96 protein-coding genes, 1 tRNA gene and 3 pseudogenes (1 of these 100 only partly in view) are annotated in these 114,086 nt (G+C 71.9%); 51 read left to right on the forward strand and 49 right to left on the reverse strand.

Going from position 1 to position 114,086, the window contains the following annotated elements; genetic code table 11:
• Positions 1–35 precede the first annotated feature (35 nt).
• The 6 genes from ACZ43N_RS16955 to ACZ43N_RS16980 all read right to left on the reverse strand — a co-directional run bounded on the left by ACZ43N_RS16955 (position 36) and on the right by ACZ43N_RS16980 (position 5,446).
• Positions 36–347, reverse strand: coding sequence for a carboxypeptidase-like regulatory domain-containing protein (locus ACZ43N_RS16955; RefSeq protein WP_468098244.1), 312 nt, complete (start codon positions 345–347; stop codon positions 36–38).
• Positions 344–1,279 (reverse strand): trypsin-like serine peptidase, encoded by a 936-nt coding sequence (locus tag ACZ43N_RS16960; RefSeq protein WP_468098246.1) that lies wholly within the window; start codon positions 1,277–1,279, stop codon positions 344–346. Before ACZ43N_RS16960 ends, ACZ43N_RS16955 begins: the two co-directional genes overlap by 4 nt.
• Before the next feature lie 323 nt (positions 1,280–1,602).
• Positions 1,603–2,028 (reverse strand): DinB family protein, encoded by a 426-nt coding sequence (locus ACZ43N_RS16965; RefSeq protein ID WP_468098247.1) that lies wholly within the window; start codon positions 2,026–2,028, stop codon positions 1,603–1,605.
• Positions 2,029–2,283: 255 nt separating this feature from the next.
• Complete coding sequence (locus tag ACZ43N_RS16970; protein ID WP_468098613.1) at positions 2,284–3,081, reverse strand: sugar phosphate isomerase/epimerase family protein; 798 nt, start codon at positions 3,079–3,081, stop codon at positions 2,284–2,286.
• A 62-nt stretch (positions 3,082–3,143) separates the two neighbouring features.
• The gene (locus tag ACZ43N_RS16975; protein WP_468098248.1) at positions 3,144–4,298 is read right to left on the reverse strand and encodes a dihydrodipicolinate synthase family protein; all 1,155 of its coding nucleotides are present in this window, start codon (positions 4,296–4,298) and stop codon (positions 3,144–3,146) included.
• Positions 4,295–5,446, reverse strand: coding sequence for a Gfo/Idh/MocA family protein (locus ACZ43N_RS16980; protein ID WP_468098249.1), 1,152 nt, complete (start codon positions 5,444–5,446; stop codon positions 4,295–4,297). The genes ACZ43N_RS16975 and ACZ43N_RS16980 overlap by 4 nt, the downstream gene beginning before the upstream one ends.
• A gap of 336 nt (positions 5,447–5,782) precedes the next feature.
• On the opposite strand from ACZ43N_RS16980, the gene ACZ43N_RS16985 reads away from it, so the two are divergent.
• Complete coding sequence (locus ACZ43N_RS16985) at positions 5,783–6,826, forward strand: LacI family DNA-binding transcriptional regulator (RefSeq protein WP_468098250.1); 1,044 nt, start codon at positions 5,783–5,785, stop codon at positions 6,824–6,826.
• 938 nt (positions 6,827–7,764) lie between these two features.
• Here the strand turns inward: ACZ43N_RS16985 and ACZ43N_RS16990 are convergent.
• From ACZ43N_RS16990 to ACZ43N_RS17000, 3 genes are read right to left on the reverse strand one after another with little or no spacing between them, the layout of a single operon-like run.
• Entirely contained in the window at positions 7,765–10,044 is a 2,280-nt protein-coding gene (locus ACZ43N_RS16990; protein ID WP_468098252.1) for an ABC transporter permease, read from the reverse strand.
• The gene (locus ACZ43N_RS16995; protein ID WP_468098254.1) at positions 10,041–10,733 is read right to left on the reverse strand and encodes an ABC transporter ATP-binding protein; all 693 of its coding nucleotides are present in this window, start codon (positions 10,731–10,733) and stop codon (positions 10,041–10,043) included. Before ACZ43N_RS16995 ends, ACZ43N_RS16990 begins: the two co-directional genes overlap by 4 nt.
• A 56-nt stretch (positions 10,734–10,789) precedes the next feature.
• Positions 10,790–11,200, reverse strand: coding sequence for a hypothetical protein (locus tag ACZ43N_RS17000; RefSeq protein WP_468098256.1), 411 nt, complete (start codon positions 11,198–11,200; stop codon positions 10,790–10,792).
• A gap of 297 nt (positions 11,201–11,497) precedes the next feature.
• Between ACZ43N_RS17000 and ACZ43N_RS17005 the strand changes: the two genes are divergently transcribed.
• The 7 genes from ACZ43N_RS17005 to ACZ43N_RS17035 all read left to right on the forward strand — a co-directional run bounded on the left by ACZ43N_RS17005 (position 11,498) and on the right by ACZ43N_RS17035 (position 17,796).
• Complete coding sequence (locus ACZ43N_RS17005) at positions 11,498–11,698, forward strand: CsbD family protein (protein ID WP_468098257.1); 201 nt, start codon at positions 11,498–11,500, stop codon at positions 11,696–11,698.
• 195 nt (positions 11,699–11,893) lie between these two features.
• Entirely contained in the window at positions 11,894–12,883 is a 990-nt protein-coding gene (locus ACZ43N_RS17010) for an iron-containing redox enzyme family protein (protein WP_468098259.1), read from the forward strand.
• A gap of 109 nt (positions 12,884–12,992) precedes the next feature.
• Entirely contained in the window at positions 12,993–13,748 is a 756-nt protein-coding gene (locus ACZ43N_RS17015) for a HemK2/MTQ2 family protein methyltransferase (RefSeq protein WP_468098260.1), read from the forward strand.
• Positions 13,729–13,983: a CDGSH iron-sulfur domain-containing protein gene (locus ACZ43N_RS17020; RefSeq protein ID WP_468098261.1), complete on the forward strand. Its 255-nt coding sequence runs from the start codon at positions 13,729–13,731 to the stop codon at positions 13,981–13,983. The genes ACZ43N_RS17015 and ACZ43N_RS17020 overlap by 20 nt, the downstream gene beginning before the upstream one ends.
• Before the next feature lie 99 nt (positions 13,984–14,082).
• A complete protein-coding gene (locus ACZ43N_RS17025; protein ID WP_468098263.1) occupies positions 14,083–15,609 on the forward strand; it encodes an FAD-dependent oxidoreductase in 1,527 nt (508 codons plus the stop codon).
• Between the two features lie 121 nt (positions 15,610–15,730).
• Positions 15,731–16,537, forward strand: a complete 807-nt coding sequence (locus ACZ43N_RS17030) for a sugar phosphate isomerase/epimerase family protein (RefSeq protein ID WP_468098265.1) — start codon at positions 15,731–15,733, stop codon at positions 16,535–16,537.
• A gap of 311 nt (positions 16,538–16,848) precedes the next feature.
• A complete protein-coding gene (locus tag ACZ43N_RS17035; RefSeq protein ID WP_468098266.1) occupies positions 16,849–17,796 on the forward strand; it encodes an MHYT domain-containing protein in 948 nt (315 codons plus the stop codon).
• A 114-nt stretch (positions 17,797–17,910) separates the two neighbouring features.
• Here ACZ43N_RS17035 and ACZ43N_RS17040 read toward each other — a convergent pair whose 3' ends face one another.
• Both ACZ43N_RS17040 and aroA read right to left on the reverse strand, forming a co-directional pair.
• Positions 17,911–18,651 (reverse strand): Type 1 glutamine amidotransferase-like domain-containing protein, encoded by a 741-nt coding sequence (locus tag ACZ43N_RS17040; protein ID WP_468098268.1) that lies wholly within the window; start codon positions 18,649–18,651, stop codon positions 17,911–17,913.
• A 57-nt stretch (positions 18,652–18,708) separates the two neighbouring features.
• Positions 18,709–19,986 carry a 3-phosphoshikimate 1-carboxyvinyltransferase gene (gene aroA / locus ACZ43N_RS17045; RefSeq protein WP_468098270.1) on the reverse strand — a complete coding sequence of 426 codons (1,278 nt, stop codon included), beginning with the start codon at positions 19,984–19,986 and terminating at the stop codon, positions 18,709–18,711.
• Positions 19,987–20,641: 655 nt separating this feature from the next.
• On the opposite strand from aroA, the gene ACZ43N_RS17050 reads away from it, so the two are divergent.
• From ACZ43N_RS17050 to ACZ43N_RS17060, 3 genes are all read left to right on the forward strand, one after another.
• Positions 20,642–22,441 carry a glycoside hydrolase family 3 protein gene (locus tag ACZ43N_RS17050; RefSeq protein WP_468098272.1) on the forward strand — a complete coding sequence of 600 codons (1,800 nt, stop codon included), beginning with the start codon at positions 20,642–20,644 and terminating at the stop codon, positions 22,439–22,441.
• 162 nt (positions 22,442–22,603) lie between these two features.
• Complete coding sequence (locus ACZ43N_RS17055; protein ID WP_468098614.1) at positions 22,604–23,281, forward strand: hypothetical protein; 678 nt, start codon at positions 22,604–22,606, stop codon at positions 23,279–23,281.
• Between the two features lie 121 nt (positions 23,282–23,402).
• Positions 23,403–25,787 carry a protein kinase domain-containing protein gene (locus ACZ43N_RS17060; protein ID WP_468098273.1) on the forward strand — a complete coding sequence of 795 codons (2,385 nt, stop codon included), beginning with the start codon at positions 23,403–23,405 and terminating at the stop codon, positions 25,785–25,787.
• 84 nt (positions 25,788–25,871) lie between these two features.
• Here the strand turns inward: ACZ43N_RS17060 and ACZ43N_RS17065 are convergent, their stop codons facing one another.
• The 5 genes from ACZ43N_RS17065 to ACZ43N_RS17085 all read right to left on the reverse strand — a co-directional run bounded on the left by ACZ43N_RS17065 (position 25,872) and on the right by ACZ43N_RS17085 (position 33,178).
• Entirely contained in the window at positions 25,872–27,302 is a 1,431-nt protein-coding gene (locus ACZ43N_RS17065; RefSeq protein ID WP_468098275.1) for a S28 family serine protease, read from the reverse strand.
• A 140-nt stretch (positions 27,303–27,442) separates the two neighbouring features.
• Complete coding sequence (locus ACZ43N_RS17070; protein ID WP_468098615.1) at positions 27,443–27,817, reverse strand: hypothetical protein; 375 nt, start codon at positions 27,815–27,817, stop codon at positions 27,443–27,445.
• 131 nt (positions 27,818–27,948) lie between these two features.
• Positions 27,949–31,686, reverse strand: a complete 3,738-nt coding sequence (locus ACZ43N_RS17075; RefSeq protein ID WP_468098616.1) for an ABC transporter ATP-binding protein — start codon at positions 31,684–31,686, stop codon at positions 27,949–27,951.
• Positions 31,687–32,216: 530 nt separating this feature from the next.
• Positions 32,217–32,603, reverse strand: coding sequence for a VOC family protein (locus ACZ43N_RS17080; protein ID WP_468098276.1), 387 nt, complete (start codon positions 32,601–32,603; stop codon positions 32,217–32,219).
• A gap of 245 nt (positions 32,604–32,848) precedes the next feature.
• Positions 32,849–33,178 (reverse strand): hypothetical protein, encoded by a 330-nt coding sequence (locus tag ACZ43N_RS17085; protein WP_468098278.1) that lies wholly within the window; start codon positions 33,176–33,178, stop codon positions 32,849–32,851.
• Here ACZ43N_RS17085 and ACZ43N_RS17090 point away from each other — a divergent pair.
• Complete coding sequence (locus ACZ43N_RS17090) at positions 33,162–33,473, forward strand: response regulator transcription factor (RefSeq protein ID WP_468098279.1); 312 nt, start codon at positions 33,162–33,164, stop codon at positions 33,471–33,473. The genes ACZ43N_RS17085 and ACZ43N_RS17090 overlap by 17 nt on opposite strands.
• Positions 33,474–33,508: 35 nt before the next feature.
• Here ACZ43N_RS17090 and ACZ43N_RS17095 read toward each other — a convergent pair whose 3' ends face one another.
• From ACZ43N_RS17095 to ACZ43N_RS17120, 6 genes are all read right to left on the reverse strand, one after another.
• Positions 33,509–34,210 carry an ABC transporter gene (locus ACZ43N_RS17095; RefSeq protein WP_468098281.1) on the reverse strand — a complete coding sequence of 234 codons (702 nt, stop codon included), beginning with the start codon at positions 34,208–34,210 and terminating at the stop codon, positions 33,509–33,511.
• Positions 34,207–35,733 carry an ABC transporter permease gene (locus tag ACZ43N_RS17100; RefSeq protein ID WP_468098283.1) on the reverse strand — a complete coding sequence of 509 codons (1,527 nt, stop codon included), beginning with the start codon at positions 35,731–35,733 and terminating at the stop codon, positions 34,207–34,209. Before ACZ43N_RS17100 ends, ACZ43N_RS17095 begins: the two co-directional genes overlap by 4 nt.
• Positions 35,730–36,596: an ABC transporter ATP-binding protein gene (locus tag ACZ43N_RS17105; protein WP_468098285.1), complete on the reverse strand. Its 867-nt coding sequence runs from the start codon at positions 36,594–36,596 to the stop codon at positions 35,730–35,732. The genes ACZ43N_RS17100 and ACZ43N_RS17105 overlap by 4 nt, the downstream gene beginning before the upstream one ends.
• Positions 36,593–37,456, reverse strand: a complete 864-nt coding sequence (locus ACZ43N_RS17110; protein WP_468098286.1) for a cupin domain-containing protein — start codon at positions 37,454–37,456, stop codon at positions 36,593–36,595. Before ACZ43N_RS17110 ends, ACZ43N_RS17105 begins: the two co-directional genes overlap by 4 nt.
• Positions 37,453–37,995: an RNA polymerase sigma factor gene (locus ACZ43N_RS17115; RefSeq protein WP_468071661.1), complete on the reverse strand. Its 543-nt coding sequence runs from the start codon at positions 37,993–37,995 to the stop codon at positions 37,453–37,455. The genes ACZ43N_RS17110 and ACZ43N_RS17115 overlap by 4 nt, the downstream gene beginning before the upstream one ends.
• Positions 37,996–38,117: 122 nt before the next feature.
• Positions 38,118–39,170, reverse strand: coding sequence for an esterase-like activity of phytase family protein (locus ACZ43N_RS17120; protein WP_468098288.1), 1,053 nt, complete (start codon positions 39,168–39,170; stop codon positions 38,118–38,120).
• Positions 39,171–39,387: 217 nt separating this feature from the next.
• Between ACZ43N_RS17120 and ACZ43N_RS17125 the strand changes: the two genes are divergently transcribed.
• Positions 39,388–40,620, forward strand: a complete 1,233-nt coding sequence (locus ACZ43N_RS17125; protein ID WP_468098290.1) for a glycosyltransferase — start codon at positions 39,388–39,390, stop codon at positions 40,618–40,620.
• Positions 40,621–40,701: 81 nt separating this feature from the next.
• Positions 40,702–42,903 carry an RNA polymerase recycling motor ATPase HelR gene (gene helR / locus ACZ43N_RS17130; RefSeq protein WP_468098292.1) on the forward strand — a complete coding sequence of 734 codons (2,202 nt, stop codon included), beginning with the start codon at positions 40,702–40,704 and terminating at the stop codon, positions 42,901–42,903.
• Between the two features lie 131 nt (positions 42,904–43,034).
• Here helR and ACZ43N_RS17135 read toward each other — a convergent pair whose 3' ends face one another.
• Positions 43,035–43,973 (reverse strand): serine hydrolase, encoded by a 939-nt coding sequence (locus tag ACZ43N_RS17135; RefSeq protein ID WP_468098294.1) that lies wholly within the window; start codon positions 43,971–43,973, stop codon positions 43,035–43,037.
• 345 nt (positions 43,974–44,318) lie between these two features.
• Between ACZ43N_RS17135 and ACZ43N_RS17140 the strand changes: the two genes are divergently transcribed.
• The 4 genes from ACZ43N_RS17140 to ACZ43N_RS17155 all read left to right on the forward strand — a co-directional run bounded on the left by ACZ43N_RS17140 (position 44,319) and on the right by ACZ43N_RS17155 (position 46,080).
• Positions 44,319–44,837 carry a GNAT family N-acetyltransferase gene (locus tag ACZ43N_RS17140; protein ID WP_468098295.1) on the forward strand — a complete coding sequence of 173 codons (519 nt, stop codon included), beginning with the start codon at positions 44,319–44,321 and terminating at the stop codon, positions 44,835–44,837.
• Between the two features lie 51 nt (positions 44,838–44,888).
• Positions 44,889–45,182 carry an ArsR/SmtB family transcription factor gene (locus tag ACZ43N_RS17145; protein WP_468098296.1) on the forward strand — a complete coding sequence of 98 codons (294 nt, stop codon included), beginning with the start codon at positions 44,889–44,891 and terminating at the stop codon, positions 45,180–45,182.
• Complete coding sequence (locus ACZ43N_RS17150) at positions 45,179–45,568, forward strand: VOC family protein (RefSeq protein ID WP_468098297.1); 390 nt, start codon at positions 45,179–45,181, stop codon at positions 45,566–45,568. Before ACZ43N_RS17145 ends, ACZ43N_RS17150 begins: the two co-directional genes overlap by 4 nt.
• Before the next feature lie 146 nt (positions 45,569–45,714).
• The gene (locus tag ACZ43N_RS17155) at positions 45,715–46,080 is read left to right on the forward strand and encodes a DUF4180 domain-containing protein (protein ID WP_468098298.1); all 366 of its coding nucleotides are present in this window, start codon (positions 45,715–45,717) and stop codon (positions 46,078–46,080) included.
• A 20-nt stretch (positions 46,081–46,100) separates the two neighbouring features.
• Here ACZ43N_RS17155 and ACZ43N_RS17160 read toward each other — a convergent pair whose 3' ends face one another.
• Positions 46,101–47,420 (reverse strand): phosphatase PAP2 family protein, encoded by a 1,320-nt coding sequence (locus ACZ43N_RS17160; RefSeq protein WP_468098299.1) that lies wholly within the window; start codon positions 47,418–47,420, stop codon positions 46,101–46,103.
• A gap of 235 nt (positions 47,421–47,655) precedes the next feature.
• The gene (locus tag ACZ43N_RS17165) at positions 47,656–48,804 is read right to left on the reverse strand and encodes an erythromycin esterase family protein (RefSeq protein WP_468098300.1); all 1,149 of its coding nucleotides are present in this window, start codon (positions 48,802–48,804) and stop codon (positions 47,656–47,658) included.
• Between the two features lie 91 nt (positions 48,805–48,895).
• Between ACZ43N_RS17165 and ACZ43N_RS17170 the strand changes: the two genes are divergently transcribed.
• Both ACZ43N_RS17170 and ACZ43N_RS17175 read left to right on the forward strand, forming a co-directional pair.
• On the forward strand, positions 48,896–49,765 hold the full coding sequence (locus tag ACZ43N_RS17170) for a TioE family transcriptional regulator (protein ID WP_468098302.1): 870 nt from the start codon (positions 48,896–48,898) through the stop codon (positions 49,763–49,765).
• Positions 49,766–49,994: 229 nt separating this feature from the next.
• On the forward strand, positions 49,995–50,798 hold the full coding sequence (locus tag ACZ43N_RS17175; RefSeq protein ID WP_468098303.1) for an endonuclease I family protein: 804 nt from the start codon (positions 49,995–49,997) through the stop codon (positions 50,796–50,798).
• 71 nt (positions 50,799–50,869) lie between these two features.
• On the opposite strand, the gene ACZ43N_RS17180 is transcribed toward ACZ43N_RS17175, so the two are convergent.
• Positions 50,870–51,922, reverse strand: coding sequence for a saccharopine dehydrogenase family protein (locus tag ACZ43N_RS17180; protein WP_468098305.1), 1,053 nt, complete (start codon positions 51,920–51,922; stop codon positions 50,870–50,872).
• 160 nt (positions 51,923–52,082) lie between these two features.
• Between ACZ43N_RS17180 and ACZ43N_RS17185 the strand changes: the two genes are divergently transcribed.
• The gene (locus ACZ43N_RS17185) at positions 52,083–53,039 is read left to right on the forward strand and encodes a helix-turn-helix domain-containing protein (protein ID WP_468098307.1); all 957 of its coding nucleotides are present in this window, start codon (positions 52,083–52,085) and stop codon (positions 53,037–53,039) included.
• Between the two features lie 159 nt (positions 53,040–53,198).
• Here ACZ43N_RS17185 and ACZ43N_RS17190 read toward each other — a convergent pair whose 3' ends face one another.
• On the reverse strand, positions 53,199–54,227 hold the full coding sequence (locus tag ACZ43N_RS17190; RefSeq protein ID WP_468098309.1) for an alpha/beta fold hydrolase: 1,029 nt from the start codon (positions 54,225–54,227) through the stop codon (positions 53,199–53,201).
• An 86-nt stretch (positions 54,228–54,313) separates the two neighbouring features.
• Here ACZ43N_RS17190 and ACZ43N_RS17195 point away from each other — a divergent pair, with 86 nt between their 5' ends.
• The 3 genes from ACZ43N_RS17195 (at position 54,314) to ACZ43N_RS17205 (ending at position 57,003) form a co-directional block, all read left to right on the forward strand.
• On the forward strand, positions 54,314–54,928 hold the full coding sequence (locus ACZ43N_RS17195; protein WP_468098310.1) for a TetR/AcrR family transcriptional regulator: 615 nt from the start codon (positions 54,314–54,316) through the stop codon (positions 54,926–54,928).
• Positions 54,929–55,041: 113 nt separating this feature from the next.
• The gene (locus ACZ43N_RS17200) at positions 55,042–56,517 is read left to right on the forward strand and encodes an FG-GAP-like repeat-containing protein (protein WP_468098311.1); all 1,476 of its coding nucleotides are present in this window, start codon (positions 55,042–55,044) and stop codon (positions 56,515–56,517) included.
• Positions 56,518–56,631: 114 nt separating this feature from the next.
• A complete protein-coding gene (locus tag ACZ43N_RS17205) occupies positions 56,632–57,003 on the forward strand; it encodes a hypothetical protein (RefSeq protein WP_468098313.1) in 372 nt (123 codons plus the stop codon).
• Positions 57,004–57,083: 80 nt separating this feature from the next.
• On the opposite strand, the gene ACZ43N_RS17210 is transcribed toward ACZ43N_RS17205, so the two are convergent.
• Both ACZ43N_RS17210 and speB read right to left on the reverse strand, forming a co-directional pair.
• Complete coding sequence (locus ACZ43N_RS17210) at positions 57,084–58,778, reverse strand: thiamine pyrophosphate-binding protein (protein ID WP_468098314.1); 1,695 nt, start codon at positions 58,776–58,778, stop codon at positions 57,084–57,086.
• A gap of 34 nt (positions 58,779–58,812) precedes the next feature.
• Positions 58,813–59,814 (reverse strand): agmatinase, encoded by a 1,002-nt coding sequence (speB, locus tag ACZ43N_RS17215; protein ID WP_468098316.1) that lies wholly within the window; start codon positions 59,812–59,814, stop codon positions 58,813–58,815.
• Between the two features lie 129 nt (positions 59,815–59,943).
• Here speB and ACZ43N_RS17220 point away from each other — a divergent pair, with 129 nt between their 5' ends.
• Together ACZ43N_RS17220 and ACZ43N_RS17225 are read left to right on the forward strand one after the other, a co-directional pair.
• A complete protein-coding gene (locus ACZ43N_RS17220) occupies positions 59,944–61,575 on the forward strand; it encodes a helix-turn-helix domain-containing protein (protein ID WP_468098318.1) in 1,632 nt (543 codons plus the stop codon).
• 96 nt (positions 61,576–61,671) lie between these two features.
• A complete protein-coding gene (locus ACZ43N_RS17225) occupies positions 61,672–62,466 on the forward strand; it encodes a phosphatase (protein ID WP_468098319.1) in 795 nt (264 codons plus the stop codon).
• A gap of 52 nt (positions 62,467–62,518) precedes the next feature.
• Here ACZ43N_RS17225 and tesB read toward each other — a convergent pair whose 3' ends face one another.
• The 4 genes and pseudogenes from tesB to ACZ43N_RS17245 form a co-directional block, all read right to left on the reverse strand.
• Positions 62,519–63,397: an acyl-CoA thioesterase II gene (tesB, locus tag ACZ43N_RS17230; protein WP_468098320.1), complete on the reverse strand. Its 879-nt coding sequence runs from the start codon at positions 63,395–63,397 to the stop codon at positions 62,519–62,521.
• A gap of 35 nt (positions 63,398–63,432) precedes the next feature.
• Positions 63,433–64,590: an acyl-CoA dehydrogenase family protein gene (locus tag ACZ43N_RS17235; protein WP_099964685.1), complete on the reverse strand. Its 1,158-nt coding sequence runs from the start codon at positions 64,588–64,590 to the stop codon at positions 63,433–63,435.
• 440 nt (positions 64,591–65,030) lie between these two features.
• Positions 65,031–65,411, reverse strand: a pseudogene (locus ACZ43N_RS17240) (TetR/AcrR family transcriptional regulator); the annotation flags it as partial.
• A 249-nt stretch (positions 65,412–65,660) separates the two neighbouring features.
• A pseudogene (locus tag ACZ43N_RS17245) lies at positions 65,661–65,912 on the reverse strand (TetR/AcrR family transcriptional regulator); the annotation flags it as partial.
• Positions 65,913–65,998: 86 nt separating this feature from the next.
• Between ACZ43N_RS17245 and ACZ43N_RS17250 the strand changes: the two are divergent.
• From ACZ43N_RS17250 to ACZ43N_RS17295, 10 genes are all read left to right on the forward strand, one after another.
• Positions 65,999–67,615 (forward strand): carboxyl transferase domain-containing protein, encoded by a 1,617-nt coding sequence (locus ACZ43N_RS17250; RefSeq protein ID WP_468098322.1) that lies wholly within the window; start codon positions 65,999–66,001, stop codon positions 67,613–67,615.
• A gap of 19 nt (positions 67,616–67,634) precedes the next feature.
• On the forward strand, positions 67,635–69,581 hold the full coding sequence (locus tag ACZ43N_RS17255) for an acetyl/propionyl/methylcrotonyl-CoA carboxylase subunit alpha (RefSeq protein ID WP_468098617.1): 1,947 nt from the start codon (positions 67,635–67,637) through the stop codon (positions 69,579–69,581).
• Positions 69,582–69,634: 53 nt separating this feature from the next.
• Complete coding sequence (locus ACZ43N_RS17260; protein ID WP_468098619.1) at positions 69,635–70,564, forward strand: hydroxymethylglutaryl-CoA lyase; 930 nt, start codon at positions 69,635–69,637, stop codon at positions 70,562–70,564.
• A 6-nt stretch (positions 70,565–70,570) separates the two neighbouring features.
• Positions 70,571–71,731 (forward strand): acyl-CoA dehydrogenase family protein, encoded by a 1,161-nt coding sequence (locus ACZ43N_RS17265; protein WP_468098323.1) that lies wholly within the window; start codon positions 70,571–70,573, stop codon positions 71,729–71,731.
• 365 nt (positions 71,732–72,096) lie between these two features.
• Positions 72,097–73,146 carry an ABC transporter substrate-binding protein gene (locus ACZ43N_RS17270; RefSeq protein ID WP_468098324.1) on the forward strand — a complete coding sequence of 350 codons (1,050 nt, stop codon included), beginning with the start codon at positions 72,097–72,099 and terminating at the stop codon, positions 73,144–73,146.
• A 190-nt stretch (positions 73,147–73,336) separates the two neighbouring features.
• Positions 73,337–74,194: a siderophore-interacting protein gene (locus ACZ43N_RS17275; protein WP_468098326.1), complete on the forward strand. Its 858-nt coding sequence runs from the start codon at positions 73,337–73,339 to the stop codon at positions 74,192–74,194.
• 173 nt (positions 74,195–74,367) lie between these two features.
• On the forward strand, positions 74,368–75,813 hold the full coding sequence (desA, locus tag ACZ43N_RS17280) for a lysine decarboxylase DesA (RefSeq protein WP_468098327.1): 1,446 nt from the start codon (positions 74,368–74,370) through the stop codon (positions 75,811–75,813).
• Positions 75,794–77,083, forward strand: coding sequence for a lysine N(6)-hydroxylase/L-ornithine N(5)-oxygenase family protein (locus ACZ43N_RS17285; RefSeq protein WP_468098329.1), 1,290 nt, complete (start codon positions 75,794–75,796; stop codon positions 77,081–77,083). The genes desA and ACZ43N_RS17285 overlap by 20 nt, the downstream gene beginning before the upstream one ends.
• The gene (locus tag ACZ43N_RS17290) at positions 77,080–77,625 is read left to right on the forward strand and encodes a GNAT family N-acetyltransferase (protein ID WP_468098330.1); all 546 of its coding nucleotides are present in this window, start codon (positions 77,080–77,082) and stop codon (positions 77,623–77,625) included. The genes ACZ43N_RS17285 and ACZ43N_RS17290 overlap by 4 nt, the downstream gene beginning before the upstream one ends.
• A complete protein-coding gene (locus tag ACZ43N_RS17295; RefSeq protein WP_468098332.1) occupies positions 77,622–79,394 on the forward strand; it encodes an IucA/IucC family protein in 1,773 nt (590 codons plus the stop codon). Before ACZ43N_RS17290 ends, ACZ43N_RS17295 begins: the two co-directional genes overlap by 4 nt.
• 393 nt (positions 79,395–79,787) lie before the next feature.
• On the opposite strand, the gene ACZ43N_RS17300 is transcribed toward ACZ43N_RS17295, so the two are convergent.
• On the reverse strand, positions 79,788–81,395 hold the full coding sequence (locus ACZ43N_RS17300) for a beta-N-acetylhexosaminidase (RefSeq protein WP_468098333.1): 1,608 nt from the start codon (positions 81,393–81,395) through the stop codon (positions 79,788–79,790).
• A gap of 102 nt (positions 81,396–81,497) precedes the next feature.
• Between ACZ43N_RS17300 and ACZ43N_RS17305 the strand changes: the two genes are divergently transcribed.
• The 3 genes from ACZ43N_RS17305 (at position 81,498) to glmS (ending at position 84,853) form a co-directional block, all read left to right on the forward strand.
• Complete coding sequence (locus ACZ43N_RS17305) at positions 81,498–82,361, forward strand: DUF4429 domain-containing protein (protein WP_468098334.1); 864 nt, start codon at positions 81,498–81,500, stop codon at positions 82,359–82,361.
• 365 nt (positions 82,362–82,726) lie between these two features.
• A complete protein-coding gene (locus ACZ43N_RS17310; protein WP_468098620.1) occupies positions 82,727–82,984 on the forward strand; it encodes a hypothetical protein in 258 nt (85 codons plus the stop codon).
• Positions 82,985–83,035: 51 nt separating this feature from the next.
• Positions 83,036–84,853: a glutamine--fructose-6-phosphate transaminase (isomerizing) gene (gene glmS / locus ACZ43N_RS17315; protein WP_468098335.1), complete on the forward strand. Its 1,818-nt coding sequence runs from the start codon at positions 83,036–83,038 to the stop codon at positions 84,851–84,853.
• Positions 84,854–85,241: 388 nt separating this feature from the next.
• Here the strand turns inward: glmS and ACZ43N_RS17320 are convergent, their stop codons facing one another.
• Positions 85,242–85,772: a universal stress protein gene (locus tag ACZ43N_RS17320; RefSeq protein ID WP_099964700.1), complete on the reverse strand. Its 531-nt coding sequence runs from the start codon at positions 85,770–85,772 to the stop codon at positions 85,242–85,244.
• A 490-nt stretch (positions 85,773–86,262) separates the two neighbouring features.
• On the opposite strand from ACZ43N_RS17320, the gene ACZ43N_RS17325 reads away from it, so the two are divergent.
• From ACZ43N_RS17325 to ACZ43N_RS17350, 6 genes are all read left to right on the forward strand, one after another.
• Positions 86,263–86,580 carry a hypothetical protein gene (locus ACZ43N_RS17325; RefSeq protein ID WP_468098622.1) on the forward strand — a complete coding sequence of 106 codons (318 nt, stop codon included), beginning with the start codon at positions 86,263–86,265 and terminating at the stop codon, positions 86,578–86,580.
• A gap of 378 nt (positions 86,581–86,958) precedes the next feature.
• Positions 86,959–88,188 (forward strand): helix-turn-helix domain-containing protein, encoded by a 1,230-nt coding sequence (locus ACZ43N_RS17330; RefSeq protein ID WP_468098337.1) that lies wholly within the window; start codon positions 86,959–86,961, stop codon positions 88,186–88,188.
• 92 nt (positions 88,189–88,280) lie between these two features.
• Complete coding sequence (gene orn / locus ACZ43N_RS17335; RefSeq protein WP_468098338.1) at positions 88,281–88,883, forward strand: oligoribonuclease; 603 nt, start codon at positions 88,281–88,283, stop codon at positions 88,881–88,883.
• A 127-nt stretch (positions 88,884–89,010) separates the two neighbouring features.
• Positions 89,011–89,083, forward strand: a tRNA-His gene (locus tag ACZ43N_RS17340).
• Between the two features lie 178 nt (positions 89,084–89,261).
• On the forward strand, positions 89,262–89,888 hold the full coding sequence (locus tag ACZ43N_RS17345) for a TetR/AcrR family transcriptional regulator (RefSeq protein WP_468098340.1): 627 nt from the start codon (positions 89,262–89,264) through the stop codon (positions 89,886–89,888).
• Complete coding sequence (locus ACZ43N_RS17350; protein WP_468098341.1) at positions 89,885–90,592, forward strand: GAP family protein; 708 nt, start codon at positions 89,885–89,887, stop codon at positions 90,590–90,592. The genes ACZ43N_RS17345 and ACZ43N_RS17350 overlap by 4 nt, the downstream gene beginning before the upstream one ends.
• A 144-nt stretch (positions 90,593–90,736) precedes the next feature.
• On the opposite strand, the gene ACZ43N_RS17355 is transcribed toward ACZ43N_RS17350, so the two are convergent.
• Positions 90,737–91,792 carry a LacI family DNA-binding transcriptional regulator gene (locus ACZ43N_RS17355; protein WP_468098623.1) on the reverse strand — a complete coding sequence of 352 codons (1,056 nt, stop codon included), beginning with the start codon at positions 91,790–91,792 and terminating at the stop codon, positions 90,737–90,739.
• Positions 91,793–92,231: 439 nt separating this feature from the next.
• Between ACZ43N_RS17355 and ACZ43N_RS17360 the strand changes: the two genes are divergently transcribed.
• The 4 genes from ACZ43N_RS17360 to ACZ43N_RS17375 all read left to right on the forward strand — a co-directional run bounded on the left by ACZ43N_RS17360 (position 92,232) and on the right by ACZ43N_RS17375 (position 97,090).
• Positions 92,232–93,593, forward strand: a complete 1,362-nt coding sequence (locus tag ACZ43N_RS17360) for an ABC transporter substrate-binding protein (protein WP_468098342.1) — start codon at positions 92,232–92,234, stop codon at positions 93,591–93,593.
• Between the two features lie 5 nt (positions 93,594–93,598).
• On the forward strand, positions 93,599–94,603 hold the full coding sequence (locus tag ACZ43N_RS17365) for a carbohydrate ABC transporter permease (protein ID WP_468098343.1): 1,005 nt from the start codon (positions 93,599–93,601) through the stop codon (positions 94,601–94,603).
• A gap of 10 nt (positions 94,604–94,613) precedes the next feature.
• The gene (locus tag ACZ43N_RS17370; protein WP_468098344.1) at positions 94,614–95,531 is read left to right on the forward strand and encodes a carbohydrate ABC transporter permease; all 918 of its coding nucleotides are present in this window, start codon (positions 94,614–94,616) and stop codon (positions 95,529–95,531) included.
• Between the two features lie 125 nt (positions 95,532–95,656).
• A complete protein-coding gene (locus tag ACZ43N_RS17375; RefSeq protein ID WP_468098345.1) occupies positions 95,657–97,090 on the forward strand; it encodes a GH1 family beta-glucosidase in 1,434 nt (477 codons plus the stop codon).
• A gap of 255 nt (positions 97,091–97,345) precedes the next feature.
• Here the strand turns inward: ACZ43N_RS17375 and ACZ43N_RS17380 are convergent, their stop codons facing one another.
• The 9 genes from ACZ43N_RS17380 to ACZ43N_RS17420 form a co-directional block, all read right to left on the reverse strand.
• On the reverse strand, positions 97,346–97,759 hold the full coding sequence (locus ACZ43N_RS17380; protein WP_468098347.1) for a DNA-binding protein: 414 nt from the start codon (positions 97,757–97,759) through the stop codon (positions 97,346–97,348).
• Positions 97,741–98,025, reverse strand: a complete 285-nt coding sequence (locus ACZ43N_RS17385; RefSeq protein ID WP_468098348.1) for a hypothetical protein — start codon at positions 98,023–98,025, stop codon at positions 97,741–97,743. The genes ACZ43N_RS17380 and ACZ43N_RS17385 overlap by 19 nt, the downstream gene beginning before the upstream one ends.
• Positions 98,026–98,124: 99 nt before the next feature.
• Complete coding sequence (locus ACZ43N_RS17390) at positions 98,125–100,134, reverse strand: beta-galactosidase (protein WP_468098349.1); 2,010 nt, start codon at positions 100,132–100,134, stop codon at positions 98,125–98,127.
• 35 nt (positions 100,135–100,169) lie between these two features.
• Positions 100,170–101,063: a carbohydrate ABC transporter permease gene (locus ACZ43N_RS17395; RefSeq protein WP_468098350.1), complete on the reverse strand. Its 894-nt coding sequence runs from the start codon at positions 101,061–101,063 to the stop codon at positions 100,170–100,172.
• Complete coding sequence (locus ACZ43N_RS17400) at positions 101,060–102,046, reverse strand: carbohydrate ABC transporter permease (RefSeq protein WP_468098351.1); 987 nt, start codon at positions 102,044–102,046, stop codon at positions 101,060–101,062. The genes ACZ43N_RS17395 and ACZ43N_RS17400 overlap by 4 nt, the downstream gene beginning before the upstream one ends.
• Before the next feature lie 123 nt (positions 102,047–102,169).
• A complete protein-coding gene (locus ACZ43N_RS17405) occupies positions 102,170–103,480 on the reverse strand; it encodes an ABC transporter substrate-binding protein (RefSeq protein WP_468098352.1) in 1,311 nt (436 codons plus the stop codon).
• A gap of 273 nt (positions 103,481–103,753) precedes the next feature.
• Positions 103,754–104,980 carry an ABC transporter ATP-binding protein gene (locus ACZ43N_RS17410; protein ID WP_468098354.1) on the reverse strand — a complete coding sequence of 409 codons (1,227 nt, stop codon included), beginning with the start codon at positions 104,978–104,980 and terminating at the stop codon, positions 103,754–103,756.
• Entirely contained in the window at positions 104,977–106,563 is a 1,587-nt protein-coding gene (locus tag ACZ43N_RS17415; protein ID WP_468098355.1) for an ABC transporter permease, read from the reverse strand. The genes ACZ43N_RS17410 and ACZ43N_RS17415 overlap by 4 nt, the downstream gene beginning before the upstream one ends.
• 6 nt (positions 106,564–106,569) lie before the next feature.
• The gene (locus ACZ43N_RS17420; protein ID WP_468098357.1) at positions 106,570–107,628 is read right to left on the reverse strand and encodes an iron ABC transporter substrate-binding protein; all 1,059 of its coding nucleotides are present in this window, start codon (positions 107,626–107,628) and stop codon (positions 106,570–106,572) included.
• Between the two features lie 247 nt (positions 107,629–107,875).
• On the opposite strand from ACZ43N_RS17420, the gene ACZ43N_RS17425 reads away from it, so the two are divergent.
• Positions 107,876–110,671 (forward strand): non-ribosomal peptide synthetase, encoded by a 2,796-nt coding sequence (locus ACZ43N_RS17425; RefSeq protein WP_468098624.1) that lies wholly within the window; start codon positions 107,876–107,878, stop codon positions 110,669–110,671.
• On the opposite strand, the gene ACZ43N_RS17430 is transcribed toward ACZ43N_RS17425, so the two are convergent.
• Positions 110,664–112,061, reverse strand: a complete 1,398-nt coding sequence (locus ACZ43N_RS17430; RefSeq protein ID WP_468098358.1) for a sensor histidine kinase — start codon at positions 112,059–112,061, stop codon at positions 110,664–110,666. The two genes, ACZ43N_RS17425 and ACZ43N_RS17430, sit on opposite strands and share 8 nt — an antisense overlap.
• Positions 112,058–112,762, reverse strand: coding sequence for a response regulator transcription factor (locus ACZ43N_RS17435; protein ID WP_468098359.1), 705 nt, complete (start codon positions 112,760–112,762; stop codon positions 112,058–112,060). The genes ACZ43N_RS17430 and ACZ43N_RS17435 overlap by 4 nt, the downstream gene beginning before the upstream one ends.
• A 145-nt stretch (positions 112,763–112,907) precedes the next feature.
• On the opposite strand from ACZ43N_RS17435, the gene ACZ43N_RS17440 reads away from it, so the two are divergent.
• Positions 112,908–113,468 carry a hypothetical protein gene (locus ACZ43N_RS17440; RefSeq protein ID WP_468098361.1) on the forward strand — a complete coding sequence of 187 codons (561 nt, stop codon included), beginning with the start codon at positions 112,908–112,910 and terminating at the stop codon, positions 113,466–113,468.
• 7 nt (positions 113,469–113,475) lie between these two features.
• On the opposite strand, the pseudogene ACZ43N_RS17445 reads toward ACZ43N_RS17440, so the two are convergent.
• Positions 113,476–113,715 (reverse strand): annotated as a pseudogene (locus ACZ43N_RS17445) (IS200/IS605 family accessory protein TnpB-related protein); the annotation flags it as partial.
• Between the two features lie 31 nt (positions 113,716–113,746).
• Positions 113,747–114,086: the 3' portion of a spermidine synthase gene (locus ACZ43N_RS17450; RefSeq protein ID WP_468098363.1), read on the reverse strand. 524 nt of this gene lie beyond the right edge of the window; the window shows 340 of its 864 coding nt (coding positions 525–864); the start codon falls outside the window, past its right edge; the stop codon is at positions 113,747–113,749.

The raw sequence follows: 114,086 nt of genomic DNA on the forward strand, positions 1-114,086 counted from the left end.
CCGGCCCCCCGGGGACCCTGCCCGCGTACCCCTCGTCAGGTGGTCAGGCGGAGGGTGACGGCGACCGTCGCGGGAGCATCGGCGGTCCGGGCGGGGACCGTGACGCGGGCGGTCGCCGTGCCAGAGGGGACGTCGTCGTCGGCGGCGTCCGTACGGCACACGACGGTGTACGTCCCCTCCAGGGGAGCCGCCATGGCGAAGCGGCCCTGGGCGTCGGTCAGGGCCGCGATGTCGGGCAGCGGGCCGGGGCCGTCCGCGAGGACGACACGCGCGCCGCCCGCGGGGGCCCCCGAGGCGTCGGTGACGACGCCTCGGATCACCCCTGCGGGCGCTTGGTGTGCGTTCATGCCTTCCAGGCCGTGAAGTTGTTGGCGACGGCGGTGGTGATACGGGTACCCGAGTTCACCCGGGTGCCGCCGTACGCGTGGACGGCGACCCCGTAGCGACCTCCATTGTAGAAGCGGTAGACCGCGCTGCCGCTCTGGCCGCCGTAGGTGTCGATGTCGTAGTACACCTTGCGCGGACCCACCGAGTCGATGCGCCGGGCGTCGTACCAGAGGGTGCCGTACGGCTTGTCCGCCGGGTAGCCGGCGATGTTGCCCGTGGTCTGCAGCAGTTCGCCGTCGGACCACGCGCCGTAGCCGAACCAGCCGGTGACGTTGCCGGCGTCGCTGGGCAGGATGATCGCCCCGTAGTCGTACTCGTGGCTACCGTTCAGCGTCCAGCCGGTCACCGAGCGGAAGCTCGTGCTGGTGTACGGGCCGTACGGGGCGGAGGCGCCGTTGCGGCCGGGCCACACCCTGATGCTGCGCACCCAGCCGTCGCGGCCGGGAACACCGCTGTTCTTGATGAAGACCACGTGCCCGGCGGTGGCGATGGTGTGCGGGCCGATGAACCAGCCGGTGCCCAGCCACGCCGAGCCGTCGGCGGCGGTGATCTCCAGGAAGCAGTGCACCCGCCACGGGTACACGCTCGTGTTGGTGATCTGGACCCGGTCGTCCGGCGGGTGGACCGTCTCCTGTTCGAGGAGCGGCCCGAACGACGCCTCCCCGATGTCCCGCACGACGCCGATGTCGTACGTGGCGACCTCCGGGGCCGCTTCCGGAGCCTCGGGCAGCCGGTAGCCCTCGACCGCCTCGATCCCCTCGCTGGTCGGACCCGCCGGGCTGCCCGCCTCCCCGGTGTCCGGTGCGGCGACCACCGGCTGTCCCGACGCCGGGACGAGCAGACCTTCCGGCTGGTTGGACACGGAGACGTGGTACTGAAGTTCCTGCGACATCTACGACTCACCATCCCTGTCTGGCGCATGTCTTGCTTTAAGCCCTTTAAAGGACTTGATGACCCTTCACGGGAAATATGCCAGCGAGCACCAGAGTGACGGGAGGGCGCGACTGACAGTGACGGAAGCGCGGGAGTACCCCCGGGAGACACGTTCCGCGCTTCGTATAACTTCACTAAGAGTGACGGGAGTTCAGGCGCTGCACCGGTGGGGCCGGCGGGCAGGCGTCCGCGACTCCGAGAACACCACCGGCCCGCGGCGCACCCTCTCCCCCATCGTCCGGGCGGAGTTCGTCTCGCACTCCGGGGATCGCCGCGCCCGAGTCAGGAACCCGAACCCGGCGCGACTGCGGCGCGCCGCAGGCAGAGTTGACCGATCTCCGCGGCGTTCTTCGTCAACTCCGCGTTCGCCCAGGCGACCAGGTGCGCCACCGTGTGCCGGGGGTGGCCAGGGGAACGACGCGGTCGTCCCCAGGTCAGGTCCGCATCAGTGAGGCGGTCCAGCGCCTCCAGCCAGTCCTCGCCGCGGGGATCGCAGCCACGCGACGGTCGGCCGTCCGCGCCCGGCCAGACGATGCCGCCCCTCTCGCGGGGGGCCCTGCCGTGGGCGTGGTCGGCGGCCACGCTCCACCACCAGCCGATGTACCACCTCAGCCGGGCGGCGGTCGGTACGGGTACGGGTACGGGGTCGGGTTCGGGCTCGGCGTCCGCCCGGTCCGGCGGCCAGCTCCTGTCGTCGGCCCGGCACATCGGCTGGTGGTGGAGCGTGGCGGGCTCCCACAGGAAGTCGTCGGGTTCGAGCCTCGGCAGGTGGTACTCGAACCGCGACCGGGTCAGGTCGAACGCCGGCGCAGCAGGTCGAGCGCGTTCCGCGGGCGGGATCAGGGCGGGAGACGGTCACCGGCCCCCGCACACAGCGGCGACGCCGTTGAGAATCGGGTTTCGGCGGCGCCGCCGGTCCCCGGGGTCTTCTCCGTCTTCCCGGGAACCGAACGGCGGCCCGCTTCAGCCGGCGTGCTTCACGAACCGTCGCGCCGTCTCCGACAGGAGCGCGTGGCCGTCCCCGGCCCACAGTTCGTCGTTGAACAGCTCGACCTCGATGGGGCCCGTGTAGCCCGCGGCCTCCACGTAGCCCTTCCACTCCCGCATGTCGATCGCGCCGTCGCCGATCTGGCCCCGGCCGGTGAGGACGCCCGCGGGGAGGGGGGTGATCCAGTCGGCGAGCTGGAACGTGTGGATGCGGCCGCCGGCGCCCGCGCGGGCGATCGCCGCGGGGGCCGTGTCGTCCCACCAGATGTGGTACGTGTCCACGGTCACGCCCACCTGGTCCGCCGGGAAGCGTTCCGCGATGTCCAGGGCCTGGGAGAGCGTCGACACCACACAGCGGTCCGAGGCGAACATGGGGTGGAGCGGCTCGATGGCGAGCCTCACCCCGTGCTCCGCCGCGTACGGGCCCAGTTCGGCGAGGGCGTCCGCGATGCGCTCCCGTGCCCCGTGGAGGTCCTTCGAACCCGCCGGGAGGCCGCCCGAGACCAGGACCAGGGTGTCCGTGCCGAGTGTCGCCGCCTCGTCGATCGCCCTGCGGTTGTCGGCCAGGGCCGCCGCCCGCTCGGCCGGGTCGATCGCTGTGAAGAAGCCGCCCCGGCAGAGGGTGGTGACCGTCAGGCCCGCGTCCCGGACCAGCTCGGCCGTCGCCTCCAGGCCGTGGGCTGCCACCGGCTCGCGCCACAGGCCCACGCCGGGGATGCCCAACTCCACGCAGTCGGCCACGAGTTCCGGCAGCGACAGCTGCTTCACCGTCATCTGGTTGATGCTGAAACGGGAGAGGTCCCCGCTCGCCGTCGCCCCGGTCGTCGTCCCCGCGCTCACTGGGTCACCCCGTACACCGACAGCAGGTTCCTCATCCGGGTCTCCGCCAGCGCCGGGTCCGGGAACAGGCCCAGCCCGTCGGCGAGTTCGTACGCCCGCGCGAAGTGCGGGAGGGAGCGGGCCGACTGGAGGCCGCCGACCATCGTGAAGTGCTCCTGGTGACCCGACAACCACGCCAGGAAGACCACGCCCGTCTTGTAGAAGCGGGTCGGGGTCTGGAAGAGGTGGCGGGAGAGTTCGACGGTCGGGTCCAGGAGCTCCCGGAAGCCCTTCACGTCGCCCGTGTCCAGGACGCGGACCGCCTCCGCCGCCAGGGGGCCCAGCGGGTCGAAGATGCCGAGGAGGGCGTGGCTGAAGCCCTTCTCGTCTCCCGCGATCAGCTCCGGGTAGTTGAAGTCGTCACCGGTGTAGCAGCGGACGCCCTGCGGGAGCCTGCGGCGGATGTCGATCTCGCGCTGGGCGTCCAGCAGGGACACCTTGATGCCGTCCACCTTGTCGGGATGGGCCGCGATGACGTCGAGGAAGGTGTCCGTGGCCGTGTCCAGGTCGGACGAGCCCCAGTAGCCCTCCAGCGCCGGGTCGAACATCGGGCCCAGCCAGTGCAGGACGACCGGCTCGGCGGCCTGGCGCAGCAGGTGGCCGTAGACCTCCAGGTAGTCCTCCGGGCCCTTCGCCGCGGCGGCCAGCGCCCGCGAGGCCATCAGGATCGCCTGGGCGCCCGACTCCTCGACGACCGCCAGCTGCTCCTCGTACGCCTTGCGGATCTCGTCCAGGGACGCCGGCGCGCTCAGCTGGTCGGTGCCGACGCCGCACGCGATACGGCCGCCGACCGCCCTGGCCTCCTTGGCGCTGCGGCGGATCAGCTCCGCCGCGCCCGCCCAGTCGAGGCCCATGCCGCGCTGGGCGGTGTCCATCGCCTCGGCGACGCCGAGCCCGTGCGACCACAGGTGGCGGCGGAAGGCGAGGGTCGCGTCCCAGTCGACGGCCGCGGGGGAATCCGGGGACACGTCGGCGAAGGGGTCGGCGACGACGTGCGCCGCCGAGAAGACCGTGCGGGAGGTGAAGGGGGCGCCGGTGCTCAGGGAGAGGGGCTCCTGGCGGGGGGTGTAGGTCTTCAACCCGCCCTTGCCGTCGGGGAGTCGGACGCTCACAGCTGGATCTCCGGTACGTCGAGACGGCGGCCCTCGGCCGAGGACTTCAGGCCAAGTTCGGCGAGCTGGACGCCGCGGGCGCCGGCCAGCAGGTCCCAGTGGTAGGGCGCGTCGGCGTACACGTGCTTGAGGAACAGCTCCCACTGCGCCTTGAAGCCGTTGTCGAACTCGGCGTTGTCGGGGACCTCCTGCCACTGGTCGCGGAAGGAGTAGGTGGCGGGGATGTCGGGATTCCACACGGGCTTCGGCGTGGCACTGCGGTGCTGGACGCGGCAGTTGCGCAGGCCCGCGACCGCCGAGCCCTCCGTGCCGTCGACCTGGAACTCCACCAGCTCGTCGCGGTTGACGCGCACGGCCCACGAGGAGTTGATCTGGGCGATCGCGCCGCCGTCCAGCTCGAAGATCCCGTACGCGGCGTCGTCGGCCGTGGCGTCGTACGGCTTGTCCTGCTCGTCCCAGCGCTGCGGGATGTGCGTGGCGGTGAGGGCCTGGACGGACCTCACCCGGCCGAACAGCTCGTGCAGGACGTACTCCCAGTGCGGGAACATGTCGACGACGATGCCGCCGCCGTCCTCCGCGCGGTAGTTCCAGGAGGGGCGCTGGGCCTCCTGCCAGTCGCCCTCGAAGACCCAGTAGCCGAACTCGCCGCGGATGGAGAGGATGCGGCCGAAGAAGCCGCCGTCGATGAGGCGCTTCAGCTTCAGCAGGCCCGGGAGGAACAGCTTGTCCTGGACGACGCCGTGCTTGATGCCGGCGGCGTGGGCGAGGCGGGCCAGCTCCAGGGCGCCCTCCAGGCCCGTGGCCGTGGGCTTCTCCGTGTAGATGTGCTTTCCGGCCGCGATCGCCTTCTTCAGCGCCTCCTCGCGGGCGGAGGTGACCTGGGCGTCGAAGTAGATGTCCACGGTGCCGTCGGCGAGGACGGCGTCCACGTCGGTGGACCAGTGCTCCAGGCCGTGCTGGTCGGCCATCGCCTTGAGCGCGTGCTCACGGCGGCCGACGAGGATCGGCTCGGGCCACAGGACGGTGCCGTCGCCGAGGTCGAGTCCGCCCTGCTCGCGGATGGCGAGGATGGAGCGCACGAGGTGCTGGCGGTACCCCATGCGCCCCGTCACGCCGTTCATGGCGATCCGTACGGTCTTGCGTGTCACAGCCGATCCCTTTCGTTGGTCTGCCTTGCTGACTCGTCGCTGACTCGTCGCTGACTTGTTCGTTCTGGTTCGTACGCGTCCGGCGCCGCGTACGCCCGGGGACCCGTGGAGAGGTGAGCGTGACAGCAAGCGCTTTCTATCTAGTGAGAAGCTAGCCTCTGAGCAGCGGTTCGGACAAGACCGCAGGGGGTTCGAGTTGTTCGAGGGGGCGAACAGCGATCGCGGTCGTATGGTTCCCCGGACGAGCCGCACGGCCCCGTGGGTCGTACGGCTGACTGGACGAGCCACACGGCTCACGACGACTCGAACGAGACGCTCACCGGAGGCGAGTAAACGATGACAGTGACCCTGGCGGACGTGGCGGCCCGTGCGCAGGTGTCGCCCGCGACCGTCTCCCGGGTGCTCAACGGGAACTATCCGGTGGCCGCGTCCACGAGGGAGCGGGTGCTCAAGGCCGTCGACGAGCTGGACTACGTCCTGAACGGGCCCGCCAGCGCCCTCGCCGCCGCCACCTCCGATCTCGTCGGCATCCTGGTGAACGACATCGCCGACCCCTTCTTCGGGATCATGGCCAGCGCGATCCAGAACGAGATCGGCGGGCCGGGCGGACGCGCGGGCGGGGAGCGGCTGGCCGTGGTGTGCAACACGGGCGGCTCCCCGGAGCGTGAGCTGACGTATCTCACGCTGTTGCAGCGGCAGCGCGCCGCGGCCGTCGTGCTGACCGGTGGGGCCATCGAGGACCCCGCGCATCTCACCGCGGTCGGCAACAAGCTGCGGAAGCTGGCGGAGGCGGGGACGCGGGTCGTGCTGTGCGGCCGGCCGCCCACGCCCGAGGCCATCGCGATCACCTTCGACAACCGGGGCGGCGGACAGCGGCTCACCGAGCATCTGATCGGGCTGGGGCATCGGCGACTCGGGTACATCGCCGGACCCGAGGAGCGGACCACCACGCGGCACCGGCTGGAGGGCCACCGGGCGGCACTGGCCGCGGCCGGGGTCGAGGACGACCCGAGACTGATCGTCTACGGCCGCTACGACCGGCTCTCCGGGTACGAGGCGACGCTGGAGCTGCTGCGGCGGGACCCGACGCTGACGGCGGTCGTCGCCGCGAACGACACGGTTGCGCTGGGCGCGTGCGCGGCGCTTCGGGATTCGGGGCTGCGGATTCCGGACGACGTCTCCGTGGCGGGTTTCGACGATCTGCCGTTCAGCATCGACGCGGTGCCGGCGCTGACGACGGTGCGACTGCCGCTCTCGGAGGCGGGGGCCCGGGCCGGGCGGATCGCGATGGGGCGCGAGGAGGCACCCCACGGGGGGATCGCGACGGTCCGGGGTGAGCTGATGGTGCGGGGATCGACCGGAAGCCCTCGGAAGTCCTGAGGTGGATGCGGTCGGGGACTCCTGAAGGGAGAAGGGGACGGGAGTCCGCGGCGAAGGAGGTCGAAAAGCCCCAGACGGGCGCGGTCGAGGAGTGCCGAGGAGGCGGGGTCCACGAAAGGCCTGACACGGCCCGAGCGGCACGTCGTCTCGCGTCACTGGGCCCTGGCCCCGGCGGCGGACAGGACCCCGGGATCGGAGGTCCCCCACCTGCCCTGCCGCCCTGGTCGGACGAGCCGGCCCCGCTTGGGCCACCGCCGAGCGGGGCCGGCCGCTCATGGGACGGAGGCGGCCGGCCCTGGGGTGAGCGCGCGCGGCGAACGGCACCGGCCCTGAGCGCCGGGTCGCCGAGCACGACAGGACCGCCCGGCGGCCGACCACGCATCGATTCCCCCGCCCTCCTCCCGAACGCCCCGCACGCCGACCGGCCGCGCCGCCGGGCACCGCGCCCTCACCGCACGGACCGGGTCCGTCGGAACGCGGCACGCGGAACCCGGCGGAACCCGGCACGCGGAACCCGGCGGAACCCGGCACGCGGAACCCGGCGGAACCGGGACCCAGAACACGGCACGCGGAACACGGAACACGGCACGCGCGGAACCCGGAACACGGCACGCGGAACACGGCGGAACGCGGCACGCGGAACCCGGCGGAACCCGGCCCGCGGAACACGGCGGAACGCGGCACGCGGAACCCGGAACACGGCGGAACGCGGCACGCGGAACACGCACGGCACGCGGAACACGGCACGCAGCACGCAGCACGCAGCACGCAGCACGCAGCACGCAGCACGCAGCACGCGATCATGCTGCAGGGACCAGGGGTACAGCCGCCTGTGTGACGTCGTCGCCCGGTCGTGCCCTGTCGGCGAGCAGTCGGCTCGGTGTGCGCGGGGCCGAGCCGACTGAGCCCGTGAGCCACGGGCGGTCCCGCCTCCCTGATCAGTCGCGGCGGATCAGTTCCGGGTCGATGCGCCGTCCCACGAGCGGAAGTGTGCCGATGGCGGACAGCGCCGCCACGGCCGCCGCCGCGAGGGCGAGCACCGGGAGTCCGGCGAAGTCCCAGTAGATCTCGCTGCCTCCGGTGATCAGATAGGAGGCCTCGGCGAGCTTGCCGGTCACGAGCGCCAGGGCGAGCCCGATGCTCAGGGGGAGCACCACCTGGACGCACTGCACGGCCCGCATCGTGCGCGCGCGTGCGCCGATCAGCGTGATGGCGGTGACCTGTGCGCGCCGCTCCACCGCCCGGTCGGTCGCGGAGACGACGAAGGCCGCCGTTCCGATGACCAGGCCCATGATCATGCCGACGGCCAGCAGCGTTTCGAGGACGGCGATCTGCTGGAGGCCCTCGATGTTCACGCCGACCGGGTTGATCTCGGCGGTCGGGGTGACGGCGGCGATGCCGTCGAGGACCCTGCGGACCTGGTCGTGGTCGGAGCTGCTGGTGAGGACGTACTCCGCCGCCTCCGGACGGGCGGTGGCAGGCAGCGCCGACGGCGGGATGAGCACCTCCGCTCCGCCCACCCCGGACGGGTCGTATCCCTCGTAGTCGATCTGTTCCTTCGGAAGGGTGATGCTCAGGCGCTTGCCCTGACCGCCTTCCGGGATGCGGAAGACAAGGGTGTCGCCCGGGCGCGCGCCCTGGCCGGTGCCCGAGTTCGGGTCGCTGAGCCGCATCACCTTGCCGTCCACGCATCCCTCGGAGTGCCGTACCAGCTTGGTCAGCTGGGCGCAGGTGGCGACGACGGCGCTGGCGTAGGGCTGGTCGTCGGGACCGTCGGGGTCGCTCCAGGAGATCATCGTCACCGCGTGCGCGCGCACTCCCGGAACCTCGGCGAGCCTGCGCTGTTGGTCCGTGGTGAGGGTGGAGAGAGGAATGGCGTAGTCCTGCACGGGGGCCGACGGCCGGGAGACCTGCTCCAGCTGGATGAGGACACCTTGGGCCAGGGACGCGGAGAACACGAGCAGGACGAGGCCGGTGACGACCCGCATGGTGCTGCCCGGCTCGACCTCGTTGCGGCGCATCGCCAGGTTCAGGGTGAGGGACTGGGTGGTTCGCGCCAGCCGACGGGCGAGGGTGAAGGACAGCAGGGGCAGCGTCAGCACCAGTCCCAGGCCCGTCAGCAGAATGCCTGCCGGGATCAGGATCGTGTTCGGCCCGACGCTGTTGGCGGGTTGACCGGTGAAGCCCGTGGCGCAGTAGCCGGCGACGATGCCGAGGCCCGTCACCAGCAGCAGGGCGCCCCACTTGGTGGGGCGCTTGGGCGCGGCGGTGCGGCGTACGGCCAGCGGATTGGCGGCGGCATCGCGTGCGCTGGCCCGGCCGACGAACCAGGCGAGGAGCGGTGCGCCGATCAGACAGACGGCGACGGTCGTCATGGACAGCGCGCCGTCGGCCGGGTACCACCGCAGACTCGGCAGGCCGGTCCGGGTCATCACCTGGTTGAGGATCCAGTACTCACCGAGGCCGAGAAGCGCGCCGAGCAGGGCCGCGACGACGGTTTCGGCGGCGTTGACCCGCTGGGTGCCCTTGGTGCTCAGGCCCAGCAGCCGCAGCGAGGCGAGGCGGCGGTTCCGGCTGGCGGCGGAGAGCCGGGCGCAGACGGAGAGGAAGATGCCGAGGGGGAGCAGGACGAGTGATCCCAGGGCGAAGCGGATGTAGGTGAGGGTCGAGGGTTCCACGGCGGGGAAGGGCGCGTAGCTGTATCCCCAGCCCTTCAGGGCACGGCCCTCGTCGGCGATCTTGTCGCGGGGCGCGCCGATGTAGGCGAACAGCTCGTCGGGATGGGCGAGCCCGGTCGCGCCGATCAGGCCCTTCTCGTCGCCGGGCAGGAGTGCTGCGATCGCGGGCCGGTCACGGAGCAGGTCGTGCGCGCGGGGAGAGAGGAACACCTCTCCCGGGTCCGGGAGTTGCTTCAGCCCCGGCGGGGCCGTGTCGGCGCCCTTCGTTCCCTTGGCGATGAACACCCGGGTGAACGGCTTGGATCCGTAGGGGTCGGTGCGCTGGAGAACCAGCGTGGAGTCCGCGGACTGCGCCGAAGCGGACCGCGGCTCTCGCGCGGCGGACCTGCCGTCGTGTGCGTCGAGGATCTGCGGGATGGTGAGGACGAGGGCAAGGCAGCAGACACCGAGGGAGCCTCCGCCCGCCATGAGGAAGAAACGTACGCGGTTGCCGCGGCCGGCGCCGAACAGCAGACGCAGACCGAGCAGGAACTCCCTCACGCCGCCCTCCGGGGGGTGAGGACTCCGTCGGCCATCGTGTAATGGCTGTCGGCCTGCGCGGCGACGGCGGGGTCGTGGGTGACCAGGATGACGGCGGTGCCCTGGGAGCGCGCCAGGTCGAGGAACTCCTTCAGCACGGCGGACGCGTTGGCGCTGTCCAGGGATCCGGTCGGTTCGTCGGCGAACACGACGGCCGGGCGGTGGACCAGGGCGCGTGCGACGGCGACGCGCTGGCTCTGGCCGCCCGACACCTGTGAGGGGCGGCGCTCGCGGAGCTCGCCGAGTCCCAACCGGGCGAGGACCTCGCCGGCGGCGGCGAGTGCGGGCTTCTTGCGCTGCCCGGCCAGGCGCAGCGGCAGGGCGGTGTTCTCCTCGATGGTCAGCTCGGGGAGCAGTTCGCCGTACTGGAAGACGAAGCCGAAGCGTTCGCGGCGCAGCGTGCTGATCTCGTCGTCGGTGAGATCGCCCAGCGACTGGCCCTCGAACCGCACGTGCCCACGCGCCGGAGGCAGCACTCCCGCGAGGCAGTACAGCAGCGAGGACTTCCCCGAACCGCTCTGGCCGGTGATGGCCGCGACCTCCCCTCGGGAGATCGAGAGGTGGGCGTCGCTGACAGCCAGTTGCGTGCCGTAGGAAAGGTCAACGCCCTTAGCGGTGAGGACTTCTGACGTACTGATGGCTTCCCCCAAAGAAGCGACCAGGCCCAGGGTTACCCTGGGCCCGGTACTTGGTGGTGCGTTCCTGCCTACCGCTGGTAGTGCTTGGTCGTCGAGCAGTTGTCGGGGTTCAGGGAACCCTTGTCACGGCAGACGCGGATGTACGCGTCGTCGGTGTAGCGCTGCGGGGCCGCCCAGTTGAGGTAGTTCAGGGGCACGGTCTGCTTCTGCTTGCCGTTGTAGCGGTTCCAGTCGTAGCCCTCGACCTTCACCTGCATGTACACGTTGTGGTCGTCGTCGTGGTCGGTGTCCTGGAGCTGACCCTTCCACTCGAAGGCGCCGTGGTTCGTGCCCGCCGGGTGCCACTTGTACTCACCGTGGTGGAACTTCGCACCACCGGTCGAAAGCGTCGGTATGTCATGCCACGAAGCGGCGAACGCCGTCCCTGCCCCCATGGCGAAGAGACCCGCTGCAAGGGCACCAACTGCCAACTTGCGCATTTTTCCTCCCGTTTATGTTCTGTTGTACGGCCCTGGCGGTCAGTCCAGAGCGGCCACGAAAACTAACACGGCCACAGAGAGGGAAAGGGGCGGTCAGTTCGATCTTGCCCTATCTGTCCGACTCCCCGACAGGCGCTCTTTGTGGCGACTTTGCCGTGGGATTGCATGAACATGACCTTCCGCTCGCCGCGACCACGACAGGCAGCCCCGTCACACAACGTGACGCTTCGACGCGCGACAGTGACGAGTCCGTCTTACGTTGAGGTGGAAAGCTTCACCCCACCCAGGAGGAACACCATGGTCGCCAAGGACAAGGGCAACATGGACAAGATCAAGGGCAAGGCCAAGGAGATGACCGGCAAGGTCACCGGCGACCGCGAACAGCAGGTCGAGGGCAAGGCGCAGCAGGCGCGCGGCGAGGCGAAGAAGCTCAAGGGCAAGGCCCAGGAGCGCACCCAGGGCACGCGGCGCACCGCCTCCAAGCGCGAGCGCGTCTGACCGGAGCGCCGGCCGCGCGCTCGGCGCACGCCGGGCTGAGCCGGTGAAAGGGGACCCGCGGCCGCGGGTCCCCTTTCCCGTGCGCCATGGTGGATCAGGCCCAGGTCGTCCCGCCGCAGGTCCCGCGCGGGCTCGCCGCGCGGGCTCGTCCGAGCTATGGGTGACTAACAACGCATCGCGGGGTACCCGGCGCGCATGGATGTCCGGTCGGAGGAGCCGTCGCTGCCCGCGGGACGGGGCAGGATCTCGGGTGCCCTCGTGGAGAGCCTGCGGGGGAGCGGACCGCTGCCCGACGAGCGGGAGGTCGCGGGGGCCGACCCGTTCGGGGAGGATCTCCAGCTCGCGCTGTACGTCTGTTACGAACTGCACTACCGGGGCTTCGCCGCTGTCGCCGACGACCGCGAGTGGGACCCGGAGCTGCTGCGCTTCCGGGCCTCGCTGGAGTGGCCCTTCCTGGAGGCCCTGCGGGCCGTCGCGCCCCGGCACAAGCGGGCCGACGAGGCGCTGGACGAACTGCTGGTGGAGCCGGTCGAAGGCACCGGCGTCAGCCGGTTCCTCGCGGACGAGGGCGAGCTGTGGCAGCTGCGGGAGTACGCGGCCCAGCGTTCCCTCTACCACCTGAAGGAGGCCGACCCGCACGCCTGGGTGCTGCCCCGGCTGTGGGGGCGGGCGAAGGCCGGGATGGCCGCCGTGGAGTTCGACGAGTTCGGCGGCGGCCGGGCCGACCGGATCCACGCCCGCCTGTTCGCCGACCTCATGACGGACCTGGGCCTCGATGCGGCCTACGGCCGCTATGTCGACTCCGCCTGCGCCGAGGCCCTCGCCCTCGTGAACCTGATGTCCCTCTTCGGGCTGCACCGGTCGCTGCGCGGCGCCCTCGTCGGCCACTTCGCGACCGTCGAGATCACCTCCTCCCCCGCTTCCCGGCGGCTCGCCAAGGCGATGCGGCGGGCGGGGGCCGGGGCGGCCGCCGAGCACTTCTACACCGAGCACGTCGAGGCCGACGCCGTGCACGAGCAGGTCGTACGACACGAGGTCGTCGCCGGGCTACTGGCCGACGAGCCGCATCTGGACGCCGACGTGGCGTTCGGCGTGGACGCCACGAACCATCTGGAGGACGCCCTCGCCGACCGCTTCCTCGGCGCCTGGCGGGCCGGCCGGTCCTCACTGCGGGCGCCCGTCTGACATCCCCTTTCGGCACCCCGTTCGATCGACCGCCCCCTTCGCTCCGCCGCCACAGACCGACCCACTCGCCCGTCCCGACAGACCGACCACTCACCCGTTTGCCCGATATATGCCATTCAGCCCAGCTGAACCGGACGCGCCCCACCGACCCGGAGGCCGAGCCACCGTGAACCCTCTCTCACCACCCCTCGCTCTGCCCGGCGTCTACGCCCCGCAGGACGACACCGAGCTCCTGGTGCACGCCCTGGGGCGGGAATCGCTCGCGCCGCGGGCCCGGGTCCTGGACGTCGGCACGGGGACGGGCGCCGTGGCCCTGGCCGCGGCCCGGCGGGGGGCACGGGTGACCGCCGTGGACATCTCGTGGCGGGCGGTGATCAACGCCAAGGTCAACGCCGTACTGGCGGGGCTGTCGCTGAGTGTCGTCCGGGGGAATCTGCTGGCCCCGGTGGCGGGCCGGTCCTTCGACCTGATCCTGTCCAACCCGCCGTACGTTCCGGGGCCGGAACCGGAGCCCGGCGCCGTTGGCCCCGGCCGGGCGGCGGTCGTACGGGGCGCCGCCCGGGCCTGGGAGGCGGGGTGGGACGGGCGGCGCGTCCTGGACCGCGTCTGCCAGGACGCGCCCACGCTGCTCGGGCCCGGCGGGGTCCTGCTGCTCGTGCAGTCGACGCTGAGCGACGCGGAGCGGACGCTCGCGCAGTTGGCGGCGGCGGGGCTGTGGGCCGAGGTCGTGGACCGCCGGTACGTCGCCTTCGGGCCCGTGCTGCGGTCACGGAGCGCCTGGTTGCGCGACCGGGGGCTGCTGGGGGACGAGAGGGACGACGAGAAGGAAGAGCTGGTGGTCATCCGTGCCGAACGAACCCTGTGAGCGCCGCCGCATCACCGTCCAGCGCCCCGGCCCGCTACTGGTCGAGGGCCCCGTCGAGGTCACCACGGAGGACGGTACGACCGTGTCGTCGGACCGCTTCCGCGTGGCCCTGTGCACCTGCCGCCGCAGCCGTATCCACCCCTGGTGCGACACCAGCCACCGGCAGCGTTCCGCGTCAGGTGCGGACGCCGACCGCCGCAGCCGCACGCCCGACGGCCCAACCGAGCCCCGCTGAGCCGCCCGCCGGGCCTCGTCGAGCCGCCCGAACCAGGGCCGCGCCGCACCGCTCACCCAAGTAGCGCCCAGCCGACCGTCCGAAGGGAACCCGGCCGCCATGCACACCTACGCGGACAAGCAGAAGTCGTACTGGATCGAGACCACGCCCGAGGCGAGCGCCCACCCGGCGCTCGACGGGGACCTCGTCGTCGACGTCGCCGTGGTGGGGGCGGGCATCGCCGGCATCAGCACGGCGTGGGAGCTGGCCCGGACGGGCCGCCGCGTGGCGTTGCTGGAGGCCGACCGGGTCGCCGCGGGCGTGACGGGGCACACCACGGCGAAGGTGAGCGCGCTGCACACGCTGGTCTACGACCGGCTGCGGCGTCACCGGGGCGCGGAGGCAGCCGGCCTCTACGCGCGGTCGCAGACGGAGGCGATCCGGCATGCCGCCGCGGTGGTGCAGGAGCTGGGGATCGCGTGCGACTGGGAGGAGACGGAGGCGTACACGTTCGCCGAGGACGAGGGCCGCGTGGACGAGCTGCGCGCCGAGGCGGAGGCGGCGCGGGAGGCCGGGCTGCCTGCCTCGTTCGTGACGCAGACGGGGCTGCCGTTCCCGGTGGCGGGGGCCGTGCGGGTGGCGGAGCAGGCACAGTTCCATCCGCGCAGGTACCTGCTCGCGCTCGTCGACGATTTCGTGCGGCAGGGCGGTGTGGTCCATGAGCGGACCCGGGTGACACGGCTCAAGGAGGGATCGCCGTGCCGGCTGACGACGGAGTCGGGGTTCACGGTGACCGCCGGGGACGTCGTGGTCGCCACGCACTACCCGGTGTTCGACCGGGCGCTGCTGTTCACCCGGCTCTCGCCGCGCCGGGAGCTGGTGGTGAGCGCGCCGATCCCGGCGGACGCCGATCCGCAGGGCATGTACATCACGCAGGAGCAGCGCACGCGTTCCGTGCGCACCGCCCCCTACGGGGACGGGCGGCGGCTGCTGATCGTCACCGGGGAGCACTTCACGCCGGGCACCGGCAATGTCGAGGAGCGGTTCGAACTGCTCGCCGAGTGGGCCGTCGAGCGCTTCGGCACACTCGACTTCACGCACCGCTGGGCCACCCAGGACAACGACTCCACCGACTCCGTACCGCTCGTCGGCCCCTTCCACGCGGGCAGCCGGCACACCTGGGTGGCGACCGGGTTCGGCGGCTGGGGAATGAGCACCGGCATCATGGCGGGGCGGCTCCTCGCCGACCAGATCACCGGGCAGAAGGCGCCGTGGAGCGATCTGTACGATCCGCGCCGCCTCCTCAGCGCGGTGCGGGAGGCGCCGAGCTTCCTCAAGCACCAGGCGCAGGTCGCCCGGCACTTCGTCGGCGACCGGCTCTCCCCGTCCTCCGACACCTCCTTCGACGCGATCGCGCCGGGCGACGGGGCGGTCGTCCGGGTCGGCGGCCACCACTGCGCGGTGCACCGCGACGACGACGGCGTCCTGCACGCCGTCTCCGCCCGCTGCACCCACATGGGCTGCCTCGTCGCCTTCAACCAGGCCGAACGCGCCTGGGAGTGCCCCTGCCACGGCTCCCGCTACGACCCGGAAGGCCGCATCCTCCAGGGCCCGGCGACGAAGCCGCTGGAACGGCGGGACATCTGATGGGAGCGGGCCGTATGCCGGGCGACCGGTGGCCGGAGGCCAGGGACCGGCGGTCAGCGGTGAGCGGTCAAGCGGTCGGGTTCTGGGCCGTGCGGCCCGGTGGCGAGTAGGGTCCGAAGGCATGAAAATCGCGTTTTCCACTCTTGGTGTGCCCGGTGTTCCCGTCCCCGAGGTCGTACGTCTCGCGGTCGAGCACGGATATCACGGTGTCGAGTTGCGGGCCCACCCCGAGGAGCCGGTGCATCCGGGGATCGGGGACGCGGAACGGACCGAGGCGGCGGCCGCGTTCAAAGCGGCCGGTGTGGAGATCCTGGGGCTCGCCGGGTACGCGCGGGTCGCGGCGCCGGGGGACGACGGGCCCGTGCTCGACGAGATCCGGGACCTGCTCGACCTGGCGCGGGACCTGGGCGCGCCCTTCGTCCGCGTCTTCCCCGGCGGCGACACCGACGGCGGGCAGAGCGCGGAGGAGGCCGACGCGGTCGCGGCCCGGCGGCTCGGTACGGCGGCGGAGGACGCGGCCGAGCGCGGTGTGCGCATCCTGCTGGAGACCCATGACTCGCACCGCACCGGCGCCGACGTCATCCGGATCCTCGGCCCCGTCGGCCACCGCAACGTCGGCGCGCTCTGGGACGTCATGCACACCTGGCTCGGCGGCGAGCAGCCCTCCGAGTCGTACGCCGCCCTCTCGCCCTTCCTCGGCTACGTCCAGGTCAAGGACATCGCCTCGGCCGACGACACCACCCCGCTCGCACTCGGCGCGGGCGCCCTCCCGCTCGGCGAGTGCGTGGAGCTCCTCTCCCGCAAGGAGTGGGACGGCTGGCTGTGCTGGGAGTACGAGAAGCGGTGGTACGAGACCGCCGCGCCGCTGCCGGAGCTGCTGGCGGCGGGGAGGGAACACCTCGGGCGGCTGCTCAACGACGCGGCCTGAGCCCGGAACGGGCGCGTCGCCGGCCGGCGTCCGGCGACGCGCCCGTGGCCCGGCCCTGGGTGGGGGAACCGTGTGAGACCGACCGCCCGGAACGAGTCGCCACGGAGCGTCAAACAGTGGCCCTAGCTTGAAGAATCGAGCTCGGCGAGGATTTTGACCGCGAATCAACACCGAGCCAGACAAAGCCGATCACCCGTCATGCAGATACCGACAGTAACTCGTGAAAAACGGAGCGCGTCGGCCTGACTTGTCGCAGACTTGCCTCCCGCAACCAGCCGCTCAACTGGCCATGTACCGGGGGGATTTGGCATATGCGAGGCACGGTCGACGGATTCAGCTACGGCGCGGTCACCCCGGTGGCGGCCTACATCATGGCGTGCCTTGGCGCGGCGCTGGGACTGCGCTGCGTCGTCAGGTCCGTGCACAACGAGCACTCCTGGAAGCCCGGTTGGCTGGCGCTCGGCGCGGCGTCGATCGGCTGCGGCATCTGGACCATGCACTTCATCGCCATGATCGGCTTCCGGGTGAAGGAGAGCCGGATCCACTACGACGTCGGCCTGACGGTCCTGAGCCTCGCCGTGGCGATCGCCGTCGTCGGTGTCGGCGTCTTCGCCGTCGGCTACCGGGGCGTCAGCACCGCCACCCTGTGCACCGCCGGCGGCGTCACGGGACTCGGCGTCGCCGCCATGCACTACCTCGGTATGGCCGCCATCCAGCTCAACGGCTTCATCGAGTACGACACCGCGGTCGTCGCCCTGTCGGTGGTCATCGCCATCGTCGCCGCGACCGCCGCGCTCTGGGCGGCCGTGTCCATCCGCGGGTTCCTCCCCAGCGTCGGCGCGAGCCTGGTCATGGGGGTCGCGGTGTCCGGCATGCACTACACGGGGATGGCCGCGGTCGGGGTCCATCTGCACGGCAGGACGGGTGGACCGCTGACGGGGGAGTCGCCGACGTCGATACTGTTGCCGATGCTGATCGGGCCGGTCATCTTCCTGGTGCTGGCGGGTGTGGTCGTCATGTTCGACCCGCTGCTCGTGCTCGGGGACGGGGAGTGGAACAAGGGGAGGGCGGCGGGCCGGCCGGCCCGGGAGCGCGCCGCGGCGGCGGGGGGACCGCGGGTGCCTGCGGTATGGCGGGCCGATCGCCCCGACCGCCCGCTCCCCCACCCGGAGCACGACACCGACTCCCTCTTCGAGCGCCCGGTACGACGGGAGCGGGAGTCGGGGGGAACGGCGGGGCGACGGGTCCAGGAGTGGTGATCTCCCCTTCATGAAGGGCGGGCCGCGGGCCCGTTCCCTTCAGGGGCGCGGGGAACCGCCCGAGAAACCACCACCCACCCGCGCCCGCCGAAACCGCGCGCACCTCTGAGGTCTTCAGGCGCCCGGCTCAGGCAACAGCCGCGGCTCGACCCGGTCCTCCACCACCGCGTCCCCCTGCCGCCGCACGATGTACGCGCCCTTGCCGGGCACCTCGGAGACCACCTCCGTCAGCTTCGTGCCGTGGTACACGAGGCCCACCCCGTCGTCGGTGCAGTGCGTCTCCGGCAGCGTGCCGTCCGCGACGAGGTCGTGGACGAGGGGGCGGCGGCCGGCGTCGCTGTCGTAGTGGACGCCGTTGCCGTAGGGGAGGTACCCCAACGCGTCGGTCACGGGCCGCAGTCGGGGGCCGAAGGAGTCGGTCGTGCCGCCCCGGAACCAGCAGAGGGAGCCCGCGCTCACCCCGCTGAGGACGACCCCGGCCTCCCAGGCCCGCCGGAAGACCGTGTCGAGGCCGTGGACGCGCCAGACGGCCAGCAGATTGGCCACCGAGCCGCCCATGACCCAGACGACGTCCTGTTCGAGGACCGCGCCCTCGACGTCCTCGATGTTGGGCATCGGGAAGAGCTGGAGCGGGGTGAGGTCGAAGCCCGCCACCCGCGCCGCCTCGCTCATGCGCGCCGTCATGTGCTCGGCGTCGCCGATGGCCGTCCCGACGTACATGACCTTCGGACGACGGCCATTCACCCCCGACAGTTCCACCGCGTGGTGCACGAGGGAGTTGAAACCGACCCAGATGCGGTCCCCCCTGCGGTGGCCGCCCGAGGTGGCGACGATGGTGGGCTCGGTGGCAGTCATGGCCGGGAGAGTAGCAAGGCAGGGAGGCCTTTCCGCCCTCCGCTGCTGTACGGGCGTTCAGTTGGCCGACGGGCCGCCGGACATTCCGCGTCGAAGCTCCGCGAACGCCGCCCCGAACTCCGCGTGGAAGTCCGGGAACGTCTTCCGCACGCAGCCGGGGTCGTCGAAGGTGATGCCGGGCACCCGCAGTCCCGTCACGGCGAAGGACATGACGATGCGGTGGTCGCCGTACGTCTTGATGTCGGCGCCGGCCGTGGGCGCCCCCGGGCGGATCTCGATCCAGTCGGGCCCGGTGGCGACCTCCACGCCCAGCCGCCGGAGGTTCTCCGCGCAGGCGTCCAGCCGGTCGCACTCCTTGACCCGGGTGTTGGCGACGTTCTCGATCCGGACCGGCCCGGAGGCGAACGGGGCGATGGCGGCGAGGGTCGGCATGGTGTCGGAGATGTCCCGCATGTCGACGGTGAGGCCACGCAGTTCGCCGGTGCCGGTCACGGTCGTCCGGTCGTCCCGTACGTCGGCCCGGGCGCCCATCCGGCGCAGGACGTCCACGAAGCGCAGGTCGCCCTGGAGCGCGCCGGCGCCGAGGCCGGGGACGGTGACCTCGGTGCCGGTGAGCGCGGCCGCGGCGAAGAAGTAGCTCGCGGTGGAGGCGTCCGGCTCGACGGCGTAGGTGGTCGCGCGGTAGCCGCCGGGCGCGACCGCGTAGGTGATGCCGGTGCCGTCGTCCTCGCGGCGCACGTCCGCGCCGAACGCCCGCATCATCGCCGTGGTGATCTCGACGTACGGCTCCGAGACCAGGTCGGTCACCCTGACGCGGAGGCCGTCGCGGGTGAGCGGGCCGAGGAGCAGCAGGGCGGTGAGGTACTGCGAGGACTGGCCGGCGTCGAGGGTGACGTCGCCGCCGGTGACGCCGTTCGCCCTGATCCGCAGCGGGTGGTGGCCCTCGGCCTCCTCGTGCACCAGGTCGACACCGAGGTCCCGCAGGGCCTGGGTGAGCGGGGCGAGGGGGCGGCGGCGCATCTGGGCGGAGGCGTCGAAGCGGTAGGTGCCGTGGCCGGCCGCGGCCAGGGTCGGCAGGAAGCGGGCGGTGGTGGCGCCGTCCCTGCAGTAGACGTCGGCGGTGGTGACGGCGGGGCCCTGCGGGCGGCCGTCGACCTGCCAGGAGTCGGGGGTACGGCCCACGCGGTAGCCGAGCCGGGTCAGCCCCTCGGCGAAGCCTTCCGTGTCGTCGGACCGGAGGGGGCGGCTGAGCGTGGTGACTCCGTCGGCGGCGGCCGCGAGGAAGAGGGCGCGGGCGGTGATGGACTTGGAACCGGGGATGTGCACGAGGGGCATGGGGCCATGGTCGCCCCCGGCCCCGGCTGCGTGCGGTGGCGTCCGCCAGGTGGACCGGGCGCCCAGTAGCTCGGGGGTGCGCGGTTCGTTGGCGGGTGCGGGTGGGTGGGGGTTGTTCGCGCAGTTCCCCGCGCCCCTGAAAAGCGACCGGGGCTGCGCCCCGTGCTTTTCAACGGCGGCCTCCCGATCGCAACGGCGACCCCCGATGAAGGCCGGGCCGCAGGCCCAAGCCTTCAGGGGCGCGGGGAACTTCGCGAGGAACCCCCACCCACCCGCACCCGCCAGAACCACTTGCACCCCCGATCTACTGGGCGCCCCGTCACTCCCGCCCCACCCCCACCAACTTCCGGAATCCCGGGCCTCCCCGGGAACCCGAACCCACCCCACCCCGTCCAACCCGCATGCTGCCGGGTGAGTCTCCGCAGCGCGGCCCGTCGGCCTCGCCGCTGGCTGCGATCGCTGACCAACCCTCTCCACCGCCTGCGGCCGGCAGCACGCCGTCACCGGCGCGCCCCCCTCCGACAGCGCCGGTGACGGCCCCTCACCCGGGCCCCTCGCCATGTTCCCGTGCGCTCCCTTGACCGGAAGAAACTTCCCGGATATTCGTGACTCCTCGGAAGTTTCCTTCAGTGGATCTTCTCCGGAAGGAGCGCACGTGCCCTCCAGACGTACCGTCCTCGCCGCCTCGGCGGGCGTCACCGCGGCCCTGGCGGTCGGCCCCGCCGCACAGGCCGACACCCCCGACGACAAGAGACTCCGCCGCCTCATCTCCCGTATGACGCTGAAGGAGAAGGTCGGTCAGCTCTTCGTCATGCGGGTCTACGGACATTCCGCGACCGCGCCCGACCAGGCCGACATCGATGCCAACCTCCAGGAGATCGGCGTCCGGACGGCCGCCGAGCTGCTGGCGAAGTACCGGGTCGGCGGGATCATCTACTTCTCCTGGGCGCACAACACCCGGAACCCGCACCAGATCGCCGCACTGTCGAACGGCATCCAGCGGGCCTCCCTCGGTCTGCCGCGCGGGCTCCCCGTGCTGATCTCCACCGACCAGGAGCACGGCATCGTGGCGCGGGTCGGCAAGCCGGCGACGCTGCTGCCGGGTGCGATGGCCCTCGGCGCGGGAGGTTCGCGGACCGACGCCCGCGAGGCCGGCCGGATCGGCGGGGCCGAACTCCGCGCCCTCGGCATCCGCCAGGACTACGCGCCCGTCGCCGACGTGAACGTCAACCCGGCCAACCCGGTCATCGGCGTCCGCTCCTTCGGCGCCGACCCGAAGGCCGTCGCCGGCCTCGTCGCCGCGCAGGTGAAGGGGTATCAGGGGGCCGGGGTCGCGGCGACCGCCAAGCACTTCCCGGGGCACGGGGACACCGCCGTCGACAGCCACTACGGCTTCCCCGTCATCGAGCACACCCGGCAGCAGTGGGAGACCCTCGACGCGCCGCCGTTCCGGGCCGCGATCCGGGCCGGCATCGACTCGGTCATGACCGCGCACATCATGGTCCCCGCCCTCGATCCCTCCGGCGACCCCGCCACCCTCTCCCGCCCCATCCTCACCGGCATCCTGCGCGAGCGGCTCGGCTACGACGGGGTCGTGGTCACCGACTCCCTCGGCATGCAGGGCGTACGGGAGAAGTACGGCGACGACCAGGTGCCGGTGCTGGCACTGAAGGCCGGCGCCGACCAGCTCCTCAACCCGCCCTCGCTGGACGTCGCGTGGAACGCGGTACTGAACGCCGTGCGCGCCGGGGAGCTGTCCGAGGCCCGCCTCGACCGGTCGGTCCTGCGGATCCTGCGGCTCAAGGCGAAGCTGGGGCTCCTCGAGAAGCCGTACGTCAGTGACGCGGGCGTCGACCGGGTGGTGGGCGTCCGGCGGCATCTCGACGCCGCCGACCGGATCGCCGAGCGGACCACGACCCTACTGGTCAACGAGGGCCCGCTGCTGCCGCTGTCCCGGCGTACGCACAAGAAGGTGCTGGTGGTCGGCGCCGACCCGGCGTCCCCGTCGGGGACCACGGGCCCGCCGACGGCCGTCCTCGCCGCCGAACTGGCCTCCCTCGGCTTCACCACGAGCCGTCTGCCCACCGGTACGGCGCCCACGCAGGCCCTCATCGACCAGGCGGTCGCGGCGGCGCGCGGCAAGGACGCGGTGGTCGTGGGGACGTACAACGTGACGGCGGGCAGCACCCAGAAGACCCTCGTGGAGCGGCTCCTCGACACCGGCGTACCGGTGGTCGCGGTGGCGCTCCGCAACCCGTACGACGTGGCTCAACTGCCCCGGGTGAAGGGGTACCTGGCCGCCTACTCGTGGACGGACGTCGAGGTGCGGGCCGCCGCGCGGGTGCTGGCCGGGCGGGTCGCGCCGCGCGGCCGGCTGCCGGTGCCGGTGCAGCGGGCCGACGACCCGGCCCGGGTGCTGTACCCCATCGGACACGGGCTGAGGTACGGGTCCTGACTCCCGGGGCCTGACAAGCGGGGTCCCGGTATACGGGCCCTGACGTACGGACACTACGCCGCGCTCCTCGCACACCACCCGCAACATACGCAAAGCGCCCGGTTTGCCTGGCACGGCTCCGCGCCGCCGGGTCACGCTGGACGCATGCGTCGGGGGGTGATCATGCGAGGGGTGCGTCGCGTTCGAGGGGCGCGTCCCGGGTGGCCGGCGACGGGTCGAACGGGTGCACTCGCCGCGGCCGTCGCGCTGGCGGGAGCGTTGCTGTCCGGCTGTCAGGTCTGGCCGGGCGGTTCGGGTGAGGAGCCCGCCGATCGGACGACGACCACCTCGCCCACCCTGCCGACCGGCTACGGCACCGTGTTCCTCGGTATCGACGAGTGCAGTTCCTTCGGGACGACCAGCTTCACCGAGGTGCCCTGCGCCAGCGAGCGTGCCGCCGCCCGGGTCGTCGCGCGGCACGACGGGACGGTCTCGCAGGGCCCGCAGTGCCCGGCGACCACCGACTTCGTCCTCCACATCAGCGCGTCGTGGCACCCTGCCGGCACGGACGAGGACGGCGACGGCTCGGTGCCGCGCGGCTACGCCTGTATGCGCAAGCTCCAGCCGCCGCACCCGGGCGACCCCGGCGGCGGCGGAGGACCCCGCACCATCGTCGGCGACTGCGTCTACGGCGCCGGGCGCGGCGAGGTCCGCGAGACCGCCTGCGACGGCGACGGGAGGCACGCCCCGGAGTACCGTGTCACGGCCGCCGTCGAGAAGAAGGGCCAGTGCCCCGTCTCGACCGACCTGTATGTGCAGTTGGGCGGCGGCAAGCCGGTGGGATGCGCCGGAACCGTCTGAACACCGGGCGCCACGCGGGGCGTTCACGGAAGCCCGATCGAACACCCCTCCGAACGGCCGCATGCCGGATCGATATCATCCGTTTACGGTTTACGGTCCGTACGACGACGGTGGGGGAACGATGGCCCAGGATGCCCAGGGCGCTCCGGGCAAGGAGGAGCTGCCGGAGATCCCCGGCTACCGCATCGACTCCCACCTCGGCTCCGGCGGCATGGGCCACGTCTACCTCGGCACGTCGCCCTCGGGCCGCCAGGTCGCCGTGAAGGTGATCCGCGGCAACCTCGCCCACCAACCCGACTTCCGCGGCCGTTTCCGGCGTGAGGTGACCGCCGCCCGGCAGGTCAGCGGGGCGTTCACCGCGCCGGTCGTGGACGCCGACCCGGACGCCGACCCGCCCTGGATGGCGACCCTCTTCGTGCCGGGACAGCCGCTGGACGAGCGGGTCACCAAGGGGCCCGCCCTCACCGACGAGGAGCTGTACCGTCTCGCGACCGGGCTCGCGGAGGCGTTGCGGGACATCCACCGCGTCGGAATCGTGCACCGCGACCTCAAGCCCGGCAATGTACTGCTGGCCGACGACGGCCCCCGGGTCATCGACTTCGGCATCGTGCGCGCGGCCGACGACGCCGTGCTCACGGCCCCCGGACTCACCGGGACCGGCGTCACGATCGGCACTCCGCCGTTCATGTCGCCGGAGCAGATACGCGCCCAGAAGGACGTCGGGCCGCGCAGCGACATCTTCTCGCTGGGCTCGATGCTGACGTACGCGGCGAGCGGCCGGGTGCCGTTCGACGCGACGGACGTGTACACGATGGTGTACCAACTCGTGCACGAGCCGCCGAAGCTGGACCTCCTGCCCGGCTGGCTGCGGCCGACGGTGGAGCGCTGCCTGGCCAAGGAGCCGGACGACCGCCCCGACGCGGCGGAGCTGCTCTCCCTGCTGGCCGACGCCTACCCGGGCACTTTGGAGGGGATCGCGACCCCGCCGGCCGCGAGCCCGACCCCGGACGCGGACTCGGCGACCGACACCGACACTGACACCGACACCGACACCGACAGTGCCGCGGACACGGTCACGGACGCGGGCGCGCGGGGGCACACCGCGTCCGACTCCGGGGCGGACGCCGACACCGCCTCCGGCGCCACGGACATGGGATCCGTGACAACGGACATGGGCCGCCTCCCCACTCCCCCGCCCCGGCGCGGGCGCCGTCGCCGGGTGCTGTCCGTGGCGGCGGCGGTCGTGGCGGTGAGCACGATCGCGGGAGGGCTCGTGTACGGGTTCCAGGCCGGCGGGCAGGGGTCCAGGGCGGCTGGGCCCACAACTCGCGCGCGCACGGTGACCCAGCCGGAGGGCTCCGCCGAGTACATCGCAGCCCAGTCCGGCTCCGGCAACTTCTCCTACGCGTACCACGACAGCCCCGAGCGCCGCCCGGACGGCTGGCGGCAGTGGCAGTACAACCTCCAGGACAGCGCCTGCGTGTACGCCGACTCGTCCCTGGTGTGCGTCGGCGACCGGACCGTCCGCATCGACGCGGCGACCGGCAAAGAACTGTGGCGGACCAGCGAGGTCTCGGGGTACGGCCACAACACCCCTGTCGTCGTCGGTGACGTCGTGGTCGTCAACGTGGGTGACCGTCTCGTGGGGCTCGCGCTCGCCGACGGCTCGGTGAAGTGGCGCTACGCCACGGCGGTGCTCGCCGAACACCTCATGAGCGACGGCGAACGGGTGTACTCGCTCACCGAGGACGGCACGGTGTACTCCGTCGAGGCGCGTACGGGCAAGAAGAGCTGGGTCGAGGGCTCCCACTTCCCCAGCAAGGGCAGCGCGGTCGGGCAGCGGGTGCTGGGCGACCGGTACTACGTGTTCTCCACCGTCGCGGACATCGGGGTCGGCGACGACTACGTCACCGTCCTCGACAAGGACAGCGGCAGGCGCCTCGACTCCTTCAAGCTGCCCGCGGTCTGCTCGCCGGGCACCGAGGCGCTGCTGGAGGAGGACCGCAAGCCGCAGTTGTACTGCGCCGCCATGGACAAGACCTCGGCTCCGATGGGCCAGGGTGTCCTGCGCATGGAACTCGCCAAGGGTGCCAAGGTGCTCCGTACCGAAGCCGGCGCGACCTTGGGCGCCGGGCAGGCCGGGCCCGAGCTGTCGGTGACACCGGGCCGGGTGATGTACGTGGCGGCCACCGCCACCGGCGGTGAACTGGTCTCCGTCGACGCGGCCCGTCGCAAGGAGTTGTGGCGCGTGCCGATCCCCAGCAAGGGCCAGACCGACGCGCCGCCGATCCAGGCCGGCGACCGTGTCTACGTCGTCAACGGTCGGGGCGCCGCCGCCTTCGACGCGCGCACCGGCAAGCTGCTGTACCAGCACAGCGTGCCGTTCATCGATGACGAAAGCGGCTTCGACGTCGGCCTGAACACCGAGCCGCTGGTCGCCGGCGGCATCCTCTACGCCCCCTCGACGAAGGTCGGCTGGGTCGCCCTGGACACCGAAGCCACCTGAGCGATCGGGCCGCGTCCGGGAAGCGCCGAGCCCCGGTACCGCCGTCGGGCGGCACCGGGGCTCAAGTCCGCTGCATCGGAATGCTTACGGACGCAGCGTCATCTCCCGCTCCACGTCACGCTTGTCGAGCTTGGAGTCGAACTTCGCGAGCGGCTTCGCCTTGGCCGGGTCCTGCTGGACCGCGGCGGGGGCGACGCCCGCCCACTTCAGGATGCGGGCCGTGGCGAGGTCCTTCTCCGCCTCGACGAGGCCGGCGACACGGGCGCCGTGGTTGGCGCCGGGGGCCGTGAAGACGTACGAGTCACGGGCCTTCTTGCCGAGGTGGAACGGCTCGGCGCCCCACGGGTCGTTCTCGCCGTAGACGAAGAGCATCTGCTTGGCGTTGTTGCGGACCCAGGTGTCGACGTCCCGCATGGCGTACGGCTGGAACTTCATCTTGATGTCCCGCGGGACGAAGTTCCGCGGCGGCTGGTAGCCGTAGCGGATGTACTTCTTCTCGATGTGCGGGAACTTGATGGTCGGCGCGCCGAGCTGCGTGCCCGCCTGGTAGTAGTACGGCGTGTACTGCTCCAGGCCCTGGTCGGCGTAGGCGGAGAAGCCGGAGATCGAGTCGATCGACTTCCAGATCTCCTCGTCCGTGGCGGTCTTGGCGTTCTTCGGGATGGTGTCGCTGTCGCAGTCGGCGAGCAGGCTGTACTGCCAGAAGCCCCACACGTAGTCGAGGACGACGGCCTCGTACGCCTTGTCGAGGCTGCCGATGGTGTTGAAGGTGAGGCCCTCGGCGGCGGCGAACTCCGCGTACCTCTTCTCCAGCGGCTCACGGCGCACCAGCGCCTCGCGCTGCACCGCGTTCAGCCGGTCGCGGCACTCCTTGGTGCCGACCCTGGCGAAGAACCGGTCGTACGCCGAGTCCTCCTTGTTCACCACGTCGTTGGGGGCCACGTAGGCGACGACGCCGTCCATGTCCTTCGGGTAGAAGCGCTCGTAGTACGTGGCGGTCATCCCGCCCTTGGAGCCGCCGGTGGAGATCCACTTCTTGTCGTAGATCTTCTTGAACGCCTTGAAGATGCGGTGCTGGTCGCTGGCGGCCTGCCAGATGTCCAGCTTGGTCCAGTCGGCCGGGGCCGGGCGGGACGGCGTGAAGAAGCGGTACTCCATGGAGACCTGGTTGCCGTCCACGATCTGCGTGGGCTCGCGGCGGCTCGGGGTGGTGGAGACGTTGTAGCCGCCGGTGTAGAAGACCGTCGGGCGGCTGGTGTCCTTGTGCAGGACGGTGATCCGCTGCTGGAAGGTGCCCTTGGCCGGGTGGCGGTGGTCGACCGGCTGCGTGAAGTTGAGGACGAAGAAGCGGTAGCCCGGGTAGGGCTTCTCCTCGATGAGGCTCACACCCGGTATCGCGAGCAGTCGGTCCTTGATGTCGGTGGTGTCCGGCTGTGCGGCGGTGGCCGCGCCCGCCGTGCTCAGTGTGCCTATGAGCACCACGAGCGACAGCACCCACCTGAGCGCTTTGCGCATGCGTTCTCTCCCCTATGGAACGGCTGTGCGCCGGAAGCTATCGGAGCGACCGCCGGGGCACCAGGGAAGAAAGGGGCCAACTGGACTGCTTTCAGGCGCAGATGGCGGAGATAGGGAAAACCCTGTGTGCGCGCGGGTGGTCAGCGCAGGATCCAGCCCGAGGTGTAGGCCTCGGAGCCGACCCGTGCGTGGACGCACACGGGGCGCCGGCCCGCGTGCACCGTGACGGGGCCCGCCGGGTTCTGCTTGTTGCGCACCCACTGCCCGGCCCACGCGCGGATGCGGATGGAGCCCTTGCGGGCCTTCCCGCCACCCTTGCCCAGGGCCTGCTTACGGGGCAGGAGCACGGCGCACACGTACCGGGTGCCCTTGCGGTAGACGTGCACGGTTCCGGCGTCGAAGGTGAGGGTCCGCACCTTGCGCCCGGCGCAGGACGAGGCCGCCGTCGCGCTGCCCGCGGGCCCGGCCAGGGCCAGCAGCCCGGCCAGGGTCAGTACGGCCAGCCCGAGCGCCATCGGCCGGCGTATCGCACCCTTCGCACCCCTGCTCACCGTCTGTCCCTCCCACCGCAGAAGCGTACTGGTATTCGGACGCACGACAGGGGCCGAACGGTTGCACGACGGGAGGGAAACGCCCGGGAGGTCGCTTATGCCTTCATCGCCGGCTCGCCCACGAAGGTCCGCCAGAGCCGCGCGTACTGTCCGTCGCGGGCGAGGAGTTCCTCGTGGGTGCCGTCCTCGGCGACCCGGCCGTGGTCCATGACGACGACGCGGTCGGCGCGGGCGGCGGTGGTGAGGCGGTGGGCCACGACGAGCGTGGTGCGGCGGCCGGCGAGCCGGTCGGTGGCCTGGTTGACCTGGGCCTCGGTGGCCAGGTCGAGCGCCGCCGTCGCCTCGTCGAGCAGCAGGACGTCCGGGTTCACCAGCTCGGCCCGCGCCAGGGCGATCAGCTGGCGCTGGCCCGCGGAGAGGTTCCGGCCGCGTTCGGCGACCTCGTGGAGGTAGCCGCCGTCGAGGGTGGCGATCATGTCGTGGGCGCCGACGGCCCGCGCGGCGGCCTCCACCTCGGCGTCGGTGGCGTCGGGGCGGCCGTAGGCGATGGCGTCCCTGACGGTGCCCTGGAAGAGGTACGCCTCCTGCGGGACGACGCCCAGCCGGTGCCGGTACGACGCGATGTCGAGGTTCCGCAGATCGGTGCCGTCGACGGTGACCCGGCCGCCGGTGGGGTCGTAGAAGCGGGCGACCAGCTTGACGAGGGTGGACTTCCCGGCGCCGGTCTCGCCGACGAAGGCGACGGTCTGCCCGGCCGGGATCCTCAGGTCGATGCCGCTGAGCGCCTCCTCTTCATCGCCGTACTTGAAGTCCACGCCCTCGAAGGCGATGTCGCCGCGCAGCGACCGCACCTCCACGGGCTCGTCGGCGGACCTCGTCGACGTGGGCTCCTGGAGCAGCTCCTGGATGCGGCCCAGGGAGACGGTGGCCTGCTGGTAGCCGTCGAAGACCTGGGAGAGCTGCTGGACCGGGGCGAAGAACAGGTCGATGTAGAGCAGGTACGCCACCAGGGCGCCGGTCGTCAGGGTGCCCGCGTCGACCCGGCGGGCGCCCACGATGAGCACCGCCGCGGCCGCGGCGGACGACAGGAACTGCACGAACGGGAAGTAGACGGAGATCAGCCACTGCCCGTGCACACGGGCCTTGCGGTAGCTGTCGCTGCCGGCCGCGAACCGCTCGCCGCCGTCGCGCTCGCGCCGGAACGCCTGCACGATCCGCAGTCCGGCCACCGACTCCTGGAGGTCGGCGTTGACGACGGAGATCCGCTCGCGGGCGAGTTCGTACGCCTTCACGCTCGCCCGGCGGAAGAAGAACGTGCAGAAGACCAGCGGCGGGAGCGTGGCGAAGACGACCAGGGCGAGCTGCACGTCGATCACGATCAGGGCGACCATGATGCCGAAGAAGGTGACGACGGAGACGAACGCGGTGACCAGGCCGGTCTGGAGGAACGTCGACAGGGCGTCCACGTCCGTCGTCATCCGGGTCATGATCCGGCCCGTCAGCTCCCGCTCGTAGTAGTCGAGCCCGAGCCGCTGGAGCTGGGCGAAGATCTTCAGCCGGAGCGAGTACAGGACGCGTTCGCCGGTACGGCCGGTCATCCGGGTCTCGCCGACCTGGGCCGCCCACTGGACGAGAACCGAGAGCAGGGCCAGCAGGGACGCGGCCCAGACCCCGCCGAGGACGGCCTGCGAGACGCCCTCGTCGATGCCGTGCCGGATCAGGACGGGCAGCAGCAGACCCATGCCGGCGTCGACCGCGACCAGGGCCAGGCTCAGCAGCAGGGGCAGTCCGAAGCCCCGCAGCAGCCGCCTGAGCCCGTACGAGTCCTCGGGAGCGACCGCGCGGGCCTCGTCGATGTCGGGGGTGTCGTTCGCCGGGGGCAGCGCCTCCACCTGGGCGAGGAGCTCGGGGGTCGCGGGGGTGCCGGCGAAGGCGGCGTCCCGGGGCTCCCGGTCGCCGGTCCACAGCCGGGGCGTGATGCCGCGCTCGGCGTCGAACTCGGCGTCCAGCTCGTCCCTTATCGAGTCGCGCACGGCGTCCTCGGCGGCGGGCGCCTGCCGGAGATGGCCGGGTGAGACGCCGCCCAGCTCGTCGGGGTCGGTGAGCAGCCTGCGGTACAGGGCGGAGCGTCGCTCCAGCTCCTCGTGGGTGCCGATGTCGGCGAGGCGGCCCTGGTCGAGGACGGCGATGCGGTCGGCGAGACCGAGGGTGGAGCGGCGGTGGGCGATGAGCAGGGTCGTACGGCCCTCCATGACGTGCTTCAGGGCCTCGTGGATCTCGTGCTCGACTCGGGCGTCCACGGCGGAGGTCGCGTCGTCTAGGACCAGCAGGCGGGGGTCGCTGAGGATGGCGCGGGCCAGGGCGATGCGCTGGCGCTGGCCGCCGGAGAGGGTCAGGCCGTGTTCGCCGACCTTGGTGGCGTAGCCGCCGGGCAGCTCGGCGATGAAGCGGTCCGCCTGGGCGGCGCGGGCGGCGGCCTCGATCTGCTCGTCCGTGGCGTCGGGGCGGCCGTAGGCGATGTTGTTGCGGACGGTGTCGGAGAAGAGGAAGGAGTCCTCGGGAACCAGGCCGATCGCGGCGCGCAGCGAGTCGAAAGTCAGTTCGCGGACGTCATGGCCGCCGATGAGGACGGCGCCCCCGCTCACGTCGTAGAAGCGCGGCAGCAGCAGCGAGACGGTCGACTTGCCGGAGCCGGAGGAGCCGACGACGGCGAGGGTCTCGCCGGGCCGGATCTCGAAGCTCAGCCCGTTCAGCACGGGGCGGCCGTCCTCGTAGCCGAACGACACGTCGTCGAACTCGACCGTCGCGGGCGCGTCGGCGGGCAGCGTCCTCGTCCCGTCGGTCAGTGTCGGCTCGGTGTCGATCAGCTCCAGCACCCGCTCGGTGCCGGCCCGCGCCTGCTGGCCGACGGTGAGGACCATGGCGAGCATGCGGACGGGGCCGACCAGCTGGGCCAGGTACGTCGAGAAGGCGACGAACGTGCCGAGCGTGATGTGCCCGCGCACCGCGAGCCAGCCGCCGAGTGCCAGCATCGCGACCTGGCCGAGGGCGGGGACGGCCTGCAGGGCGGGGGTGTATCTGGAGTTGAACCGGATGGTACGCAGCCGCCCGGCGAACAGCCGCCGGCCCACGTCGCGCAGTTTCCCGGTCTCCTGCGCCTCCTGCCCGAAGCCCTTCACCACGCGTACGCCGCTGACGGCGCCGTCGACGACGCCCGCGACGGCGGCGGCCTGGGCCTGGGCGTACCAGGTGGCCGGGTGGAGCCGGGCGCGGCTGCGGACGGCGATCCACCACAGGGCGGGAGCGACGGCCAGCGCGACCAGGGTGAGCGGGATGGACAGCCACGCCATGACGACGAGGGAGATCACGAACAGCAGGAGGTTGCCGATGGTCATCGGCAGCATGAAGAGCAGACCCTGGATGAGCTGGAGGTCGCTGGTGGCGCGGCCGACGACCTGCCCCGTGGACAGCTCGTCCTGACGGCGCCCGTCGAGCCGGGTGATCGTCCCGAACATCTCCGTGCGGAGGTCGTGCTGGACGTCGAGGGCGAGGCGGCCACCGTAGTAGCGGCGGATGTAGGTGAAGACGTAGACCAGGAGGGCGGAGCCGATGAGGGCGCCGGCCCAGGGCATCATGGCGCGGGTCTTGTCGCCGATGACATCGTCGATGATCACCTTGGTGATCAGGGGGACGAGCGCCATCAGGCCCATGCCGGCGAGGGACGAGCCCAGGGCGAGGACGACGTCCTTGGGGTACCGCCAGGCGTATGCGGCGAGCCGACGGGCCCATCCGGGGGTCTGCCCGGCCTCCGGTTTCGTCGCCGGATCTCCCATGGCGTCCTCCCCCTGTCGCGCGGCCACGCGGTGCCCTCCTCGTCGTGCGGGTACGTCCGGAAGGGACCAACGCCGTGGAGTGCGGATTTCATCCCGGCGCCCCTCGGATGCCGTGCGCCGGCCCGATACGCGACCAGGGCACGGGCGGCCCCGGAGGCCCGGGGCACGCGCATGGTTCGGACTTTCTCCACCGGCGCCCGGCCGGCGCCCGTGCCGCGCGCACCGCACGCAGCCGCTTTCCGTCAGGCAGGGGGCACGTCGTGGCCGGGGCGGTCGGCTCCGGGATTCTGGGCAACCAAGGGCTGTCCCGTGATCCGCGGTGGATCAGCGCACGGCATCGCCACGCGGTGCGTCGCAAGGCGGAGGGGCGTCCGCGCACCGGATGCATGCGGGCGTTCCAGCAATGCGGCGAGGTGCCGTACCCGGCGTCGTGCGCCCGCCGGGGATGGCGGGACAGCCCTTGGCCATGCCGGCTCTGCGCTGCACCCTCCTCACGGAGTGTGAAGGAGTGAGGGCCACGCGCGACTGACCTACGCCTGCTCCTTGTAGACGGCTTCGACGTTGTTGCCGTCCGGATCGTCCACGAACGCGCAATAGGCGCCGTACTCGGGCCAGAGCCGGGGTTCGTACCGGGACGTGCCACCAGCGGCCAGGGCGGCCTCATGGAAGCTGTCGACCGAGGCTCGGTCGCGTGCGGTGAACGCGATGTGTGCGCCCCGGGTCACCGTGGCGTCGCCCGCGGGGTACAGACCGAAGGAAGGGGTGTCCAGCTCCTCTTCCCAGAACTCTGCTCCGCCGTCAGCCGCTTCCCCGACGACACCGAGAGGCTTCAGCGCGGCGGTGTAGAAGCGGGTGCTCGCCTCGAGGTCCGAGGCGATGAAGGTGACGTGGTGGATGAAGGGCCATCGTTGTGTCATGACCGCGCAGTCTACGAGTGCCGAACGTCGCAGCCCGGCACCGGGCTTGATGGAGCATCACGTTCGTCGGCCCCTGGCGGCGGCTGGAAGGCTCACACCCCGCATCCCGTCCGCTCTGCCTGGCAGAGCCGCACCCGAGTGAGATGACCTCTCACGCACCTGCTCCCCCAACTCCGGCTCTTGCGGGACCAGTTGGGGGGGGTGGCGCGTCGACGAAGAGGCGGGCGACAACCGCCTCGGCGGTATTACGCCGCGGTCTCCGCCCGCTCCTCCTCCGTGGTGATCGCAGGCTCCTCGGCGGAGCTCTCGTCCCGGCTGAAGAGGCAGATGCCGGCGCACGCCGCCGCGATCACCGCGGCCACGTACCAGTTCCCGCCCGGCACGTCCCACGACGTCGCCAGGTCGAACAGTGCGCCCGCCGGCAGGGAGCCGACCATGTTGCCGGCGCTGCGGAAGAAGTGCATCGCGCCCATGGCCTTGGCGAGCCGGTCCGCGGGGACCTTGCGGGCGACCCAGATGTCGAAGGACGGAACGAAGAGGATCTCGCCCAGGACGACCGTGAGGCAGCCCACCACGATCCACGGGTGGGAGCGGGCGAAGCCGGTCGTCCACGAGCACGACCAGCAGCGCCCCGCACTGCTCACCGACGAGACCCGGCTGCATGTGCTGCGGCTCATGGTCGACGGCTACACCGACGCGGCAATCGCGAGCCGCCTCGGCATCAGCACCCGGACCGTCGCCAGCCATCTGAAGAAGGTCGGTGACCTGCTGGGCAGCAACAGCCGCGCCCAGCTGGCCTGTCTGACCGCGAAGAGCGGCTTGCTGGACGACCCCGCGTCGAGCGCCTGCGAGTGCGACCGCCCTTCCTGAGGCCACCGGCTCCCGCACCGGCCGGCCCCGCCGGGTCAGCGACCGCCGCCCCGCCTCGGCACGCCACCACGCTTCGGCACTCCGCCCAACCGGCGGCGTGGTTCCGGGCCGCACGCCGCCCATACGGCGAGCGTTCCGGTCAGGACCCCGGCCCAGAGCGTGTGGGCGTCCGCCCACCGGGGGTCGCCGGGGGGCACGAACAGCGCGTGCTCGTAGGGGAGGAACACCGCCGCCGCGACCGGGAGCGCCGGGACCGCGGCGGCCACGGCCGGTCCGGGCAGCCGGACCTCGCTGAACCGCACCGCCGCCCCGGCCATCGCGAGCGCCAGCCCGGACAGCGCCCCGGCCTCGACCGTGAGGGCCCCGGTGGGCAGCGCGGCCCACGCCTCGGAGTCGGCGCCCGCCCCTACGACGCCCAGGACCGCCGCCCACCAGAGCGCGCCCACGAACCACACCACGGCCACCCGCAGCGTCTGCCGCAGCGGGCGCGGCACGGGGGTGACCCCGGTGGTGTGCCGGGCCGGATCGTCCAGGGCGAACGCCATGCCCACCGCCCCGCACAGGGCCGCCGCCCGCACCACGTTGGCCAGCACCGCCGGCGGGAGGTGCAGCGAGAACAGGACCGGTACTGCGGCGACGAGCAGCCCCACCGCCCAGCCGGCGGCGAGCAGCCGCCAGGGCAGTGACCGCACCGTGGGCCGCGTCAGGGCCGCCGCCACCGCCGCCCGCCGTCTCATGCGCACATCCATTCCCGGTCGACGGCCGTCTCGGCCGGGGCCTTCACACCCAGCAGGGCGGCCGCGCGATCGGTGGTCGTACCGGCGGCCGACAGCTCAGCCCAGTGCCCCCGCACGGCGCGTCCCACCTCCCCCTGCGGCCGGGCGAGCAACCGCTCGACCACGGTGAGTTCGCGGTCGCGCAGGGCGATCGCGGTGACCGGAGCCTGGATCACCCCGGGGCTGTTGAAGGCGTCCCCGGTCTTGTCGAACAGGGCCTCGCCGTCGCGGGTCGCGCGGATCGCCAGCCACACCATGAGCAGGCCCCGCGCGTCGCAGTACGCCCCCTCGTACCGCTCGTGCCCGACGACCAGCCCCCGGGCGACGCTCGCCGCGAACTCCAGCTCCCGTTCCCCGCCCCAGGCCGTGCTCGCCGTCACCTCGCCGGGTGCGGCGGGCAAGGGCTCCTGAACACCCGACGGCCCGTCGAGGGCGTTGACCTTCTGCCGTACCGTCAGGGCCTGTTCGGTGGCGGGGCCCCCCGCCAGCGACCGCACCCGGTCCGTGACCGGGGCCCACTCGTCGATCCAGGGCGTGAACTCGGGGAAGGCGCAGTACGTCGTCGGCCCGTGCCGCTCGCAGTCCTGCACCTCGGCCGGGTCACGGGTTGCCACGACGCGTGCCTCGCGCACCGCGTCCGACGGTGCCGTGCCCTGGAGCACGACAGTGACCACGACCGCACCGAGCGCCGTGAGCGCGGTGGCCCGTACGGCCCTCGTCCGGCCGCCGCTCACCAAGACCGCGCCCGCCGCCGCCAGCACCGCGAGCGCGAGCAGGTACAGCGCGTGCCAGCCCGCGGGTCGCCCGAGCAGGCCGGACGGCAGCGGCCGGGCGCCCTCGTCGAAGAGGACGGGCGCCATGCCGCGCAGCCAGGCCGGGCTGCTGGAGTCGGCCACGAAGACGAAGGCGGCGGCGATGACGGTGACCGCGGCGAGCGGCGCCACGAACGACGACCGGATCACCCGGCCCAGCAGGACGCCCGCAACGGCGGGCAGCAGGACCAACAGCGGTCCGGTCACCAGTTCGAACACCGAGCCGTGGCCCACCGCCCCGGGTTTCAGTGCCTCGGCGGTGAACTGCCCGGCCACGATCAGGGACCCGACCAGCACGGTCGGCAGCACCGACAGGACATGCGCGCAGGTGCGCCGCCACGGCTGCACCACCAGCACCGCGAAGGTGCCGTCGGTGCCCCGCCGGTGCGAGCGCAGTACCCCGAGGTTCGCGGCGATCATCACCGCGAGGCCCAGGACCAGCTGTCCCAGCTGGGTCTCGCGGTCGACGTCCTGGAGGACCGGGTAGGCGTCCTCGGGCTCGCCGCCCGGCCACAGCAGCAGCGCCAGGTATCCCGCCAGCGCGACCAGCACCAGAGGGTGCAGCAGCAGGCGCCGCGCCTCCACGCGGGCCAGCGCGAGCACCGCCCGCCGGCCGTCCCCGGCCGGCGGCGGCGCGAGTGCGGTGACCGGGGGCCGGGTCAGGGCCGTCACGCCGCCACCTCCGCCACCGTGTCGCCGCCGAGCGCCAGCAGATAGCCGTCCTCCAGCGTCGGCTCCACCAGCCGGGCCCCCTCCGGCGGGTCCCCGACGTTGCGGAACTCGCCGGTGCCGGTGCGCCAGCCGGCCCGGGCGCCCGGCTGCCGCTCCGTGCTGCGCCACACCCGGCCGTCGGCCACCGCCGTCAGCTCGGCCGGGGTGCCGTCGAACCGCACCCGTCCCTTGTCCATGACCACCACCCGGTGGCACAGCATCGCCACGTCCTCGGTCTGATGGGTGGACAGCAGCACCGTGCGGCCCTCGCCGGCCTCCGCGATCAGTTCCCGGAACCGCATCCGCTGCTCCGGGTCCAGTCCCACCGTGGGCTCGTCCAGGACCAGGAAACCCGGGTCGCCGACCAGGGCCGCGGCCAGCGCCACGCGCTGCTTCATGCCTCCGGAGAGTTTCCGGATCTTCCTTCCGCGCACCTCGGCGAGCCCGACCGCGTCGAGGACCCGGCGGACCTCGGCGTGCCGGGTCCGCCGGTCCGTCAGCTCCTTGAGGATCGCCACGTAGTCGACGAACTCGAAGGCGGTGAAGTCGGGGTGGAATCCGGGGTTCTGCGGCAGATAGCCCAGCGCCCTGCGGGCGTCCTGCCGGCCGGTGACGGTGCTCGGGTCGTGGCCGAGCACGGTGAACGCCCCGTTGTCCGGCGCGGTCGCCGTCGCGAGGATCCGCAGCAGCGTCGTCTTGCCCGCGCCGTTCGGCCCGAGCAGTCCGGTGACGCCTTCGGTGAGGCGCAGCGTCACATCGTCCACCGCCCTGGTGCCTCGATAGCTCAGGGCCAGGCCGGCGGCCGAGACCGTGGGTCGTGTCATGACAGCCTCCTGGCTGCGGTTGGAAGGGTTCGCGAGGACTGGAAGGAGGGGCCGGGCAGGGCCGCGCTGTCGAAGCGGTCGCGTGCCGCCACCAGCAGCACCGTCGCCACCACGGCGACCGCCGCCGCCCCGCCCTGGCCCTCGGCGGTGAAGGGCAGCGGCGTGCCGGAGGCCAGCAGGCGGCTCAGCGCCACCAGGGCTGTCCAGGCGCCGCCGACCAACGCGGGCGCGAGGACGGGCCCCAACCGGGCCGTCAGCGCGACGCCGGTCGAGGTCAGCGCGAGGGCCGGCAGCAGCCAGCCGAGCGCCGCGAAACCCAGCGACGGCAGCGCCAGGCTCGCCAGCGCGCTCAGCGCCGTCGTCGTCGCCAGCACGGCCACCGTCCGCACCATCAGCAGCCGGAACGTGTGCATCGGCGCGACCACGGCCGACTCGTACGTCGGGTCGAGGCCCGGGCCGAACGAGACGGCCACCCCCGCCAGCGGCAGCAGCGGGGCCGTGGCCAGCAGCATCAGCGGTGACGCGGCGACCGCCACGCAGACGGCGAGCAGCAGGGTGAGCACCACGGCGCCGAGCCAGGAGGCGCGCAGCAGCGGGGTCGCCGCGAGCAGCCGCGCGGTGTGCTCGGCGACCCCGAACCGGATCAGCAGGGACTCGAGGGGGCCGGGCCGTGGGGCGTCGAGTTCGGCGTCCAGGCGGGCCCAGCCCTCGTCGGTCTCGGCGGGCGCGACGTGGGACCCGAGCGCCGTCCGGCAGCCGGCGCAGGCGGCGAGGTGGGTCTCGACGGACCACAGCCGGGGCGGCGCCAGTGCTCCGGCGGCGTACTCCCGCAGGTCCTCGTCATCGGTGTGCCAGCTCATGCCAGGCCCTCCCGCAGTTGCTTCCGGGCGCGCATGGCCCGGGTCTTGACCGTGCCGGGCGGAATGCCCAGCAGGACGGCCGCCTCACGGGTCGTCAGACCGTCGATGACCGTGGCCTGGAGCACCGCCCGCAGTTCCGGTGAGAGCGCGGCGAGCGAGCCCGCCAGGTCGCCGTGGCGCACCCGGGCCAGCACCTGTTCCTCGGCGGACGCCTCGTCGCGGTGGCGCAGCCGGGCCAGCGCCTGCCGCAGCCGGCCGCGGGCGCCGTCGCCGCGCAGCGCGTCCACCAGTCGGCGCGACCCGATCCGCCACAGCCAGCCCGCCACGTCGCCCTCGCGGTGGTAGCGGGCCGCTCCCCGCCACACGTCGAGGAACGTCTCCTGCACCACGTCGTCGACCAGCACCGGATCGGCGCACCGTCCGCGCAGCCGCAGCCTGAGCCACGGCGCGTAGTGGCGGTACAGCTCCTCGAAGGCGCGACGGTCGCCGTCCGCGACGGCCCGCATCAGTGCGGCGTCGCCCGGACTCCCCCGCTTCATGTCGCTCACACCTCCTCATCGGACGAGGGCCCCCCGACGGTTCACGCGGCGGCCGCCCCGACGGGCGAGGGGCCCCGCCGTACACGTCGGCGGGGCCCCTCGACCGGGAACGGACCGGCGGTTCAGGGCAGGCGGACCCGCAGCGCGTAGAAGCGGGTCGTCTGGGCGGCGTTCTGGTTGTCGTCGCTGACGAGCAGCACGTCCAGGCGGCCGTGGCGCCGCCCGGTGACCGTCATGCCCTCGATGTTGTCGAGCAGCGGGTTGGGCTGCGGCTGCTTGGCGGTGGCGCCGAGGCTCGGGCAGTTCACCAGGTCGGCGAGGAGGGTCTTGCGGACGAGCCGCACCCCGTCGTCCCGGCCGGTGAGGACGTCGACGCCGCTGGTGTCGGTGGCCCGGCGGATGTCGGCGAGGTGGAGGCGGACGGTGTTGCCGACGCCCGCGGTGAAGCCTCGTTCCAGTACGAGGAGTCGCCCGCCGGGCAGCCCGGCGGCCTCCACGACCCCGAGCCCGGTGTCAGCGCGGTAGCCGTACTGGGCGCCGAGCCGGAAGTCCCGGCCGTCGCCGTGCCGCCGCCAGGTCTGGAAGCGGACGACGTCGGCGGTGTCGCCGGCGAGCGCCTCCTCCATGGTGGCGAGCAGGACGCGGCCGCCGGGCAGGAGGGTGAGGCCCTCGAAGGTCTGGTTGGCGGTGGCCCTCCCGGCCGGGCCGACCTTCAGCGCCTCTGGCACGGGCAGGCTGCCCAGCGGGCGGCCCGCGGGGTCGTACCGGCGCACGGACGGCTCGGTCTCCGAGGCGACCAGCCGGGTGCCGTCCCGGTCGACGGCCAGGCCCTCGGAGTCGAGCACGGCACCGGTGTCGGTGGCCAGCGGCACGACGCCTTCCGGCCGCAGGGTGCGGGCGTCCAGGGCGAGGAGGGAGGAGCGGTCGGAGAGGGCGAGGAGCGAGCCGTCGGCATCCACGGCCAGGGCGGAGACGTTGCCGACGAACGTGCCCTCGTACGTCGTCTTGTCGAGGGCGTCGGAGTACCCGGCGATGGACACGGCGGGTGAACACGCCGTGCGGGGGCCGGCGTTCGCCGGTCCGGCGGCGGTGAGGCAGGTGGCGGCGGCGAGAGTGGCGGTGGCGGTGGCCAGTACGGTCCGCAGACGGGTCGTCAGAAGGGTTCTCGGGCGCATGGCGGTCACCGTAGGGCGGCTCGATGCCGTCGAGGTGGACTCCCCGTGAATCGGCCGGATCCGTCCGCCGCGGGCCGTGGAAACAGCGAAGGCAAGGAGTCACCTACTCCTTGCCACTCTCAACATATAGCGCACGGGGGGCCTTGCGGCAAGGCCCCCCGTGTCCCGCACAATCACCGGCCGAAGCCGTGGTCGGCGGGAAATGGGGGATCGCGTCATGCGGGTTTTGTTGATGTCGTACGGGTCGCGCGGGGACGTGGAGCCGCTGGCGGGACTGGCGGTGCGGCTGCGGGAGCTCGGTGCCGAGGCGCTGGTGTGCGCGCCCCCGGACGAGGAGTTCGCGGAGCTGCTGGCCAGGGTCGGGGTCCCGCATGTGCCGTTCGGTCCGCCGGTGCGTTCGCTGGCGGTGGGGGCGAGGCCGCCGACGCAGGAGGACGCGTTCCGGCTGGCGGCCGACCTGGTCGCCGCGCACTTCGAGACGGTCGGCACGGCGGCCGAGGGGTGTGACGCGCTGGTGGCGACCGGGCTGCTGCCGGCCGGCGCCCGGTCGGTCGCCGAGAAGCACGGAATGCGCTACGTGTACGCGGGCTTCCATCCGCTGGGGCTGCCGTCGCCGCACTTCCCCCCGCCGCCGCGTCCCGGCCCGCCCGCCCCGCCGGGGCTGACCGACAACCGGGCGCTGTGGGATCTGGACGCACGCAGGGTGAACGCCCTGTACGGCGAGGCCCTCAACACCCACCGGGCCACGATCGGCCTCGACCCGGTGGACAACGTCCGCGACCACGTCTTCACCGACCGGCCGTGGCTGGCGGCGGACCCGGTTCTCGGCCCGTGCGAGGGGCTGACCCATCTGGACGTGGTGCAGACCGGCGCGTGGTTCCTGCCGGACGAGCGCCCGCTGCCCGAGGACCTGTCGGCGTGGCTGGAGGCGGGCGAACCCCCGGTGTACGTGGGCTTCGGCAGCATGGCGATGCGTTCCCCGGACCTCGCCCGGGTGGCCGTCGAGGCGGTTCGCGCGCAGGGCCGCCGGGTGCTCCTCGGGCGCGGCTGGGCCGGGCTGGGCCCCGTCGACGACCGGGACGACTGCTTCACCGTCGGTGAGGTCAGCCATCAGACGCTGTTCGCCCGCGTGGCCGCCGTCGTGCACCACGGCGGTGCGGGCACCACCGTGAAGGCCACCCGCTCCGGGGCGCCCCAGGTGGTCGTACCCCAGGTCGTGGACCAGCCGTACTGGGCGGGCCGCGTGGCCGAGCTGGGCATCGGCGCGGGCCACGACGGCCCCGTTCCGACGTACGCGTCCCTGTCGGCGGCGCTGGAGGTGGCCCTGGCCCCCGGGACCGGCGTACGGGCGAAGTCGGTCGCCGCCACCATCCGCACCGACGGCACGACGGTGGCCGTGCGGCTGCTGCTCGACGGCGCCGCCGCGAGTGCGCCGCTCGCGTCCGAGTGAGCCGTTCCCCCACACCGTGCGTTCCCCCAGACCGTGCCGCACACCAGGGTCCGCAGCGGCCCCAGATCGGAGTCACACGCAGTGAATTCCCTGACCACCAGCGCGTTCTCCCTTCCCGAGCGCCTCGCCGCCAAGGCGGACCCCGCGCTGATCGCCGGTGACGAGCGGCACTTCGCGGCCGTCGCCCGGTGTCTGGAGCAGACGATCACCGAGGTGTCCGCCCGTCTCGCGGCCGAGCGCAGGGCGCCGGGCGGCACGGGCAGGCAGGCGATGGACCGGGACGCGGAGATCCACCGGCTGACCGCCCGGCTGCGCACCCTGCGCCGCTTCGGGCTGGATCTGTGCCTCGGCCGTATGGTCGGCGCGGACGGCGCGGAGCCCGTCTACGTCGGACGGCTCGGCCTCACCGACAGCTCGGGCCGCCGGCTGCTCGTCGACTGGCGTTCCCCGGCGGCGGAGCCGTTCTTCGGGGCGACCCACGCCCACCCGATGGGGCTGGCGAGCCGCCGCAGGTACCGCTGGACGGACGGCCGGATCAGCGACTACTGGGACGAGGTGTTCGCCCCGGACGGGTTCGAGGGGCATGCCGCGCTCGACGACCAGTCCGCCTTCATCGCCAGTCTCGCCGGCAACCGGTCGGAGCGGATGCGGGACGTCCTCGGCACCATCCAGGCCGACCAGGACGCCGTCATCCGCGCGGGCTCGCGTGGCGCCCTCGTCGTCGACGGCGGGCCCGGCACGGGCAAGACGGTCGTCGCCCTGCACCGCTCCGCCTACCTCCTGCACGCCGACCCCCGCGTCGACCACCGCCGCGGCGGCATCCTGTTCGTCGGCCCGCACCGGCCCTATCTGTCGTACGTCGCCGATGTCCTGCCGAGCCTCGGCGAGGAGGGCGTACAGATCTGCGTACTGCGGGACCTGGTCGCCGAGGGCGCCGGCGCCGGGATCGAGGCCGACCCGGACGTGGCCCGGCTGAAAGCGTCCGCCGGCATGGTGAAGGCGATCGAGGCGGCCGTCCGGTTCTACGAGGAGCCGCCCACCGAGGGGCTGCTGGTCGAGACCCACTGGTCGGACGTGTGGGTGAGCCCCGACGACTGGGCCGAGGCGTTCGCGGCGGCGGAGCCCGGCACCCCGCACAACGAGGCCCGCGAGCAGGTGTGGGACGAACTGCTCACGATCCTGGTGGACAAGCACGACGACGAGACCTCGCCCGCCCTGCTCAGGAAGTCACTGGCGAAGGACCGGGACCTGCTGGCCGCCTTCGACCACGCGTGGCCGCTGATCGAGGCCGCCGACCTGGTAGCGGACTTGTGGACGGTCCCCGCCTACTTGCGCAGGTGCGCGCCCTGGCTCGGCCCCGAGGACGTACGGAAGTTGCGGCGGACGGCGGACCCGCAGGCGTGGACGGTGTCGGACCTGCCGCTCCTCGACGCGGCCCGGCAGCGGCTCGGCGACCCGGAGACGGCCCGGCGCAGGCGCCGCCAGGAGGCCGTCCTCGCCGCCCAGCGCGCACGCATGGAGCAGGTCGTCGACAACCTGATCGAGGCGGCGGCCGCCTCCGGCGCCGACGGGGACGACGGCGAGGGCCTCGTGGTCATGCTGCGCGGCCCGGACGCCCGGGTGAGCCTGGTCGACGAGTCCGAACTGCCCACCGCCGAGCCGGATCTGCTCGCCGGCCCGTTCGCGCACATCGTGGTGGACGAGGCGCAGGAACTGACCGACGCGGAATGGCAGATGCTGCTGCTGCGCTGCCCGTCGCGGAGCTTCACCATCGTCGGCGACCGCGCCCAGGCCCGGCACGGGTTCACGGAGTCCTGGCGGGAGAGGCTGCAGCGGGTCGGCCTCGACCGCGTCGAACTGGCCTCGCTGAGCATCAACTACCGGACACCTGCGGAGATCATGGCGGAGGCCGAGCCGGTCATCCGGGCGGCGCTGCCGGACGCCAACGTCCCGACGTCCATCCGCAGTGGCGGCGTGCCCGTCCTCCACGGGGCCGCCGTCCGGCGCGACGCGATCATCGAGGAGTGGCTCGCCGCACACGACGAAGGGATCGCCTGTGTCATCGGCGATCCCTCGTTCCGGGCGACCTCACGGGTCCGCTCCCTGACCCCCGAGCTGGCGAAGGGCCTCGAGTTCGACCTGGTCGTCCTGGTCGACCCGGAGGACTTCGGCGAGGGCGTCGAGGGAGCGGTGGACCGCTATGTGGCGATGACCCGGGCGACACGGCAGCTCGTCGTCCTGACAAGTGACCGACGATCGACTGACGAGCGACTGAGCGGCTGACGAGTGACTGAGCGGCTGTGCGGCTGACGCCGGCCCGGGGACGCCGTCGACGGTGGTCAGGCGTCGACGGCGGACGCGTGGGCGTCGGCCCGCGGCCGTGCATGGGCGTCAGCCCGCCCCGTGCATGGGCGTCAGTCCGCCGGCGGCACCGCCGGGAGGGCCTCCTTCGGCTCGCTCGTGGGCACGTAGCGCTGCGCCGTCGCGGCGCTCGTCACGGGCACCAGGTCCTTGTGGATGACCTTGGCGACGGCCTGGATGCTGTTGACGCCGTACGTCATGTCGGGGTTGCCGTGGGTGAGGACGGTGATGCGGTAGTCACGGCCGCCGCCCTGGAACACGCCGACGCTGTGCACCCGCCAGCCGTGCGTGGCCCGCGACAGCCAGCCGTTCTTCACGTGCACCTTCACCGTGGACGGCGCCCCGGCCGGGGTGCCCCAGCGCTGCGAGGAGACGACCTGGTTCATCAGCTTCAGCACATAGGCGCGGGCGTTGTCGCTGAGGACGGTGTTCTTCGCGGCGAGAAGCGCGAGCAGCCGCTGCTCGTCGCGGACCGTGATCTGGGTGAGGCCCCAGTAGTTGTTCGCGCCGGGCTTGGTCTGGGTCATCTTGGCGGCCGCCAGAAAACCCTTGATCTTGGCCATGCCGAGCTGCTTCCACAGGGTGCTGGTGGCGGCGTTGTCGGACTTGGTGATCATGGCGGTGGCGAGCCTGGTCTCACGGTCGGTGAGGTACCGGTCGGCCTTCTTGGCGTCCCAGAGGAGCGCCGCGAGAACGGTCACCTTCACCACGCTGGCCGAGTCGTACGCGGAACTGCCGCGCAGGGTGCAGGTGGTGTTGGTGGTCCGGTCGTAGACCCCGACAGCCATCGTGCCCTTGCGCTTGGCGACCGCCGCCGCGATGTCCTTCTGGAGTTTCTCGGCCAGCCCCGCCTTGTCCGATGTGCAGGTGACGGGCGGTGGTGCGGCGGCGGCGTTCGGCGCGAGACCGACGGTGAGCGGCAGGAGCAGTCCGGCCCCTATGCCCGTGGCGAGCACACGGGTTCTGCGGGACGTCCGGCGCGTCCGGGACATCCGGTGAGTCATTAAGGTTTCCCCCTCGGGTGACGGCGAACGCACTCGTGGCACGTTCACCACACTCGACTCGCGAGAATGACCGAAAGTTGTACGCCAGTTCGGAATTTCCCGGCACCGGTCCGTACCCGCTGCCAGCGTCGGGGTGTTCGTGTGCGATCGGATCGTTCCAGGAGACGGGTGAGGTGAGGTCGATGACCGCGCTGGAGGTCACCGCCGTCGACGGCACCCGGAGCTTCCTCACGTCCCGGGCCGTGGCCTGACTCCGATCCGATCAGCCCGGGCGGGAGCGTGAGTCCGCCGGGCGGAACCCACGAACTCCAACGAAACGGATACACATCCGCCATGCCCATCTCGTGGATCACTCGCGCCGAGACCGACGCGGACGTCCCCGCCGTCCGTACCGTCAACCTCGCGGCGTTCGGCCGGCCCGATGAGGCCGACCTCGTCGAGGCGCTGCGGGCCGACGCCGGCTGGATCGACGGCCTGTCGATCGTCGCCACCGGGGAGGACGGCACGGTCGTCGGCCACGCGCTGCTGACCCGCTGTCACGGGCGACGCGAGGGACGCCTGGCCCGACGACGAGCCGCCGCTCCCGGCCCCTCCCGCCCTCGACGCCTCCGACGGCTGGGTGCGTATGCGTCTGTACTGCCACACCGACGACCCCGAGCCCGGCTTCGACGACCACGGCGAACGCCACCTGGTCCAGCTCCGGTCCGCCCCGCAGGCGCCCCCGTCCACCCCGACCTCACCGAGGAGGACCGCCGAGGCCGGGCCGCGTACGCCGCCGAGGCGGCCTTCCGGGCCGAGGACCACACGGTGATGTACACGGAGACCTACGGCGGCCTCGTCGGCGAGGACTGAGCGGACGTCACCGCTTGATAGGCAAGTGGCTGCTTGCCTATCGTGGAGGGCATGGCGGAGGATGTGTTCAAGGCGCTGGCCGACCCGACCCGGCGGCGCATCCTCGACGAGCTGGTGGAACGGGACGGTCAGACCCTGTTCGAGATATGCGCGCGGCTGGTCACCAAGCACGGTCTCGGGCTGTCCCGGCAGGCGATCAGCCAGCACCTGGCGGTCCTGGAGTCCGCGGGTCTGGTCGTCACGCGCCGCCAGGGCCGCTACAAGTTCCACGACCTGGACACCGAACCCCTCGAGCGGATCATGAGCCGATGGCTCAGGCCCGACGCACCGGAGAGCACGTCATGAGGATCCACATCACCAGCGTCTTCGTCGACGACCAGGAGAAGGCCCTGCGCTTCTACACCGACGTGCTGGGCTTCGTGAAGAAGCACGACGTCCCGATGGGCGGCACGGAACGATGGCTCACCGTGGTCTCACCGGAGGAGCCCGAGGGGACCGAACTGCTCCTGGAGCCCTCCGGCCACCCGGCCGTACAGCCGTACAAGGCGGCCCTGGTCGAGGACGGCATCCCGGCCACCTCCTTCGCCGTCGACGACGTCCCCACGGAGTACGACCGCCTGAGCGCGCTGGGCGTGCGCTTCACCCAGCCGCCGCTGGAGATGGGCCCCGTCACCACCGCGATCCTGGACGACACCTGCGGCAACCTCATCCAGATCGTCCACAGCAAGTAGGCCCGGCTCTCCGCCCGACGGCCGACGCACACCCAGCGGGAACCTCGTCACCCACGCCCCGCGCCCCCGTACTCGTACGCCACGAGGCGCTCGGCCGCCGGAAATGCGTCGACCGGGGGACGGGGCGGCACGTAGCCTCGACGCCCATGACGATCACCCTGCGGACGATCCACGACGTGCCTGTTCTCCTGTGCGCACCCGAGGGCGAGGTGATCGCCAGCGAGAGCGACGTCATGGATCTCATCGGCGACGCCGGCTACCAGGGCGCCGCGTGGGTCGTCATCCCGGTCGAGCGGTTCGACGAGACCTTCTTCCAGCTGCGGACCCGGGTCGCGGGCGACATCGTGCAGAAGTTCGTCCAGTACCGCATGGGCCTCGCTGTCGTCGGCGACATCTCCCGCCACACGACGGCGAGCGAGGCCCTGCGGGACTTCGTCCGGGAGTGCAACCGCAACCGTCAGACGTGGTTCGTGTCCGACCTCGCCGAACTGGGTGAGCGGCTGAGGGGCTGAGCCGGGTTCCGCCGCGCCGCTCAGACCAGTTCGAGTCTCGGTTCCGGTTGCGGCAGCGGCGCGGCCTTCGGCTCCCACCGCCCGGCGGTCCGCGCGTAGCCGTGGACCACGGAGGCCATGGCCGCGATCAGCAGCGGTCCGGCCACCCATGGATACCTGGCCATCTCCTCCGGCAGCCAGCGGTACGACACCAGCAGCGCCACGAAGAGCGTCGTGCCGTAGGCGACCAGTTGGAGCCCCGAGCGGTCCCAGCCGCGGTCGTAGGTGCGCAGGCCCGCCTCGATGGTGAGCGTGAACACCACACCGGCGATGAGGTCCACGCCGTAGTGGTAGCCGAAGCCCAGCGTCGCGCAGAGCGTGGCGACCAGCCAGAACGCGCCCGCGTACCGCAGTGCCCGGGGGCCGCCGCGGGAGTGGATGAAGATCGCGGTGGCCCATGCCGTGTGCAGGCTGGGCATGCAGTTGCGCGGGGTTATCTCGTCGTACGGCATGGGTTCCGGGATACCGATCGGCGGGGCCGTGTGCGGCCACAGGTTGGCCACGGCCAAGTGCTCGCCGCCGGTCCCCATGGCGCCGGCGCCATAGGCGAAGACCGGCCCCACCACCGGGAAGATCATGTAGATGCCCGGTCCGAGGAGCCCTATCACCAGGAAGGTGCGCACCAGGTGGTGGCGCGGGAAGCGGCGCTCGACCGCCACATGGCGGAGCTGGTACAGGGCGACGGCGACGGCGGCCACCGCGAGCTGGATGTAGATCCAGTCGAGGAGGTGGGTGCCGACCGGGCCGGTGGCCCTGACCAGCCGCCCCATCAGCCACGACGGGTTGCCCAGCGCGTGGTCGGCGGCCGCCAGGTACTGGTCGAGCACCAGCGGGCGGGTCTTGGAGGTGATGAGCAGCCACGTGTCACCGGTCTTGCGGCCGGCCACCAGCAGCAGGCCCAGCCCGACACCCTTCAGCAGCAGGGTTCTCTCCCGGCCGGTGCGGCGGGTGAGGGCGATGACGGCACAGCCGATGATCACCCACAGCGCGCCGTTGCCGAACATCATGTCGGCGCCGACGGCCCACCGCACCAGGAAGAAGACGATGTCGATGCCGACGGCGACGGCGGCCGCGATCCACCGTTGCCGCCAGGTGAGCACCACCATCGTCAGCGCCATGCTGGCATACAGCAACGGGCCCGATTTGGGGGCGAAAACCACCTCTCGCGCCTGGTTGGTGATCGGCCCCGGCAGACCGTAGTGACGTGCGGCGGTCTCCAGCGCGACAAAGAATCCGAGAGCCGTCACGCTCATCGCGGCCCACAGCAGGACCCGGGGCCGGCGCCATTCGGCGGAGGCCATTCCGCGGCTTATTCGCGAGAACACCCGCGACGCTATGGATATCAATTTATTCGGCCATGGTGTCGTTCAGTCGACTGGGTCTCTTCGCGCTGGACGGCATGGTCTCTCCGGTGAACAGGTCGGGTCGGTCGGCTGGTCACAAGTGGTACACAGGGTTGCAGGCCCGGAGAGGAAGACGAAAGGGCCCCCCTGGTGGTTGCCCGCCCGGCCCGCCCGGCCCGTTCGGCGCCCGCCCTCACCCCGCCGCGATGTGCAGGACCGCGTCGGCGCCGTCCAGAGTCGCCCGGTCGAGGGGGAAGTATCCCTGCCGGGGCGTGGTGTCGGTACGGGTGCGGGCGGTCGGGATCGCGGCGGCCGGGGTCAGAGCCCAGGTGGCGACCCGGCGTTGCAGGCCGCCCTCGTAGGTGTCCGGGTCGGGCTCGCCCAGCCCGATGGCCTCGCTGCGGCCCAGGCTGCCGGCGACGAAGGTGTACCGCTCGCCCGACAGCGACCCCACGACGGCACCGGCGCCGTACCAGTTCACCTCCGCGTCCCCCATGCGCATGGTGCCGGGGTTCCGCTGGAGGTGGAGGTTGTGCGAGAAGACCATGGTCGGGCCGCGGCGGGACTCTGCCTGCCGGATGTCGAGGAGGTTCTGGGCCATGAGCACGTCCCGTGTGACGCACAGCCGCGTCAGCCGTGCTCCCTCCTCGATGCGCCGCGCCGCCTCCCGGTGGTAGCGCAGCAGACCGATGACGGCGGTGAGGTGGATCCTGGCCCGGCACCACGCGGCCCGCGAGGTCGCCGCGATCAGTTCCGGCGCCCGTTCGTGGAGGGCGGCCAGCATGTCGTCCGCGATCACCCGCAGCCGCTCGGCGGCCGCCGATCCGCCGACCGACCGGGCGGGGTCCAGGACCGCCTCCGTGCGGCTCCACCGCTCGTCGTCGCCGATGAGGTCCGCGAAGTCGACGTCCTGGCCGGGGACCGCGCTGTGCATCAGGTAGGCGCGGGCGTGTTCGAGGTAGGGCCGGGGGCTGGGAGCGCTCATGGTCTCCAGCGGGGCGTCGAAGCCGTGGAACGTCAGCCGCTCCTCGGGGGCCCGGCTCTCGTTGTACGCACGCATCCACGCGATCAGCCGCCTGTTGCCGTCCAGTTCGCCGAAGCCGTGGGAGAAGCCCTCGCCCATCGCCGTGTCGAGGGTTCCGGTCCCTTCCCGGACGAAGTCGTCCACGACGAGCGCGGCCACGCGATCCGTCTCCAGGGCGATGGAACGAAAGCCGTGCTCGACCAGTTCGGCGAACAGGTCGTTGCGCACCCGCGCGAAGGCCGGTTCCTGGTGGGTGGGTTCGCCGAGCGCCAGAAGGTCGCACGACGGGGGCACGAAGTCTCGGATGTCCTGACTCATGAGCCTCGATCGTATCTTTGAAGGCTCGGTTGAGACTTGGCGCGGCATCGTGCGTGCACAGTGACTCGGCATGACCGTAAAGTCTCAAACGATGACGAGTCTGCGACCTTCCGACCTCGCGCGTGAGCACGGCCTTTCGGCCCAGGCGGTCCGCAACTACGAGCGGGACGGGTTCCTCCCGCCCGCCGAGCGCACGGACAGCGGCTACCGCGTCTACACCGAGGTGCACGCGGCGGCGCTGCGCGCCTTCCTCGCCCTCGTCCCGGCGTACGGGCACGCCGTCGGCGGCCGCATCATGCGCGCGCTCCACGACGACACCCTCGACGACGCCCTGACCCTCATCGACCGCGGCCACAGCCGGCTGCTCCGCGACCGGGAGACCCTCGACGCGCTGCGGACGGCCCTCGGCCACCTGACGGCGCAGACCGCGGTGCCCGGGGCGCGGACGGAGCCGAAGGCCGCCCGCACCCGCACCGTCGGGGAACTGGCCCGTCGGCTCGGCGTCACTGCGGCGACGGTGCGCAAGTGGGAGGACGTCGGCATCCTCGCTCCCGGCCGCGACCCGGCCACCGGATACCGGGTCTTCCGCGGCGACGACGTCCGTGACGCCGAACTCGCCCACCTGCTCCGGCGCGGCGGCCATCCGCTGGACCACATCGCCGACGTGGTGCGGCAGATCCGCACGGCCGGCGGCACGGACGCCCTCGCCGCCTCCCTGGGCGACTGGCAGCGCAAGCTGACCGCACGGGGCGTCGCCATGCTCACCGCGGCCACCCACGTCAGCCACTATCTGACCCTGCTGGACCGCCCCGCACCGAAGACCCCCGCCTCCGCGCCGCCGCAGGCCCTCAGCCCCGCGGCCCCGCCCGCTCCCATCCCCGCGGCCCCGCCCGCTCCCACCCCAGCGGCCCCGCCCGCTCCTTCTTCGGCACCTCGCGCCGAGGGTGCGCAGCACGCCTGACGTCGCACGTCAATTGGGGTCTCCCCTTCGATCGGGGCGCCCAGCATCGGCTGACTGCACGGGAGTTGACGTGTTTTCAATAACGTCACCAAACCGCCCCCTGCCGGTTACACATCGACTGACCCGTCCATGCCAATCTCTCGATTACCCACACAGTCAACCCGCGTAGACCGAGGCTCCCCGAACCACCCCTCGTGCCACGCGGCCTTCTGGGAAGGGACAACCCCTCATGCCTGCTGCGCGGATACGCAGTTGGAAGACGGTGGCGCTCGCGACGTCGGCCGTGCTCGTCGGTCTCGTCCTGCCGACGGCCACCGCCGCCCCCGCCTCGGCGACGACGACGGCGTACGACGACACGTACTACGCGAACGCGATCGGCAAGACCGGCACCGCCCTGAAGTCCTCGCTGCACACGATCATCAGCGACCAGACGGCCATCTCGTACTCGGCGGTCTGGAACGCACTGAAGGTCACCGACCAGGACCCCGACAACAGCAACAACGTCAAGCTGTTGTACAGCGGCATCTCCCGCAGCAAGTCCCTCAACGGCGGCAACACCGGCGACTGGAACCGCGAGCACGTGTGGGCACAGTCCCACGGCGACTTCGGCACCTCCGCCGGCCCGGGCACCGACCTGCACCACCTGCGCGCCGAGGACGTCCAGGTCAACGCCAGGCGCGGCAACCTCGACTTCGACAACGGCGGCAGCAGCTTCACCAACAGCGGCGGCAGCCTCATCGACTCGAACTCCTTCGAGCCGCGCGACGCGGTCAAGGGCGACGTGGCCCGCATGATCCTCTACATGGCGGTCCGCTACGAAGGTGACGACGGCTGGCCCGACCTGGAGCCCAACGACTCCGTCAACAACGGCGGCACCCGCTTCCACGGCCGCCTCTCCGTGCTGAAGGCCTGGAACGACGAGGACCCGCCGGACGCCTGGGAAGAGCGCCGCAACGACCTCATCTACAACAACTACCAGGGCAACCGGAACCCGTTCATCGACCACCCGGAGTGGGTCGAGGCGATCTGGTAACACCGGCGCCGTACCGCACGGGCTCCCGGCCGAACGGCCGGGAGCCCGTCGTGCCGCCTGGGAAACCGTCGTCACCGGACCAGTTCGACGGTGAGGTGCGCGGACAGCGCCCGCAGGAAGTCGGCCGCGTCGAAGGCGGCCCCGGCGGAGACGACACCCCTCGCGCGGGTCCGCCCACCGAGGACGCGGTCCACCGCCTCCACCGCGAGGGGCGCGCTGACGGCGTAGATGTCCTGGCCGCGCACCACGGCCCGCCGCTCCACCCCGCCGGAGCGCACGACGGCGTCGACGAGGAAGGTCTGCGACGACCGCCCGTGCTCGTCGGCGGCGGCGGGCGCCGGGGTGTCCGGATCGGCCAGTTCACCGGCCGCCTCGACGGTCATGTAGGTGGTCACGTCGGGGACGGACAGATGGCTGGGGACGGTGACGATGTCGGCCATGCTGAACTCGCCGATGACGGCCCGTGTGCCCATCGGCTCGGGGAAGGACCACTTCAGACCGGGCGCGGCGTCGTCGCGGTACTCCAGGCCCCCGTTCGCGTACCGGACCCGGCGGCCGTCCCTGCGCTCCCGGGAGACCGCGCCCGCCGCGCGGGTCCCCGCCGTCGGATGCCAGCCGCTCAGCCCGTACGCGATGTGCGCCTCGTCGGCGGCCGTCCAGTCCTGCATCGCCGCCGTGACGAGCAGATCACCGAGGCCGCCGAAGAAGGCCATCGCCGGGACGATCAACGCCCCCGCGGCACGCGCCCGTTCGGCGAAGTGCGTGAACGTGTCGGCGTTGGCCTCGATCTCGGCCGCCACGTCGACGTACGGGATCCCGGCGCGCAGGGCCGCCTCGATCACCGGGGCGGCGGTCACCGCGAACGGCCCGGCGCAGTTGATCACCGCGTCCGCGCCCGCCAGCGCGCGGTCGAGGGAGGCCGCGTCGTCGACCGAGGCCGTCCGGGTGCCGAGCACCGGCTTCGGCTCGGAGGCCGCGAACGCCCGCAGCTTGCCGGCGTCCCGGCCCACCGCCACCGGGACGAACCCCCGCGCCCTCAGCTCCGCCACCACGAACCGCCCGGTGTGCCCGTACGCACCGAAGACCGCCACCGTGCGCCGCCCCGCCCCCGTCGCCGTTCCCATCGTGTCTCCCACCGTTCCACCGTTGACCACCACCGCCGTGCGCGAAAAGCCGACCTGGTACCGGCGTTTCGTCGTCACGTCGTTCCGTCGTGACCATCCTGGCGAGGGCGGCAGCCCCACCGTGAGTGTCCGGAACGACATGCCCCATACAATTCCGGACATGAGCTCTGTCGCGCTGGCCGTCACCGAGGGCATGCTGCATTTCGAACTGTCCGTGGCGTACGAGATCTTCGCGTCCGCCCCGGACGGCGTCCCCGGCCCCTGGTACGACGTCTCGGTCTGCGGACCGGACGCGGTGCGGGTCGGCCGGTTCCGGATGGAGCCCGATCACGGCCTGGACCGGCTGCGGTACGCGGACACGGTGATCGTCCCCGGCTGGGCCGACGTCGACGAGCAGCCGCCCGCCGCCCTGGTCGACGCGGTGCGCGCGGCCCACGAGGCGGGCGCGCGGGTGGCCTCGCTGTGCACGGGCGCGTTCGTGCTGGCCGCCGCCGGCCTGCTGGACGGCAGGCGCGCGACCACGCACTGGGCGCACACCGACGTCCTGGCCGCCCGCCACCCGGAGGTGGAGGTCGACCCGGACGTGCTGTACGTGGACAACGGCAGCGTGCTCACCTCCGCGGGCAAGGCCGCCGCGCTGGACCTCTGCCTGCACCTGGTGCGCCTGGACCACGGCTCGGCGGTCGCCAACACCGCGGCCCGGCGGCTGGTCGTACCACCGCACCGGGCGGGTGGCCAGGCCCAGTTCGTCACGGCCCCGGTGCCCGCGCGCGACGACCATCCGCTCGGCGGGCTGCTCCCCTGGGTGCTCCAACACCTCGACCGACCCCTGACCGTGGAGGACCTGGCCCGCCGGGCGAACATGAGCGCCCGGAACCTGGGCCGGCACTTCCGGGCGGCGACCGGCACCACCCCGTTGCAGTGGCTGCTGACCCAACGCATCCGCCGGGCCCAGGAGTTGCTGGAGGCCACCGACGACGGGGTGGACACCATCGCGGAGGCCACCGGCATGGGCACGGCCACGACTCTCCGGCGGCACTTCAACCGCACGGTCGGAGTGCCGCCGGACACGTATCGCCGTACGTTCCGCGCCCGCTCCGCCACGACGGCTCGCTGATCCGAGGGGCCGAGGCCGCTCGCGCCCGGACCGCTCCGACCCGGACCACTCCCACCGGGACCGCTCACGCCCGGGCCGCTCATGCCCGGACCGCTCGGCCCAGACCGCTCGCGCTCAGGCCGCTCGTGCTCAGGCCGCTCGCGCTCAGGCCGCTCGTGCTCAGGCGGCCACTGAGGCCGTGTGGCGCAGGATCTCGCCGGCGAGGCGGTCATCCAGGGCCGGAGGCAGGGTGTGGCCCATGCCCTCGACCATGACCAGACGGGCGCCCGGGATCGCGGCGGCGGTGGCCTCGGCGTGCGCGGGCGGGAACATCGGATCCTCGGTGCCGTGCAGGACGAGCGTCGGCGCGGTGACGGAGGCGAGGCCCGCCGTGGAGTCGCCGCCGGCGGCCCCGGCGAGCGTGTGGTTGAACCCGGCGAGCAGATCACGGGCCCGCTCGTACACCCGCCGCTCCACCGCCCGGTACTCCTCCTCGGGGAACGGCAGCACCGGGCCGTGCAGCACCCGCCACAGCGGCAGCCGGAGGGCGAGGTACTCCTCGGGCCCGGTGTCCGGGCCGGGGAAGGCGGAGGCGAGCGCGGTCAGCAACTCCGCCTTGGGCGGCGGCAGTTCCCCGGGCTGCGGGGGCGTGCCCCGCATGGCCCGCTGCACCACGGCCGCCATGTCCGTGCCGAGGGGCTGGGAGGACAGGCTCGTCAGGGTCAGCACCCGCCCGGGGTCCGTGACGGCGATCCGCTGGGCGATGACCCCGCCCAGGGAGGCCCCCACGAGGTGCGCGCGCTCCACCCCGAACGCGTCCAGGACGGCGAGCGCGTCGGACGCCATGTCGGCGACCGTGTACGGCCGGGCGGCGTAGTCGACGGTGGAGGAGCGCCCGGTGTCACGGTGGTCGTACCGGATGACCCGGCGCCCCCCGTCGACCAGACGCCGCACCAGACCGTCGTTCCACTGCACGCCCTGCGCCTGGGCCCCCATCACCAGCAACACCGTCGGGTGGTCGGGGCTGCCGAACTCCTCGGCCCACAGCTCGATTCCGGCCGCGGCGACGATCCGCTCACGGCCGATCAGGTGCTCGTGCATGTCCTCCGTCGCGTTCTCGGTCTCCGTCACGTTCTCGGTCTCCGTCACGTTCTCGATCCCTGTCACGTTCTCGATCTCATCCTCGGTCCGGGGCTTATTTTCCTGCATGGCCATTCAAGATAATGGCGGGGCACAGGCCACGCAGCCGTTTTTCGAGTTGGACGCCCCGCCCTGAGCCCGGCACCCTGATCCCCATGGCGGGAGTCAAGGGGCAGGTGCAGAAGCGGGGCGTGGCACGTCGTCGCGCGATGGTCGACGCGGCGATCGGGCTGTTCGCGCAGCAGGGCGTGCGCGGCACGGGTGTGGCCGCCATCGCCGAGCGGGCCGGCGCCACCCCCTCCGCCCTGATCCACCACTTCGGCAGCAAGGACGGCCTCGTCCAGGCCGTCCTGGAGGAGGCCGACCGGCGCGCCCTGGAGCGGTTGTCCGTCCCCCCGGCCGCCGAGCCCACCCTCGACGAGGCCTTCGACTGGTTCGTACGGGACGCCGAGCACACCGCCGCCGCCGAACGGGAACTGGCCGCCCTGCACACCACCCTCACCGCCGAGAACCTGGAGCCGGGATCGGCCCTGCACACCTGGTTCCGCGACCGGGGCCGGGCCCTGCGGGCTCATCTGAACGCCCTGTTCACCCGGGCGGCGGCCGACGGCACGGCTCGGTCCGACCTGGACCCGGCGGCGCTGGCCACGGAGGTGGCGGCGTTCATCGAGGGCGCCCACCTGCTGTGGCTCCTGGACCCGGAGGAGGTCGACCTGACCGCCGTGCACCGCGGTTACTTCGAGGGGCTGGCGGCGCGTCTGCGGACCTGACCGAAAAGCGACCAACCCTCGTACAACCCCACTCCCACGTACAACCCCTGCCCCCTTGTTCGAGTCGCACTTCCTGAGCAGCAGCTCTCACGACCGACTCGAAAGGCACCGCCATGTCCCGAGCGCCCCGAGCCACCCGACACAGGATCAGCAGCGCCCTCCTGGCCGTACCCCTGGCCGCCTCTGTGGTGCTGACCGGCTCCGGCTCCGCCTCGGCCGCCCCCGGATCCGTCCCCGCCGCGGACGACTTCAACGGGGACGGCTACGCCGACCTGGTCGTCGGCGCGCCCGACGCGACGGTCTCCAGCCAGACGAAGGCCGGCTACGTGGCCGTGATGTACGGCTCGGCGGACGGCCTGTCGACCACGAAGAAGAAGATCGTCAGCCGTTCGACCACCGGGATCCCCGGGGCCGCCACCCAGAACCAGCTCTTCGGCGCCTCGTTCGCCAAGGCCGACCTGGACCGCGACGGTTACGGCGACCTCGTGATCGCCGGCGGCAAGGAGGGCTCGGTGATCCTCTGGGGTTCCGCCTCCGGCCTGACCGGCGGCACGAGCATCGCGTACGGGGCCGCGCCCCAGGCCGGTGACTTCGACGGCGACGGCAAGACCGACCTGGCTCTGTTCTCGGCGCAGCGGGTGAGCGGCGACGACCCGTCGGGCGCCCCGGCCGCGCTGTGGAAGGGCCCGATCAAGCGCGACGGCAAGCCCACCGCCGTACTGCCGCTCCTCGACAAGTCCCTGTGGTGGGGCTGGTCCGAGGAGGACGCCTCCTGCGCGACGGGCGGCGGCTGCGAGGACGGCCCCTCCTCGATCACCGGCCCCGTGGTCTCCGGCGAGGTCGGCGACTTCAACGGCGACGGCCGCGACGACATCGTCCAGTGGGTCTACACCGGCGACGGCACCTGGGGGAACCGCCTGCTCATGGGCGGCGGGACCACCGGCTTCACCCGCGGCCAGGCACCCGGCGACACCACGGGCGGCGACGCGGGCACGGGCGTCGGCGACGTGAACGGCGACGGCTACGACGACCTGGTGGTCGGCGCCGACGACTGGTCCCAGAAGGGCCGTATCGCCTACGGCTCCGCCGCGGGCCTCACCGACGCGAACACCCACGCCTTCGACCAGGACCTGCCGGGCTTCCCGGGCGCCCAGGAGGAGGGCGACCGCCTCGGCTCCGCCGTCTCCGTCGCCGACGTCACGGGCGACGGTTACGCGGACGTCGCGCTCGGCATCGAGGGCGAGGACGTCGGCACCATCGCCGACGCCGGTTCGGTCGCCCTGCTCCACGGCAGCGCCGCGGGCCTCACCGGCAGCGGTGCCCAGGTCTTCCACCAGGACACGGCGGGTGTCCCCGGAGTGGCCGAGGCGAACGACCAGTTCGGCGCCACGACCGCGCTGCTCGACGTCGACGGCGACGGACACCGCGACCTGGCCGCCGCGTCCATCGCCGAGAACGCCTCCAACGGCGCCGTCTGGCTGCTGCGCGGCACGGCCTCGGGCCTCACCACCAAGTCCGCCCTGGCCTTCGGCCCGAAGGACCTGTCGGCCCCGTACACGAACGCCCTGTTCGGCAGCTTCCTGCGCTGACCGGCCGCCAGCCGCACCCGACGGACCGCCCGGTCGACAGCTCCGGGCGGCCCGCACCCTTGCGTCCCCACGAGTCCGGGGTTCGACAGGCGGCGACGTGCCGATGAATCAGGCATGTCGAGAGAAGAGCTCGCCCATCACTCCTCGTCCGGGCGCCTGCTGGCGGCACTGTGGACGTTGCGCGTCCTGGCGCGGCCCGATGAGACGCCGCCCGAACCGGACGAACTCCGCGGCAAGGAGCAGCCTTCGGAGTACCTCCGCGGGCTGCTGCCCCGCATGGCGGACGACCTCATGAAGGCGAGGCAGCGGGGAGGCGACCGCTGGGATGCCGCGGCCGACGTCTTCCGCGCCGTCCCCGACCTCGTCCCCGCAGGTCAGATACCCGACAAGACCATGGGTCCCGTCCAGCAGCGGGCCTTCGTGGACGCATACGACAGACAACGCACCGCGTACAGGGAGAAGTACGGTCGGCTCCTGCGGAGTTGAGAGGCGGCTCCTCCTGACGGTGTGGTGCTGTGCCGTCGATCAGCCGGTTGGCGGGTACGGCGCGCGCCCGCTGCCGCGTCTCACTCGGGGACCGTGTGCGTGGGCGCGAACATCCGCAGCACCACCGGCAGCACCACCACCGAAGGACCCGGCGCGGCAAGGGCCTTCGCCAGATCCTCCGCGAGCGTCTCGGGGCTCGTCCGTACCCCCGGCACTCCGAACGACTCCGCCAGCGCCACGAAGTCCGGTCGGGTCAGCTCCGTCCCCGTCGTCGCGCCGAACGAGTCCGTCATGTACTCGCGGAGGATGCCGTAGCCGCCGTCGTCGACGATCAGCCAGGTGACGTTCAGGTCGTACTGCCGGGCGGTGGCCAGCTCGGCAACGGAGTACAGCGCCCCGCCGTCGCCGGAGACCGCGAGGACGGGGGACGTGGGGTCGGCGACGGCCGCGCCGAGGGCCGCCGGGAAGGCGTAGCCGAGACCGCCGGAACCCTGCGCGGAGTGCATGGTGTTGGCGCCCCGCGGATCGAACGCCGACCACGCCCAGTACGCGAGGATCGTCATGTCCCAGAAGGAGGGCGCCCGGGACGGCAGGGCCCGCCGGACGGACGCCAACAGGTCCTGTTCCAGGGTGAGTTCCTGAGCGTCGATGCGTGCGCGGACCTTCGCCAGCACCTCCCGCACCCGCTCGGGCGCCGACGCGTCCTCGCGGGGCTCCTCGATCGTCTCCAGCAGGGCCTGCAGCGCCAGGCGCGCGTCGGCGTGGATACCCAGCGCGGGGTGGTTGGACTCCAGCTTGCCGAGGTCCGCCTCGATCTGGACGACCCGGCCGCGGGGCTTGAACGTGTGGTAGTTCGAGGAGAGTTCGCCGAGCCCCGAGCCGACGACCAGCAGGACGTCCGCGTCCTCCAGGAAGTCCGTGGTGTGCCGGTCCTCCAGCCACGACTGGAGCGACAGCGGATGCGTCCACGGGAAGGCGCCCTTGCCGCCGAACGTGGTCACGACCGGCGCCGACAGCCGCTCCGCCAGCTGCCGCAGCTTGCCCGCCGCGTCCGCCCGTACGACTCCCCCGCCCGCGATGATCGCCGGACGGGCGGCGGACGACAGCAGATGCGCCGCCACGGCCGTCAGTTCGGGGCGCGGGGGGAGTTCCTCGGGGAAGGCGTCGGCGCCCGTCACCACCGGGAGCGTCGTCTCGGCGAGCAGCACGTCCTGCGGGATCTCCACCCACACCGGGCCGTGCGGCGCGGTCAGCGCCGACTCCCAGGCGGCGGCGATCGCGGACGGGATCTGGGACTGCGTACGGACGGTGTGCACGGACTTGACGACGCCCCGGAACGAGGCCGACTGGTCCGGGAGTTCGTGCAGATAGCCGTGGCGGCCGCCGCCCAGGCCCGCCGTCGGGACCTGGCTGCTGATGGCGAGGACGGGCGCCGAGGCCGCGGCGGCCTCCTGGAGCGCGGCCAGCGAGGTCAGCGCGCCCGGCCCCGTCGACAGCAGCAGCGGGGCGGCCTCACCGGAGATCCTGCCGTACGCGTCCGCCGCGAAGCCCGCGTTGTTCTCCACGCGCAGGCCCACGTACCGCAGGTCGGAGCGGCGCAGCGCGTCGAACAGGCCGAGGGCGTGCTGGCCGGGCAGCCCGAACACCGTCGTCGCGCCGAGCCCGGCCAGCGTCTCCACGACCAGGTCCCCGCCGTGGCGGCCGGGCGGGGGGTTCAGCGCGGCCTCCCGCTGGGCGGCCGTCGGGCGGAGTACGAGGTCGTGGTCGTGGGTCACTGCGCTGCCTTCTCCTCGTGGTCCCGGTCGCGGATCACCCGGCCGGGTTCCCCTTGCGGGCCTCGGCGATCTGGCGGGACATGATCGTGGTGAGTTCGTACGCCGTGTGCGAGGCGGCCACCGCGGTGATCTCGGCGTGATCGTACGCGGGCGCCACCTCGACGACGTCGGCGGAGACCAGGTTGCAGGACGCCAGGCCGCGCAGGATCTCCAGGAGCTCCCGCGAGGTCATGCCGCCCGCCTCCGGGGTGCCGGTGCCGGGCGCGTGCGCCGGGTCCAGGCAGTCGATGTCGATGGAGATGTACAGCGGGCGGTCACCGATGCGCTGGCGCAGCTGGTCGGCGACCTCGTCCGCGCCGCGCCGGTAGATGTCGGCGGACGTGACGATCCCGAAGCCCATCTTCTCGTCGTCGGTGAGGTCCTGCTTGCCGTACAGCGGGCCGCGGGTACCCACGTGGGACAGGGCCGAGGTGTCGAGGATGCCCTCCTCCACGGCCCGCCGGAACGGGGTGCCGTGGGTGTACTCGGCGCCGAAGTAGGTGTCCCAGGTGTCGAGGTGCGCGTCGAAGTGGAGCAGCGCGACCGGGCCGTGCTTCCTGGCGACCGAGCGGAGCAGCGGCAGCGCGATCGTGTGGTCGCCGCCGAGGGTCATCAGCCGGGCCCCGCTGTCGAGCAGCTCGTCGGCGGCCGCCTCGACGGTCTCCACGGCCTCGTTGATGTTGAACGGGTTGGCGGCGATGTCACCGGCGTCCGCGACCTGGGCGAGGGCGAAGGGCGAGGCGTCCTGGGCGGGGTTGTAGGGGCGCAGCAGCCGGGACGCCTCACGGATGGCGTTGCCGCCGAAGCGGGCGCCCGGCCGGTAGGAGACACCCGAGTCGAACGGCACGCCCACGACCGCGACGTCGGTCCGTCCGCCGACCTCGTCCAGGCGCGGCAGCCGGGCGAAGGTCGCGGGACCGGCGTACCGGGGGATGCGGGAGGAGTCGACGGGACCGCGGGGCTGGCCGCCGGCTGCCGGGTTCTCGTTGCTGCTCATGGTGCGTGCTCTCCAGGAGGTGGATGCCGGTACGGGCGTGGGTGCGGATGCGCGCGGGTGCGTGCCTCGACAGTAGGTCGCCGGGAAGCGGCTGCGAAGTGTACGTTTCATCCAGTGGAGCCGTTCCGGATGGAGGGAACGCACATCATGTCGGACGCGGCGGCCCCGGCCGTGCCGCCCACCCCTCCCGTGCCCCTCTCCGCCCTCCTCGCCCGGGAGGACCTGGGGCTGCGGCAGATCGCGGGCCCGGCGGGCAGCGGCACGGTGATCCACGGGGCGCACACCTCGGAGATGTCCGACCCCTATCCGTATCTGCTCGGCGGTGAGCTGCTGCTGACGGCGGGCGTCCACATCCCGGAGGCGGCCGGGTCCGGCAGCTACTTCGACGACTACGTCTCCCGGATCGTCGCGGCGGGCGGCGCCGCCCTCGGCTTCGGCCTCGCCCCGGTCCACGACACGGTCCCGAGAGCCCTGGTGTCCGCCTGCGACACCCACGGGCTGCCCCTGGTCGAAGTGCCGCCCCGCACGACCTTCTCCGGGGTCGCCCGAGCGGTCTGGCAGCTGATGGCCCAGGCGAGACACGCCGAACTCCGCCGCGTCACGGAGGCCCAGCAGAGCCTCGCGGCAGCCGCGTCCCGCCCGGACCCGGTCCGGGCGGTCCTGCGCCGGCTGGCCCAGCGCACCGGGGGCCGGGCGGTCCTGTACGGCCCGGAGGGCACAGAAGTGGCGGCCTTCGGACGCGTACCGGAAGCCGCGGAACCGGCGACCTCGGACCGCGATCCTGAGGAGACGGTCGCCCAGGCCCTGGCCGCCCTGGCAGCCGTCGTACACCCCGGCGCCGAAAGGGGCGCGGGGAACCGCGCGACAAGCCACTCCGCCCCCGCGGGCGCCCCGGCACGGCAATCGCCCGAGCTGTCCCCGTGCACCACCACCCCCACCCCCGCCCCGACCTCCGCCACGGACACCGTCGACGGCACCCACCTCGCCGCCTACGCCCTCGGCTCACCACCCCGCTTCACCCTCGCCGTGGCCACCCCCGACCGCTCCCCAGGCACCCACACCATCACCTCCGTCGCCGCCGTACTCCTCTCCCTCCTCACCGGCGAACAGCAGAGCGGCACCGGCGCGGCACGCGTGTCCGCACTGGTACGGCTGCTGCTCGGGGCGGCACCGCGGGACGTCGCGCCCCTGCTGGGCGGAGCCGACGAGTGGCTGGTCGTGCACGCCCGCCCCGCCGACGACGCCCAGCAACCCGACACCCTGATGGCCACCGCGCTCGGCGCGGCCCTCGGCTCCGCCCTGGCGGACGCCCACGGCGACGTCGTACGCGTCCTGGTCCCCGCCGGCCGTGAGGTCACCGCCCAGCCGGGCTGGACGTGCGGGGTGAGCGCGCCGGCGGCCCCGGACGGGTGGCCTTCCGCGGACGCGCAGGCCGCCCGTGCGCTGGCCCGGGCACGGGCCACCCGGACCGCGCTGGTGCGGCACGGGGCCCGCACCGCGCTCACCGATCTCGTACCGGCCGAGGAGGCCACCGCCCATGCCCGCGCGCTGCTGGCGCCGCTCGCCGGCTCCCCCGCGCTCGTGGAGACGCTGCGCGTCTGGCTGTCGCTGCACGGCAGTTGGGACCGTACGGCCGTCGCGCTCGCCGTGCACCGCAACACGGTCCGTCAGCGCGTCGGCCGCTGCGCGGCGTTGCTGGGGGCGGACCTGGACGACCCGGACGTACGGATGGAGTTGTGGTTCGCTCTGCGCCAGGAGTGAACCGCGACCGGGAGCGGCCGGCCGACGGGGAGTGACGCGGGTCGCAGCGAACGGTACGCCCGCGACTGGCGCAGTTGTCTGCCTCACAATGGACGCATGCCGATACCCGGGACCCCCAGCCGCGCCGAGCTCGTCGAACATCTCGTAAGGACGCGTATCGCGGGCGACGTCGCCACGCCGCGCGAGAACAACCTCTCCCACTACCGCGAACTGGCCAACGGCAACCGCCACTACTGGCTCGGCCTGGAGCTCGGCGACCGCTGGAGCGACGAGCAGGACGTGCTGGCCGTGATGGCCGAGCGCGTCGGCGTGAACGACGACCCCGGGTACCGCTACGGCCAGGACACCATCGACCCGGATCTGACGGTCGACGCGCTGGAGCGGATGGCGGCCCGGCTGCGCAAGGCGGCGGAGGGCGGGCAGCGCGTCCTGTTCGCCACCGGCCACCCCGGCGGCCTGCTGCATGTGCACCACGAGACGGCGCGGGCGCTGCGCGCGGTGGGCTGCGAGATCGTCGTGATCCCGGACGGGCTCCAGACGGACGAGGGGTACGTGATGCAGTTCGCGGACGTCGCCGTCCTCGAACACGGCGCCACGCTCTGGCACACCCACTCGCCCGAACCGATGCGGGCCATCCTGCGGGGACTGGAGGGGGCCGGCCGGCCGCTGCCCGATCTGGTGGTCGCCGACCACGGCTGGGCGGGCTGCGCGGGCCAGCTCGGCATCGACTCCGTGGGCTACGCGGACTGCAACGACCCGGCCCTCTTCCTCGGTGAGGCCGAGGGCACCCTCCAGGTCGCGGTCCCGCTCGACGACCACGTGGTCAGCCCGCGCTACTACGACCCCATGACGGCGTACCTGCTGGAGCAGGCGGGGCTGGCGGAGGGCTAGGCCCTGCCGGCGGAGGGCGGACGGGGCCGGTGCGGAGGGCGGCCCCCCGGCCTCAGGGCGCCTTCGGCCGCGGCACGCGGACGACGCCCTCCTGGATCACGGAGATCGCGAGCCGGCCGTCCCGGGTGTAGATGCGGCCCTGGCCGAGGCCGCGGCCGGCCGACGCGGACGGTGACTCCTGGTCGTACAGGAGCCATTCGTCGGCGCGGAACGGCCGGTGGAACCACATGGCGTGGTCGAGCGAGGCGCCGACGACGTCGCCGACGGCCCAGCCGCCCCGTCCGTGCGCGAGCAGGATGGAGTCGAGGAGCGTCATGTCGGAGACGTAGGTGGCGAGCACGACGTGCAGCAGGGGATCGTCGTCGAGCTTGCCGTTGGCCCGGAACCACACCTGGGAGCGGGGTTCGCGGGGCTCGCCGTAGCGTCCGTAGGGCGGGTCGTCGACATGGCGCAGGTCGACGGCGGCCCGGGCCTCCAGCATCTTCTCGACGACGGCCGGGTCGAGGCCGTACGCCGGGAGCCGTTCCTCGGCGGTGGGCAGGGTCTCCGGGTCGGGAGCGGACGGCATCGGGGCCTGGTGTTCGAGGCCTTCCTCCAGCCGCTGGAACGACGCCGACAGGGCGAAGATGGGCTGCCCGTGCTGGACGGCGACGACCCGGCGCGCGGTGAACGAACGGCCGTCGTTCATCCGGTCGACCGTGTAGACGATGGGCGCGCCGGGGTCGCCGGTGCGCAGGAAGTACGCGTGGAGGGAGTGGGGCAGCCGGTCCGCCGGGACCGTCCGCCCCGCGGCGACGAGTGCCTGTGCCGCGACCTGCCCGCCGAAGACGCGCGGGACGATGGCGGGCCTGGACCGGCCGCGGAAGATGTTCTCCTCGATCTGCTCCAGGTCGAGCAGATCGAGGAGATCCTGAAGTGGTGCCTGACTCATGAGGTCAGTTGTACTGGACAGTAATTTCCGGGACCTTACAGACCCATGTCCTTCGCGATGATCGACTTCATGATCTCGCTGGTGCCGCCGTAGATGCGGTTGACGCGGTTGTCCGCGTACAGGCGGGCGATCGGGTACTCGTTCATGAAGCCGTAGCCGCCGTGCAGCTGGAGGCAGCGGTCGATGACGCGGTGCGCGACCTCGGTGGTGAACAGCTTGGCGCTGGCGGCCTCGGCCGGGGTCAGCTCACCGGCGTCGAGGGCCTCCGTGGCGCGGTCGACGACGGCCTCGGCGGCGTCCACCTCGGCCTGGCAGGCGGCCAGCTCGAACTTGGTGTTCTGGAAGGCGGCGACGGGCTGGCCGAACACGACGCGCTCCTGCACGTACTGCTTGGCGAACCGGATCGCGGCCTTGGCCTGCGCGTAGGCGCCGTAGGCGATGCCCCAGCGCTCCGAGGCGAGGTTGTGGCCGAGGTAGTAGAAGCCCTTGTTCTCCTCGCCGAGGAGGTCCTCGACGGGGACCTTGACGTCGACGAAGGCCAGCTCGGCGGTGTCGGAGGTCTTCAGGCCGAGCTTGTCCAGCTTGCGGCCGACCGAGTAGCCCTCGGCCTTGGTGTCCACGACGAAGAGGGAGATGCCGTGGCGGCGGTCCTCCTTGGTCGGGGCGGCGGTGCGGGCGCACACGATCATGCGGTCGGCGTGCACACCGCCGGTGATGAAGGTCTTGGCGCCGTTGAGGACGTAGTGCGTGCCGTCCTCGCTGAGCTTGGCGGTGGTCCGCATGCCCGCGAGGTCGGAGCCGGTGCCCGGCTCGGTCATCGCGATCGCCCACATCTCCTCGCCGGAGACGAACTTGGGCAGGTACCGCTTCTTCTGCTCGTCGTTGGCGAGCATCTTGATGTACGGCAGGCCGAGCAGCACGTGCACGCCGGAGCCGCCGAAGGTGATGCCGGCGCGGGCGGTCTCCTCGTAGAGCACGGCCTCGAACTTGTACGAGTCGATGCCGGCGCCGCCGTACTCCTCGTCCACGCGGATGCCGAAGACGCCCAGCTCGGCGAGCTTGTAGTAGAAGTCGCGCGGCGCCTGGCCCGCGGCCAGCCACTCGTCGTAGACGGGGACGACCTCGGCCTCGATGAAGGCACGCAGGGTCTCCCGGAACGCCTCGTGATCCTCGTTGAACACCGTACGGCGCACGGCCGACCCCTTTCTGCGCCCGAACCGGCGCCACTCTCACCCACATGGCTGCAAGCCGGCGGAGTCCAGGGCGCACGACCCGGCTCCGGTTGTCTAAGCGCTTGCTCAGAGCAACCGTACCGGCGAGTACGAACAGCCGTCCAGAGAGGGAGGGGCGTAACGCTCGTCACGCCTGGCCCGGGCACGGGACATCCACGTCACCGTCGAGGACACCGCCCGGCCCGGCGCCGATGCACCACCTGCCGCGCGGCGCCCGCCGGGACGCCGACACCGTCCGCGCGGCGACCGCTTCCGGAGAAGCGGGCGCCCGGCATCTCGTTCTCCCCGATGAACCCGGCTCGCGACCCGCCGCACCAGCATGGCCGGAAGCGGTGCGACTCAGCAGAGTAGGCCTCGCCACGGGCGCCGTTCCTCCGTACCGGCGCCCGTCGACGGTTCGCTCATCCCTCGCCGCTCGCCGCCGCGAAGGCACCCCGGGCCATCCGGTGCAGGAGTTCCGCCGTGGCCGCGCGGCCCGGCAGGGAACCCGGGCGGCCCAGATGGGGGGTCGAGTTCAGGAGGCCGAAGACGGAGTGGACGGCGGAGCGGGCGGCGGGCTCGGCGAGGGCGGGGTAGACCTCGCGGAGCACCTCGACCCACAGCTCGACGTACTGCCGCTGGAGCTGGCGCACGAGCTTGCGGTCGCTGTCGCGGAGGCGGTCCAGCTCACGGTCGTGCAGGGTGATGAGGGGACGGTCGTCGAGGGCGAAGTCGATGTGCCCCTCGATGAGCGAGTCGAGCACCGCCTCGGAGTCCCGCCGGCCTCCACCTCCGTCCACCCGCACCACCACGGCACCCCCGGCGGCCGACGCGCCACCGGCACCACCCGCCGCCGCAGCGCCACCAGCGCCACCGGCACCACCCGCCGCCGCAGCGCCACCAGCGCCATCGGCACCACCCGCCGCCGCAGCGCCACCAGCGCCACCCGCCGCCGCGGTGCCACCACCGCCGCCGGCGCCCCTGCCGCGCTCGGCACCCCCGGCACCCCCGGCACCCCCGGCGCTCCGGGCACCCCAGACGCCCCTCGCGCTCCCCGCCGAGCCGTCCGCCTCGGCGATCCTGCGCTTCGCGCCGGTCAGCAGCCGGCCGCTGATGCCGACCAGGAGCTCCGCGAGCATCGCGTCCTTGCCGGCGAAGTGGCGGTAGAGGCCGGGGCCGCTGATGCCCACGGCGGCGCCTATCTCGTCGACGCCGACACCGTGGAAGCCGCGCTCGGCGAAGAGCCGGGCGGCCTCCTTGAGGATCTGCTCGCGACGGGTGGGGGCGTCGGTTCTGGTGGCCATGAGCCAATTCTAGACAGGGAGGTTAGCGGTCGTTAACCTGGGGGAAATGCGTTAACGCTCATTAACCAAGGTGAGGGGACCGCACGATGGACCAGGCACCGGAGCTCACGACCGCGGTGGAACCCGCGGCGGAGTCCTTTCGGGCCAATGAGGCCGCGCACCGCGCCCTCGGCGAGGAGCTGCGCGCCAAGATGGCCGCAGCCCGCCTCGGCGGAGGCGAGCGGGCGCGCGCCCGGCACACGGCGCGCGGCAAGCTGCTGCCCAGGGACCGGGTCGACACCCTCCTGGACCCGGGCTCGCCCTTCCTGGAGCTGGCCCCCCTCGCCGCCGACGGCATGTACGACGGGCAGGCGCCGGCGGCCGGGGTGATCGCGGGGATCGGCCGGGTCAGCGGCCGCGAGTGCGTCGTCGTCGCCAACGACGCGACCGTCAAGGGCGGCACGTACTACCCGATGACGGTGAAGAAGCACCTGCGCGCCCAGGAGGTGGCGCTGGAGAACCGTCTCCCCTGTGTCTATCTCGTCGACTCCGGCGGGGCCTTCCTGCCCATGCAGGACGAGGTCTTCCCCGACCGCGAGCACTTCGGCCGGATCTTCTACAACCAGGCCCGGATGTCGGGCGCGGGCATCCCGCAGATCGCGGCCGTCCTCGGCTCGTGCACGGCGGGCGGCGCGTACGTCCCGGCCATGAGCGACGAGGCCGTGATCGTCCGGGGCCAGGGCACGATCTTCCTCGGCGGCCCGCCGCTGGTGAAGGCCGCCACCGGCGAGGTCGTCACCGCGGAGGAGCTCGGCGGCGGCGAGGTCCACTCCCGGGTCTCGGGGGTCACCGACCACCTCGCCGAGGACGACGCGCACGCCCTGCGGATCGTGCGGACGATCGTCTCCACCCTCCCCTCGCGGGGCCCGCTCCCCTGGCGGGTCGAGCCGGCCGTCGAACCCAAGGTGGACCCGTACACGCTGTACGGGGCGGTGCCGGTCGACTCCCGCACCCCCTACGACGTGCGCGAGGTCATCGCGCGCGTGGTCGACGGCTCGCGCTTCGCCGAGTTCAAGGCCGAGTTCGGGCAGACCCTCGTCACCGGCTTCGCCCGGATCCACGGCCACCCGGTGGGCATCGTCGCCAACAACGGCATCCTGTTCTCGGAGTCGGCCCAGAAGGGCGCCCACTTCATCGAGCTGTGCGACCAGCGCGGCATCCCGCTGGTGTTCCTGCAGAACATCTCCGGCTTCATGGTCGGCCGGGACTACGAGGCCGGCGGCATCGCCAAGCACGGCGCCAAGATGGTGACGGCGGTGGCCTGCACCCGCGTTCCCAAGCTGACGGTCGTCATCGGCGGCTCGTACGGCGCGGGCAACTACTCGATGTGCGGCCGGGCGTACTCGCCGCGCTTCCTGTGGATGTGGCCGGGGGCCAAGATCTCGGTGATGGGCGGCGAGCAGGCCGCGTCGGTCCTGGCGACGGTGAAGCGGGATCAGATGGAGGCGCGGGGCGAGCAGTGGCCGCTGGAGGACGAGGAGTCCTTCAAGGACCCGATCCGCGCCCAGTACGAGCGCCAGGGGAACGCCTACTACGCCACCGCCCGCCTCTGGGACGACGGCGTGATCGACCCGCTGGACACCCGCCAGGTGCTGGGCCTCGCCCTGACCGCCTGCGCCAACGCGCCCCTGGGGGACCCCCAGTTCGGCGTCTTCCGGATGTGAGGGGGCTGTGAACGTGAGCATGTTCGACACGGCGCTGGTGGCCAACCGCGGCGAGATCGCCGTCCGTGTCATCCGCACCCTCCGCGCCCTCGGCGTCCGCTCGGTCGCGGTGTACTCCGACGCGGACACCGACGCCCGGCACGTACGGGAGGCCGACACGGCGGTACGGATCGGTCCGGCGCCGGCGGCGGAGAGCTATCTGTCGGTGGAGCGCCTGCTGGAGGCGGCGGCCCGCACGGGCGCGCAGGCGGTGCACCCGGGGTACGGCTTCCTCGCGGAGAACGCCGAGTTCGCTCGGGCGTGCGCGGCGGCGGGCCTGGTCTTCATCGGGCCGCCCGCCGACGCCATCTCCCTCATGGGGGACAAGATCCGCGCCAAGGAGACGGTCCGGGCGGCCGGGGTGCCGGTGGTGCCCGGCTCCAGCGGCAGCGGTCTGGGCGACGCCGAGCTCGCCGCCGCCGCGCGGGAGATCGGCATGCCGGTACTGCTGAAGCCCAGCGCGGGCGGCGGCGGCAAGGGCATGCGGCTGGTGCGGGACGAGGGCGTGCTGGCCGACGAGATCGCCGCCGCCCGCCGCGAGGCCCGCGCCTCCTTCGGCGACGACACCCTCCTCGTGGAGCGGTGGATCGACCGCCCCCGGCACATCGAGATCCAGGTCCTGGCCGACAACCACGGGCACGTGATCCACCTCGGGGAGCGCGAGTGCTCCCTCCAGCGGCGCCACCAGAAGATCATCGAGGAGGCGCCCAGCGTCCTGCTCGACGAGTCCACCCGTGCCGCGATGGGCGAGGCGGCGGTCCAGGCGGCCCGTTCCTGCGGCTACTCCGGCGCGGGCACGGTGGAGTTCATCGTCCCCGGCGGCGATCCGTCGTCGTACTACTTCATGGAGATGAACACCCGCCTCCAGGTGGAGCACCCGGTGACCGAGCTGGTCACGGGTGTCGACCTGGTCGAGTGGCAGCTGCGGGTCGCGGCGGGCGAGCGGCTGGCCCTCGCCCAGGACGACGTCCGGCTGACGGGCCACGCCGTCGAGGCCCGGATCTGCGCCGAGGACCCCTCACGTGGCTTCCTCCCCTCCGGCGGCACGATCCTCAGGCTGCGTGAACCGCAGGGCGACGGCGTCCGCACGGACTCCGGCCTGACCGAGGGCACGGAGGTCGGCTCGCTGTACGACCCGATGCTCTCCAAGGTCATCGCGTACGGCCCCGACCGGCCCACCGCGCTGCGCCGGCTCCGGGCCGCCCTCGCCGGGACGGTCACCCTGGGCGTCCAGACGAACGCCGGGTTCCTGCGCCGGCTGCTGGCGCATCCGGCGGTGGTCGCGGGCGAGCTGGACACGGGCCTGGTCGAGCGGGAGGTCGACGGGCTCGTACCGGACGGGGTCCCCGAGGCCGTGTACGAAGCGGCGGCCGCCGTCCGGCTCGACGGGCTGAGCCCGCGTGGAGAGGGCTGGACGGACCCCTTCTCGGTGCCGAACGGCTGGCGCCTGGGCGGTGAACCCGTTCCCCCGGCCTTCCACCTGCGGGTGCCGGGGCTCGATCCCGTCACCCACCGCCCGCTGGGCACCCGCACGGTCACCGACGACCGGGTCTGCGTGACCCTGGACGGCGTCCGCCACACCTTCCACCACGCCGCCGACTGGCTCGGCCGTGACGGCGACGCCTGGCACGTACGGGACCACGACCCGGTGGCCGCCGTCCTCACCGGCGGGGCGCACGCGGGCGCGGACTCGCTGACGGCGCCGATGCCCGGCACGGTCACCGTGGTGAAGGTCGCCGTCGGGGACGAGGTGAGCGCGGGCCAGAGTCTGCTGGTGGTGGAGGCGATGAAGATGGAGCACGTCATCTCCGCGCCGCACGCCGGGACCGTCACCGAGCTGGACGTGGCACCGGGCACGACCGTCGCCATGGACCAGGTGCTCGCGGTCGTCGCCCCGCACGAGTCCGACGAGGAGGCGGCGCGATGAGCTCACCGGACAGCACCGGGGCGGCCGCAGGGGGTTCCGTCCTCGGCCTGCCGATGACCGTTCCGGCACCGGCCGCCGACGGGCTCCCGGCGCGGGTGCGCATCCACGAGGTCGGCGCCCGCGACGGCCTGCAGAACGAGAAGGCGACCGTCCCGACGGAGGTGAAGGCCGAGTTCGTCCGCCGGCTGGCCGACGCGGGGCTGACGACGATCGAGGCCACGAGCTTCGTGCACCCCAAGTGGGTGCCGCAGCTCGCCGACGCCGAGGCGCTGTTCCCGCAGGTCGCCGGTCTCCCCGTGGACCTGCCGGTCCTGGTGCCCAACGAGCGCGGCCTCGACCGGGCCCTGGCGCTGGGCGCCCGCCGGGTGGCCGTCTTCGCCAGCGCCACCGAGTCCTTCGCCAAGGCCAACCTGAACCGCACGGTCGACGAGGCGCTGGCCATGTTCGACCCGGTGGTGTCCCGGGCGAAGGCCGACGGCGTACATGTGCGGGGCTATCTCTCCATGTGCTTCGGCGACCCCTGGGAGGGGCCCGTCGCCGTGCCGCAGGTCGTCCGGGTCTGCCGGGCCCTGATCGACATGGGCTGCGACGAGCTGAGCCTCGGCGACACCATCGGCGTCGCCACCCCGGGCCATGTGCAGGCGCTGCTCACCGCGCTGAACGAGGCGGGCATGCCCGCCCCGGCCCTCGGTGTCCACTTCCACGACACCTACGGCCAGGCCCTCGCCAACACTCTCGCGGCGCTGCGGCACGGCGTCACGACGGTCGACGCGTCGGCGGGCGGCCTCGGCGGCTGCCCCTACGCGAAGAGCGCCACCGGCAACCTCGCCACGGAAGACCTCGTGTGGATGCTGCGGGGCCTCGGCATCGACACCGGTGTCGACCTCGGCCGTCTCGTCGCCACCAGCGCGTGGATGGCCGACCACCTGGGCCGGCCCAGCCCGTCCCGCACCGTACGAGCCCTCTCCCACAAGGAGCAGTGAGATTTCATGGACCACCACCTCTCTGACGAACTCGAAGAACTCCGCCGCACGGTCGAGGAGTTCGCGCACGAGGTCGTCGCGCCCAAAATCGGCGACTTCTACGAGCGCCATGAGTTCCCGTACGAGATCGTGCGCGAGATGGGCCGGATGGGGCTGTTCGGGCTGCCGTTCCCGGAGGAGTACGGCGGCATGGGCGGTGACTATCTGGCGCTGGGTGTCGCGCTGGAGGAGCTGGCGCGGGTGGACTCGTCCGTGGCCATCACGCTGGAAGCGGGTGTCTCCCTGGGCGCCATGCCGATCCATCTGTTCGGCACACGGGCCCAGAAGGAGGAGTGGCTGCCCCGGCTGTGCTCGGGGGAGATACTGGGCGCGTTCGGCCTCACCGAACCGGACGGCGGCTCGGACGCGGGCGCGACCCGCACGACGGCCCGGCTGGACGAGGACACGAACGAGTGGGTGATCAACGGCAGCAAGTGCTTCATCACCAACTCCGGCACCGACATCACGGGACTCGTCACGGTCACGGCGGTGACCGGCCGCACCCCTGAGGGCAAGCCGCTGATCTCCTCGATCATCGTCCCGTCCGGCACCCCGGGCTTCACGGTGGCGGCCCCCTACTCGAAGGTCGGCTGGAACGCCTCCGACACCCGTGAACTGTCCTTCTCCGACGTCCGGGTCCCGGCAGAGAACCTCCTCGGCGAACTCGGCCGCGGCTACGCCCAGTTCCTGCGCATCCTCGACGAGGGCCGGATCGCCATCTCGGCGCTCGCCACGGGTCTCGCCCAGGGCTGTGTCGACGAGTCGGTGAAGTACGCCAAGGAGCGCCACGCCTTCGGCCGGCCGATCGGCTCCAACCAGGCGATCCAGTTCAAGATCGCCGACATGGAGATGAAGGCCCACACGGCCCGGCTCGCGTGGCGTGACGCCGCTTCGCGGCTGGTCGCCGGGGAGCCCTTCAAGAAGGAGGCGGCCCTGGCGAAGCTCTACTCCTCCACGGTCGCCGTCGACAACGCCCGCGACGCCACGCAGATCCACGGCGGCTACGGCTTCATGAACGAGTATCCGGTGGCCCGCATGTGGCGCGACTCCAAGATCCTGGAGATCGGCGAGGGCACGAGTGAGGTCCAGCGCATGCTGATCGCCCGGGAGTTGGGGCTGGTGGGCTGACACCGCGGTATCGCGGAGGCCGGATTCGTTCTTCACGGATCCGGCCTTCCGCTGCGTGGGGGTGCTCGGCAGACACGAGCGCTCCCTCAACAGGCCTGCCTCGGGCGGCTGTTGGGGCCAGCCCCCGCCGACCCCCCTCGATGAGACCTTCGCAACGGCGAGGCCACCCACCGGTTCGCACTCTTTCAGCACTCGGTGAAGAAGTCCGGCCTTCGATTCACAGAAAACTCAAGGAGCGACGCACATCCGGGTGCGGGTACTCCAGGAGCAGACCCCACCCCCTGGACAAGTAGTGAGGTTAGGCTAACCTACCTTCGAACTCACCCTCGGGCGGCCATCCGCCCCGTTCGAAAGTAGCCATACTCATGCCCAACGCCAGAGCCGCTCACCTCACCCGCCGTGGCATCCTCGCCGCCGGTGGCGCCCTCGGCCTCGGTGCCGTGCTCGCCGCCTGCGGAGACGAGAACACGAGCAGCGGCGCCGGCTCCGGCAAGGAGACGGCGGCCGCGAAGTCGGGCCCCTGGACCTTCAAGGACGACCGCGACAAGACCGTCAAGCTCGACAGGACCCCGGCGAACATCGTCGCGTTCGTGGGCGTCGCCGCCGCGCTGCACGACTACGGCATCGGCGTGAAGGGCGTCTTCGGCCCGACCAAGACGCAGGACGGCAAGGCCGACGTCCAGGCCGGCGACCTCGACATCAGCAAGGTCACCATCATCGGCAACGTCTGGGACGAGTTCAGCGTCGAGAAGTACGCGGCCCTCTCCCCCGACGTCCTCATCACCACGATGTTCGACGACGCGGGCACCCTCTGGTACGTGCCCGAGTCCTCCAAGGAGAAGATCACGGGGCTCGCTCAGAGCGTCGGTATCTCCGTGTACGACCGCCAGATGACCGAGCCGCTCCAGCGGGTCTACGAGCTGGCCAGGTCGCTCGGCGCGGACGTCGAGTCCGAGAAGGTCACCGCCGCGAAGAAGCGGTTCGAGGACGCCGCCGCCCGGCTGCGCGCGGCCACCAAGGCCAACCCGGACATCAAGGTGCTGGCCGGTTCCGCCAGCCAGGACATCTTCTACGTGTCCGGCTCGAACCTCTCCATCGACCTGGAGTACTTCAAGGCCCTCGGCGTGAACTTCGTCGAGCCGAGCGCCAAGGCGCTGAAGGCCAGCGGCGGCTGGTTCGAGAACCTCAGCTGGGAGAACGTCGACAAGTACGCCGCGGACGTCATCATCATGGACAACCGCACGTCGGCGATCCAGCCGGACGCGATCGAAGAGGCGACCTGGAAGAAGCTGCCCGCGGTCAAGGCCGGGCAGGTCATCGGGCGCAACCCCGAGCCGATCCTGTCCTACGACAAGTGCGCGCCGCTCCTGGAGGAGCTGGCCGAGGCGATCGAGAAGGCCAAGAAGGTCAGCTGACCGCCGTACTCGACCGCGGGTCGTGTGTGGCTGGTCGCGCAGTTCCCCGCGCCCCTCGGTCGTGTCCGCAAACTCCCGCCTGCGCCGCGGCGCCTGCCCTCCGGGCGGACGACGGGATTTTCGACACCGCCTTGGGTTTCCCGGCCTGCCCCCTCCCGTTGTGCCCCGTCCCTGATTCCGGAGCCCCGCCATGACGACGGCCGTAGCCGCGCCCTTCCGTTTCTTCTCTCTCCAGGTCGTGCGGACGGAGCGGCTGGGGCCGTCTCTCGTGCGCGTCTCCTTCGCGGGGGAGGACCTGCGGTTCTTCCTGTCGGACGGGAGGGACCAGTCGCTGTCGTTGTTCCTGCCGCAGCCGGGGCAGGACGCGCCGGTCGTGCCGTACGAGTTGGGCGACGGGTGGTGGCGGGCGTGGCGGGAGCTGCCGGACGGCGTGCGGGCGGTGATGCGCTCGTACACCCTGCGGGGGCTGCGGACCGACGCGCGCGGCGACACCGTCGAGATCGACCTCGACTTCGTGCTGCACGGGGTCGAGCCGGGGGCCGCCGTGCCCGCCGGGCCCGCGTCACGGTGGGCGTCGACGGCGCGCGCCGGTGACCGGGTCGTGCTGCTCGGGCCCGCGATCGCCGACAACCGGGCGATCCGGTTCCGGCCGCCGGCGGACACCGACCTGGTGGTGCTCTGGGGGGACGAGACGGCGCTGCCCGCCGCCTCCGCGATCCTGGAGTCGCTGCCGGCGGGGACGCCGGCGCGGGTCTGGCTGGAGGTCCACCACGCGGGGGACATCCAGGACCTGGCCACCGAGGCCGACGCCGAGATCACCTGGCTGGTGCGGAGCGAGGGCGCGCCGCCCGGGCTCGACGCCGTCCGGGCCGCCCCGCTGCCGCCCAGCGCGTTTCCGTACGCCTGGATCGCCGGGGAGTCCGGCCGGGTCAGGCAGCTGCGCCGCCATCTCGTGCGGGAGCGGGGAATCGACAAGCGGCGCGTGACCTTCGTCGGGTACTGGCGTGAGGGCCTGACGGAGGAACAGCTGCGGGAACGCGGCGAGTAGCCCCTTCGCACCAACTGCCCCTGGCGCAGGCGTGACTGGCGTGATGACAGTCACGGTTGAGGCATGGCTTCACCCAGATAAATTAGGTTAGCCTTACCTAAATCGACGGGGGATCCCATCGCCCCTCACCTCCCCGTCCCACCCGGACCGCCCCCCGCTCGGAGGACCTCCCCATGCGCTCGCACCTGCTCAATGACACGACCGCGGAGCGGTACCGCCGCACCGTGACCGAAGGCGTGGAGCGGGTGGCGGCCAAACTCGCCACCACCGACCGGCCGTTCACCGGTGTCACCGTCGACGCCCTCGCTCCCGCCATCGAGAGGATCGACCTCGACAAGCCGCTGCACGACACGGCCGCGGTCCTCGACGAACTCGAGGAGGTCTACCTCCGGGACGCGATCTACTTCCACCACCCCCGCTACCTAGCCCACCTCAACTGCCCGGTCGTCATCCCGGCCGTGCTCGGCGAGGCCGTCCTCTCCGCCGTCAACTCCTCGCTGGACACCTGGGACCAGTCGGCGGGCGGCACCCTGATCGAGCGCAAACTCATCGACTGGACCAACGAGCGCGTCGGCTTCGGCCCCGCCGCCGACGGCGTGTTCACCTCCGGCGGCTCACAGTCCAACCTCCAGGCGCTGCTCCTCGCCCGCGAGGAGGCCAAGACCGACGACGCCGGCAAACTGCGGATCCTCGCCTCCGAGGTAAGCCACTTCAGCGTCAAGAAGTCGGCGAAACTGCTGGGCCTCGGGCAGGACGCGGTCGTCTCCGTCCCGGTCGACGCCGACAAGCGGATGCAGACCATGGCGCTCGCCCGTGAGCTGGAGCGCTGCAAGGCCGAGGGCCTCGTCCCCATGGCCGTCGTCGCCACCGCCGGCACCACCGACTTCGGATCCATCGACCCGCTGCCCGAGATGGCCGAGCTGTGCGCCCAGTACGGGACGTGGATGCACGTCGACGCCGCCTACGGCTGCGGTCTGCTCGTCTCCCTCAAGCGCCGGGCTCTGCTCGACGGGATCGAGCGCGCCGACTCGGTCACCGTCGACTACCACAAGTCCTTCTTCCAGCCGGTGAGTTCCTCCGCCGTCCTGGTCCGGGACGGCGCCACCCTGCGCCACGCCACGTACCACGCGGAGTACCTCAACCCGCGTCGCATGGTGACCGAGCGCATCCCCAACCAGGTCGACAAGTCCCTCCAGACCACGCGCCGCTTCGACGCGCTGAAGCTGTGGATGACGCTGCGCACGATGGGCGCCGCCGGCGTCGGCCGGCTCTTCGACGAGGTCTGCGACCTGGCGGAGGAGGGCTGGAAAATGCTCGCCGCCGACCCCCGCTACGACGTGGTCGTGGAGCCCCGGCTGTCCACGCTGGTCTACCGCTACATCCCCGAGGCCGTCACCGACCCGGCCGAGATCGACCGCGCCAACCTGTACGCCCGCAAGGCCCTGTTCGCCTCCGGCGACGCCGTGGTCGCGGGCACCAAGGTGGGCGGTCGCCACTACCTGAAGTTCACTCTGCTCAACCCCGAGACCACGACGGCCGACATCGCCGCCGTCCTCGACCTGATCGCCGGCCACGCCGAGCAGTACCTGGGAGAATCCCTTGACCGCGTCGCTTCCTGAATCCGCCGTGCACCTCCACGACTTCATCGGCATCGGACTGGGGCCCTTCAACCTCGGTCTCGCCTGCCTCACCGAGCCCATCGCCGAGCTCGACGGGATCTTCCTGGACGCGAAGCCGGCCTTCGAGTGGCACTCGGGGATGTTCCTCGACGGCGCCCACCTCCAGACCCCGTTCATGTCGGACCTGGTCACCCTCGCCGACCCGACGTCGCCGTACTCCTTCCTCAACTACCTGAAGGAGTCCGGCCGGCTGTACTCGTTCTACATCCGCGAGAACTTCTACCCCCTGCGGGTCGAGTACGACGACTACTGCCGCTGGGCCGCGAACCGGCTGAGCAACGTCCGCTTCAGCACGACGGTCACCGAGGTGACGTACGAGGACGAGGTGTACGTCGTGCGGACGGCCGACGGTGACGTCCTGCGCGCCCGCCGGCTGGTCCTCGGCACCGGCACCGTCCCCTACCTCCCCGAGGCCTGCGAGGACCTGGGCGGCGACTTCTTCCACACCGCCCAGTACAAGCACCGCAAGACGGAGCTGCAGAAGAAGAAGTCGATCACGATCGTCGGCAGCGGCCAGAGCGCCGCGGAGATCTACTACGAGCTGCTCTCCGAGATCGACGTCCACGGTTACCGGCTCAACTGGGTGACGCGCTCCCCGCGCTTCTTCCCGCTGGAGTACACCAAGCTGACGCTGGAGATGACGTCCCCGGACTACGTCGACTACTTCCGCGCGCTGCCAGAGGAGACCCGCTACCGGCTGGAGAAGCAGCAGAAGGGCCTGTTCAAGGGCATCAACTCGGAGCTGATCGACTCCATCTTCGACCTGCTCTACCAGAAGAACGTGACCGCCGGCGGCCGCCCGGTCCCCACCCGGCTGCTCACCAACTCGTCCCTGAACAGCGCCACCTACCAGGACGGCCGGTACACGCTCGGCTTCCGCCAGGACGAGCAGGGCAAGGACTTCGAGATCGAGACCGAGGGCCTGGTCCTGGCCACCGGCTACCACTACCGGCCCCCGGCGTTCCTCGCCCCGGTCCGCGACCGGCTCGTCTTCGACGGCCACGGCCGCTTCGACGTGGCCCGCAACTACGCCATCGACACCACCGGCCGCGGGATCTTCCTCCAGAACGCGGGCGTCCACACCCACAGCGTCACCTCGCCCGACCTGGGCATGGGCCCCTACCGCAACGCGTCCATCATCCGCGAGCTGCTGGGCACCGAGTACTACCCGGTCGAGAAGACCGTCGCCTTCCAGGAGTTCGCGGTATGACCTTCACCTTCCGTCCCCTGGACCCGCTGAAGGACGCCGAGCTGCTGCACGGCTGGGTCACGCACCCCAAGGCGGCCTACTGGATGATGCAGGACGCCCGGCCGGAGGACGTCGAGCGCGCCTACCTGGAGATCGCGGCCGACCCGCACCACCACGCCCTGCTGGGCCTCCGCGCCGGCGAACCCGCTTTCCTCATGGAGAAGTACGACCCCGCCCACCGCGAGCTGGTGGGCCTGTACGAGCCCGAGCCCGGCGATGTCGGCATGCACTTCCTGGTGCCGCCGACGGACACCCCCGTGCACGGGTTCACCCGGTCCGTGATCACCGCCGTGATGGCGCATCTCTTCGAGGACCCGGCCACCCGCCGTGTCGTCGTCGAGCCGGACGTGTCCAACACGGCGGTGCACGCGCTCAACGCGTTCGTCGGTTTCGTCCCCGACCGCGAGATCGACAAGCCGGAGAAGCGCGCGCTGCTCAGCTTCTGCACGCGGGAGCAGTTCCTCGCCAGTCACCGCCTCGCCGCCCGAGGAGTCCCCGTATGACCCTGTCCGATGCCGTGGCGCATCTGTCCCCCCACCGCTGGGCACGGGCCAACCGCCTGCTCGTCCGCAAGGCCCTCGCCGAGTTCGCCCATGAGCGGCTGATCACGCCCGAGGCCACCGCCGACGGCCGCTTCGAGGTGCGCAGCGACGACGGTCTGACCCGCTACGGGTTCACCGCGAAGCGCTACGCCCTCGACCACTGGCAGGTCGACGCCGACTCGATCTCCCGTCATCGGGACGGCGTCGACCTCCCCCTCGCCGCCCTGGACTTCTTCATCGAGCTGAAGGGGTCCCTGGGGCTGAGCGACGAGATCCTCCCGGTCTATCTGGAGGAGATCTCCTCCACTCTCTCCGGCACCTGCTACAAGCTGACCAAGCCGCAGACCCCGGTCGCCGAGCTGGTGGACGCCGGCTTCCAGGCCATCGAGACCGGGATGACGGAGGGGCACCCCTGCTTCGTCGCCAACAACGGCCGCCTCGGCTTCGGCGTCCACGAGTACCTGGCGTACGCGCCGGAGACGGCGAACCCGGTCCGCCTGGTCTGGCTGGCCGCGCACCGCTCCCGGGCGGCGTTCACCGCGGGCGTGGGCATCGAGTACGAGGCGTTCCTGCGGGACGAGCTGGGCGCGGATACGGTCGCCCGTTTCACCTCCGTCCTCACCGACCTCGAGCTGGACCCGGCCGACTACCTGTTCATCCCGGTCCACCCCTGGCAGTGGTGGAACAAGCTCTCCGTCACCTTCGCCGCCGAGGTCGCCCAGCAGAACCTGGTGCTGCTCGGTGAGGGCGACGACGAGTACCTCGCCCAGCAGTCGATCCGTACGTTCTTCAACCGGTCCCGTCCCGAGAAGCACTACGTGAAGACGGCCCTGTCCGTCCTCAACATGGGCTTCATGCGGGGCCTGTCGGCGGCGTACATGGAGGCGACCCCGGCGATCAACGACTGGCTGGCCGGGCTGATCGAGAACGACCCGGTGCTGAAGTCGACGGGTCTGTCGATCATCCGGGAGCGCGCCGCCGTCGGCTACCGGCACCTGGAGTACGAGGCCGCCACCGACCGGTACTCCCCGTACCGCAAGATGCTGGCCGCGCTGTGGCGGGAGAGCCCGGTGTCCGGTCTGCAGGAGGGCGAGTCGCTGGCGACGATGGCCTCCCTGGTCCACGTGGACCACGAGGGCAACGGCTTCGCGGCGGCCCTCATCGAACGCTCGGGCCTGACCCCGACGGAGTGGCTGCGCCGCTACCTGAAGGCGTACCTCACCCCGCTCCTGCACAGCTTCTACGCCTATGACCTGGTCTTCATGCCGCACGGCGAGAACGTCATCCTCGTCCTGAAGGACGGTGTGGTCGAGCGGGCGATCTACAAGGACATCGCCGAGGAGATCGCGGTCATGGACCCACAGGCGGTCCTTCCGCCGGCGGTCGAACGCCTCCGCGTGGACGTCCCCGAGGACAAGAAGCTCCTGTCGATCTTCACGGACGTCTTCGACTGCTTCTTCCGCTTCCTCGCCGCCAACCTGGCCGAGGAGGGCGTGCTGGAGGAGGAGGACTTCTGGCGGACGGTTGCCGGGACGGTCCGCGACTACCAGCACGCGATGCCGGAACTCGCCGACAGGTTCGCCCAGTACGACATGTTCGCCCCCGAGTTCGCGCTGTCCTGCCTCAACCGGCTCCAGCTGCGCGACAACAGGCAGATGGTCGACCTGACGGACCCGGCGGGCGCCCTGCAACTGGTCGGCGACCTGAAGAATCCCGTAGCGGGCCTCTAGGGGGGTGTTGTGGAAGTCCAGTGCGGTGCCCGCGGTGTCCGGTGCGTGGCCTCGGCGTGCCGGACGAAGGCCCTCGTAGCGGCGCTACGTGGGTCTTTGGCCGGTGCGGCGAGGGTGCGTGCCGGGCGCCGCGGGTGCTGTGCGGGACTTCCACAACACCCCCCTAGCCCCGGCACACACCCCAAGAGCAGACGGGCACCTCGGAGTACGGTCCTCCGAGGTGCCCGTCGCGTTGCGTCGAGCATGCAGGTGCGGCTGAGTGGGGGCTGGTCGCGCAGTTCCCCGCGCCCCTTTTGCGGCGTGGGTCGGACCCGGGTTTTTCAGGGGCGCGGGGAACTGCGCGAACAACCACACACCACCCGCACCCGCCGACGAGCCCCGACCCCCCGAGCTCTACCGCGCAGGCCAGTCCACCTGCGGCGACCGGTAGTACCCGATCCCGAGCGCCTCCCACCGCGGCCCCTGCAGGGCAAGCCGCACCCGGTAGTCGCCCCAGTCGTGCGTGGACGCCGGCGACCAGCCCAGCTCGGCGACGCCCGGCAGCCTCGGGAACACCATGTGGTCCATGTCGGCCGGCGTCACGATCGTCTCCGTCCACAGCGGCGCCTCGACCCCCCTGATCGCGGAATCCGGCACCCCCGTCAGATAGGCGCCCGGGTCCCAGTCGTACGACCGCCGCACCTCCACATACCCGGCCCAGTCGAGCCCCAGCCGCGTGTCCTTGTCGTACTTCATGTCGAGGTAGATCCGGTCGGCCGGCGAGAGGACGATCCCCGTGCCGTTGCGCGCGGCGGCCGCGACCTGCTCCTTCTCCTTGGGCTTCGTGCCGTCCAGGCCCCAGTACTGGGCGAGGGCGCCGCGCGCCGGGGTCGCGCCGGTGAGCTGGTGCCAGCCGATGACCGTCTTGCCGTACCGGGCGACGACCGGCTGCACCCGGCCCATGAACGTCGCGTAGTCCGCGTGGCTGGTGGAATGCGCCTCGTCGCCGCCGATGTGGAGGTACCGTCCGGGGGTGAGCGCGGCCAGCTCCCGTACGACGTCGTCGACGAAGTCGTACGTCACCTCCTTGCCGACGCACAGCGAGCTGAAGCCGACGTCGGTGCCGGTGTAGAGCGGGGGCGCGACGCCGTCGCAGTTCAGCTCGGCGTAGGAGGCGAGGGCGGCGTTGGTGTGGCCGGGCATGTCGATCTCGGGGACGACCTCCAGGTGGCGGGAGGCCGCGTAGCGGACGATCTCCCGGTAGTGGGCCTTCGTGTAGAACCCGCCGGGGCCGCCGCCGACCTGGGTGGAGCCGCCGTACGCGGCGAGGCGGGGCCAGGAGTCGATCGCGATGCGCCAGCCCTGGTCGTCGGAGAGGTGCAGGTGCAGCTTGTTGAACTTGTACAGCGCCAACTGGTCGATGTACCGCTTGACCTGGTCGACGGTGAAGAAGTGGCGGGAGACGTCCAGCATCGCCCCGCGCCAGGCGTAGCGCGGCACGTCCTCGACGGTGCCGCCCGCGACCGCCCAGGGGCCCGGCTGGACGGAGTCCTTCTCGACCGCCGGGGGCAGCAACTGGCGCAGGGTCTGCACCCCGTGGAAGAGCCCGGCGGCCGTGCGGGCGGTGATCGTGATGCCGGAGGGGCCGCTGCGGAGCCGGTACCCCTCCGTCCCGAGAGCCGTCTCGTGCGCGGCCAGCCGCAGCCGGATGCCGCCTCCTCGGCCCGTCGCGTGGTCCGTCACGGGCAGCCGGTAGCCGGTAGCCGGTCGCAGGAGGCCCGCCAGGTACGCGCCCACCCGGCGTGCGTCGGGGCCGCCGTCCACGACGATCCGCGTACCGCTCGTCAGCAGGTACGGCGTCCCCTGGGCGTCGACCCGGGCGGGGGCCGGGATCACGCGCCCGAGCGGGACCGTGGTGACGTCGGCGTTCTCGGACACGGGCGCGGCTCCCACGGCGAAGATCCCGGACACCACGAGCAGCAGCGCCCCGAGCAGGCGGGTCGATCTGTGGCGCGGTCTCACAACGTGCTCCCTCCCACAACCGAACGGACGACACCACCATCCCCGCAAAGGACCCACTAGGTCTAGACCACCTCGTCCGCTGGCCGGTGGAAGAATCCCCGCATGGCGGAAATCCTCCAGCGGGACGGGACGTGGACCTTCGACGGCGACACCCTGCGGCTCACGCCGGGCCGCGACAAGAGCGTCAGTCTCCTGCGCAAGACACTCGGTGAAGTCTCGGTCCCGCTGGGCGCGTTGGCGGGCATCTCGTTCGAGCAGGGCAGGAAGTCGGGGCGACTGCGCCTCAGGCTGCGCGACGGCTCCGACCCGCTGCTCCAGGTGACGGGCGGCCGGCTCACCGACGGCAACGACCCGTACCAGCTGAGCGTCGACGCCGACCGCTACGGGGTCGCGGAGTACTTCGTGGACGAGATACGCAACGCGCTGCTGCTGGACCAGGTGCCGGCGGACGCGGTGGGCGCGTATCTGCTGCCGGGCCCCGTCGTCCCGCTCTCCGTCTCCGCCGGGGACGGCACGGCGAGCTTCGACGGCGAGCACGTACGCCTGGAGTGGAACTGGAAGACCGAGGACGGGAAGGCGGCGGCCGGGCCCCGGAAGCTGGCGCTGACCGACATCGCGGCCGTGGAGTGGCAGCCCTCGGTGGGCCTGGAGAACGGCTGCCTGCGCTTCACCGTGCGGAACGCGCCGACCAAGGCGCCGCCCAAGTACGACCCCAACTCCGTCGAGCTGTGGGGCTTCAAGAAGGACCCGCTGATGGCCCTGGTCGCGGCGGCCGTACAGGCCCGGCTGCCGCACCCGGCGAGCGCCGACGACCCCCGGCCGGCGCAGCCGGCTCCCGCGGCCGGCGGGGACGACCACGACGCCCTGCTGCGCCGTCTGCGTGAACTGGGCGAGCTGCACAAGTCGGGCGTCCTCACGGACGAGGAGTTCACGATGGCCAAGCAGGCGGTCCTCCGGCGCATGTGACACCCATGAGGGCTGCCCCGTGATCCGCGGTGGATCAGCGCACGGCGTCGCCACGCGGTGCGTCGCAAGGCGGAGGGACGCCCGCACACGGGACGCATGCGGGCGTTCCGGCAACGCGGCGAGGTGCCGTAGCCGGCGTCGTGCGCCCGCAGGGGATGACGGGACCAGCCCTCAGATGACGGACCCAGCCCTCAGGGGGACCGCCCGGGTCGGCGCGGACGCGGGCGCGGGATGCGCCGGGGTGGGCGCGCGGGTAGCCGTGCGCCCCGCCTGCCGCACCCGATGAGCCCCCGAGCCTCCATGCGTGTGCCCGATATCGGGCAGGATTCTTGCGAAACACACTCCCGTACTCCAGGATCTACCGGGTGCACGACGAACTTGTCGATCATCTGACGCGGTCCACGCCCCTGAGCCGGGGCGAGGCGCTGCGTGTGATCCAGGACGTGCTCGCCTACTTCGACGAGACGCCGGAGGATTACGTCCGTCGCCGCCACCGCGAGCTCCAGGCCCAGGGCCTGGTCAACACGGCGATCTTCGAACGGATCGCGGCGGACCTGCAATACCGGGCGGTCGCGCCGCCGGAGCTCACGCTCAGGCAGCTGCGCCGCATCGTCTACGGCTGACGGGACGGCCATGGACCCGGTACACACCGACCGAGAACGGGATATCTATATATGTGCGGAATTGTCGGTTACATCGGCAAGCGTGATGTCGCGCCGCTGCTCCTGGAGGGCCTGCAGCGCCTGGAGTACCGGGGCTACGACTCGGCGGGCCTGGTGGTCACCTCGCCCAAGACGGCCGGCCTGAAGATGGTCAAGGCCAAGGGCCGGGTCCGGGACCTGGAGGCCAAGGTCCCCGCGCGCTTCAAGGGCACCACCGGCATCGCCCACACCCGCTGGGCCACGCACGGCGCTCCCTCCGACATCAACGCCCACCCGCACATGTCGGCCGACAACAAGGTCGCCGTCGTCCACAACGGCATCATCGACAACGCCTCCGACCTGCGGCGCAAGCTGGAGGCGGACGGCATCGAGTTCCTCTCCGAGACCGACACCGAGGTCCTGACCCACCTCATCGCCCGCTCGCAGGCGGAGACCCTGGAGGAGAAGGTCCGCCAGGCGCTGCGGATCGTCGAGGGCACCTACGGCATCGCCGTCATGCACGCCGACTTCAACGACCGCATCGTCGTCGCCCGAAACGGCTCCCCGGTCGTCCTCGGCATCGGCGAGAAGGAGATGTTCGTCGCCTCGGACATCGCCGCGCTGGTCGCCCACACCCGTCAGATCGTGACCCTCGACGACGGCGAGATGGCCACCCTCAAGGCCGACGACTTCCGCACCTACACCACGGAGGGCACCCGCACCACCGCGGAGCCCACCACCGTGGAGTGGGAGGCGGCCTCGTACGACATGGGCGGCCACGACACGTACATGCACAAGGAGATCCACGAGCAGGCCGACGCCGTGGACCGGGTGCTGCGCGGCCGCATCGACGACCGTTTCTCCACCGTGCACCTCGGGGGCCTCAACCTGGACGCCCGCGAGGCGCGCCAGATCCGACGGGTGAAGATCCTCGGCTGCGGCACCTCGTACCACGCGGGCCTGATCGGCGCCCAGATGATCGAGGAGCTGGCCCGCATCCCCGCCGACGCCGAGCCGGCCTCCGAGTTCCGCTACCGCAACGCGGTCGTGGACCCCGACACCCTCTACGTCGCCGTCTCCCAGTCCGGTGAGACCTACGACGTGCTGGCGGCCGTCCAGGAGCTGAAGCGCAAGGGCGCCCGCGTCCTCGGCGTGGTGAACGTCGTCGGCTCGGCGATCGCCCGCGAGGCGGACGGCGGCATCTACGTCCACGCGGGCCCCGAGGTCTGCGTGGTCTCCACGAAGTGCTTCACCAACACGACGGTGGCCTTCGCGCTGCTCGCCCTGCACCTGGGCCGCACCCGTGACCTCTCGGTCCGCGACGGCAAGCGGATCATCGACGGTCTGCGCAAGCTGCCCGCCCAGATCGCCGAGATGCTGGAGCAGGAGGAGGAGATCAAGAAGCTGGCCCTGGAGTACGCCGAGGCCCGCTCGATGCTCTTCATCGGCCGTGTCCGCGGCTACCCGGTCGCCCGCGAGGCCTCCCTCAAGCTCAAGGAGGTCTCCTACATCCACGCCGAGGCCTACCCCGCCTCCGAGCTCAAGCACGGCCCGCTGGCCCTGATCGAGCCCGCCCTCCCCACGGTCGCCATCGTCCCGGACGACGACCTCCTGGAGAAGAACCGCGCCGCCCTGGAGGAGATCAAGGCCCGCAGCGGCAAGATCCTCGCCGTCGCCCACCGGGAGCAGGAGAAGGCCGACCGGACGATCGTCGTCCCCAAGAACGAGGACGAACTCGACCCGATCCTCATGGGCATCCCCCTCCAACTCCTCGCCTACCACACGGCCCTGGCCCTCGGCCGCGACATCGACAAGCCGAGGAACCTGGCGAAGTCGGTGACGGTGGAGTAGGACCGCCCTCAGAACGGACCCCCGCGTGCCGCCATCACACACGCGGGGGTCCGCTCATGGTCGCCGGGGTCGCCCAACCCCCCGACGTCGGCTGCCAGTTACCCCGTGGCCGTCACACCCCGGCCGGCAGCACGTCTCGGCACACTCGCAGGCCGGCGGGTCAACGCCGCGGTGGGCCGCGTACAGGCCACCAGCCCGCCCACGGTGGGGCTCCCTTCGTGGACGCGCGGTGGTACGGCGATCGGGTTATGCCCTTCACAAGGACACAAACACCTCTACGCGCCGGTAGGTTCACACATTCGTACGACGGGGGGCGAGCGGTCCTCAGCCCAGACCACCTGGGCGGGCGGGGAGTTGCCGAAGGGGAGCGAGGGGCCCGAGTGACGGACTACGGGATGACGATGACGGGCCGCTGCGCCCGTTTGGCGAGGCGCCCGGCGACGGAGCCGAAGATCCGCCCGACGATCCCGTGCGTGGATCCGACGACGATCGCGTCGGCCTCGTACTCCCGCCCCACCTCTTCGAGTTCGTGGCAGATGTCACCGCCGCGCTCGACGAGGATCCACGGCACCTCGGCGAGATAGTCGGCGCAGGCGAGCTCCAGCCCGAGCACCTCGGTGCGGTGATCCGGTACGTCGACGAAGACCGGCGGCTCGCAGCCCGCCCACACGGTCGTGGGCAGCCGGTTGGCCACATGGACGATGATCAGACCCGAGCCGGAGCGGCGGGCCATGCCGATCGCGTACGCGAGGGCGCGCTCACTGGACGTCGAACCGTCGAAGCCAACGACGACGCCGTGCTTGAAGGCGGGATCGCAGCTGGGGCGTGCCTCTTCCGCCGCGAGGGGGTCGGCCGCCGTGTGATCGGCGACGGGACGCCGCTTGCGGTCCGCGGAGTCGAAGAATTCGTGACCGGCCATGAGTGTCTCGGCGTTCGGATCCTCGTGGGTGGGACGACGTGGATGGGACGTCAGTGTGCGGCGGAGCTGTGTCCGGGAATCATCTTCCCAACCCCATACCCCCAAGGGTACGGCCGCACGCCTCCTCCGCGCACCGGCTCCGCGGGGTTCCAGGGAGCATGCACGACCCCCCGGCCGTAACGCAATGGTTGCTGTCACGTACAGCCGGTTCCCTCACCCCGACGTCACCCGGTACGACGGCGGCAGTGACCGACGGGTCGAACACGCGTTGAACCCCGGTAAGCCAGACCCGAGGGAGCCAGAAGCGAGCAAGCACGTGTCCGCACCCCGCCCCGCCCCGCAGACCCCCCGCACCGCCCCCGACGCCCCCCGTACCGTCCCCACGCACCACCGTTCCCCGACGGAGGGTCACCCCCCTGCCGACCGGCCCTCCGCGTCCCGCCGCCCTGCCCCACTCCCCAACCCCGCCCCACCCGACACCGCCACCGACGTGGTCCGCTGGGCGGCGTTCAGCTGTGTGCTCGTGCCGGTCGTGCTCGTCTGGTGCGGCACCTCACTGGGGGGAGCGGCGGGCGCCGCACTGGGTCTGGCCGCGGTGACCGGAGTGTGCCGCGTCCTGCTGCGCCAGTCCGAACGCGGAGCGGCCCACGCGGCCCATGCGGACCCCCCGGGCCGTTCACCTCACGTGGCCCGATCCGGCCGCCCCGCGACCGAGGAACCCACCCCGCACCGCGGCCGGCAGGGCCACACCGGTGCGGGGGCGCGAAGGGGCGGGCGGAACGCCGGTCCGAGTACGCCGGTCGACTGACCGGTTTCCGCACTCACCCCCGTATCTTTTCAGCCAACTTCGGCTCACCGGGCCTCCCTGGGTCGAACGCCCCTCCACGCCCGGTTCGACCTGCGCTGAAAGGGGTCCTGGGGCCGCACGCACCCTACGTGGACCAGCCACCGGGACGAGGCGCACTTCCCTGCACGGCCCACGAGTGCAACGCTTCGTGATCGAATGCTTTACGCCAAGTTGCCATGTCGACAATGTGCCGGATGGCGAACTGGTCACGCCGGCACCACGGGACACAGTAGATTCGATCATGACTGTCTTACGGCGGGGGACTCGTGCAGGACCAAGGGGAAACGTGCAGGAGCGACACAACCGAGGAGCCGCGACCACCGAGGGGGGCTTAGCAGGATGAGCCACGACTCCACCGCCGCGCCGGACGCAGCGGCCCGGAAGCTTTCCGGGCGACGCCGCAAGGAGATCGTCGCGGTGCTGCTGTTCAGCGGCGGCCCCATCTTCGAGAGTTCCATACCACTGTCGGTGTTCGGGATTGACCGCCAGGACGCCGGCGTACCGCGCTACCGCCTTCTGGTGTGCGCGGGCGAGGACGGCCCACTGCGGACCACAGGGGGCCTGGAACTCACCGCGCCGAACGGCCTTGAGGCGATCTCGCGGGCGGGCACGGTGGTCGTGCCCGCATGGCGTTCGATCACCTCACCGCCACCGGAGGAAGCGCTCGACGCCCTGCGTCGCGCGCATGAAGAGGGCGCCCGCATCGTGGGGCTGTGCACCGGTGCCTTCGTGCTGGCCGCCGCCGGACTGCTGGACGGCAGGCCGGCCACCACGCACTGGATGTACGCGCCGACGCTGGCCAAGCGCTATCCGTCCGTCCATGTCGATCCACGGGAGCTCTTCGTGGACGACGGGGACGTACTGACATCGGCCGGCACCGCGGCCGGAATCGATCTGTGTCTGCACATCGTGCGGACGGACCACGGCAACGAGGCGGCCGGCGCGCTCGCCCGCCGGCTGGTGGTCCCCCCGCGCCGGACGGGCGGCCAGGAGCGCTACCTCGACCGGTCTTTACCGGAGGAGATCGGCGCCGACCCGCTCGCCGAGGTCGTCGCCTGGGCGCTGGAGCACCTCCACGAGCAGTTCGACGTGGAGACGCTCGCGGCGCGCGCGTACATGAGCCGGCGGACGTTCGACCGCCGGTTCCGGTCACTGACGGGCAGCGCCCCGCTGCAGTGGCTGATCACCCAGCGGGTGCTGCAGGCGCAGCGTCTGCTGGAGACGTCGGACTACTCGGTGGACGAGGTCGCGGGCCGTTGCGGCTTCCGTTCGCCGGTGGCGCTGCGCGGGCACTTCCGCCGCCAGCTCGGCTCGTCCCCGGCGGCGTACCGGGCGGCGTACCGGGCCCGTCGCCCCCAGGGCGACAAGCCCGCCGAGCACGACACCCAGGCCGGCCACCCCGGTCCGTCCCCGGTGTCGCCGGAGCACGCCCACGGGGTGCCGCTCCAGGCCCGTCGTACGGCCGCTGCGAGCGCCCTGGCGCCGTCGGCGTCCCTCTCGGCGGACGGCGGCGCCAAGCCGGAGCTGTACGCCACCGGCCGACTGCCGGGCCAGCGCAGCGCGCACTAGCCCGTACCGGCGCATGACGGCCCGGTCCCGCACTGGATCACCCCGGTGCAGGGCCGGGCCGTACGGTTGTCACGGGCCGTAAGGTGAGACACATGAACGATCGCATGGTGTGGATCGACTGCGAGATGACCGGCCTCTCGCTGTCCGACGACGCGCTCATCGAGGTGGCCGCCCTCGTCACCGACTCCGAGCTGAACGTGCTCGGCGAAGGTGTCGACATCGTCATCCGCCCGCCGGACTCGGCGCTGGAGACCATGCCGGAAGTGGTGCGTCAGATGCACACCGCGTCCGGTCTGCTCGACGCACTGCCCGGCGGCACGACCCTGGCGGACGCCGAGGAGCAGGTCCTCGCGTATGTACGCGAACACGTGAAGGAGCCGGGCAAGGCGCCGCTGTGCGGCAACTCGGTGGGGACGGACCGCGGCTTCCTGCTGCGTGACATGCCGACACTGGAGGACTACCTCCACTACCGGATCGTGGACGTCTCCTCGATCAAGGAGCTGGCCCGGCGCTGGTACCCGAGGGCGTACTTCAACAGCCCGGAGAAGAACGGCAACCACCGGGCCCTGGCGGACATCCGCGAGTCCATCGCCGAACTCCGCTACTACCGCGAGGCGATCTTCGTCCCGCAGCCCGGCCCCGACTCCGACACCGCCCGCACCATCGCCGCGAAGCACGTCCTGCCCGCGGGATAGCCCTGTTCCAGGGGCCCGGCCGGGCCCCGGAAGCCGCGCGGGGAAACGTGTGCGCGGGCACCCCTGAAGACCCTGTACACTTTTTCTCGGCCGGTCGGGGAAACCTTCGGATGAACCGCCGGTCATGGTGGGTGTAGCTCAGCTGGTAGAGCACCTGGTTGTGGTCCAGGATGTCGCGGGTTCGAGTCCCGTCACTCACCCTGAAGCATCGGCCCCGGCCCGCGAGAGCGGACCGGGGCCGATTGTCGTTCGGTGGACGGATCATCGCCGTTCACCCCACCCGCACCCCCGCACCCCCGCACCCCGCATGCGCCGGGCCTGCCGGACCGGCCGGAACTCGCGTTGACCCCCGTTGGATTAAGACCTTAATCTAACGGTGTGCCACGTTACGCAGACCCGGTGGAACGACGCCGGCAGGTCGCTCAGGCGCTGTTGCGCGTGGTCGAGTCGGATGGCCTGGAGGCCGCGAGCATCCCGCGCATCGCGCGTGAACTCGGCGCGACCACGGGCCTGGTGCAGACGTACTTCCGGACCAAGGACGAACTGCTCGTCTTCGCCGCGCAGTACGTCGGTGAGGCGATGAACACGCGCGTCGCGACCCTGCTGGAGGAGTGCGACCCGCATGACGTCAAGCAGCGGCTGCTGGTCTCCCTCGGCGTCCTCACGGGCGCCGACGAGGACACCGGGACCGAGGCGAGGATCTGGCTGGCCTTCCTCGCTCGGGCCGCCTGCCACCCCGCGCTGCGGGAGGTGCACTCGGCGGGGGCCCGGGAGATCCGTGACCGGTGCGCAGAGGCGCTGGCCGCCGCCCGGCGGCTCGGACAAGCGCCCGCGGATCTCGACCCCCGGGCCGAGGCCTTCGCCCTGATCGCCTTCGCCGACGGCCTGACCGTCCAGCGCGCCGTCGAACCCGAGTTGCTGCCGGCCGACCGCGTACGGCGGTTGCTGAGCCGCTACCTGGACCGGCTGATGGACAGTCAGGGACACCGAGGAGAGGCCCTTTGAACACCCCGTTATCGCTGTCGCTGGCCGGTCTGGCCCTGCTCGACAGCACCAGCATGGGCACCCTGTTCATCCCCGTGTGGCTGCTGCTGGCCCCGGGACGCTTCACCGTCGGCAAGGTGCTTGTCTACCTGACCACCATCACCGTCTTCTACTTCGCCGTGGGTCTCGCCGTCGTCCACGGCGCCGACAACCTGTTCTCCCTCGCGGGTGAGGCCCTGGACGCCAGAACCGGGCTGTGGATCCAATTCGGCCTCGGAGTCGGCCTGTTCCTGCTCAGTTTCCGGTTCGCCCCCGAGCGGCGGAAGCAGAAGGGCAGGAACGCCACCGGCGCGTGGCGCGATCGCGTGGACGCGAACTCCTCGGTCGGCTGGATGGTGGGGCTGGCCCTGCTGGCGGGACTGGCCGAGGTGGCGACGATGCTGCCGTACCTCGGCGCCATCAGCATGCTGACGACCTCCGGTCTGGACAGCGTCGAGATCACCACACTGCTGGCCGGGTACTGCCTGGTCATGGTGGTGCCCGCCCTGCTGCTCCTGGCCGGACGCGCACTGCTGCGGTCGGCGGTCGAACCCGCCCTGGCGCGCATGAACGACTGGATCTCCCGGCGCGCGAGCGGCGCCACCGGGTGGATCCTGGTCATCGCCGGCTTCCTCGTCGCCCGCGACGCGGCGGCGCGACTGTGGGTCCCCGAGGCGTTCGGCTGACCGAGCGGCGCGGCGACCGCAGGGGGAAGGGCGGCGTGACCTCGAAAGCGCGGTGTGAGGCCGGTAGCACGCCTCACAGCGGGCTCCGTCAGTACAGACGCCCCGGCGGGGCGGGTCCACGGCGCCGTGTGCTCCCGGACGGCCTCAGGACGACGCCCGTGCCACCAGCTCCGTGGGGAGGACAAGCTGGCGGCGTTCGAGACCCCGGGAGATCGCCGGACGGCGGTCGGCGATCTCGTCGAGGAGCAGGTCGATCATGGCGCGGCCCATCTCCTCGATCGGCTGCCGGACGCTGGTGAGGGGCGGGTCCATGTGGCGGGCGATGGCGGAGTCGTCGTAGCCGACCAGGGCGACGTCGTCGGGCAGGCGGCGCCCGGCCTCGCGCAGGACCTGGCGGGCGCCGGCCGCCATGACGTCGGACTCGGCGAAGACCGCGTCGAGGTCGGGGCAGCGCTCCAGCAGCTCCCACATCGCCCGGCGGCCGCCCTCCTCCGTGAAGTCACCGGGCACGATCAGCCGCTCGTCCACCTCGCGCCCCGCGTCCTCCAGGGCGTCGCGGTAGCCCTCGATACGGCGCTGGGCACCGTAGACGTCGAGGCGGCCGGTGATCGTGGCTATCCGGGCGCGGCCGCGTCCGATCAGATGCTCCACAGCCGAGCGGCCGCCGCCGTAGTTGTCGGAGTCGACCGAGGGCAGCGTCTCGTGCTCGGAGCGGGGGCCGCTGATCACGGCCGGGATCTCCAGCTGCGACAGCAGATCCGGCAACGGATCGTCGGCGTGCACGGAGACCAGCAGCACCCCGTCGACCCGGTGGGCCGCGAGGTACTGGGCCAGCCTCCGGCGCTCCCGGTCGCTGCCCGCGAAGATCAGCAGGAGCTGCATCTCCGTGTCGGAGAGCTGGGCACCCACGCCCTTGAGGATGTCGGAGAAGTACGGCTCGGAGAAGAAGCGGGTCTCCGGCTCGGGCACGACCATCGCGATCGCATCGGTGCGGTTCGCGGCGAGGGCGCGGGCCGCCGTGTTCGGGACGTACCCGAGCTCCGCGACGGCCGCCTCGACCGCCGCCCGGGTCGCCTCGCTGACCCGTGGCGAGCCGTTGATCACCCGGGACACCGTGCCGCGGCCGACACCGGCTCGTGCGGCGACCTCTTCCAGGGTCGGCCGCCGGCCGCTTCGGCCCCGTGCTCCGTGGCCTGCCACCATGGTCGCCTCCCGTTCACACCGCGCTGGCGTGGAATCTAACAGTCCCGCTCCTCGCACGACGCGGGGCGACCCCTCATCCTGGACCTCGGGGTCCTGTTCCGGACGGTCGCGGGCCCGCCGCCGGGCAGCCGGCCCGTCGGTCCCGCCGACCTCTGAAGCCCCCCAGGCCCCCCGGCCGGGCGGTTCCGGGCATGCCCGGCCCTCGGCCCCGGTGTTAGTTAACAGCCCGATAACCGAAGACATCCTTCCGCGCCCGCTCCCTTGACACCCCCGCACGAACCGACGACTCTTCAACACATCACTTGTGGGAGCGCTCCCACAGTACCTGGCACTTACACATCCCGCACGTTCCCCGCCCGAGCCGCAGCAGTAAGAAAACGGGCCCAACAACGCAGTTGGCCGGGGGGTCGGCACGTCAGGGCATCAGGAGGACGCAATGCGAGCACGTACCCTCCCCCACTCTCGGCTGCGGTCGGGCGGGGGCACCCGAATCGCCCGCACTACGCGCAAGACGGTGGTCATCGCGGCCGTCGCCGCGCTGGGCGCCGGGCTGCTCGCCGGCTGTGCCGACGACGGCAAGGACGAGGACGACACGTCGTCGGGTAGTGGTGGCGGCAAGACCAAGATCACCCTGGGGCTGTTCGGCACCGCGGGCTTCGAGGAGTCCGGTCTGTACAAGGAGTACGAGAAGCTCCACCCGGACATCGACATCCAGCAGACCGTCGTGGAGCGGAACGAGAACTACTACCCCGCTCTCCTCAACCACCTGACCACGGGCAGCGGGCTGCAGGACATCCAGATGGTCGAGGTCGGCAACATCGCCGAGATCGTCGGCACCCAGTCGGACAAGCTGCTCGACCTGTCGAAGTACGGCAAGAAGGACGACTACCTGCCCTGGAAGTGGCAGCAGGCCACCACTTCCGGCGGCCAGACGGTCGCCCTCGGCACCGACGTCGGCCCGATGGCCATCTGCTACCGCAAGGACCTCTTCGAGAAGGCCGGCCTGCCCACCGACCGCGCGGAGGTCGGCAAGCTGTGGGCCGGCAGCTGGGACAAGCTCGTCGAGACCGGCAACAAGTACAAGGCGAAGGCGCCCAAGGGCACCACGTTCCTGGACTCCCCCGGCGGGCTGCTGCAGGCCATCCTCAGCAGTGAGAAGGACCGGTTCTACGACTCCTCCGGTGAGGTCATCTACAAGACGAACCCGGCCGTCAAGGACGCCTTCGACCTCACGGCGAAGGCCGCCAAGGACGGGCTGGTCGGCAACCAGACGCAGTTCCAGCCCGCCTGGGACACCACGATCGCCAACAGCAAGTTCGCCGCGATGTCCTGCCCGCCGTGGATGCTCGGCTACATCAAGGGCAAGTCGAAGCCCGAGGCGGCCGGCAAGTGGGAGATCGCCCAGGCGCCGAAGTCCGGCAACTGGGGCGGCTCCTTCCTGTCCGTGCCGAAGAACGGCAAGAACGCCGAGGAGGCCGCGAAGCTGGCCGCCTGGTTGACCGCGCCCGAGCAGCAGGCGAAGCTCTTCGCCGTACAGGGCAGCTTCCCCAGCACCCCGGCCGCGTACGACTCGGCCGCGGTGAAGGACGCGAAGAACGACATGACCGGTGACGCGCCGATCGGCACGATCTTCGCCGAGGCCGCCAAGAACATCCCGGTCCAGACGATCGGTCCGAAGGACCAGATCATCCAGCAGGGCCTGACCGACAACGGCGTGATCCTCGTGACGCAGGGCAAGTCGCCCGCGGAAGCCTGGAAGAACGCCGTCAAGACCATCGACAACGCACTGGACAAGTGACCGGTATGCCCACACGGCACGACGCCGCCGCGCCCCCCGTCAAGGGGGGCGCGGCCCCGGCCCGCCCGCCCGCGGAGTCCGCGTCCGAGGAACACCGCCGGGCCCGGCTGTCCCGCCGCTGGCAGCGGGACGTGCGCTGGAGCCCGTACGCCTTCGTCTCGCCCTTCTTCCTGCTGTTCGTCGCGTTCGGCCTGTTCCCGCTGCTCTACACCGGCTGGGCCTCGCTGCACGCGGTCGAACTGACCGCCCCCACCGACATGAGCTGGGTGGGGATGCGCAACTTCACCCGCATCTTCGACGACGAGTTCTTCTGGAACGCGGCGAAGAACACACTGATCATCGGGATCATCTCGACCGTCCCGCAGCTGATGATGGCGCTGGGCATCGCGCACATCCTCAACTACAAGCTCCGCGCCTCGACCTTCTACCGGGTCGTGATGCTCGCCCCGTACGCCACGTCGATCGCCGCCGCAACCCTGGTGTTCGTGCTGCTCTTCGGCCGCGACTACGGAATGATCAACTGGTTCCTCGGCCTCTTCGGTGTCGACCAGATCGACTGGCAGAACGGCACGTGGTACTCGAAGATCGCCGTGTCCACCATCGTCATCTGGCGCTGGACCGGCTACAACGCGCTGATCTACCTGGCCGCGATGCAGGCGATCCCCCAGGACCTGTACGAGTCTGCGGCCCTCGACGGCGCGAGCCGCTGGAGGCAGTTCCTCCATGTGACGCTTCCCTCGCTGCGCCCGACGATCCTCTTCACCTGCGTCGTCTCGACGATCGGCGCCTCGCAGCTCTTCGCCGAGCCCCTGCTGTTCGACGCCAACAAGGGCGCGTCCGGCGGGTCCCAGCACCAGTTCCAGACGCTCGGTCTGTACCTGTACGAGCAGGGCTGGGTGAACCAGCACCTGGGCCGCGCCTCGGCGATCGCCTGGACGATGTTCCTGATCCTCATCGTGGTCGGAATCATCAACTACGTCATCTCGCGCCGGCTGCGCGCCAGTAGTTAGGAGACCGGCCGTGACGACGACACTCACCAAGCCCCCGGCCGACGCGGCGCCCGAGCCGCCGGACAACGGCAGGCGCAGGCGCGGGCCCAGGGCGGCGCGGGCGGGCGGCCAGCACCACGCCGGGCCCCTCGCCTACATCATCCTCATCGCGTTCACCCTGATCTCGCTGTTCCCGTTGTTCTGGACAGCGGTCGCCGCCTCCCGTGACAACGCGCGGCTGGCGGAGACCCCGCCGCCGTTCTGGTTCGGCGCGAACCTCTTCGACAAGATCGAAGTGGCCTGGAAGGACGCCAATCTGGGCGAGGCGTTCCTCAACACCACGATCGTGGCGGGCGTCTCCTCGCTGACCATCGTCTTCCTGTCGACGATCGCCGGGTTCGCCTTCGCCAAGCTGCGGTTCAAGGGCCGTGGCGCGCTGATGCTGATCGTGATCGGCACCATGATGGTGCCGCCGCAGCTCCAGGTGATCCCGCTGTACATGATGGTCGCCAAGCTCGACTGGACGGACCAGCTCCAAGCGGTGATCCTGCCGTCGCTGGTCAGCGCGTTCGGTGTGTTCTTCATGCGGCAGTACCTGCTTCAGGCGCTGCCCGACGAGATCATCGAGGCGGCCCGGGTCGACGGCGCGAGCAGCTGGCGGGTGGTCTGGCACGTGGTGTTCCCGGCCGCGCGGCCCGCGATGGCCGTGCTGGGCATGCTGATGTTCGTCCAGACCTGGAACGACTTCCTCTGGCCGTTCCTCGTGCTGACCCAGCTGGGCAACCCGACCGTGCAGGTCGCGGTCGCCGGTCTCGGCCGGGGCTACACCCCCGACCAGGCCCTGATCATGGCGGGCGCGCTGCTCAGCACGCTGCCGCTGCTGCTGGTCTTCGCGATCTTCGGCAAGCAGATCGTCGGGGGCATCATGCAGGGCGCGGTGAAGGGCTGACCCCCGCGCCGTCCGTTTCGCACCCCTGGGGGCCGGGCCACCGCCGCCCCGGCCCCCTCCTCCCTCCGTTCTCTTTCCCCCCACCCACATCGTCGGTCTGATCGACCACCAATGGGAGCGCTTCCATGCCTGAGCCCACGACGCCAGTGACCTTTCCTCCCGCCTTCCTCTGGGGCGCGGCGACGTCCGCGTACCAGATCGAGGGGGCGGTGCGGGAGGACGGCCGCACGCCCTCCATCTGGGACACCTTCAGCCACACGCCGGGCAAGACGGCCGGTGGTGACACCGGTGACATCGCTGTCGACCACTACCACCGCTACCGCGACGACGTGGCGCTCATGGCGGACCTGGGCCTCACCTCGTACCGCTTCTCGATCTCCTGGTCGCGGGTGCAGCCGACGGGCCGGGGCCCGGCGATCCAGCGGGGCCTGGACTTCTACCGGCGGCTGGTCGACGAGCTGCTGTCGAAGAACATCAAGCCGGCCGTGACGCTCTACCACTGGGACCTCCCCCAGGAGCTGGAGGACGCGGGCGGCTGGCCGGAGCGCGAGACCGCGTACCGCTTCGCCGAGTACGCGCGGATCGTGGGTGAGGCGCTGGGTGACCGGGTCGAGCAGTGGATCACGCTGAACGAGCCGTGGTGCAGCGCGTTCCTGGGGTACGGCTCCGGGGTGCACGCGCCGGGCCGTACGGACCCGGTGGCGTCGCTGCGCGCCGCCCACCATCTGAACCTGGCGCACGGTCTCGGCGCGGTGGCGCTGCGCTCGGTGATGCCGGCGCGCAACTCGGTGGCGGTGAGCCTGAACTCGTCCGTCGTCCGGCCTCTCTCGAACACTCCCGAGGACCTGGCGGCGGTCCGGAAGATCGACGACCTGGCGAACGGCGTCTTCCACGGGCCGATGCTGCACGGGGCGTACCCGGAGTCCCTGTTCGCGGCGACGTCGCAGCTGACGGACTGGTCGTTCGTGCAGGACGGGGACGTGGCGGCGGCCAACCAGCCGCTGGACGCGCTGGGCCTGAACTACTACACGCCCACCCTGGTCGGCGCGGCGTCGGCGGACACGGCCGGGCCGCGGGCGGACGGCCACGGCGCGAGCGACCACTCGCCCTGGCCGGGGGCGGACGACGTGCTGTTCCACCAGACGCCGGGCGAGCGCACGGAGATGGGCTGGACCATCGACCCGACCGGGCTGCACGAGCTGATCATGCGGTACACCCGTGAGGCGCCCGGACTGCCGCTCTACGTCACGGAGAACGGCGCGGCCTACGACGACAAGATGGACAGCGACGGCCGCGTACACGACCCGGACCGCATCGCCTACCTCCACGGCCACCTGCGCGCCGTGCGCCGCGCCATCGCCGAGGGCGCGGACGTGCGCGGCTACTACCTGTGGTCCCTGATGGACAACTTCGAGTGGGCCTACGGCTACGGCAAGCGCTTCGGCGCGGTCTACGTCGACTACGCGACGCTCACCCGCACGCCCAAGTCCAGCGCGCTCTGGTACTCCCAGGCGGCGAAGACGGGCGCGCTCCCGCCGCTGGCGGCACCCACGCCGTAACACCGACGCCGGGGGCCGCGAAGCCCCCGGCCGCGAACGGGGGCCGGGGAAGCCCTCCGGGGGAGCGGGGCAAGGGGGCGCGGTGCCATCAGGGGAGCACCGCGCCCCCTGGGTCGCGGGCTTCACCAGGGAGTTCACAGAGCACGCTGATCAGCCGACGGAGGATCAGATGCGACAGGCCGCCGGTCGGATCTCCACTGCCGGAACGGCTCCCAAGGGCTGCCAGACAACGGACCGCCGATTGCGGGACAGCCCTCACACGGCGACCAGACGGACACTTTCCCCGCACAGCTTCGCCATGTCGTCGATGTCCGAGGTGAGCATGACCACCGGGCGGTGCTGCCTCAGCGCCATCTCGGCGACCGCGGCGTCGAGGGCGTACTTGTGGCCGTGGAGACCGGCGGACATCAGCATGGCCGACGCGGCTCGCGCCTCCTCGTCCCCGACGGGCGCGATCCGCACACCGGACAGGATCCAGGCGAGCCGTGCCCGGTTCGTGCGTCGGTGCACGGCTTCGATGATCGTGAGCGCGCTGATGGCCACGTCCATGCCTCGTCTGCGCGCCTCGGCGACCAGGGCGACGACCGGCTCGCGGTCCTCGACGAGCTGGGAGAGGCCCTCGCAGTCCAGGACGAGAGTGCCCTCGTGACTCAGCTTGCGGCGGGCCACTGCCCCTCCTCGGCGAACACCTCGTCGAAGACCCGCCGGGCCCGTTCCTGCTCACCCGGGGAGATCGGGCCCTTGCGCTGTTCGTAGTCGGCCAGGTACTCGTCGAGGATCTGGCCCCGCAGTTCGCGCTCCACGGCCTCGGTGATGAACGCCGAGAACTCCCGCTTGCCCACCCGCTGACGGATCGCCTCGGCGGTGCCCTCCGGCAGGGAGAGACTGACCCGGGTGGCGGGGCCTTCGCCGATGCCGTACGAGGTCTCACTCATGGACCGAGATTATCAAACGAGTAGGAATACGCGGGGCGCCCGCACGACACCGACTCAGGAGTCAATGCTCGTACGGGCGCCCAGGGCTGGTCGCCACCGTCAACGCGGTTCCCGCACCACCGCCACGTCCCCCGCCGCCAGCTTCAGGGAGCCAGTGACCGTCTTGCCCGTCAGGAGGTCGACCGCGGACCCCGCGACCTCCACCTCGGCCTCCTCGTGCCCGTGGTTGATCAGGAAGAGGTAGTCGGCCTCGGGGCCGCGGCGGAGGGCCGCTTCGACGGTCTCCGGGGTCGCGCGGACCGGGTGGACGCCCGCCTCCTCGCGGATGCGGTCCAGCAGCGACGCGAGGGCCGCCGGGTCGGGACGGGTCGCCACGTACCAGGCGGTGCCCGTGCCGTACGCGTGGCGCGTCACCGCCGGGACGCCGGCCAGCGGGCCGGAGGCGTACGTGGCGATCGGCTCGGCGCCCCGCAGGGCGACCCGCTCGGACCACAGGACTCCGCTCGCGCCCTCGCCCAGGCCGGTCAGCTCGACCGACTCGTCCGGCAGCAGCGGGAAGACCTCGTCCGTGCGGACGCCCAGCACCTCGCGGAACGCGCCCGGGTAACCGCCGAGGCGGATGTGGCAGTTCTCGTCCACCGCCCCGCTGTGGAAGCCGACGGCCAGGGTGCCGCCCCGCTCGGCGAAGCCGGTGAGGTTCGCCGCGCCCTCGTCGTCCACCAGGTACAGGCTCGGCGCCAGGACCAGCCTGTACGCCGAGAGGTCCGCGTCGGGGCGTACGAAGTCCACCGCCACGCCGGAGCGCCACAGCGGCTCGTACCAGGCCCGCACCAGGTCCTGGAAGCGCAGCTCACCGCTCGGCTGGGAGGGGAGTTCGACGGCCCACCAGGCGTTCCAGTCCCAGACGACGGCCACCTCGGCCGTGCCCGTGCTGCCGCGGACCTCCGCCAGCGCCTTCAGGTCCGCGCCCAGTCCGACGACGTCCCGCCAGATCTGGCTGTCGGTCCCGGCGTGCGGGAGCATCGCCGAGTGCCACTGCTCGGCGCCCGCCTTGGCGGCCCGCCACTGGAAGTAGGCGATGCCGTCGGCGCCGCGCGCCACATGGGAGAGCGCGTTGCGGCGCAGCTCGCCCGCCGTCTTGGCGCGGTTGACCGGCTGCCAGTTGACCGCACCGGTGGAGTGCTCCATCAGCAGCCAGGGGCGGCCGCCCGCGAGCGAGCGGACCAGGTCGCCGCTGAGCGCGATGTCGATCTCCGACTGGGGGTCCGTGGACTGGAGGTAGTGGTCGTTGGAGACGATGTCCAGCTCGGGCGCCCAGCGCCAGTAGTCCAGCTTGTCGAAGTTGTACATCACCATGAAGTTGGTGGTGGCGGGCACTTCGGGGGCCGCGCCCCGCAGTACCTCCCGCTCCGCCTTCAGCAGGGACAGCAGCGCGTCGCTGCAGAAGCGGCGCCAGTCCAGCTGGTGCGTCGGGTTGGGGACGGCACCGGTGGCGCGGGGCGGGATGATCTCGTCCCAGTCGTAGTACCACTGGCTCCAGAACGTCGTGCCCCAGGCGTCGTTCAGCGCCGCCAGGTCGTCGTCGTACTTCTCGCGCAGCCAGACGCGGAACGCGGCCGCGCTCGTGTCGCAGTAGCACTCGCCGTTGTGGCAGCCGTACTCGTTGTGGACGTGCCACATGACCACCGCCGGGTGGTCCGCGTAGCGGCGGGCCAGCTCGCCGGCCATCCGCAGGGCCGCCTCGCGGTAGGCGGGGCTCGAAGGGCAGAACGTCTGGCGGCTGCCGTACGAGAGGGTGCGGCCGTCCTTGTCCACCGGGAGCGCCTCGGGGTGGGCGCGGAAGAACCACGCCGGGGGCGCCGCCGTCGGGGTCGCCAGGTCGGCCGCGATGCCGTTCTCGTGGAGCAGGGCGAGGATGCGGTCCAGACGGGAGAAGTCGTACTCACCCTCGCGGGGCTCCAGGAGCGCCCACGAGAAGATGTTGACGCTCACCATGGTGACGCCGGCCTCACGCATGAGGCGTACGTCCTCGTGCCAGACCTCCTCGGGCCACTGCTCGGGGTTGTAGTCGCCGCCGTACGCGATGCCGGGGACGTTCAGGGGGCTCATGGGCACGGTTGGTTCTCTTTCGAACGGGGCCGGTGTCAGCCCTTGTTGGCGCCGAGCGTCAGACCGCTGACGAACTGCCGCTGGAGCGCGAAGTACACGACCAGCGTCGGGATCGCGGTGAGCAGGGCGCCGGCAGCGACCAGGTTGGGGTCGGTGAAGTACTGGCCGGAGAGGTTGTTCAGCGCCGAGGTGATCGGCATGTTCTCACCGGTGGAGATCAGCACCAGGGCCCAGAAGAAGTCGTTGTAGATCCAGATGGACAGCAACGTCGCCAGGGCGGCCATCGCGGGCTTGCACAGGGGCAGCACGATCTGCCAGTACAGGCGCCACACGGAGGCGCCGTCGACGAGTGCGGCCTCGGTCAGCTCGTGCGGCAGGGAGCGCATGTAGTTGCTCAGCACGAACGCGCAGAAGCCGGACTGGAAGGCCACGTGGATGAGGACCAGGCCGAGCGCGGAGTCGTAGAGCTTGCCGCTCATCGTGATGCCGGGCAGGTCGATGAGCAGGTACAGGCGGTACAGCGGGGTGATGATGACCTGCTGCGGGAGCAGGTTGCCCGCGGTGAAGACCAGCAGCAGGAAGAGGTTGATCCGGAAGTCGAAGCGGCTGACGTAGAACGCGACCATCGACGACAGGAACAGCGTCAGCAGCACCGCGGGGACGGCGATGATCAGCGTGTTCACGAAGTAGTGCGTCATCTCCGACTGGGTGAACGCGTTCGTGAAGTTGTCGAAGCTCAGCTTGTCGGGCCACGACACGTAGCCCTTCTCGCTGGTCTCGCCGTACGGGCGCATGGCCGCGTAGAGCGCCCACAGCAGGGGAGCCAGCCACGCCAGTGCCGCGCCGGCGAGGAAGACGTGCAGCAGGATCCGGGCGGGGCGGACGGGAGTGCGCTTGTTGAGAGCGCCGGTCGCGACGGTGGTGCTCATGCGCGCCGCTCCTTCCGGAAGGTCGCGATCAGGTAGGGGATGATCACGGCGAGGGAGATCACCAGCAGGACGACGGCGATGGCCGAGCCGTATCCGATGCGGCTGGACTCGCCGATGATGTTGTTGGTGACCAGGATCGACAGCAGCTCGGTGCCCTCGGCGCCCTTGTTGAAGACGAAGACGAGGTCGAAGGCGCGCAGGGCCTCGATGATGGTGACGACCAGGACGACCGTGTTCGTCGGGCGCAGCGTCGGGAAGATGACGTTCTTGAACGTCTGCCACTCGTTGGCGCCGTCGAGGGCCGAGGCCTCCCGCAGCGACGGGTCGACGCTCTTCAGACCGGCCAGGTAGAGGATCATCATGTAGCCGGTGTGGCGCCAGGAGGCGGCGATGAGGATGGCCCAGAGGTTGAGGTCGGGGTCGCCGATCCAGTCGATGTACTGGCCGGGCTCGTTGGCGCCGATGAGGCTGTTGATCAGGCCCGTGTCGGGGTTGTAGATCAGCTGCCACACGAAGCCGATGACCGCGAGCGACATCACGACGGGCAGGAAGAACGCGGTCTGGTACACACGGCTGAAGCGGATCTGCTTGTCCAGCTGCACCGCGAGGAACAGCCCCAGCGGTGTCGGGATCAGGATCAGCACCACGAACCACACGATGTTGTGCTCGACCGCGGGCCAGAACTGCGGGTTGTTGGTGAACAGTTCCGTGAAGTTGTGCAGCCCGACCCACTTGATGGCGTCGAAGCCGATGCCGTCCCAGGTGGTGAAGGCCAGTGCGATCGAGGCGAGCGCGGTCACCCAGACGAGGGCGACGTGCAGGATCGTCGGCAGGCCGGCCATCAGGCCCAGCGTGAGCCGGTCACGGCCGGTGAGGAGGCGCTTGTGCCCCTGGGGCACCTTCGTGGCCGCGGGCGCGGCGGCAGGGGTGGAGCCCGGAGGCGGCGCGGGCGCTTCCGGGCTCTTCGTGGGTGAGGTCGTCATGTCTGTCGGTCATCCAGTCGTGAGGACGGTCTTGGGGGCGGACAGTCCTGGGGACAGCCGCCCCGACGGCCGCCTGTGCGACCGCGGTGGCGGTCGTGGGGCGGCCGTCGGGACGGTCGGCCGTCAGGACGCGAAGATCGTCTTCTTCTGGCGCTCGATCGACGAGAGCAGGCTGTCGATGCCCTTCGGGTCACGGATGAACTTCTGCAGCGCCGGCTGCATCACCGTGGAGGTGAAGTCCGGGCGGCTGTCGCGGTCCATGAACTGCGTGAGGCTCTTGGCACCGGAGATCATGTCGTACGCCTTCTTCTGCAGCGGCGTGTACGAGGAGGTGTCGGCCTTGGTGGAGGCGGCCACCACGTTCGGGTCGGCCTTGAGGTAGATCTGCTCCGCCTCGGGGGTGCCGAGGAACTCCAGGAGCTTGACCGCGCCGGCCTTGTTCTTCGGGCTCTTGCTCATCATGAAGCCGTCGGTCGGGGCCTCGACGGTGTCCTGGCCGTACGCCGGGTCGATCTCCGGGAAGGCGAAGAAGTCCAGGTCCTCCAGATCGGCCTTGTTGCTGAACTGCTGGCCCACGAACGAGCCCAGCAGGTACATGCCCGCCTTCTTCGACACCAGCGTCTGCGCCGCGTCCTGCCAGGTACGGCCGACCGCGCCCTCCTGGTGGTACGGCAGCAGCTCCGACCACAGGTCGAAGGTCTTGCGGACCTTGGCGTCCGTCCAGGAGACCTTGCCCGCCATCAGCTCGACGTGGAAGTCGTAGCCGTTGGCACGGAAGTTGATCTGGTCGAAGGTGCCCATCGCCGGCCAGGCGTCCTTGTCACCGAAGGCGATCGGGACCAGGCCGTCCTTCTTCATCTGCTTGCACAGCGCCATGAGCTGGTCCCACGTCGTGGGAACCTCGTAGCCCTTCTCCTTGAAGACGCTCTTGCGGTAGAAGAGCGCCCACGGATACGTGTACAGCGGCACGAAGTAGAACTTGCCGTCCTCACCCTGGCTCAGCTTCTTCATCGCCTCGGGGAAGTTCCCGCCGATCGTCTTCCAGACGTCGTCGATCGGGCTGGCCAGCCCCTTGGCCGCGAAGAACTGCATCCGGTAGCCCGCGAACCAGTGGAACACGTCGTCCGGCGTGCCCTGGAGGTAGGAGTTGATCTGCTCCTGGAACGTGTTGTGGTCCTTGGTGTTCACGTCGACCTTGATGCCGGACTTCTTGGCGAAGTCGGCGTAGATCTCCGCGAACGCCTTCTTCGGCACCGCGTCGGAGGCGTTGGAGCCGAGCGAGACGGTCTTCGAGTCAGTGGCCGAGCTGCCACTGCCGCCACAGGCGCTGAGCAGCGGGATGCCCGCGCCGAGCGCCGCGGCCCCGCCTATGCCGCGCAGCAGGGTGCGGCGGCTCGTGCCCGGCACGGAGAGACCGGAAGGTATGAGATGCATGAACGGCTCCCTGGGGACAAGTGGTTCGGTCATCAAGAGGCCCTCGCCGGTTAGTGATCGAAACCGATCAGAAACCAACTTGACCGAACACGGTGGTCGCCATAACAGCCCTATGCCAGGTCGCGCGTCAAGCCTTCTTGTCCCCCTTTGTTGAAACGTAATCCCTGTTCGTCGAAACGTGACCGTCACAGACGTGACTCATCTCACTGGTTGCTATATACACGTATACGGGGTGCCGTGACCGCACAGGACCCGTCGCACGGGGTGGCCCGGTCAGCCGGCCGCGTGCAGGGTCGCCTCTCCCGTGACACGGACGCCGGTCGCGTCGCCCGGCCGTACCGGCAGCGGGCCTGCGACACGGATGCCGACCGGGGTGTCGAGACCGTCGACGGCGACGGTGACCATGGCGTCGTGGCCGTAGAAGCACACGTCCGTGACCGTGCCCCGCACGGCGCCCTCGACGGCCGGAGCGGTCAGCCGGAGCTGTTCCGGGCGGAGCAGCAGGGTGCCGGATGCCTGCCCCCGCGGCGGAGCGGCGAGCGGGACGGCGCCGAGCGGGGTCCGGGCCGTGCCGTCGTCGCCGACGGTGGCGGGGAGCAGCACCGCGTCGCCGACGAAGCCCGCGACCCAGGGGTCGGCCGGGCGGCGGTAGAGGTCCTGCGGGGTGTCGCACTGGGCGACCCGGCCGTCCCGGACGACGGCGACGAGGTCGGCCGTGGAGAGGGCCTCCTGCTGGTCGTGGGTGACGAGGACGGCCGTGGCCCCGGTCGCCCGCAGCGCGGCGCGTACGTCGGCCCGTACGCCCGCCCTGAGGGCGCTGTCGAGGGCGTTGAACGGCTCGTCCAGCAGGACCAGCTGGGGCCGGGGCGCGAGGGCCCTGGCGAGCGCCACACGCTGCTGCTGGCCGCCGGAGAGTTCGTGCGGCATCCGGTCGCCGTATCCGGCGAGGCCGACGAGTTCCAGGAGTTCGCCGGTGCGGTGCCGCCGTTCGCCCCGGCTCAGCCCGGTCAGCCCGAAGGCCACGTTCCGGGCCACGCTCAGGTGCGGGAAGAGGGCGCCCTCCTGGGGCACGATCCCGATGCGGCGCCGCTCCGGCGGCACATGGACACCGGGCCCGGCCAGGGTGCGACCGCCGAGCCGGACGGTGCCCGCGTCGGCCCGCAGGAACCCGGCCACGATCCGCAGGAGGGTGGTCTTGCCGCCGCCGGAGGGACCGAGGACGGCCGCCAGCGCACCCGCCGGGACGGTGAGCCGCAGGTCGCGCAGGACGGGGCCGTGGCCGGCCGCGTAGGACTTGGTGAGGCCCTCGACGTGCAGGGCGTTCCCGTCCGGGTCGTCCGGGTCGTCCAGGTGCGGCGGGTTTGCGTGCGGCTCGTTTGCGGGTGAGCCCTTCCCGGGCCGCCGTGACGGTTCATGTTCGAACGTGTGCTTTTCGCCGGTGATGGTCCCGGGCGGGTCCGGCACATGCGTGCCCGGCTCGCTCGCGTGTGACTCGTTCATGGTCGATGCCTCCCCAGCAGGTACGAAGGCACGGCGGCCAACAGGATGAGTGCGGCGGCGTAGGGGGCGGCCGCCGCGAAGGAGCCGGCGCCCGTCTCGGTCCACAGGCGGGTGGCGAGCGTGTCCATGCCGGTGGGGCGCAGCAGCAAGGTCGCCGGGAGTTCCTTCATGCAAACGACGAAGGTCAGCGCGGCCCCGGCGGCTACACCCGGCGCGGCCAGCGGGACGGTGATCTCGCGGAGCACCTGCCAGGGCCGGCGGCCGAGCGAGCGTGCCACGTCCTCCAGGACGGGCGGGGCCTGGAGGACGGCGGCGCGGGTGGCGGCCACCGCGACCGGCAGGAAGAGGACGGCGTACGCGCAGACCAGCAGCGGCAGCCGCTGGTAGAGCGGGTAGGCGTAGCGGACCGCGAAGAAGACCAGGGACAGGGCGACCGTGATGCCGGGGAGCGCGTGCCCGGCGTAGGCGGCCTGTTCCAGCAACTGTGCCCCGCGCCCCCGGTGCCGGGCGGCGATCACGCCGACCGGCAGGGCGAGGAGCGTGGTGAGGGCGGCGCCCGCCGCGGCGACGCCGAGCGTGGCCCAGGCAGTCTCGGTGAGGCCGCCGAGGTCCCAGGTGGCGGAGGAGCCGACCGCGAGCCAGTAGCCGAGGGTGCCGAGCGGGAAGGCCACGGCCACGGCGACCACCGCGCCGCACCACAGCAGCGCGAGCGGCTTCCAGCGGCCGAGCGCCGCGGGCGCCGCCGGGCGGGCGGTGCCGCCGCCGGTCCTGGCGTGCCCGGCCCGGCCGCGGGTCCGCGCCTCGGCGGCGACCAGGGCCACGGTCATCAGCACCAGGACGACGCTGAGCGCGGCGGCGGGCGTGCGGTCGAAGGAGGCCCGGTACGAGGTGTGGATGGCCCGGGTGAAGGTGTCGTACCGCATGAGCGAGACGGCGCCGAAGTCCGAGAGCACGTACAACGCGACGAGCAGGGCCCCGCCCGCGGCCGAGGGACGCAGCTGCGGCAGCGTGACCCGCAGGAACGTGCGGAGCGGACCGTGCCCGAGGGAGCGCGCGGCCTCCTCCTGCGCCGGGTCGATGCCCCGGAGCGCTGCCGCGACCGGCAGCAGCACGTACGGGAAGCTGACCAGGGTCAGCGAGAGCGCGGCCCCGCCGAACCCGGCGAGGTCCGGTTCGGCCGACAGCCACGTGAAGGCCGCCACATAGCTGGGCACGGCCAGCGGCAGCGTCGCGGCGACCGACCAGAAGCGGGCGCCCGGCAGCGCCGTGCGCACCGTCAGCCAGGCCAGTGAGACGCCGAGGACCACGCATGCCACGACGACCACGGCGGTCAGGCCGAGGCTTCGCCCGAGGAGGTCCAGCGTCCGCTCGTCGGCGACGACCTCCCAGGCGAAGGCGGGGCCGCGTTCGAGCGCGCGGACGGCGAGATAGCCGAGCGGGAGCAGGGCGAAGAGGGCGGCCACACAGGCGGGAACCAGCAGGACCAGGGGCGGCCTGCGCTCCGCCCCGCGTCCGGCGAAGCCGGCCGCCTCCGGGGGAGGCGGGACGGCCTGCGCACGCGGGGCGGTCTGCGAGGGGTTCACGGACGGTCAGACCAGCCCGACGTCCTGGAGCATCGCCAGGGTCTCCTGGAGGGACTCCAGCTTGCCGAGGTCGATGTCGGGCGACTGGAGCGACTCGAACGGCGGCAGCCCCTCGACGGAGCTGGTGACACCCGCGGCCAGCGGATACTCCTTCGTCGTGTCGGCGAAGTACGTCTGCGCCTCCTTGGACAGCAGGTAGTCCACGGCCTTCTGCGCGGTCGCCTTCTGGTCCTCGCTGTCGGCGAGGATGCCGGCGCCGGCCACGTTGATGAGCGCGCCGGGGTCCTTGCCGGGCAGGAAGTGCAGCTTGGCGTCGACCCCGTCCTCGCCCTTCTCGGCGACCCGCTCGTACCAGTAGTAGTGGTTGACGAGGCCCAGGGAGACCTCGCCGGCCTCCACGGCGTCGAGGGTGGCGAGGTTGTTGGTGTAGGTCCTGGCCCCGTTGGCCTTGAGGTCCTCCAGCCACTCGCGGGCCGCGTCGTCGCCCTCCAGGACCCGCATCCCGGTGACGAACGCCTGGAAGGAGGCGTTGGTGGGCGCGAAGCCCACCTTGCCCTTCCACTCGGGCTTCACCACGTCGTGGACGCTGTCCGGAACCTCGTCCGCGCTCACCTTGTCGGGGTTGTACGCGATGACGCGGACGCGCCCCGACAGGCCCACCCAGTCGCCCTCGCCGCTGCGGTAGGCCTTGTCGACCTTGTCGAGGGTGGCCGGCGGCAGCTTCGCCAGCATGCCCTCACGGGAGAGCGCGCCGAGCGCCCCGGCGTCCTGGGAGAAGAACAGCCCGGCCTTGGTGCGGTCACCCTCCTCCAGGATCTGCGCCGCGAGTTCGGCGCTGTCGCCGTAGCGCACCTCGACCTCGGCGCCCACGGCCTTCTCCAGCTTGTCCAGGATCGGCTTGACCAGCTTCTCGTTGCGGCCGGAGTAGATGACGAGGGCCGCGTCGCTCCCCTCACCCGACCCGCTGCCGTCCTTGTCGTCGCCGGAGCCGCAGGCGGCGAGGGCGGGAAGCAGCAGACCGGCCGCGACGAGCGCGAAGATCCGGCCACCCAGAGGGCGTCGCATATCTGTGCCTTTCCTACGCGGCTCACCGATGGACCGCGGGTCGCGGCCTCGGCCGGCGAGGCGAAGTGACGCTTTTTAGCCAACTGTGAACATGCTATGAATAAGGTAAAGCTTGCCTAAGCGTCAAGGGGCGTGTGCTTCCCGCGGACGCTGTTCCGAAAGGCCGCGCCCCGTGATCCACTCCTCCGGCCCCGTCCGGGCTCCGTCCGTCGCCCTGCCCGCCCGCACCCCCGCGGCCGCCCCGGTCCTGCTCCCGGGGCCCCCGGTACGACCGCACGCGGTGCCCTTCGCCCGCGACCTCGCCGAGCACGGCGACCGGGTCGCCCTCCACACCGCAGAAGGTACGGTCACCTACCGCGCCCTCGCCGAACGCGTCGCCGCCACCGCCGAGCGACTCGGGCGGGTGCGGCGACTGGTCCTGGTGGCCGGGGCCAACCGCACGGAGGCGCTGGTCACCTATCTGGCCGCCCTCTCCGCCGGCCACCCCGTGCTGCTCGTCCCCGGCGACAGCGACGAGGCCGTCGCCTCCCTCACCGCCGCGTACGCGCCCGACGTGGTGGCCCGCACGGGCGCCGACGGCACCTGGACACTCGACGAGCACCACTCCGGCACCGCCCACACCCTCCACCCCGACCTCGCCCTTCTGCTGAGCACCTCGGGGTCCACGGGCTCACCCAAGCTCGTCCGGCTCTCACAGGAGAACGTGCAGGCCAACGCCGAGTCCATCGCCACCTACCTCGGCATCACCGACACCGACCGGGCGGCCACCACCCTCCCGATGCACTACTGCTACGGCCTGTCCGTGATCCACAGCCATCTGCTGCGCGGCGCCGGGCTGCTGCTCACCGAGCGGTCGGTCACGGACGACGCCTTCTGGGCGGAGTTCCGCGCCGCCCGTGCCACCTCGCTCGCCGGAGTGCCGTACACCTTCGACCTGCTCGACCGGATCGGCTTCGACCGGATGGAGCTGCCGCGACTGCGCCGGATCACCCAGGCCGGGGGCCGGCTCGCACCCGAGCGCGTCGCCCGCTACGCCGAGTTGGGGCGCCGCCGCGGCTGGGACCTGTTCGTGATGTACGGCCAGACCGAGGCCACGGCCCGGATGGCCTACCTCCCGCCCCACCTCGCGGCCACCCGGCCGGAGGCCGTCGGCATCCCGATCCCCGGCGGCTCCTTCCGCCTGCGTCCGCTCGACGGCCACGACACCGGCGTGGGCGAGCTGGTGTACTCGGGCCCCAACGTGATGCTCGGCTACGCCGAGGGCCCCGCCGACCTCGCCCTCGGCCGCACCCTCACCGAGCTCCCCACCGGCGATCTCGCCCGGCAGGCCCCCGACGGCCTGTACGAGATCGTGGGCCGCCGCAGCCGTTTCGCGAAGATCCTCGGACTGCGCATCGACCCGCAGCGCGTCGAGGCCGCGCTGGAGCGGCACGGCGTGCTGGCGTACTGCGCAGGCGACGGCGACGAGCTGGCGATCACCGCCACCGGAACCGGCGACGACGAGCCCCGCCTCCGCCGCCTGGCGGCGGCCTCCTGCGGCCTGCCGCCCCGAGCGGTCCGCCTGCGCGCCCTCCCCGCAGCGGACCTGCCCCGCCTGCCCACCGGCAAGCCCGACTACACCGCCGTCCGCCGCCTGACCCGCCCGACCACATCACCCTCCGCCCCGGCAGCGTCGCCGGCCTCGACGACACCGCCCTCCGCGCGGACACCGTCGACGGCCTCACCGACGGTGAAGTCCACGGCGGTCCCCTCACACCCCCTGATCGACGGACGCGCCCAACCATCGGCGGTCGGGTGGCGCGCGGCGGACGACCGCCCCGCGGCCGACGAGCACCCCTCAGCCCTCCGGCCCGCGGTCCACGACCGGCACTCCACGGCTCAGCTGCGCGCCCTCTACGCCGAGATCCTCGACCGCACCGACGTCACCGACGACAGCACCTTCGTCGGCCTCGGCGGTGACTCCCTCTGCTACGTCGAGATGTCCCTGCGTCTGGAGCAGGTACTCGGCACACTCCCGTCCGACTGGCACACCCGCCCCCTGAGCGACCTGGCCCCAGCGGCGTCCGCGGCCTCCGCCCGGACGGAGAGGCGACCGGCCGCCACCCGCGCCGGCCGACGCCGCACGCTGGAGACCGGCATCGCCCTGCGCGCGGTCGGCATCGTGCTGATCGTCGGCTCGCACATACAGCTCTTCACCCTCCAGGGCGCCGCCCACATCCTCATCGGCGTCGCGGGCCACAACTTCGCCCGCTTCCATCTCACCGACGCCGAACACCGGGTGCGCCTGCGGCACCTGTGGCGCAGCATCGCCAGGATCGCCCTGCCGAGTGCGGCGTGGATCACCGCGGCGGTCCTCGCGACCGGTCTCTACGACCCCGCGAACGCCCTCCTCCTCAACAGCCTCCTCGACCAGGGACCCGAACGCCACGAGTGGCACTACTGGTTCATCGAGGCACTGCTGTACTTCCTGGTCGCGCTCGCCCTGTTGCTGGCCTTCCCCGTGCTCGACCGTCTGGAGCGCCGTCACCCCTTCGGCGTCCCGCTCGCCCTGCTGGCCATCGGTCTGCTGGGACGCTACGACCTGGCCGGCCTGGCACCCGCCCGTTTCCACCTCGGCCCCACGGTGGTCTTCTGGCTCTTCGCCCTGGGCTGGGCGGCGGCCCGCGCCGGCACGGCCCGGCGGCGCCTGCTCCTGACCACGGTCCTGCTGCTGGCCACGCCCGGTCTCTTCCAGCCGGACCAACAGCTGCGCACAGCCGTGGTGATCGCCGGTCTGACCCTGCTGATCTGGGTCCCGACCCTGCCCAGCCTCGGTCCCGTGAACCGTGTCGCCGGACTCCTCGCGGGCAGTTCCCTCTACATCTACCTGACCCACTTCCAGGTCTACCCCCACCTCCAGCGCGACTTCCCCGCCCTCGCCCTCCTCGCCTCCCTCGCCGTGGGCGTCGCCTACGCGGCGGTGGCGAACCGGGTGACCCGCGCGGCGCGCCGGATGTCAGCCCTCGCGGGCCACGGCGCGGCGCCCGAGCAACGCGCTACCTGAGGACCGACGCCACCCCGCTCTGTCTGCGTCGCCGCATCGCCCCTCGGTGCCCCTTGCGCGTCGTCGCCTTCCCGTCCTGACGGCCCAGCTGGATCCAGATCCGCACCTCGGCCCCGCCCAGCACCGACGACCCGATGCGCACATCGCCGCCGGTCGCCTCCGCGAGGCGGCGCACGATGTCGAGGCCGAGGCCGGTCGAGCCGTCGTGACCGGAGCCGCGTCCGCGTGCGATGGCCGCCTCGGGGTCGGCTATGCCGGGGCCCGCGTCGGAGACGAGCACGATCACGGCGTCCTCGCCGTTGTGCACGTCGACGGCGAAGGCGGTGCCCTCCGCCGTGTGCCGGAAGACATTGCCGAGGAGGGCGTCGAGCGCGGCGGCGAGATCGGCCCGGGCGACGGGTATGCGGACCGGCCGCTCGACCCCGGCCACCCGCCACTTGCGGCCCTCGTCCTCGGCGAGCGCCGACCAGAACGCCATCCGCTCCCGGACCACCTCCGCCGCGTCGCACCCGGCCCCCGGCCCGGCCGCAGCGGTCTGCGGTTTGGCCTCCCGCGCCGTGCGGATGATGGTGTCGACCTCGCGCTCCAGCTGTTCCACCGCCGCCCGGGTCTGCTCGGCGGCAGGGCCGTCGCCGAGCGAGGCCGCGTTGAGCCGCAGCACGGTCAGCGGCGTCCGCAGCCGGTGCGACAGATCGGCCGCCAGCTCCCGCTCGTTCGCCAGGAGTTGGACGACCTGGTCGGCCATCGCGTTGAACGCCACCGCCGCCAGCCGCAGTTCCTTCGGCCCCTCCTCGGGCACCCGTGCGCCCAACTGCCCCTCCCCCAGGTCATGGGCGCTGTCCACCAGCCGCCGGGCGGGCCGGACCATCCGCACCCCGAGCCGGTCGGCCACCGCGACGGAGCCGACGACGAGGGCGACGCCCACCCCGGCGAGCACCCCCCAGGCGGTGGCCACGCCATTGCTCACCGCGGCCTCGGGGACGAAGACCTCGACGACCGCTATCTCGCCCGATCCGAGCGCCGTGGGCTGGAGCAGGGTGGAGCCGCCCGCCACCTCGGTGGTGGACGCCCGGCCCAGCTCGCGCACGGTGGCGATGTCCTTGTCGGCGGCCCGCTGCCGGCCGAGGTCGAGCGCGGCGGTCCGGTCGCCGCCCGCCGGGATGTGGACCGCGAGCCCGTCGTCCGAGCCCGCCGAGGCGACGACCCGCTCCAACTGCTCGCGGTCGTCGGTGATGGACAGGGCCGGGGCGATGGCCGCCGCCTCCCGCTCGGCGCCCGAGAAGGCGCGGTCGCGGGCCATCTCCTTGATGACCAGCCCGAGCGGCACCGCGAAGGCGATCACGACCATCGTGGTCACCGCCACGCACACCTTGACCAGCGCCCACCTCATGGCAGCACCGCCGGCCCCGGCGGCTCCAGCTTCACCCCGACGCCCCGCAGGGTGTGCAGATAGCGCGGCTGCGCCGCCGTCTCGCCCAACTTCCGCCGCAGCCACGACAGATGGACGTCTATGGTCTGGTCGTCCCCGTACGACTGCTGCCACACCTGGGCGAGCAGCTCCTTGCGGGGGACGACCACACCGGGCCGCCCGGCGAGGAACGCGAGGAGATCGAACTCACGGCGCGTCAGGTCGAGCCGCACCCCGTCCAGTTCGGCCTGGCGGCGCAGCGGGTCGATGGCGAGACCACCGACCCGGATGACGCTGGACGGGGGCGGCTCCCCGACGGGGCCGCGCGCGCGGCGCAGCACCGCGGCCATCCGGGCCGACAGGTGCTCGACCGAGAACGGCTTGGTCAGGTAGTCGTCCGCGCCCGCGTTGAGCAGTCGGACGATCTCCGTCTCGTCGTCCCGCGCGGTGGCGACGATCACCGGCACTTCGGTGATCCCGCGCAGCATCTTCAGCGCCTCGGAGCCGTCCAGATCGGGCAGTCCCAGATCGAGGATGACCAGGTCGAAACGGTGATGCGCGACCTCGCGCAGCGCCTCCAGGGCCGTACCGACGCTGCGCACGGTGTGTGCGGCGTCCGTCAGATGCCTGATCAGCGCCGAGCGTACGAACTGGTCGTCCTCGACCACGAGCACACTTGCCATGCGCCGCACCGTACGCCATCGGAGCGAGGCCGGTCGGGGCCTGTGGACAACTTGTCCACAGGCCCCGCGCACACCGCCGCCACAGGCCCTCCACGCGTCGGGCGGGCCCAGCGCCACACGACACGGGTGGGACTCGTGGTGCAGGATGGCCGCGATGCGCAGAGGACTCCTACACGTACTGGCCTGGCTGCTCGCCACAGGCGCGGCGGTCACGCTGTCGTGGTGGGGTGTCCACACGGTGATGGCCGGCACCGCCTACGACCCGCCCCGCGCCCTGCCCATCACGGCCGCCGGAGGGAAGGACCGGGCAGAGCCCCCGCAGGTCTCCGACACGGCCGGCGCGGCCCCCTCCCCCAGCGCCGACCGGCAGAAGGGGCAGGGCGGCCGGGACAGGAGCGGCACCGGAAAGGCCACGCCGAGCCCGACCCCGTCGAAGTCCGCACGTTCCGGCCCGAGTCCGGGCACCGGCTCGTCCGCCGGTTCCGGTCAGGTCAAGGCGTACGACACCGAGGGCGGGCGGGTGGTCCTGTCGCTGACGAAGACGTACGCGACCCTCGTCTCGGCGACACCCGGCTCGGGCTGGTCGATGCAGGTCTGGAAGACGGAGACCTGGATCCGGGTCGACTTCGCCGCCGGTTCGGACCGGGTGTCGGTGTTCTGCACCTGGCACGACAGCGCGCCCCGCGTGGACGTCCAGAACTTCTGACCGTTCCTAAAGTGAGCGGGAGCGAGTCCTGTTGCCAGAACTCATGCTCAGCCGGACGCCCCGAACGGTGTTGGGTGTCCTGGTCGCCCGCTTTCGCTCCGCGTCCGGCGCGCACGGATCGTGTCCGTGGTCCGGGAACACGGGGGCGGGGTCCCTCACTCCCCGGGACACCCGGTCTGGCCTGCACGGTCCGATGCCCCGCACGATCACTCCGGTCGTGTGGGGGCGGTGCCGTCCGTCGCCGGACCAACCCCCGGCTGCCGCGCCCTGACCGCGAGTCAGCGGAACACCGACGGCGGCGGGGCGGGCGAGGCGACGGCCGCCGCGTCACTCACGGGCACCGCCCCGCCGGTGAAGTCGGTGAGCGCCCTGCCGTGCTCGACGCGGCCGGGGTGCGGGTCGGAGGCGGCGCGGCGGGTGAGTTCGGCGAGGGGCAGCGGCCGCCCGGAGGCCACGAGCACCGCGTTGCCGAATCGTTTGCCCCGAAGCACGGCCGGGTCGGCGACCAGAGCGAGTTCGGGGAAGACGGCGGCGACGGTGGCGATCTGGCCGCGCAGATGGGCGAGCGGAGGACCGTCGGCGACATTGGCTGCGTAGCACCCGTCGGGCTTCACCACC

Source organism: Streptomyces sp. NPDC030814 (assembly GCF_055572155.1).

Bases quoted from the DNA above. Each gene is read 5' to 3' on its own strand.
- ACZ43N_RS16955 (WP_468098244.1), bottom strand. From the start codon at position 347: ATGAACGCACACCAAGCGCCCGCAGGGGTGATCCGAGGCGTCGTCACC.
- ACZ43N_RS16960 (WP_468098246.1), bottom strand. From the start codon at position 1,279: ATGTCGCAGGAACTTCAGTACCACGTCTCCGTGTCCAACCAGCCGGAA.
- ACZ43N_RS16965 (WP_468098247.1), bottom strand. From the start codon at position 2,028: ATGTGCCGGGCCGACGACAGGAGCTGGCCGCCGGACCGGGCGGACGCC.
- ACZ43N_RS16970 (WP_468098613.1), bottom strand. From the start codon at position 3,081: ATGACGGTGAAGCAGCTGTCGCTGCCGGAACTCGTGGCCGACTGCGTG.
- ACZ43N_RS16985 (WP_468098250.1), top strand. From the start codon at position 5,783: ATGACAGTGACCCTGGCGGACGTGGCGGCCCGTGCGCAGGTGTCGCCC.
- ACZ43N_RS17000 (WP_468098256.1), bottom strand. From the start codon at position 11,200: ATGCGCAAGTTGGCAGTTGGTGCCCTTGCAGCGGGTCTCTTCGCCATG.
- ACZ43N_RS17005 (WP_468098257.1), top strand. From the start codon at position 11,498: ATGGTCGCCAAGGACAAGGGCAACATGGACAAGATCAAGGGCAAGGCC.
- ACZ43N_RS17010 (WP_468098259.1), top strand. From the start codon at position 11,894: ATGGATGTCCGGTCGGAGGAGCCGTCGCTGCCCGCGGGACGGGGCAGG.
- ACZ43N_RS17015 (WP_468098260.1), top strand. From the start codon at position 12,993: ATGCCATTCAGCCCAGCTGAACCGGACGCGCCCCACCGACCCGGAGGC.
- ACZ43N_RS17025 (WP_468098263.1), top strand. From the start codon at position 14,083: ATGCACACCTACGCGGACAAGCAGAAGTCGTACTGGATCGAGACCACG.
- ACZ43N_RS17030 (WP_468098265.1), top strand. From the start codon at position 15,731: ATGAAAATCGCGTTTTCCACTCTTGGTGTGCCCGGTGTTCCCGTCCCC.
- ACZ43N_RS17035 (WP_468098266.1), top strand. From the start codon at position 16,849: ATGCGAGGCACGGTCGACGGATTCAGCTACGGCGCGGTCACCCCGGTG.
- ACZ43N_RS17040 (WP_468098268.1), bottom strand. From the start codon at position 18,651: ATGACTGCCACCGAGCCCACCATCGTCGCCACCTCGGGCGGCCACCGC.
- aroA (WP_468098270.1), bottom strand. From the start codon at position 19,986: ATGCCCCTCGTGCACATCCCCGGTTCCAAGTCCATCACCGCCCGCGCC.
- ACZ43N_RS17055 (WP_468098614.1), top strand. From the start codon at position 22,604: ATGCGAGGGGTGCGTCGCGTTCGAGGGGCGCGTCCCGGGTGGCCGGCG.
- ACZ43N_RS17060 (WP_468098273.1), top strand. From the start codon at position 23,403: ATGGCCCAGGATGCCCAGGGCGCTCCGGGCAAGGAGGAGCTGCCGGAG.
- ACZ43N_RS17065 (WP_468098275.1), bottom strand. From the start codon at position 27,302: ATGCGCAAAGCGCTCAGGTGGGTGCTGTCGCTCGTGGTGCTCATAGGC.
- ACZ43N_RS17070 (WP_468098615.1), bottom strand. From the start codon at position 27,817: ATGGCGCTCGGGCTGGCCGTACTGACCCTGGCCGGGCTGCTGGCCCTG.
- ACZ43N_RS17075 (WP_468098616.1), bottom strand. From the start codon at position 31,686: ATGGGAGATCCGGCGACGAAACCGGAGGCCGGGCAGACCCCCGGATGG.
- ACZ43N_RS17080 (WP_468098276.1), bottom strand. From the start codon at position 32,603: ATGACACAACGATGGCCCTTCATCCACCACGTCACCTTCATCGCCTCG.
- ACZ43N_RS17095 (WP_468098281.1), bottom strand. From the start codon at position 34,210: ATGAGACGGCGGGCGGCGGTGGCGGCGGCCCTGACGCGGCCCACGGTG.
- ACZ43N_RS17105 (WP_468098285.1), bottom strand. From the start codon at position 36,596: ATGACACGACCCACGGTCTCGGCCGCCGGCCTGGCCCTGAGCTATCGA.
- ACZ43N_RS17110 (WP_468098286.1), bottom strand. From the start codon at position 37,456: ATGAGCTGGCACACCGATGACGAGGACCTGCGGGAGTACGCCGCCGGA.
- ACZ43N_RS17115 (WP_468071661.1), bottom strand. From the start codon at position 37,995: ATGAAGCGGGGGAGTCCGGGCGACGCCGCACTGATGCGGGCCGTCGCG.
- ACZ43N_RS17120 (WP_468098288.1), bottom strand. From the start codon at position 39,170: ATGCGCCCGAGAACCCTTCTGACGACCCGTCTGCGGACCGTACTGGCC.
- ACZ43N_RS17125 (WP_468098290.1), top strand. From the start codon at position 39,388: ATGCGGGTTTTGTTGATGTCGTACGGGTCGCGCGGGGACGTGGAGCCG.
- ACZ43N_RS17135 (WP_468098294.1), bottom strand. From the start codon at position 43,973: ATGTCCCGGACGCGCCGGACGTCCCGCAGAACCCGTGTGCTCGCCACG.
- ACZ43N_RS17140 (WP_468098295.1), top strand. From the start codon at position 44,319: ATGCCCATCTCGTGGATCACTCGCGCCGAGACCGACGCGGACGTCCCC.
- ACZ43N_RS17145 (WP_468098296.1), top strand. From the start codon at position 44,889: ATGGCGGAGGATGTGTTCAAGGCGCTGGCCGACCCGACCCGGCGGCGC.
- ACZ43N_RS17150 (WP_468098297.1), top strand. From the start codon at position 45,179: ATGAGGATCCACATCACCAGCGTCTTCGTCGACGACCAGGAGAAGGCC.
- ACZ43N_RS17155 (WP_468098298.1), top strand. From the start codon at position 45,715: ATGACGATCACCCTGCGGACGATCCACGACGTGCCTGTTCTCCTGTGC.
- ACZ43N_RS17160 (WP_468098299.1), bottom strand. From the start codon at position 47,420: ATGGCCTCCGCCGAATGGCGCCGGCCCCGGGTCCTGCTGTGGGCCGCG.
- ACZ43N_RS17165 (WP_468098300.1), bottom strand. From the start codon at position 48,804: ATGAGTCAGGACATCCGAGACTTCGTGCCCCCGTCGTGCGACCTTCTG.
- ACZ43N_RS17170 (WP_468098302.1), top strand. From the start codon at position 48,896: ATGACGAGTCTGCGACCTTCCGACCTCGCGCGTGAGCACGGCCTTTCG.
- ACZ43N_RS17175 (WP_468098303.1), top strand. From the start codon at position 49,995: ATGCCTGCTGCGCGGATACGCAGTTGGAAGACGGTGGCGCTCGCGACG.
- ACZ43N_RS17180 (WP_468098305.1), bottom strand. From the start codon at position 51,922: ATGGGAACGGCGACGGGGGCGGGGCGGCGCACGGTGGCGGTCTTCGGT.
- ACZ43N_RS17185 (WP_468098307.1), top strand. From the start codon at position 52,083: ATGAGCTCTGTCGCGCTGGCCGTCACCGAGGGCATGCTGCATTTCGAA.
- ACZ43N_RS17190 (WP_468098309.1), bottom strand. From the start codon at position 54,227: ATGCAGGAAAATAAGCCCCGGACCGAGGATGAGATCGAGAACGTGACA.
- ACZ43N_RS17195 (WP_468098310.1), top strand. From the start codon at position 54,314: ATGGCGGGAGTCAAGGGGCAGGTGCAGAAGCGGGGCGTGGCACGTCGT.
- ACZ43N_RS17200 (WP_468098311.1), top strand. From the start codon at position 55,042: ATGTCCCGAGCGCCCCGAGCCACCCGACACAGGATCAGCAGCGCCCTC.
- ACZ43N_RS17205 (WP_468098313.1), top strand. From the start codon at position 56,632: ATGTCGAGAGAAGAGCTCGCCCATCACTCCTCGTCCGGGCGCCTGCTG.
- speB (WP_468098316.1), bottom strand. From the start codon at position 59,814: ATGAGCAGCAACGAGAACCCGGCAGCCGGCGGCCAGCCCCGCGGTCCC.
- ACZ43N_RS17220 (WP_468098318.1), top strand. From the start codon at position 59,944: ATGGAGGGAACGCACATCATGTCGGACGCGGCGGCCCCGGCCGTGCCG.
- ACZ43N_RS17225 (WP_468098319.1), top strand. From the start codon at position 61,672: ATGCCGATACCCGGGACCCCCAGCCGCGCCGAGCTCGTCGAACATCTC.
- tesB (WP_468098320.1), bottom strand. From the start codon at position 63,397: ATGAGTCAGGCACCACTTCAGGATCTCCTCGATCTGCTCGACCTGGAG.
- ACZ43N_RS17250 (WP_468098322.1), top strand. From the start codon at position 65,999: ATGGACCAGGCACCGGAGCTCACGACCGCGGTGGAACCCGCGGCGGAG.
- ACZ43N_RS17255 (WP_468098617.1), top strand. From the start codon at position 67,635: ATGTTCGACACGGCGCTGGTGGCCAACCGCGGCGAGATCGCCGTCCGT.
- ACZ43N_RS17260 (WP_468098619.1), top strand. From the start codon at position 69,635: ATGACCGTTCCGGCACCGGCCGCCGACGGGCTCCCGGCGCGGGTGCGC.
- ACZ43N_RS17265 (WP_468098323.1), top strand. From the start codon at position 70,571: ATGGACCACCACCTCTCTGACGAACTCGAAGAACTCCGCCGCACGGTC.
- ACZ43N_RS17270 (WP_468098324.1), top strand. From the start codon at position 72,097: ATGCCCAACGCCAGAGCCGCTCACCTCACCCGCCGTGGCATCCTCGCC.
- ACZ43N_RS17275 (WP_468098326.1), top strand. From the start codon at position 73,337: ATGACGACGGCCGTAGCCGCGCCCTTCCGTTTCTTCTCTCTCCAGGTC.
- desA (WP_468098327.1), top strand. From the start codon at position 74,368: ATGCGCTCGCACCTGCTCAATGACACGACCGCGGAGCGGTACCGCCGC.
- ACZ43N_RS17290 (WP_468098330.1), top strand. From the start codon at position 77,080: ATGACCTTCACCTTCCGTCCCCTGGACCCGCTGAAGGACGCCGAGCTG.
- ACZ43N_RS17295 (WP_468098332.1), top strand. From the start codon at position 77,622: ATGACCCTGTCCGATGCCGTGGCGCATCTGTCCCCCCACCGCTGGGCA.
- ACZ43N_RS17305 (WP_468098334.1), top strand. From the start codon at position 81,498: ATGGCGGAAATCCTCCAGCGGGACGGGACGTGGACCTTCGACGGCGAC.
- glmS (WP_468098335.1), top strand. From the start codon at position 83,036: ATGTGCGGAATTGTCGGTTACATCGGCAAGCGTGATGTCGCGCCGCTG.
- ACZ43N_RS17320 (WP_099964700.1), bottom strand. From the start codon at position 85,772: ATGGCCGGTCACGAATTCTTCGACTCCGCGGACCGCAAGCGGCGTCCC.
- ACZ43N_RS17330 (WP_468098337.1), top strand. From the start codon at position 86,959: ATGAGCCACGACTCCACCGCCGCGCCGGACGCAGCGGCCCGGAAGCTT.
- orn (WP_468098338.1), top strand. From the start codon at position 88,281: ATGAACGATCGCATGGTGTGGATCGACTGCGAGATGACCGGCCTCTCG.
- ACZ43N_RS17360 (WP_468098342.1), top strand. From the start codon at position 92,232: ATGCGAGCACGTACCCTCCCCCACTCTCGGCTGCGGTCGGGCGGGGGC.
- ACZ43N_RS17365 (WP_468098343.1), top strand. From the start codon at position 93,599: ATGCCCACACGGCACGACGCCGCCGCGCCCCCCGTCAAGGGGGGCGCG.
- ACZ43N_RS17375 (WP_468098345.1), top strand. From the start codon at position 95,657: ATGCCTGAGCCCACGACGCCAGTGACCTTTCCTCCCGCCTTCCTCTGG.
- ACZ43N_RS17385 (WP_468098348.1), bottom strand. From the start codon at position 98,025: ATGAGTGAGACCTCGTACGGCATCGGCGAAGGCCCCGCCACCCGGGTC.
- ACZ43N_RS17390 (WP_468098349.1), bottom strand. From the start codon at position 100,134: ATGAGCCCCCTGAACGTCCCCGGCATCGCGTACGGCGGCGACTACAAC.
- ACZ43N_RS17395 (WP_468098350.1), bottom strand. From the start codon at position 101,063: ATGAGCACCACCGTCGCGACCGGCGCTCTCAACAAGCGCACTCCCGTC.
- ACZ43N_RS17400 (WP_468098351.1), bottom strand. From the start codon at position 102,046: ATGACGACCTCACCCACGAAGAGCCCGGAAGCGCCCGCGCCGCCTCCG.
- ACZ43N_RS17405 (WP_468098352.1), bottom strand. From the start codon at position 103,480: ATGCATCTCATACCTTCCGGTCTCTCCGTGCCGGGCACGAGCCGCCGC.
- ACZ43N_RS17410 (WP_468098354.1), bottom strand. From the start codon at position 104,980: ATGAACGAGTCACACGCGAGCGAGCCGGGCACGCATGTGCCGGACCCG.
- ACZ43N_RS17420 (WP_468098357.1), bottom strand. From the start codon at position 107,628: ATGCGACGCCCTCTGGGTGGCCGGATCTTCGCGCTCGTCGCGGCCGGT.
- ACZ43N_RS17430 (WP_468098358.1), bottom strand. From the start codon at position 112,061: ATGAGGTGGGCGCTGGTCAAGGTGTGCGTGGCGGTGACCACGATGGTC.
- ACZ43N_RS17435 (WP_468098359.1), bottom strand. From the start codon at position 112,762: ATGGCAAGTGTGCTCGTGGTCGAGGACGACCAGTTCGTACGCTCGGCG.
- ACZ43N_RS17440 (WP_468098361.1), top strand. From the start codon at position 112,908: ATGGCCGCGATGCGCAGAGGACTCCTACACGTACTGGCCTGGCTGCTC.